Source organism: Parashewanella sp. 2210YD4-3 (assembly GCF_056591735.1).
The window spans coordinates 57,672-173,014 of record NZ_JBWQOG010000002.1; the positions used below are offsets into that span (position 1 = coordinate 57,672).

Genomic DNA, 115,343 nt, shown 5'->3' on the forward strand with positions numbered 1-115,343 from the left:
CCACTTTAGACTCAAGCTTGAAGAAGCCAAAGTGTTCCCAATCACCACGGTATTCTGCTGGTACGTCAAAGTCAGCGTACTTAACATGGTGAGCTGGTGCTTCAATTTGAATGTAACCACCTGCACGGAAAGGTACAGACTCACCATCAGGGATACCAAGCTTAAGCTCTTTAATGAAAGTGGCTTTGTTATCGTTAGAAATAACTTCACATTCCCACTTCTTAACGCCGAAAATTTCTTCGTCAAGTTCGATTTCCATGTCTGTTTTTACACTTACCTGACATGAAAGACGACAGCCTTCACGTGCTTCACCTTTAGTGATGTGGTCAAGTTCAGTCGGTAGAATATCACCACCACCAGACTTAACGTTTACACGGCACTGACCACATGAGCCACCACCACCACACGCACTTGATACAAAGATGCCACTTTCTGATAGTGCACCCAGTAACTTACCGCCAGCTGCGGTTTTAATGGCTTTGTCAGCATCACCATTGATGCCAATAGTAATATCGCCTGATGCAACCAATTTTGATTTAGCGAATAAAATCACTAATACCAAAACTAGGACGATCAAGGTGAACATACCTACACCTAAAAATACAATATCCATTAACTTATCCTTTAAAGGTCTGGCCTATGGCGTCTTATAAAGAGACGCCAGAGAATGACATGAAACCTAAGGCCATTAGACCCGCTGTGATAAAGGTAATACCTAGACCACGAAGACCATCAGGTACATCTGCGTACTTCATCTTCTCGCGGATACCCGCAAGTAGAACGATAGCTAGCGCCCAACCTACACCAGAACCAATTCCGAATACTACGCTCTCAGTCAGGTTGTAATCACGCTCAACCATAAATGAAACCGCACCGAAAATTGCACAGTTTACGGTGATTAGCGGTAGGAAAATACCTAGCGCGTTATACAAAGGTGGAAAGTACTTATCTAAGGTCATTTCCAAAATTTGTACTAGAGCCGCGATGACACCAATAAAGGTGATGAACTTAAGGAAGCTCAAATCAGCATCTGGGAAACCTGCCCACTTAAGCGCGCCCGGTGCCAGCAATGCTTGGTAGATGATTTGGTTAACAGGTACTGAGATAGCCAATACCACGATTACCGCAACACCTAAACCCATAGAGGTAGTTACTTTCTTCGATACTGCCAAGAAAGTACACATACCAAGGAAGAAGGATAGCGCCATGTTTTCGATGAAAACAGAGCGGATAAATAAACTAATATAATGTTCCATCGTTCTTACCCTTTCGCTTCAACTTGATCAGGCTTATAAGCACGAATGATCCAGATCAGAATACCAATCAAGAAGAACGCACTTGGTGGAAGCAGTAATAGACCGTTTGGTTGATACCAGCCGCCTTCCGAAATCTTTTTCATGATTTCGATACCGAATAAGCTACCGTTACCGAACAATTCACGAACAAAACCAACAGCAAGAAGGATTGCACCGTAACCTAAACCGTTACCAATACCATCCATGAAGCTCATCATTGGTGGTGTCTTCATTGCGTATGCTTCAGCACGACCCATTACAATACAGTTAGTAATGATCAAACCAACGAATACCGATAGCTGCTTCGCTACATCATAAGCGAACGCTTGCAGTACTTGGTCTACCACGATTACCAATGACGCAATAATGGTCATTTGTACGATGATACGAACACTGCTTGGGATCTGATTACGAATAATCGAAATAAACAAGTTCGAAAATGCCGTTACTGCGGTCAATGCCATGGTCATAACCAAGGCTGTTTCCATTTTACTGGTTACCGCAAGCGCACTACATACACCCAATACTTGCAGCGCAATCGGGTTGTTGCTGATAATAGGACCTGTTAAAACTGATTTTAACTCTTTAGCGTTAGCCATTAGCTTAGCCCTCCGTTACGAACTTTCTCGATGAAACGAGCAAAGCCTTCATCACCTAACCAGAACGTGAGTGAGTGCTGTACACCATTACTGGTTAGCGTTGCACCAGAAAGGGCATCAACGCCGTGGATGCTTGTTGCTTCTGCTGGATTCTTGGTTACTTTGATTGCAAGGTTACCCTTGTCATCATAAAGCTTTTTACCATTCCACTTAGCAATCCACTTAGGGTTTTGTACTTCACCACCAAGACCTGGAGTTTCACCACTGCCCGAGAACTTATAATAAACCAAGTTCTCAATAGTGTTCATGTCAGGCTTAACCGCAAGGAATGCGTACATCGTTGACCAAAGACCATAGCCTTTAACAGGTAAAATGATGGTCTCTAATTTGCCTTGTTCATTTTTCACTAAGTACACTACAGCATCGTTAGCAACACGCTTAACCGATGCAATATCGTGCTTAGGAACAAAAGAGTTTTTAGGGTCGCGAGCCGCTTTGTCCATATCGAAAGTGTTGCCATCGATGTTGTTAACAAAGTCACCAGTTTTTAGGTTTACTACTTTTGCTGTAATACGCTGGTCGTAAAGCTTTTTAACTTCAGCTTTAGTCATCGTTAGATTACGAGTATCAAGTAGGTTTGCCGCTTCTAAAATGTACTTTTGCTGGTCAAAGCTTTTGTTGTCATCTTGGATAGGCTTTAGCATTACCGCTGCAGCTGATACCAAAATAGAACAAACTAAACATAGACCAACTACAACGAGCAGGGTTCTGCTGAATGAATCTTTATTTGCGTTAGCCACGAGCGATCCTCCGCTTAATGTTACCTTGTACGACGAAGTGGTCGAATAAAGGTGCAAACAAGTTAGCAAACAGAATCGCCAACATCATACCTTCAGGGAATGCTGGGTTAATCACACGAACAAACACCACCATTGCACCGATCAAAATACCGTAAGCCCATTTACCTTTGTTGGTGAATGATGCCGATACAGGATCAGTTGCCATAAACATCATACCGAAGGCAAAACCACCTAATACAAGGTGCCAGTACCAAGGCATCGCAAACATTGGGTTAGTATCACTGCCGATCACATTCAATAAGCTTGAAATGGCAATCATACCTAGCATTACACCACCAACGATACGCCATGATGCAATACGAGCATAAATGATAACTAGACCACCAGCCAAAATAGCAAGCGTAGAAACTTCACCCATAGAACCAGGAATGAAACCTAAGAACGCATCCCACCAGCTTTGGTCAAACGCATAGCTCAAGTGACCTGCTGCTGCTTGGCTTAATGCTGTTGCGCCCGAGAAACCGTCAGCAACAACCCAAGTGGTGTCACCTGACATATTTAGCGGATAAGCAAAGAATAGGAAAGCACGACCCGCTAATGCAGGGTTAAGGAAGTTACGCCCTGTACCACCAAAGATTTCTTTCGCAACAACTACACCAAAAGTGATACCCAGTGCCACCATCCATAACGGAATGGTTGCTGGTAGCGTTAACGCAAACAAAACCGATGTAACAAAGAAGCCTTCGTTAACTTCGTGACCACGAACTGAGGCAAAAAGTACTTCCCAGAAGCCACCAACCACGAAAGTGACAGCATATATAGGTAGGAAGAAACAGGCGCCATACCACATGAGTGTGGTCCAGCCAGCATCTTTAGTCAGCTCTGTACCAAATAAACCAAATAAGTCTACTTGCCAAACGTCTGGAGCAGAAAAGCCTGCAATTAGTGCATCTTGTGCTTGTAGGCCAACGTTATACATACCCATGAACATAGCAGGGAATGTACATGCCCAAACGGTGATCATGATACGTTTTAGGTCGATGTTATCACGAACGTGAGTACGTCCTTTATTCACCTTACCTGGGGTATAAAATACCGTGTACATCGCTTCAAATAGCGCGTACCACTTCTCGTATTTACCGCCTTTTTCAAAATCAGGCTCAATACGTTCGAAAAAATTCTTCAAGCTCATTAGCCTTCCCTCTCGATCGTATCTAAACAGTCGCGTAAAAATGAACCATAGTCATATTTGCCAGGACATACGAAAGTACACAATGCTAAATCTTCTTCATCTAGCTCTAACGCACCCAAAGATTGTGCGCCATCAACGTCGCCTGAAAGCAGGTCACGTAAAAGCATAGTAGGAAGAATATCCAAAGGCATTACTCGCTCGTATGCACCAATTGGCACCATAGAACGATCAGAACCACCAGTGCTGGTTGTGATGTTAAATAACTTCGATGGTGATAAGTGACTTAAAAATGCACGAGTAGCAGAGAACTTGTTAGCACCAGGCATCGCCCAACCAATAAATTCTTTTTCTGTGCCTTCTTCAAGAACACTGACTTGGTTGTGGTAACGACCAAGGAAAGCGTGAGGGCCAATAGCCGTTCGACCGTTCAGCACAGAGCCAGAAACGATACGGTTATCGCCTTCCTGAACTTCTTTTGCCATTAGTTCAGTCGTGCTTGCACCAATAACGGTACGCAGTAAACGAGGCTGTAGTGCTTTAGGGCCACCTACTGCAACAACACGTTCAACGTGCAATTCACCGGTAGTAAATAGCTGACCAATGGCTATTACATCTTGATAACCAATGTGCCAAACCGTACGGTTAACCGAAGCCGGAAGCAAATAATGGATATGAGTGCCAACTAACCCAGCAGGGTGTTTTCCAGCAAAGTCTTCAACTTGTGCATTAGCGGTTGGAATATCTTTTCCAGCCTCTTTACACAAGAACACTTTACCTTCAGTCAATTTCGCTAGTACTTTAAGGCCGTTAGCAAAATCGTCTTTATGTTCGTTGATCACTACCGCAGGATCTGCAGCCAAAGGCTGAGTATCAATAGCAGTTACAAAGATAGCTGCCGCATCAGATTCGATGGCAGGTACTTTGCTGAATGGGCGAGTACGTAAAGCCGTCCACAAACCTGAGTTAATCAGATTTTCGCGAACTTGGCTTGACGTTAAACCGTCTAATTCAGCGGCATCGAATTTAGCAAAAGTAACTTGTTCGTCACCTTCAACATCAATCACGACTGACTGTAAGACACGCTTGGCGCCACGGTTAATTTCGGTAACTGTACCACTAGCAAAAGCCGTATATACTACGCCAGGATTCTTCTTATCCTCGAAGATCACCTGACCTTTCTTAACCTTGTCACCGACACGAATTTTCATAGTCGGGCGAAGGCCAATATACTCTTCACCTAGGGTAGCTACATGTTTAATGGCTGGGCCATTATGGATAACTTGTTCTGGTCCACCAGCGATGGGTAGATCCAATCCTTTCTTAATTGTAATCATATCCACAAGCACTACGTTTGAGGGAAATACAAAAGCGCCACATTAAGCAATAAGCACAAGAATTTAGTACTATTTTTTAGCACTAAATTCACGAAAAACAATTGTCAAAATGCGATCACTATCACGTTGGTCGCGCGCATTTTACCCCAATTGGTGACGCATCGCCACGAAAAATATAGGTTTATTCCGTATCAAGGACTCATTAAGTCAGCTCAAGTTAAGGTAATCGCTCTACTTCAAAAATATACAGGTGTTGTGAACTTGATTCGCTATGTATTTGGATTTAATGAGATACTCGTTTTCTTCTATGCAAAGTAACTAAGATAACACTTGAAGTTTAGGCATCGAATCGCTATCTTGAGCGACCTTTTTTCAGGCTCATTATTCGATATGTCAGACGACTTTATTTACTCACCGCCAAGTGTTCCTTGGTTAGACATCATTTACCAAGATAAAGATGTCATTGTCGTCAACAAACCTTCTGGTTTACTGTCTGTACCAGGACGCGATCCTGCTCATTTTGATAGCATTTATCATCGTGTAAGACAGCTCCACCCTAATGCCCAAATCGTTCATCGTTTAGACATGGCAACGTCTGGGATCATGGTACTAGCACTTAGAAAAAAAGCGGAAAGTGAACTCAAACGCCAATTTCGAGATAGAGAGACCAAAAAGGTCTATTACGCTCGAGTAGCTGGTCATGTTTCTAAAAAGGTTGAAAAGGTTGAATTACCATTAATTTGTGACTGGCCAAACCGCCCAAAACAAAAGGTCTGTCATCAAGTAGGCAAACCGTCTTTAACTTATATTGAAGTAGTGAGTTATGGTAAACGTTCAACCTTAGTTAAGCTCACACCAATTACTGGTCGCTCTCATCAATTAAGAGTTCACATGATGGCAATCGGTCATCCGATTCTGGGTGACCGTTTTTATGCCGACACATTAGCCAAAAGTCTTAGCCCAAGATTACTACTACATGCGAAAAGCTTGACCTTCAAGCAGCCTTATTCTCTTAAAGAATTATTTTTTTCTAGTGTAATTCCTTTTTATAACATCACGACACTTCAGTAACCCAATCCCATCTAAAAGCAAAAATAAATAATATTTATCCCCTAAATAACATGCAGTTTCATCATATAAAACTGCATGTCTAGGTGTTTTTGGAATAAAAAGCCAATTTTTAAAACTTTTATTTCAAATTAGTTAAACAAATGTTGCATTAAGATTTACCGTAAGTTACAAACTGGTCTGCTAGTATCGATTAAACAGCTCAAACTTTCGAGCTAATACAAAACTACTAATCATAACTAGAGATACTTGCAAGATGTACAAAATAAACTTACAGGGAATTAATTAATGAAAACTAAAATTGCATTGGCTATTTCGAGTGCACTTGCGTTTAGTGCTGTTCAGGCTAAACAAACAGATATCATCACTAAAGATCAAATCACTATTAAACCCATTCAATTCGGTATTAAGAAGAATACAAACTCTAAAACCGGAATGCCATCTCAATATGATGCAGAAATGCAACGAACAACTTTTCAATGGGCTGGTATAGATGATGAGCTTGCTCCGATAACGCCACTTGATAATAAATTTAAAGCGAGTGCTGCCGCTGATTACTATTTAAACAAACTGTCTGGAGTTACTCCAGCTAAAAGCGGACTCATGAATATATCAATGGTCAGCATGCATGCCCCTGAAAAGGGAGCAAAGATAGCAAAATATAAACAAGATATCCTCGGGATTGAAATATTCAATCGTGAGCTCAATATCATGATGGACTCTGAACACAAATTAGTGGCATCGTCTGGGTATTTAGCGATAGAACCTTCGAACGGTATCTCCCAATTGAGTACCATTGCAAAGCAACAATTCGGCACTCCTGAAGATGCAATCAAAACTGCTTTTAAAACAATGGGAGGAGACACAGAGTTCTTACAATTACTAAAAACTGACTCTGATTCATCAAAGTATGAGCAGTATGTAACCGACTCTCAAGAGGCAAAATTTCAGTTAAAAGGAATACCAAGAGCCAAAAAAGTATTTTTTGAAGCAAATGGTAACTTAATTCCTGCACACTATGTTGAAGTTGAAGCGAGTCATATTGATTCTGTGGACTCAGAGTATATGAGTTTTGTTATTGACAACTATGGTAAGGTTCTTTATAAAAATAATCTAGTTAGTCACGCCTCAAAATTTAACTACAGAGCATACCTGAATGCTGACGGTAAACCTTGGGACAGCCCACATGGAAATGTCATCCCAGCGAAACCAGACAGTAAGCCAACTGACTTCATTACGGCTAAATACCTAGATGCGCCTCTTGTAGAGTTAACTCATGGTCCAATTAAAACAAATGACCCTTGGCTTGCAGATGACGCCACTAAGGTATTTGGTAATAATGTTCGTTCATACGTAGATGTTGTCGCTCCTGATGGTTTCACAAACGGTGATTACACTGTTGAGGTCACTAGCGCAAACACTTTCGATTACCCTTATGATTCCGATAGTCCTGAATATTCACGCAAAAACCGTGAAGCGGCAATTGTTAACCTTTTCGTAGTAAACAACTATTTGCATGATGATTTTTACAATCACGGTTTTGATGAAAAAGCTGGTAACGCCCAAGAGGTCAACTATGATCGTGGTGGAGAAGAAGGTGATCCGCTACTTGTTGAGGTGCAAGATAACTCAGGGTTTAATAACGCAAATATGCTAACCCCTGCCGATGGTCGCTCTCCTCGTATGCAGATGTATTTATGGGATAAAGACGCTGTCAAGGGTGAAGACTATGGCGCATACATAAAAAATGATGATGGGGAAACACTGATACAATCTGTAACTCTATCTGCTTTAGGCCCTTCTTCGTATGAAAAAATCACGGCAAAATTGGTACGAGCAGAAGATACTGTTGATACTAAAAACGATGCCTGTACTGATTTAGAGAATACTGATGCAATTAAAGGCAATATAGCAGTTATCGATCGCGGCGCTTGTTCTTTCGTACAAAAAATCGAGCACGCTCAAGCTGCTGGTGCTATAGCTGTGATTGTAGCGAATAATAAAGATGGCGATGCTACTTTAAGAATGGGCGGCGATAATGCTGAAGACATTACCATTCCAAACGTTATGATTTCCCAAAACGATGGTAAAAACATCTATAAAATGATGGCTGATGGTGATGTAACTGTCTCATTATTCAGTAAACAAAAGCCAAGAGACTTTAAAGCTAGTTCTTGGGATAACGGCATTGTTGCTCATGAATGGGGTCATTATATCAGTAATCGATTAGTGGGTAACGGTTCTGGCCTAAGCAACAACCAAGGTCGTTCATTAGGTGAAGGCTGGGGAGATTTCCATGCATTGCTACTCTTAACTGAAGAGAGTGATGCTCTGATTGCTGGAAATGAAAAATTCGAAACAGCCTATGCTGCAACTTCGTATGTTGCTAATTTCCAAAGAGGCATCAGAAGAATGCCTTACTCTACAAATACAGAAATTAACAGCCACACCTTCAAAGCAATCGAAGGTAATCCACAAGTTCACGCTTCTGGTGAAGTATGGGCATCTATGCTTTGGGACTCCTATGTTGCTTTGATTAACGATGAGCGCCATAGCTTCAAAGAAGCTCAAAGCCGCATGAAAGATTATCTTGTAGCTGGTTATAAGATGACCCCAGTATCTCCTACATATACGGAGGCCAGAGATGCCCTACTAGCTGCTGCTTATGCTAATGATATTGAAGATTATAAACTCATATTATCGGCATTTGCTAAACGCGGAATGGGCTTAGGAGCTGTCTCGCCATCAAGATTCTCTAGAGACCATAAAGGTGTTGTCGAATCAACTAAAACAGAATTGTCAGCATTCAATGTAGCCAGTCACCAATTTGAAAATAACTTCGAAGGATTAACAAATGGCTATTGCACTAAGGATGGAGTTTTAGACAAAGGTGAAACTGGCACAGTTACTTTTGCTCTTAAAAATTCAGGAAACAAGTCCTTAGAAGGACTTACAGCTAATGTTGAAGTTGTCAGTGAGCATAAAGTTACTTTTGCCAATGAAGGAAAAGTAACGTTTGATAAGTTGAATGTGTTCAAATCTGTAACGAGCCGCCCTCTTGAATTTACTCTAGAAGAAGCATCAACTGCCGATGAAATAAAATTTAAAATTAGCTTCGATGAAATTGAAGGAGTGGAAGTTCCTGAAGACTACACAATCACCACAACAGTTAACTATGGGTTTAAAACAAAGCCATTAAATGGTTCATCCACTTCTTCTGATATGGAGAGCGTTACTTGGAAGAAGGATTTAACTCAAAAAGTTCTCAAAGGCGGAGAGAAAGCTGAGTCAACATATGGCGCGTATGATGGTTCTTTGATCGGACTATTTTCAAGAGGGCACGATCTTGGAAAACAAACAATTCATCTTAAAAACAATGGGTTTGAATCAGACACAACGGTAGAATCTAAAACATTTACGGTTGGATATGACGGTGACTTTGAATTCAGCTTCTGGCATTTCTATGCTATCGAAAGAGGTTATGACGCAGGTGTTATTGAAATTAGCGTAAATGGTGGTGATTGGGTTGATGCTGCAAGTGTCGGTGGTGAATTTAAGTATGGCTATGTTGGCTCCGTAGAAAAACAAGATTCACAATCACTATCTGATAGACCAGTTTACCATGGTCGTTTCAGACCTGCAGGTAATTTTGGTGGTGTCGAAGTGATCAATTTTGGTAACAAGCTAAATGGTAACGAAGTGAAAATTCGCTTCAGAATCGCAACGGATGGAGCTGCTAATGACTTAGGTTGGTGGATCGATAACATTACTGTTAAAAATGCTACGGCTCCAATCTTTAATAATGTAGTTGCTGGTGATTCTTTTGCTTGTGATAACCGTTTACCAACTGTTTCCATTACAGTTGATAAAACCAGTATCACAGAAGGCGACAAAGTGACTCTGACAGCTACAGCAATCGATGCGAATAAGGATAATCTCACTTATTCATGGAAACAAATCGATGGAACTGACGCTAAACTAGAAGGAATTGATACAAATAAGCTTATTGTTACAACTGCTGATATTTCTAGTGATGAAAAGCAAGCTTTTGAGCTGACAGTCAGCGATGGTAAAGGTAGTGTTGTAACTAAATCTTCGGTTGATGTGAAAGCAAAATCGGAAGCCGCTCCAGCCCCAGAAGCTAAGAAAAAGTCGGGTGGTAGTCTAGGGTTTATATCTCTAATTCTAATTCCACTGTTAGGATTAAGACGTAAAACTAAGTAACTTCTTGGATAACTGACAAAATCTTAGTCTAATAAGGCCTTCTGTTTGAAGGCCTTATTTTTACATTGAATTGCTTGATTCCATAGGTGAATAATCAATGATTATTTCAGTGACATTTACTCTTTTTTGTTCTTTGATTCTTTTATATTCCGTCCAAATGTTTTTATCCTTCTTAGGATAATATTCCCAAGTATCAACTGCTATAGCTTTGACTTCATTTTCTATAGCTAGTCCTTTGAGCACTATTTTATTAGCAACAAATACAATAGTTCCTTTTACGACTCCCTTTTCTCCTAACAAAGAGTTAAAAACCACCGTTCCGGCACTTAGCTCAGCGCTTGAGGATTTAAATAATGAATTATTAAATTTATAAGAATAAAGAGACGAATTTTGCTGGATACTACTATCTAGCTCTTTCAAACTTGTTTGTTGTTTTTGACTGTCAACCCGACTGAGAGTTTGTCTATTATCACATCCAACTACTAACAATAAAGCGGTAATAATAGGTATTCTTGTCAATATCATATAAGCTCCATTTACACTAATTGCCTTACAAACAAAAAAAGAAAAATATTTCAATAATATTAACAGGTTATCATTTTACGACTAGAAACTCATTTAAATTAAATTCTCTCAGATGGCTTTCTCTTCCCCTTTCCCACAACAACAGGCAACCCAGAGCGTTTTTCTAGCGAATTTTTCAACACTTCTGAGTCTGTAGCCGCATTGGCAATAAACCTCATAATTGGTTTTGAAATCATTAATGGGGCGGCGCTATTAGAATCAAATTGTTGCTGATTTTTTGATAACGGTTGATGAACCTCAATATAGCGCTCACCATTACTCAAAACGGTAGCTTTGATTGGCTCATTGATAATTTGTACTCGCGTCCCAATAGGCACTATTTTAAATAAACGCTCAATATCATTATTCCTTAAACGTATACAACCATGGCTGATCCTTAGCCCAATACCAAAATTGGCATTAGTGCCGTGAATCGCAAACATGTTACCTATATAAAGTGCATAAGCTCCCATTGGATTATCTGGGCCCGCGGGCCAAATATCTGGCAAGGTTACACCTTGTGCTAGATATTCTGCTTTCATTTTGGTGGTGGGTGTCCATGTGGGATTGGCTTTTTTACGCCAAACTCGAGTAATCCAATTTTCAGGGGTTTCTTTTCCCACCTCACCAATGCCAATGGGATACACCTCAACGGTTTTCTTGCCCTTAGGGTAATAATACAAACGCATTTCAGCGAGATTGATGACGATACCACGGCGAATGGTTTTAGGAAGGATCAATTTGTGGGGAATAATGAGCTTACGCCCAGCTTTGGGAAGAAAAGGATCAACATTTGGGTTGGCCTGCATCAAATTCGTCAAACCAACACTGAATTGAGCGGCAATATGCTCTAAAGATAATTTACCTTGGGGTACAACATAAATCTCATTACGTCCTACTAATCTATCCCCATTTGCTGGTAAGTCATAACTCAAACCATAAGAAAAATGAGAAAACAGCAGTAGCCAGCAGAAAACCAAAACTTGTTTCATATCATGCCCAATCTAACAAACTGCGCATATATTAAGCCATCATTGTTAGAATAACAGTATGATTTTGCTAACCTGTTTTAAGAGTTCAGACTTTATTCAACTTCGAATTGATAATCGGCTAGCTGACTGATTTCACTTCGATGTGAAACCATGATTAAGGTAACACTTTGTTGCTTTAAGCGTTCGATAATTCGTTTGCTGGTTTCAGCATCGACATGACTAAAAGCTTCATCGAAAAAGATCACCTCAGAATGATAGCATAGGGCTCTAGCCAGACTTAATCGTTGCAATTCTCCAGCACTAAACTGCTCAGGCTCAAGAGGAGTATTACTGTTATTTTCGGCATGAAATCCAAGTCTTCTATCCAGTTCTACCAGTTTTAATACTTGCTTCATTTTGTTTACATCTGGTTTATTGCCAGAAAATAAAAACTCGGTGAGTGAGCCACAGATTTCTTCATTGGCAAAGACAAAACCTACATCGACATTTTTAAAAGCCGGCTTGCCTTTATAAAGAGCGTATCCTGTTATCGGCTTTCTTTGACCCGACAGTAAATCAAATAAGGTACTTTTACCTGAGCCGCTGTTTCCCACTAAACACAAAATATCGTTTTTATAGATGATTAAGTTCTTTCGCTGAAACAAGTCACAATCAATACCATTGTAACCAAAACCCATATCGATCAGCTGAAATAACGCCTTTGAATCTTTAGCCTCAACATCAACCTCAGTTTTTTCTGTCGTTTGCTCTGTTTGATAATATGCTGCAGTGTCAATCGCGATATCTTTGTTATTTAGGTATTCATCTACATGACCTTGAAACTGCTTAATCTTAGGCAATACCGTCAAACTGAGCATGTAGGTAAACGAATAAGCACCATAGCTTAATTCACCTTTTATTAATAAGTAACAAGAACAAAACAGTATCAAAGCAGGCGTAACTGAATCTATAGTCTGTGATACTGTTTGATAACGAGAAAGAAACTTTTTCAGCTCGAAATCTGGTGTAAATTGTGGAAATACACGTCCCATCAGTGGCGATAGAATTTCAAATCTCATTCCCATCAATCCAAATCGCTTGAGATCAAATAACCTTTGATTAAGATGACCATTGAATTCAGTTTCGACACGGGATTTCTCTATTGTAAGCTCTTTAACTTGTTTTTTTATTTTCAAGCGATAACCCAGCAGTAAAAGATACGGGATGATGGTAACCACAAAAAGAGGCGGGTTAATCAATAGGATTAGTATCAGCGATACGATGGTAATGCTTATCGAGTCAAAAAAGGTAAAAACCGCTTGCCCAAGCTTGCTGGATAGATTTCGTAAGCCTGAAACCTTGTAACTGATCTCTCCATCATAATGAGAGTCAAAAAAATCGATATCTTTGCTGCTTAAATTTTGTATTATGCTTTGATTAAACCGATATTCGGCATCTTGATTTAGATAAAGTTGTAATTTCAGGCTGATACGGTTGATTAGCCAACTTAGCCCTATGGTAGTGATCCCCGATAAGCCTATTATCGCAACCCAACTTTTAAGGTTATTGGCAATCGCAATATCGTAATAAGCATGGAAAAGTCCCGCGTATATGACCTCCAACACCATAAAAATAATACCCGGCAAGAGCACAAATTTAGTGGCTTTTTGTTTGAATACTGGTAATAAAAAGTCATAAAACGATGATTTATTTACGCCTTCACCTTCATTGCTAGGTTTGTCCTCGATTTCGATGCAAACCCCAGTAAAATGCTCTGCAAGTTTATCGATAGATAAAACTCGCCTCCCCCTTGCAGGATCATTTACATACACCTTTTCTTCTTGGATTTGCTCCAGCACCACGAAGTGACTTAAGTTCCAGTGCAATATGACAGGTCGATTTAACTTTTTAAGCGCATTTAATCCTTTCTTTTTTACGACGGATTTATGCCCTAGTTGAAACGCCCCTTTTTGTAACTGTGCCACCGTAGCACCGTCTCGATTCACGCCACATAATGTTCTTAAGTGACTGGTTGATTGGTAATTCCCCATCCACTCCAATATGATCCCCAAACAAGCAGCACCACACTCGGCAGGATGCTGCTGTAATCGAATTTCGGTAGTCAGCGGCTCAGTCATGATGTAACTCCAATACTCAATTCAATCACTTCATCAGCAATATGTTGAAGCTCCACTCGATGGCTGACTCGAATGATGTATTCGTAGTGTGATTTAAGTTCAGTAAGTATTTGCAACTCCATTTGTTCTGGTATGCCTGATAGCGCTTCATCTAAGATCAAAATTTTTGACGTTTTAAATAACAACTGCGCGAGTAAAATTCGTTGGCACTCTCCGGTTGAAAATGACGCAGCAGCTGACATTACAGGAGTGTCTAACCCCAGGGGCAACTGCTTAGCCTTATCACCCAATTGCACCGTATCTAACGCATTCCATAGCTCTCGTTCAGAAGTATTTTCTGGTGCAAATAGCACTAGATTGTCTTTGAGTGAGCCAATAAACAGACGAGACTCTTGGCCTAAATAAGAAAATAAGCTCTTTCTTTCGGGTTCTGTTAATCGATGTGAGGCTACGCCAGCAATTCTTATTTCGCCTGAATAAGCTTGCTCACTGCCTAAAATACAACGAATAAGAGTACTTTTCCCTGCACCAGATGCACCTCTGATATCAATAATTGAGTGAGGAAAAAATTCAGCTGTTAGGCTGTCACAGCCTTTGAAGTGACAATCATGAGGGAGTTTTACCTGCTCAAAGCGAATCGACAATGCCGTTAACCTTAGTCTTTCAGAGTCTATAGTTTCACACATCGGCATCATGAGTTGCTGCATGCTTGCAATGCCTTTATCGATACTGGTTTTTAAATCAAAAATGATGACGATTTTGGGAAAAGAGCGAAATACCGTATTCACCAAGTACAAAATCATATAAGCACTGCTAATGCTCAAACTGAAACCTGTAACATCATCACTGACTAAGTGGGCGCTCACAAGCATAGCAACACTCAGCGCAAGCCCTTGAAAAAAATGCTGATGATATAAGTTACTTTGAATATTCTGCTTAAGTTCTCTATCGCTGGCCAAATAGTCAATGTGCTCTTGTTGGTATTGAGCCATCGCGGTATCGATTCGTTTGTAGTAAAGATCTGGTTTAACGTTTTGAATAGACTTATTTAACGCTTGTTGACTTGCGATAAGTTGCGCTTGCGTTTGCTCACTAAGTGACGCAATGGTCTCTCTGTTTCTAATACTCAATATCGCCGCTAAAAACGTCAATATGATAGGCACTACCACTAATGCGAATGGTGCTCGAGAAAAGACGGACATTGCTAATGGAATGAGCGCAAAACAGCTACCCAGCATTTGACGATAAGTTATTTTTAAGTGAGCTAAGTGTTGAGCATTTCGGCTTAGCTTTGCTATGTCATTTTGCTTATCGACAGGCAATGCCCAAAGCATAGATAGCCTTAGATACGTCAGCCTTTCTTGCGATACAGAGTCAATCCAACTCTGAGCTCGTTGCATCAAATATTTACCAAAAACAAAACTGGTTATAACGGCCAAAATAAGAAAGCCAACATTCATGTAAGTGATTACTGACTGCGTAGGTACAATAAACTTTAACGTATCCATACCCGACATAAACAGAATGCTCACCATCATGCTCACCGCAAAATTCAGCTTCATAAATTGCGATAAAAAGCGCTTCATTGGTGTATTAATATACTCCGCTAAAGATTCAGCTTTAACTTCTTTACTCCATGAAAAAGCATCAATCAGTAACTGATAACTTTCGAGCTGCTGAAAAAAGTCATTAGTATCTCGAATTTTGAGCTCTTCCCCTGTATTTAGAACCAAAACATGGGTAGACGTTAAGCTGATCATCTTTGCCGTTGTACGTATGAGAATGGGGCCATGAGAATGGTGAACCGCAAACAAGAGTGGTGCGTTTCTCAACTCAGGAGGGGCTAATTCACAATCAGTATGGATAAAGCCTAGCTTCTTAAAAGCCAGTAACCAAAACTTCTCAGACTTGCCGACGGGAAGCGATACATTAGAAACTGATGACCAATCAATATAAGCAACTGGCTCTAAAAAATGTTGCAAGTGCTTTACATTGAGAGAGTGCTGATTACCCTCCATATACGGTTCCAATGGCTGGCCAGAAAATCCATGATTGTATAGGGCACACCAATACCTGTTTTGATTGCTCAGCAGCTTCAACTGTGAGTTTGTTACCCTCAATGTTAGCGATTAAGTGATGGATTCCAAGCTTGTTACTGATTTTTTCGGCGACACTTAATCGACTAACTTCAATCGATTTACCATCAGCAACAGTTAGCTTCAACTTATACTCATCACTATTACTGGCTTTGCCTTGAAAAACATTCGGAGACATATCACCCAGATAAACAATCAGCGAGTTTTCCGATATCGAGCGCTTAACTTGCTTATACCAATTTGTTCCGCCATCAAATTGAATCAATTCAACATCTATCTGATACAGTTTTTTTAGTAGCTCTTTAGAGTAAACCAGCCTAGGATCTGGCTCATTTTGCTGATACATCATGATGACATGAGAAATGCCTTGCTGTTGATAAGTCATGAGGGCCAAACAATAAAAAATAGAGAACACGCTCTGGTGATGTACCGATTCAATAATTAACGAACCTCTTTGTTTTATAACTTGCTCAGGAAAATCAATTACTGATTGTATTTGCTTAAAATAGGCATCGCCTTGTATTGCACTCATTGTGGGCAGAAAAAAGCGTTCAAAGTGATAATCCAAACAACTTATTGCTGCAGTTTGATCGATAGATTTAGGTAACTTAATTGAAGTTACTTGAGACGATAAACTCAAACTCTTTAGCACTGGATCTTGTTGCCAATGATTTCGAATATCATCGTAAATTCTTCGAATACTGGTGGTATTCGATAACCGATTTAGAATCGTTAAATCAAATCTAGGTTCGACTTTTTTCTGTAACACATCCTTGTTTCCCATTTTGAACTCCGTTAATAACTTCGACCAATAAAGATCCTAGCAATATAAGGAATGATTACTTCTATTGGCGCTAATTCATCAATGGTGATGATGGCGCTTGTTGGCACTCCCGGAGAAATTGGCCTGACAGGCTTTCTTCCTCCCCAGTCATAGGCTCCAGTTGCTGTTTTATCTAAACTCAAAATCACAACCTCGCCGGGTACATCTCCAATGATTTTACTGGCTAAATCCTTATCGCCAACCAAAGAATAAGATTGTACTTTTGTCAGTGCAAATGGACTGATCGATTGAATTTTCGCTGATAACTTGGCACCGATTATGGCTTTTTCATACAAAGGCTGTATCAGCGCGGTATCGCCTTTGTTGACAAGTTTTGCGTCTTGGTAACGCAATATGGCGATATTGACCAATTGATCATTAGTCCAGTTCTCCCCCACCGTTTCAAGGCTACTAAATACCGGAATATCGTTTTCAGAGTGCAGTTGGTAATGCTTAAGTGATACTTGGTTTTCATTAAACTCAAAGACCACTGAGTCACCTTTAATTTTGACATTCGATAAATCGTCAATATCTGCTAATTGCTTCTTTAAATCATCGAGTAACGCACCTTGATTTGCGCCTTCAACGTAAACTGACGTTAGCTTTCGATTAATCTTAAAATCAAAATGGCCATAACGAGCTTGCGGAGAGACAATCAGCATCTTTTTCTTTTTTTGCACTTTAACGCTGAGTAAGGTAATGGTTTCCCCTTTTGATACCACCTGACCTACACGTTTTTTTGTATCAATCAGTTTTCCGTCGTATTCGGTAAAAATATTTTGTTGAACCCAGTTCTTGTGCTCAAGCTTGAGCAGTGCTTGTATTGCTTTTTGTTGCTTGAGAGCAATTTTATTAACCGATGCTAGACGCTCAAACTTCCCTTGTTCAATGGTGTTTAAATCGGTTTGAATTTCAAGGTATTGCTGAGTAATGTCATCATCAATCGTAGCAATTTGCTGTTCTTGCTGAGTGATATTCAAATTCAACTTAGGTTTGGCTTCTTCAAGGGTTGAAAGCGATTGAGCTAACTCCTCATATTTACTCAATAGCGGGATTAACGTGCGTTCACTGCTGTAACCTTTCGACTGCAAGGCTTTTAATTTACTGATATAACGCTTATAGGTTTGTTTGGTTTTCGCAAGCTCGACTTTGCTGTCTTTTAACGAACTTTTGCCTACTCGCTTATAACTAACAAGCACATTTTCAAACGTGGCTTTTAAGTCTTTTAATCGACCGATTTTGTCTTTGCTATTAGCTATTTTTTGCTGATATAACTTCAATTGTTCATCGTATTTAGCTTGCGCTTTTTTCTCTTCGGCTTTAATTACCTCAAGCTCTGATTGATAAAGTGTCATTGCAGAAAGGTAGGCATTTTCAGCTATTGGATCGCTCAAAATGAGGATTGGGTCACCAGATTCAATATCACCATTTTCATAATCAAAGGATTTAACCACTCGACCATCGCCGAGGGAAACACTTTCTCTAATACCGCCTATGGGTAAAATCATGCCTTTAGCTTTAACATGCACTTCAATTCGGGCGAACAGCATCCAAATCACTAACACCAACATGAAACCACAAAACAAATAAGCAATAGGCTTAAAAAAGCGAAATGCCCTTTCAGGCAAAATCAACGACAAAGTTTGATGCTTTTCATATTGATCAATAAATGTCTTTCTAAATAGTCTCGCCATGCTTACCCTACCGACTGGATATGAATAATCGCATTATCTTTATATCCCAACTCATTGAGTTTGTTGTGCAAAATCTGCTGAGACTGTTTTAAGCTATTGGTGTTGTGACGTTCACCTGAAATTTTTGTGTCTATGGTAGCTTGAGAATCCAACCAATCTTCTTTTTTCACCACACCAGCATTGAGCGCCCGTGAAAAAATGTTTTCTGCTGTATTCCATTTCCAATCTGGACAAGGGGTTGACTTCTGATCACCCTCACCATGATACACAAATCGATGGCTGCAAAAGCCACCACATAAAGGCAGAATTTTACAGGCTCGACAGGTATCGTTATCAAAAGGAGACCATTGTTGCCAAAGCTGATTATTTCTCGACTCTAGCGCTTTGTTGTAGTCAAAAATGGTGCCTATCTTTTTTTGTGGATCGTGCATGGTTTCCCAGCATTTATGTAGGTCACCGTTAGCCGAAACCACCAGACCATTATTTTTTGCTCCAACGCACATACCAAGAAATGAGCTTGGTACTGATTTAGGACGAATAAGACCAAGCTTTTGTCCCAGCCGAGTAAACTCTAAGATTTTTTGGTTAAATATCTTTTTAGATAGACTTTGATTGAAAGCGTCTCCACTCTCAGCAGTGGATGCATCAATAGGAGCAAAATACAGATTAAAGCGACCGGTGTCCGCTAAGCCAAGCTGATGCAGTTCATAGAGCAGAGCTTCACAATGCTCTAGGTTATTTTGACCAACGTTAACACGAGTGCTGATTCCCAGTGGAGTTTGTGTAACCACAGCCTGTATGTTTTCGATAATTTTTTTATAGCTACCATGACCATTTAATTTGGGACGCATTTGATCATGGATTTCTTGAGGGCCATCAATGGTAATTTGAGCCCATGTACAACGGCGAGCATAAAGCTCTAACGCCGTTTCAACGGTTAGTAGATAACCGTTGGTAACAATAGATGAGCCGTAACTGATCTTATTCATATCGCATAAAGCAATCATTCGATCAGCCAACTTTAATAAAGCCGGCTTGGCCATTAATGGCTCGCCACCATACCAAGTGATCGAAAGATGATTTAATTGATGTTTTTGCATCTCTATGTGTTCAATGATGGCTTGGCTAACTTTTGCATCAAACTTATCCTGTGCTTTTTCTATGCCTTGAAAACAATAACCACAAGCAAGGTTGCATCCTAATGATGGAGCAAGAGTTAAGGTCAGAGATGAATTATCGGTGCGGATTCGAGAAAATTGCATTTCCAGTTGCTCAAGTTCATTGGCATTTTTATACACCAAAAAACCATTAGCAAAAAAATACTTTAATTGAGCTGACGGCACTAATGTTAGGTCATTAAGTTGCTCATACTCAGTAGTAGTTAATTTAATCAGAGCACGAGTTTGACTATTGAATAACAAGTGTTCGTCATTTTTCAGTGTGACAGGAATATTGTATTGAGAATGGGTCAACTGAGACGAATCAATCTGTATATCATATTTTGATACTCGCTCAGCCAAGCTTTTGATTTGTTGTTTAGTCACCGATTGCATTTTGCTTTTCCCTATACAAATATCAACATGAAGGAAGGCCTGGAATAACATTGATGATGCAAGCACTTACTGGGTCGCCATCATCTACATCCACTACACATGCTCCAGCATGGGCCTCACAAAGATCTAAAACTTTAGCAACACAAGCTTCGGCATTTCCTGCACAAATTCCTGTACCAGCATCCGCCACACAAGCATCTGCTTTTCCTGCACATAAATCACCTGCACTTGCGGCAGCAACACAGGCATCTGCATCTCCCGCACAAGCATTAGCAGCCCCAGCATGACCAGCACAAGCATCGGCATTTCCCGCACAAGCCGTTGCAGCATCAGCGTCTGCAGTGCAAGCACCAGTATTGGCTATACAGGCATCTGCCGCACTAGCGTGTGCACCACAAGCTGAAGCGTCTGCATTACAAACATGAACAGCTTCAACATTGGCACCACAGACGCCAACATCACTAGAACAAACCGAACCTGCTGCGTTATCTGAGCCGCAAGCATCACTATCCACAGAACAAAGTGAACCCGCTTTAAAATTTCTGCCACAAGCGTCAGCATCGGCTACACAATGAGACCCAACACCTTTATCTACACCACAAGCGGAGACCGTGAAAGGGTCGCCTCCCCCTCCTGCTGCACCACCAATGCCACCTATATTCCCTGTTCCACCTGCAATACCAGGAGACGTAGCACCAAGAGAACCTAGACCACCAGTAAAATTACCAAAACCACCAAAACCACCAGCAGGCATTCCGTAAAGCTGTAATTCAGTATTGCTTAACTCTCTGTCTTCGTTTTCATCATCTGAATCTAATAAATCATCAGAAACACTGAGCAATAATCCTCTTAAATACGCCATAAAAATGTCGGAGGTGATAGCGATATCAATGACCGCTTGCTCCGTTTCGATATTGAAAGGCAAACCATTGAGCACCACCACTCGCTGATTCAGGCTGTATAAGGTATAGCCACCGACATTTATCACTTGAAAACCGATTACACCGCCCTGCTTTTCCAACTCTTTTAAACTGTAAAAATTAGGCAGCATTTCAAGCATGATGAAATTAATGGTGTGAGCAAGAAATTGCGATACGCCCGTATTGATATTTGACCAACGCTCAGATAATAGAGCTTCAGGGCTGAGCTCCACACCTTGATGAAATTTTCTAAAGGCTTTAGGGTCATTCAACTGATGATGTGACATCTGACACACATCATCTACAGATAAAGCAAATTTTGCTGAAGAGTCGATGGTGAGCATTTTTAACTGTCCCTAGTAAAAAATATAAATAGCAGCAATGCGCAAATACACTGAATTTAGTGTAGTCAATTTTCAAAAACTCACAGAGTTCAGGGCAACCTTTTGTTTGGGTCAGTTGATAAATGAAATAAAAAGTATGATTTTGAAGATGAATTTTTTAAAATTCAGTCATCACTCCATCCATTGTTCATTTATGTCAGTTATTAACGTCATTGTCGGCTCTAAAAATCCCGTAAAAATCAATGCAAGCCAGCAAGCGATTCAAGCTTTCTATCCCAACGCTCAAGTCGTCACGATTGGTGAAGACGCTCCTTCTTTTGTCGAGGATCAACCTATGACAGCTAAAGAAACTCGCCAAGGCGCAATAAATCGAGTGGCATATTGCAAAAAGCATTATCAAGCCGATTTTTATATTGCGATTGAGGGTGGGGTAGAGCAAAACCAAGATGGCGTATTTACGTTTGCCTACATTGTGATTGATGACTTGAAACAGCAGCGAATTAACCGTAGTGCAATGTTGCCGCTTCCCTCGGTTGTTTTTGAGAAATTGAATCAGGGAATAGAGTTAGGCCATGTAATGGATGAATTATTTGGTACGGAAAACATTAAACAAAAAGGTGGAGCGATTGGGTTACTTACCCAAGGATTGGCCACACGCCAATCGACGTATGAACAAGCCATTACCTTGGCAATGGCACCGTTTTTTCATCAAGACTTATTTCAACAATCAAAGTGATGTAAACGCTCATTACACTTTTAACTGCATAGGTAACCCTGCAACAACTAAGGTGACGTTATCAGCTATAGTGGCAACCTCTTGGTTAAGCCAACCAGCTTCATCAACAAAAGTTCGAGATAACTCACCTAGTGGCACTATGCCACTGCCAACCTCATTTGAAACCAGTACAATGGTCTGCTTCGTATTAGATAGATAATCCAATAACGCAGGCTTACGCTGTAGCCATGTAATTTGGTTATCCAACAATTCATTGGTGAGTAGAAGCGTTAAACAATCTACCAATATTACGGCATCACTGGGCAATTCAATGAGACAAGAAACAAGATCTAAAGGCTGCTCCACTGTCACCCAAGCAAGTTCACCTTTACGACGTTGCTCTTGATGATGAGTTATTCTCTGTGCCATCTCATCATCTTTTGCTTGGGCTGTAGCAACATAAACCGGCTTAGCATTAGAACAATGCTGCGACACAAGTGATTCAGCATAACGGCTTTTACCACTTCTCGCGCCACCGATAACTAAATGGATCACCCCATTCCTCCCACCACTAGTAATGTGATGTATATCGCCACTTCTGAGAGCTGTTGAGCCGCACCTAAAGTATCACCGGTATAGCCACCAATTTGACGACGGAACCAACTGACAATAAAAAACCGAAAAGCGACTAACACAATGCATAAACTCACAGCTAATTTGATATCCACCAACAACAATGCCATTCCAGCGGTCGTCAGTAAGATAGCCAGTTCGCTCAAGCTTTGTTGATTAGCTAAAGGCTTAGACTTGGAATCATCAGACTCTCGTACATATACTTCAGTGAAGATCAGGCTCGCTGCAAGCACTCGACTTAAGCCATGTCCAAGGATAATAGCGACAACAACATAACTGAGATCCAACGTCGCTAGCTCTGTTAATAACATCCACTTTAGAGCAACAATTAAGATCAAGGCCAAAGCACCATAGCTCCCCAAACGAGAGTCTTTCATGATCTTGAGCTTGTCGTCCTTAGTCCAGCCACCACCAAAACCATCAGCGGTATCGGCTAAACCATCCTCATGGAACGCTCCTGTTACCACCACACTAACTATGATGGAAATGAGTACAGAAATACTAGGAGGAAAATAAAACAAAGAAAACCATAAGATCAGAGCGGTAATCGCTCCGATAAGCAGCCCAACTAAGCCAAAATAACGACTGGCTTGGTTTAGCTTATCCGAGTCTACCTCTACCCACTTAGGCATTGGAATACGTGAGAAGAAACCTAAGGCGATAAAGAATAAATCTAACTGCCGCAGGCATGATTGGAGTATAGAGTTGTTATTCAACGACATTTTCAACCTTAGCGTCTTCAAAACTGGCCATTTGATGATAAAAGGCCAATGCCGATTCAATCAGAGGAAGTGCTAAAACCGCACCCGTTCCCTCTCCCAAACGCAAACCTAAATTCAGCAGTGGCTTAGCGGAAAGCTCTATGAGTAAGATTTCATGAGCCTGCTCTTCCGATTGATGAGCAAAAACAAAATAGTCACGACATGCAGGGGCGATTCGAGTCGCAAACAAAGCCGCTACTGTCACAATAAAACCGTCAATCACTACCAGCTTCTTTTGTTCGGCTACCGCTAAAATGGCCCCGACTAACTGCACAATTTCGAAACCACCTAAATGAGCTAAAATGGAAATATGATCCGTTAAACTATCATGATGAAGTGTTAATGCTTGCTCAATTAAGGCGCTCTTTTTCTCTAAGGTTTCAGGGATAATCCCCGTTCCAAGGCCGACAGTTTCAGAAGCGGGTAGATTTAATAATGCCGACATTAAGGCTGATGCACTACTGGTATTGCCAATTCCCATTTCACCAAAAGCAAAGATGTTTTTATTGTGCTCCACATGAGATGCAATCAGAGCCTTAGCGTAGGCAAAGCCTTGTTCAACTTGTGCATGAGTCATCGCCGCTTGTTGATGAAACGCAAAGGTTCCTGTGCCTAACCGCTGAGCTGTTATTCCTTCAATATCCGTCATCTCAGCTCTCAAACCACAATCCACAATTTGTAGTGGATATTGATGCTGACGACAAAACACATTAATGGCTGCGCCACCGGAAGCAAAGTTTGCCACCATCTGCTGGGTAACTTCACTTGGTGCAATGGAAACCCCAAAATCGGCAATGCCATGCTCAGCAGCAAATACGATAACTTGTGGATTGAGTTTAGTTGTTTGCTGCCCAAGCACCGAAATCACTTGAAATGCCACTTCCTCTAATTGGCCTAGCGCTCCCATTGGCTTGGTTTTATTATTTATGTGATGCAGAATTTCTTGTGCGTTAGACGCAGCCGATTTTGAAATAGTAAACAACTTACACCTTTTGTGGTTGATGTGGCCAATTCAGCCTAAAATAACGCTTACCCAACTCATCTTCAAAAACGCTGATTTCCACAATAGAAGCATATGGTAAGTTGAAGTTTTTGAATAAGCTATGGCCCTGAGGTAACTCAAGTGCTAATGCTATTGCGGTTCGGATAACACCAGCATGAGTAACAATTAATGCCGCTGGCTGCTCTCCATCATCGGCATATTCAGACGGTAACAACAAATCATCGATGATCTGGGTTATCGCATCCTTAATTCGGCTTTCAAAATTTACCATCGTCTCGCCATTGGGCGGAGGGTATTTCCAAGGGTTATCCCAAAATGCCGATGTTGCTTTTGGGAATTGCTTAATCATGATCTCAACCGCTTCTCCATCCCAATCACCAAAATCAAATTCAGACAACGAAGTAAGGAATTTACAATTTGGATCAAATTGCTTGGCAAAAGAGGCACAGCGCTGAAGTGGTGATGAATACACAGATAATTGCGATGTAGATAAATGCGTCGTAGCCTGAAGCATTTGCTGTTCGCCGCATTCGGTTAATTCAACATCGGTACGACCACGAAAAATCTGGCCACCATGACATTCACCATGACGTAAAAAAATCAACTTAGCGCTCTTCATAACGTCCTCGTCATACTTTTTTGGTCATTGTTTACGAACTTTATCCAGCGCAGCGCAAACCGCTTTAGCACCATCAATGGCTCTTGGAGTTGGGCGATGTAATAAATCGGCATCGAGTTGGTAAATGTGATGATGCTTCACCGCTGGAATGTTCGCCCACTTATTCCAATCAATGCCTTGTATATTGCCCTCATCTTGGCTTTGTAATATGACCTGTGGCTGCGCGATCAACACATTCTCAATGCTAACTTGCGGATAATCACTGCTAGCGGAATAAAACACATTATCGCCATTACAAACGGAGATTAATTGTTGGATCCAACTGTTTTTCGCCACCGTCATTAACGGCTTTGACCATAACTGATAAAACACTTTTACTTTTTGCTTAGTTGCATTGTCATTGCGAATTTTAGATAACTGCTGTCTAAATTGAGTCACTACCTTTTTGGCTTGCTGTTGATGCCCTGTTAGCTCCCCTAGCTTCAGTAAGTCCGTGGCAATAGCCGTTAATGTGCTCGGGCTACTATCATAAAGATTAAAACCAAGTTGTTTTAAGCGTTCAATATCTTTGGGTTTATTGCCCTTGCCCCATACCACAATAAGATCGGGATTGAGCTCAAGTACTCGTTCTAATTGAATGCCATGATAACCACCAATGGATGGAATATGTTTAGCTTGCTCAGGAAAATCGGCATGATCTACCGCAGCGACTATCGAGTCACCAGCCCCGATAGCATATAACTGCTCAACAGCATGAGGAGACAAGGCGATAATACGTTTAGCGGGTTTAGCTGTAGCTGATAATGATAAAAGAGCTAAAGAACATAAAATTAGAGGGAAGATCTTCATTAATAATCAAACCCGATTTGCGCTTTGATTCCTGCTTCAAAAGCGTGTTTAATTGGTTTCACTTCACTCACAGTATCAGCAAGTTCGATGATTTTGCGGTGGCAAGCTCGGCCAGTAATGATCACATGCTGCATTTCAGGTCGGTTATTCAAGGCATTGATGACTCTATCTACATCCAAGTAGTGATAACTCACCATATAGGTCAGTTCATCCAGCAATACACAATCAATGGATTCATCTGACAGTAACTTTTCCGCCGCTTCCCAAGCGGTTATCGCTGCTGCGGTGTCTTTTTCTTTATCTTGGGTTTCCCATGTAAAGCCCGTTCCCATCACATGAAACTCAACGCCAAGCTTTTCTAGCACATTACGTTCTCCACACTCCCAAGTGCCTTTAATAAATTGCACTACTGCCGCTTTTTTGCCGTGACCTATGGCTCTCGCCACCGTACCAAAACCTGCTGTAGATTTACCTTTACCATTGCCCGTTAACACTAAAAGAATGCCTTTTGCTTCTTGGGCGGCTTCAATCTTGGCATCAACTGAGGCCTTTAACTTTTGTTGGCGCTGTTTATGTTTATTTTCTTGTTCGGACATAAAGGTTTCCTCTGACTCGGAAAATCATCCCAGCTACAGCATCTTGTAGCTGGGAAAAAGCTTATTTCAATTCACGCTCTAAGAAATCAGCCAGTGATTTATATAAATGATTTCTGACTTTTTCACCGCGCATTGAGTGCTTCGATCCCGGATAATCAATCATCTGGAACAGCTTACCTTGGTCCTGCAATGCTTTATAGACTTTAGTGCTGTTTTCAAATAGCACGTTATCGTCTGCCATACCGTGATACATCAACAAGCCAGATTGATAACCTTTAACGTAAGGCATTACGCTGCTGAGTTCATAACCTTTTTTATTGGTATTTGGATTGCCTAAGTAACGCTCAGTGTAGTGAGTATCATATAAATGCCAATCCGATACAGGCGCACCAGAAATCGCAGCTTTGAAGTAATCAGGCGCTTTAAAGATACCCATTAGCGCCATATAACCACCGTAACTATGACCGTAAATGGCAACATTTTTCTTATCAACAAACGATAGAGTTCTTAGATAATCCACACCTACTTTTTGGTCGTTTAGTTCAACGTCACCAAGGTGCTTATAAATCGGGAACTCAAACTTAGTGCCACGATTGGCGCTACCACGGTTATCCAGTTGGAATACCACAAAGCCATTTTGCACAAGATATTGAGTAAAGTAATCTTGTGATGACCAGCTGTTAGTTACGCGCTGAGCGTGAGGACCACCATACACTCGAACCACAACCGGATACTTTTTACTCGCATCAAACGGCACTGGCTTGAATAAGCGTGAATACAGGGTTTGTCCATCTTCCGCTTTTAGGGTTTTAAATTGCGGAGTCTGCCATAAGCCTGCATACGGATATAACGGGTGCCCTTTCGCCACTTTGTTTTGCTCAATCCAAGAAATCAGTTTCCCCGTAGAATTATGTAAACTGATTTGTGGTGGTTGAGTTAAGCTATTGAAGTAATCAAGATAAATACTCTTTTTCTTGGCAAATACTGCTTTATGCATGCCGTGTTTTTTACTGAGCTTTTCTATCTTGCCACCCGTCAACTTCACACGATAGAGGTGACGCTCTACAGGCGTATCTTTACGACCGGTAAAGTAAATCCAGCCAGACTTTTCATCGACATGAGAGATTGCATCGACGGCCCACTGACCTTCAGTCAGCTGTTGCTTTAGCTGGCCATCGACACCGTAAAGGTAGATATGAGAAAAGCCATCACGCTCAGAGGTCCATAGGAAATCTGGTTGTTGCTTCAAAAAGCGTAAGTTTTTATGAAGATTGATCCACGCTTTACTGCGCTCTTGAACCAACAACTTGGAGGTTTTAGGTTTAGAAACATCAACGACGCGTAACTGTAAATCCTGTTGATCACGGCTTTGCCACTGATAAGATAAGTGCTTACTGTCAGGCAACCACTTCACGCGAGGTAGGTAAATGTCTTTGTTTTTACCTAGATCGACCCACTGAGTTTTGCCCGATTTAACTGCAACGATGCCCAACCCAATTTCTACGTTGGTTTTACCTGCATACGGATAACGCTGTTGAGTTAACTTAATACCATCAGCATAAATTTCATTACGAGTGACTAACTCTACTCCAGACTCATCAACACGAGTAAAGGCGATTTTTGACTCATCTGCTGACCACCAATAGCCAGTGTAACGTCCCATTTCTTCTTGAGCGACAAACTCAGCCATGCCGTTTTTAATCGCGCCGCCACCATCTTTGGTTAGCGCCGTTAATTTTTTATTGGCTAAATTCAATACAAATAAATTTTGACCTCGAATAAACGAAACAAAATGACCTTTCGGAGATAATTTAGCATCGGTAGCAAAACCATCACCAATTGGGAGTTCCGTTACTTTTTGGCTGCTCACAGTGAATAAATACAATTTGCCGCTAGCTGGGATCAACACATACTTTCCATCAGCTGACCACTGATATTCCATGATCCCTTGACCATAGATCCGTTGACGTTCTCGACGGGCTTTTTCTTCATTCGATAACTCGCCAGAAGCTAACTTATCAGCATTGACTAGGATGCTGGTTTTGCCGGTTTTTACATCCACCTGCCATAAATCATAAAAACTTTGGTTATCTGCACGCCCTGCAAGGTAGGTTACTCGGCTACCATCAGGTGATAACTTTAACCCTCTCGGGCTTTTTCCCGCTAGAGCTGGCGAAGCGTTCATACGTTCAATAGTAAGAGGTTCTTTTCCTCCTACAATGTGATGATCTAACGTAGGTAAGTTAGCAGCATAAAGTTGACTACTTATGCACAAGGTAACGCTGGCTATCGCCATCGTGAGCCAAGTTTTTTTCATTGTTATAACCTTGATAATAATTGATTTAGATATTCTGCCAGAACAGGCTTAAAAGAGAAATGTACAAAAGAGGGTAAACTCAGAATTAAGCTTTCTTCATAACTATGGGGGAACACTTAAAAAACAGATAGATTGTTCATTATTTTAACAGGAAAAGAACATGGCTGTTGCACAATCTATCCATGCCTCAATAGAGCTAGAATCTTTAAAGCCAGAGACTATAGGTAACAATCAAAGTAAAGGCGATATTACGGGTTATAACTTCGAATATAGTAATCGGACTTGGAAGTTTAAGCCGCAAAACGAAGCTAATCGTTGTGGGATTTGCACTATACACCTAGCGATGTTGAATTTTTGTGGTAGTACTCTCCACTTTTTTTGTAAACCGTGTTTAGACGATTTGTTTAAAAACACGCCAGAATACGTGCTTGAAAAAAGCGACTCGACATCTGAAAGTACCCAAATCCGTTGTCCTTTCAATTGCGATCCAGTTGAAATCGACACTGCCAGAGCAATAATTGAGAGCAAACACCTACAAACTAACCCCAATGATATTGAAGTCTCGTGCATGGATTGTGATGAAACCTTGAAAATAGGTATGTTGGGGGAACATCCTCTAGACTGTGTCGATCAAAAAGAAGCGAGACTTCAATTAGAAAAAGAACAAAATGCAATTAGAGAGCTTCTGACACAAGAATCAGAGCAACAGCAGTTGAATCCTGAGGGAATGAATATAATAGAGTATTTAATGGTTCATAATGCACAAGGAAACGCTTTACCTGCAGAGAGTGATTTATCACCTGTCTCAGACAGTGATGAACAAACTCCATTTAGACCAGACAATAATATGCCAGCCCAAGCTGGCAGTGATGAATCTTCCCCATTACGACCAGATAATCATTTAACACCGCACTTAACCATAAATGAGCATACCCCACTACTGCCAGACACAGGTACTCTAAGGCAATATAATATCCAAGAACATCAACAACAGAAGCAGGAGCGCAATAAATATCATTGCTGCAATATATTATGAACACTTGTGTCACTAGCCAATGATTACTTTCAAAATGAAATTCCTTTAAAGCTAAGGTATGATCCGCAAGCAAAAGCTCCCTCTTTTTGCTTTAAGGATCATCAATGCAAACCTTTACTCAGTTTTTAGCAGAGACGCCTGCTTCTCCATCATTAAGCCAATTACTTCACACCCTTATCAATACCTCTAAAGAAATCAGTCATGCTGTACAGCATGGTGCTTTAGCTGGTGTATTAGGAGCAACCGAGCAGGAAAACGTTCAAGGTGAAACTCAAAAGAAACTCGATGTCATCACCAACGACATGTTAAAAACAGCATTAGCAGAAGATTCAACGGTAAAAGGCATTGCTTCTGAAGAGGAAGATGATGTGGTAGCCGCTAATACTGACGGTGAATTCCTTGTGAGTTTCGATCCACTGGATGGCTCTTCAAATATCGACATTAACTCTTTGGTTGGTACCATTTTCTCAGTATTGCCCGCTAAAGATGGTGAGCTGACTCAGCAGCAGTTTTTACAAGCTGGTCGCAATCAAGTGGCAGCAGGCTATGTACTCTATGGCCCATCAACCATGCTAACCCTGACTACAGGTAATGGCGTATTTATGTTTACTCTGTGTCCTGACAGCAATGAGTTCATGTTAACTGAATCGAATGTGACCATCCCTGCTGATACTAAAGAGTTTGCCATCAATATGTCTAACCAGCGTTTCTGGCAACCTGCAATGCAAAGCTACATTGATGATCTTTTAAAGGGCGATACTGGCGTTCGTGGTAAAAACTTTAATATGCGTTGGATTGCTGCCATGGTGGGTGATGTGCATCGCGTATTATCTCGTGGTGGCTTATTTACTTATCCAACCGATACCAAGAATCTAGCAAAACCGTTTAAGCTTCGCTTAATGTACGAAGCCAATCCTATGGCATGGTTAGTTGAACAAGCACAAGGTAAAGCTTCAACGGGTTATGAAAATATTTTGGATATAGAGCCAACAGAGATCCATCAACGTGTTGCTGTAATTTTAGGTTCTCGCAATGAAGTTGATGCTTGCTTGTCCTATCACAAGTAATCAACCCACTAATGATGAGACTCTAAGAGTCTCATCATATTCCCCATTGGTTAGATCAGGAAATGGGATTTGAGGATCGGCTTGTATATAGAATGAATATTCAGACTTATGTTCAGGTAAGTCATCGAATAACAGCGCTTGATTACAAAACTCAAATTGTTCGAAATATTGATATTTTCCAAACCTTAGATAGTCAATAAAAGGTTGAGCCTGATCGAGATCAGAAAAATCATAGCTATCTATTTCCTCCTTTGTGAACTCATTTATTTTTGCAACATAATTCAGCATAGTGACTCTGTCGTGATAACAAGTTCGAGGCAAAGGTATTCCGTATCCTTCAAATAATTGCTGTAAGTCTTCGTATACATAGACGTTACTGGTCAATACGTGGATAGCGTGCTTTCTTTGAGCAAAGCCAGCTAATTGTCGAAAAGCGTTAACATCGATAAAAACACGCGCAAGTAATTGGCGAGCATCTACTTTTACTCGTAATTTAACAGGAGAAAGAAAATTAATTCTTCCTATACTTTCATCAAGGTGAAATACACTTTCGTCTAAGTCCAATAACAACACTAATTGCGGGTTATCGTCAGATACCTCCTTTGATGCACATTTAAGCCATTCTTTACACGTTGAGGGATATTGAGGCTTTTTTATTGTCTTAATATCGTTGGGTTTTATTTCTTCTAGCGTTATCTTTTCTAGCGATATCTCATCTTGTTTAATAACCCCACGGCTAGATACAAGGCAAGATTTACTATCTTGTTCAATAGCTTCAAATGGCATCGTAGCCTTCTGAAAACAAATTGCCGCACTATTTTTTCCACGTTTACCTACCATATATGAAGAAGTATGAGATTCGTCACAACGTGAGTCTTGATAGGCTTCAGTTAGAAAAAAATTGCTATTATTGCTCACTTGCCAAAGTGGAGTCTGAAAATGATCATCCTGAAGCAAGTGCACATTGTAATGTGCCTCTGCTAAGCAATTTCTATCTTTTACATTTTGTGACCCAACTGAACTATTCCCCAGAAAAAGTTGCGAAAATTCAGACTCGAAATCGATGCCGCCGTAAACGCCACCTAGCTGACTAGCCATTGGTTACCTTGTCCTCATAAACTTTTCTTACAACTATAAATAAACGGGTGATACTCTTCAGTTAAATATCGTTTACCATTCGCATTAGCGAACTGCCAGTCTCTGTAAGCAGTCAATTTAACATTGAGATACCGACTTAGATCAAATGACAGCACAGCAGAGTGATACCATGCTCAAACTTTTTTTTACAAATAAAATTGATCTTCAGTCATGGAATTTAAGACGCCTTCTGACAAACGCCAGCATTCTTCTCGAGAAATTGAGCTATCTACACAAGATGAACTTATATCGACAACAGACCAGCAAGGCAGCATTAATTACGTTAATCAGGCGTTTATTGAGGTCTCAGGTTATTCAGAAGAAGTTTCAGGTGCTGCGAACAATGCGGTACTTCTTAATAATGAAGCTGAACAAGTCGCCAGTGCGATGTCTGAAATTGATGCCATTGCAGAACACACCAACCTATTAGCATAAAATGCAGCAATTGAAGTGTTCGAACAAGCATCAGTGCACGTAAAGCATCAAGTTGATAAAGCTAAAAACCTTAGGAATATCTTTGGATAAATCGAAAGTTAACCTTAGGAGTTTTAATCTTACCAGCACTCAAATCAGGAAACGATTTCCAAACTTCAGCCTGAATATAAAACGAATACTTTGATTCATTCTCAGGCCTATCATCATACAATAAGGCCTGATTAAAAAAATCAAACTTCTCGTAGTATTGAGGTTTAGTAAAACAATGTTGAGTGATGAACTCCTGAGCGAATCTTAAATCAGAAAAGTCCCACAACTTTATAACCTGCTCGGTAAATCCATTCTTCAAGGCAAAATTTCGTAGCATGGTTTCTCGATTGTGATAATTGCCTTCAGGTAAAGGAATTTCAAACTGTTCAAACAATCGATGAATATCTTGATAAACGTAAGTGTTGGTTGTCACCACATGAATGCAATGTCCTCTTCGGGAAAAAGCAGCAAGCTGCTTAAAGGCATCTTCATCAATATAAACTGTTACCTCTTCTTCCTTACCGTAGCTTTTTGCTTTTAGTGGGAAGTCTAACTTTGTATTTATTCTTACGAATAACCGACTCGAGCTCAATACACTTTCATCTAAATCAAGCAGTAACACTAAGGGAAGGTTATCATCTGATACCATTTCTGATGCACATTTAAGCCACTTCTCACGCGTTAATGGATAATCAGGCTTAAGTTTTGGCTTTACTTCTGCTTGTTCAGGAGAATTCGAAGCTTGAATACAATACTGCTCAACAGAAGACGGTTGCACTGCATCACCTTCGACTCCATTGTTAAGAATATTGAGCTGAGTTCGAGATAAATGGCCGTATGTCTCAAAAAAATTATGGCTAGCTTGGTTTACTTGATGACATTGTTCAGGGTCAGAACAATCTGATTCTGTCTTTACAGTAAAAGCATTACCTACGCGATTATTTTGATCTTCTAATCTTAACAATTCAAGCTCATCCGCAATACTCTCAGTAGCACCAGCGTAATGAGCCTGTTGATGATTAGGTAAGCCTAAATCAGAATGAGTGGTAATTTCAGATGACATTGTTTATTACAAATATTGATATGAGTTGTAATGATAAAGTCATTTCTAAAGTCATCTAGTTAATTTTTCTTTATAAATGGAGTTAGATTAACTAATTCAACTTACTTAAAGCCTATAACTCTTCAATGAATCTAGTCTTCATGGTCAATGAAAATAAACTTCAAAGGAATTGAACGAATATCTATCCGCGATAACTCATTTCACGCATATTTAACACACCACAGCAGATTTTATATTCAAAAATAAAGCATAAGTATCATTTTAGCTCGATTATCTATATTAATAATTTACAGAATAATGATAACTCGGTAAGCTTGCGCCATATTTTAGAGCCTGATATTACAGCTAACGAGCAAACCCACTGCATAACTACTCAGAGCTTTAGTAAAGACAGATACATCCTATTTAAATTAAGGTGTGAAAACAGTGTCAAAACAAGAACAAAAACACAACATAAAAACCATACTCACTTTTGCCATTCCCTCATTGCTTGGCTTACTGTTTTTTATGACTCCTGTGCAATACGATGGCAATATCACTATTCCCATTGCGGTCGTTGCCAAGTTTCTACAAAGTGAGTTTACCCACATCATTCACCCTTTATTGGTGATCAGTGTTGTTGCCATGAGTGTGTTAACTCTGGCAGTAAAAGCCATTAAGCCCAAATCCATTTTAAATAATCACTTCCTAAATGAGTTGCTAAACCCCAATTGGTTTTGGTCATTAACTCGTTGTGTTGGTGGGTTATTCATTGTTTTAACTTACTTAGAGATCGGCCCAGAAATGATCCGCTCTGGCGATACAGGCGGCTTAGTATTCCATGATTTATTGCCTGTGCTGTTTTCGGTCTTCATTATTGCAGGTTTGTTGCTGCCCCTATTACTCAACTTTGGTTTACTTGAAATCGCGGGTGCTTTGCTGGCAAAGATAATGCGACCAGTGTTTAAGCTGCCGGGTCGTAGCGCTATTGGCTGTATTACTTCTTGGCTTGGTGATGGCTCAGTCGGTATTTTGATGACCGCCAAGCAATATGAAAACCATACCTTTACTAAACGTGAAGCAGCGGTAATTGCAACCAATTTCTCCGCGGTTTCAATTACCTTTAGTTTGGTGGTGATCACACAGGTTAACTTAGCCCACTTATTCGTGCCTTTTTATCTGGTTGTATGTGCTGCCGGTATTGTGGCTGCGATTATCGTCCCCAAATTACCACCACTATCTCGTAAAGCAGACTTATTCATTACTGGTGAAGCCAGAGGACATGATAAAGAAGTGATCCCAGAAGGACGCAATGCTCTATCTTGGGGCTATGAACTTGCATTAGATAAAGCGAGTCAAGCACCAAGTATTAAAGCGTTCTTCCAAGAAGGTTTAAAAAACGTGGTGGATATGATCCTAGGCATCATTCCAGTGGTTATGGCCATTGGTACCATTGGTTTGATCTTAGCAACCTATACTCCACTGTTTGATTACCTTGGCATGCCATTCATTCCATTACTTGAACTTATGCATGTCCCTGAAGCGGCAGCGGCGTCTAAGACCATTATGATAGGCTTTGCTGATATGTTCTTGCCAGCGATTTTGGCTTCAAGCATTCAATCGGATATGACTCGCTTTATTATTGCTTGTTTGTCTGTGACTCAATTAATTTACATGAGTGAAGTTGGTGCATTATTGATTGGCAGTAAGATCCCAGTTAACTTCATTGACCTATTTTTGATCTTTATCTTCCGCACATTAGTTTGTTTGCCTGTGATTGTTGGCTTATCTCATCTGATTTTCTAAAAAAACATTAATGGTGATGACGAACTAAGTCATCACCATTTTCAGCTTGCATTCAGAACAAATAACGTAGCTTGTATATTATGTCCTCTATACTAGGCTTTATATCCAATGGCATCTGGTGGTATTCCTCAATACCCTCCTCAACACGCGAATAGCTATTCATACGCTAGTTACCCTTCGAGTGACAAAAATGAAGCCGTTGTGATACCACCTATCAACCCATCCTTATCTGAAGAATACCGCGAGGGATTAGTCCGGTATGCAATAACGCCGCTAGCTCAGCTACAAACACAAATCAGCTCAGGGCAATCCACGCGAGTAGCCTTACTATCCGAACAAGCAAAGTCAAAAGGGATGACATTTACAGCCGCTCCTATCCACCCGAGTGAAATCTACCAAGGTTCGAGGAATATTTTAGATCCTACATTCACTAAAATGACCACATCAACAGATACAGATTCTATTTATAAAAGCACGCCAATTTCCACTATTTGTGGAGAGTACGATGAAGAACAGCAGCTAATGGCCAACTCATGTCTCTCGAGTGGTCATAAAAATCGTTGCTTCCTTAATACAACCCAAGTACCCAAAAGCGTACTCGTTCAAGAGGCAAAAAAAACAGGTGCCACGCCTTGGCCAGCATCCATTTCAGCTAATGTCACTAACGTGCTGATATTGGCTAATCAATTAAATCGAAATGTGATATTTTTTTATCCATACCGAATCGATGGTCAGCAATTTGTGCTTCAAAAACCCGATCTTACTTGCACAATCGGGTCCTTAGAGACACTGCTAAGTCAGTTTCCATGCATAGGCAATACACCACCAATATTGGTAACCAGTGATCAAAGCCATCTGTACCTTTTTGAGGACAGTGAAACAATAGTTAAGTCCACATATCACAGGCGGATCAAACTGTTTATCGATGCCATAGCTCAAACCGCTTTCTCAGATTGCTTAGGCTTCTTACCTGAAAGCTCAATATTACAAATCACACAAACAGGCTACTTAACACGACTTCGTTTAGTGCCCACTTATGAAGGTTTCAGTTTACAGTCATGTCAACTCGGTGATTTCCTGTATGATGTGGAAGCTTATCTTCACTTTATTTTCAGCGTATCCCAGCAAATAGCATCTCAAAACCCAGACCCTGCTGTATATCAAAGCTCTAAAGACAGGACAGTGTTTCAAACGACTCGTGCAGCCGATACCGAGCAATACCTCATCACAAGGCATCAACTTTACGAGCTGGAAACTCAACACCGACAATGGATTGAAGACGTGGGAAAACTGCGACGGTATGCTATAAAGGGTGAATCAAGAGACCTAGAAGAGTTTAAGGCATTAACAGAGGTATTAGAACAAGTTCAATTAAGTTTCGTTCGCGCCACTGGAGAGTTAAAAGAGTCCATGTTCACCCTATTAAGCCACATACCATTTAATGACCGGATAAAAAGTTTAACTCAACCAGATTCTTGCGTAGTTAAGTGGTTTTTTCAGTTACAGCCACTCACTAAAAAAGTGTTTCCTAAACCTACGAGCCCCACAGGTTCATCTAACCTATCTCAAGAAATACTTGCTTCTCTATCACAATGCATGAAACAACTTACAAAGTTCCTAACGGTAGATGAAGTTAATCGAAATGAAAGAATGGTGAAACTCATAGAAACCTCAGTTCTGCAGCTACTTACTTTAGATAGTGAAGGCCGAATTTCTGCTCAAGATAAAAACGATTACATTGTTCCTATATTCAACCAGCTTCAAAGATTAAAAATCACACCTGCACAGCAAGCTACTGAACAAAACGGATTCTATGCGGTAATTGTTAACGCTTTAGCAAAAGAGCAACAAGACGGAATAGTCCAAATACCAGCTCCAAAAAATCCATTCAGTACCATTGAATGGATTCACAATCACTATCCATTCGATACATTAACTGAAAAACAGAGGAGAATGTTAGAAATCAATTACGAAATCATCTTTGAATTATTAAGAACTTCTCCTGCTCAGTATCCCATGGCACTAAATAATTTCCTGCCAAATTTACAAGCGACCGCCAAAGACTATCAACATTTGCACAGCATGACTGAGCCACCATACAGTGAACAAGAGGTTTCATTGTTTTCTTTTTATATGAACCAGTTACATGAAAAAGCTCACCCTCCTATGCTCATACTTCAGGCGCAACAACAAAAATTTTTAAATCTTTTACCAGTATTACAAGAGGAATTGTTAGGGCGACTATGGTTAAGCACTGAAGAAATGAAGGCTGACATTCAAAGAGCAACCATTGCTACAGCACAAGGAACTGAAGCTATCAGTAACACAAAAACAAAGCGAACCTTACCATGGAAAAAAAACACTCAGCAGCAAGCGTTGGTGTTAAGCCAATCACAGTTGCAAGTTATCGCAGGGCAACTGTCTATCAAACTGAAAGTAAGTGGTAAAATGGAACTGCACTTAAATGAAAAAAAATGTTGTGAACTTAACCCCAGCTTTCTAGTAAAATTGAGAACAGATGTAAGGCGCCCTGCTCATCACGTGTTAGCAGACTGTTTATCTGACAATCCTAAAGCCTTCGAAAGGACTTGGGCGAACTATCGTAAGCCGTCATCTAGCACAGACCGTGGCGGCTGGAGAGCCTAGAATTTATTAGGGAAGAGTAATGGAAGCCGAACTCAGCGAAATAAAAAAATTTTTAGAACTATACCCACCTTTTGATGAGCTTGAGGAAACGACTCTTGATCTCGTTACCCATAACGTTGAAATAGCCTACTTTCGGTCAGGTTCTGACATCATAAAATTAGGTGAACATATTCACGACCTCTTTGTGATCAGAAGTGGTGTCGTGGAAGTGTCTAGACGTAACGGCAAATTATATAACCGCATGGATGAAGGTGATGTATTTGGACAAATGGGGTTACTCTCCAACAATAAAGTGAAATTCCCTGCCAAAGCCATCGAAGATACTTTGGTTTACTGCATACCTGAATCGGTATTTCAGAATCTTTACGATAACGACGAAAAGTTTGCGTCATTTGTTGAAACCGAAAAAGACGTTCGCCTGAAACAAGCAGTAAAAGAAACCAAAGAACAAAACATTCTTACCTCTTCCAAAGTAACCACTTTGATCACTAATGCGCCTAATTTTATCGATAAAAACAGCTCCATCGAACAAGCCGCTATTCAAATGTCGGACGAGCTTTCATCTTATTTATTAGTCACTAATTCAGAAGAATCTGGCTATCCACTGCTAGGAATGGTTACAGAACGAGATCTTTGTACAAAAGTATTGGCCAAAGGACTGTCTCCCTCATTACCCATTACCACAATTATGTGTGATGAATTAATTCACATCGATCATAACGCATACGTCCATGAAGCCATGTTGATCATGCTCAGGAATAACATCAGCCATTTGCCCATACTCAAAGACCAACATCCCATAGGTGTCTTAAGTGTCAGTGATATTATTCACCATGAATCACAACACTCTTTATTGTTGGTAAACAGTATCTTTCAGCAAACCAATATTGATGATCTGGCTACATTATCTGAGCAAGTAAAAGACTGCTTTTATCGCCTAGTGAACGAAGATGCCAATTCGCACATGATCGGCAGTGCTATGACCGTTATTGGACGCTCTTTTAAACAACGCATCATTGAGCTTGCCGAAGAAGACTTAGGATCACCTCCAATTCCATATTGCTTTCTAGCATTAGGCTCTATGGGACGTGATGAACAGCTGATTGTCACCGACCAAGATAACGCCATTATTCTAGATAATAGCTATAACGCCACTATTCACGAAAGTTATTTTGAAAAGCTGGCTAAATTTGTATGTGACGGACTTGCTAAGTGCGGTTACAGCTATTGCACTGGAGACATCATGGCGACAAATCCAATGTGGCGTATGACGCAAACCGAATGGGAACAATGCTTTGAGGATTGGATAGATAATCCAAACCCTAAAGCTTTGCTCAATGCTTCTATCTTTTTTGATTTAGACGGCGTTCACGGACGCTTAAAGTGGGCAGAAAAGCTCAATGCTTTTATCGTTCGCAAAGCCAGAAAAAATGCCAAATTTTTAGCTTGTCTAGCCAGAAATGCTCTAAACCGCACGCCTCCATTAGGCTTTTTTAAAAGCTTTGTTATGGAAAAAGATGGTCGCCATAATAATTCTATAAACTTAAAACGTCGTGGTACAGCTCCTCTTGCTGATTTAATAAGAGTTCACGCCTTAGCTGTTGGTTCTCGTGCTCAAAATTCAATTGAACGGTTAGACGATGTCATTGAATCGAATATATTGCCGTCTGGTCGTGGACAAGATTTAAAAAATGCCTTTGAATTTATTTCAATGGTACGGATCCGCCATCAAGCCATTGATATTGAAAATGGCACTGAACCCGATAACAACATTGAACCTGAAAACTTGTCAGACTTCGAACGACGAACATTAAAAGATGCATTTCAGGTTCTCAGCAACGCTCAGAACTTCTTAAAATTTCGATATCAAGCAATAGGATAAAATGAATTTATTTTCAAAACAGCAAGATTGGCACAATGATTTTCATACACGGTATGCTCAGGCAAACAATCTTATTTTAAAAGATTTCTATAGCGCTCAGTTGCCTGACAGCCTTCAGCCTCTAGCTAACATAGAGTTTGTTGCTCTGGATTTTGAAACCACAGGGCTGAACCCTGAAAGTGATGGGATTGTTTCAATCGGTTTAGTCCCTTTTAATCTTAACCGTATATTATTAAATTCAGCGAAAGAATGGACAGTGAAACCAAGGATCCCTCTAGTGGATAAATCCATCGTTATTCATGGTATTACTCATGACGATATCATTGGAGCGCCAGATTTTATTGACGTTTACCCTGAAGTACTTGAACACATAAAGGGCAAAGTTGTTGTGGCACATTTTCATAGGATTGAACGCTTGTTTCTGCAAAGAGCATTACAAATCAGACTAAACGAAGATATTGAATTCCCAATGGTGGATACGTTACAAATCGAAAGCCAAATCCAAAACCATTGGTTCAAACGTTTAAATCGCTGGTTTCAAAAACAGCCATCACCATCAGTCAGGCTTGGAAAATGCAGAGCAAGGTACGATTTACCCGCTTATACCCCACATCATGCGCTAACGGATGCTATCGCTACAGCAGAGTTGCTTCAAGCCCAAATTTCACATCATTTTGACTCAAAGCAACCCATTAGAGATTTTTGGCTTTAAAATTTTTCTGTTTTCATGCCTTTCAATAAGCTTACGCACATGATCAACAGGATGACAGTAAATGGCAATGCTGTGGAAATGGTTCCAGCTTGAAGTGCTTGAATAGCTTCTTTACCACCTACCCATAACAGAGCAATTGCCACTAGACCTTCAAGTACAGCCCAAAACACACGTTGTGGAGCAGGTGACTCAAGCTTCCCGCCAGCCGTGATACTATCTATCACTAGTGAACCTGAATCCGATGAGGTGATGAAAAACACCAAAACCAGTACCACAGCAACAACGGAAAGTAATTGCCCAAAAGGGAGTTGGTCAAACATTTGGAACATCGCCAGTGAAACATCTGTTAATCCGTTAGTACCAAGTTCACCAACATGATTAACAATTTGATCGATAGCCATACCACCAAACACAGACATCCAAATGATGGTTACTGCCGTAGGAACAAACAGCACAGCGGTAATGAATTCACGTACGGTACGACCTTTAGATACACGAGCAATGAACATACCAACAAATGGTGACCAAGAAATCCACCATGCCCAGTAAAAGACAGTCCAGCCATGTAGCCAAGCGGTATCTTCACGACCAATTGGATTACTCAAAGGAATGATGTTTTCAACATAAGCGGCCAGTGTTGTACCTATGGAGCTAAACGAAACATGGTAACCGATAATGGCGACTAAAATGAGTAACGAAAAAGCAATAATCATGTTGATATTACTTAAGAGTTTAACCCCTGAATCAATCCCTCTTAATACCGAAATCGCAGCGATGGCGGTAACAAAACAGATTACGCCAACTTGAAGACCAAAGCCCGATTCTAGACCGAATACATGATGTATACCGCCAGCGGCTTGTTGTGCACCAAGCCCCAATGACGTTGCCAATCCAAAAATGGTCGCCAATACCGCTAGAATATCAACAATATGCCCTGCCCAGCCCCACGTTTTATCACCTAAGATTGGATAGAAAATTGAACGCATTGAAAGCGGCAAACCCTTGTTGTAAGCAAAAAAAGCTAACGACAAGGCAACAACACAATATATCGCCCAAGGGTGAAGCCCCCAGTGGAACATGGTCGCACCTAATGCAAGCTTGGCCGCTTCAGGGGTGTTTGGCTCTACATTCAATGGCGTTTCAAACCAACCTGTAAAATAAGCCACGGGTTCGGCAACACCCCAGAACATCAAACCGATACCCATGCCGGCTGCAAATAGCATTGCCAACCAAGAAACATAAGAATATTCGGCCTTAGCGGTAGTGCCACCAATTCTAATTTTACCAAACGGAGAAATTAGTAAGCCTAAACAGAAGACAATAAAAAAGTTACCCGACCACATAAATAGCCAGTCGAAGTTATTAATGATGTCAGTTTTTAAGCCATCCAAAACTGACTTCATGGTTGATGAATCAATTAAGGCTGTCGCCACTAAAAATAAAATTAATAGGCCTGCACTGATCCCAAAAACAGCATTGTGGACATCGAACCCCCACTTTTGCACATTATCTTGCCCAATTTGATAGTCGGTACTATCAATGCTGTATTTATCAATTCCTTTGGTCATCTTGCCTCTCTTGATATGGAAATATTATGAGTACGAATATTTATATAAAAATTCGTACTCATAATATTTTTAATTACGGATGGATGCAGGCATTTTACACAAGTATCACCTCTTACCCAATCTAAGTTTTTTCAAAAAATTAACAAATCGATAAATAACAGTTAGTTACAAAAACAAAAAGCCAAAAAAGTCACAAAGCATCAATAAACCTAATTAGACATTGCTCACAAACGCCACTAGAATACTTCGCTCTCAAACAATTTCAGTACAAAATAATCATGCTTAAACAAAATAGCAGTTTACTTTTAGGGCTAGCGTTACTTGCCCCTATCGCTCATGCATCTAATAACCTATCTGGCGGCGTTTGGCTTAACTACACCTATTTACCAGACAATAAAACCAACAAGAAAACCAATGGTAGAGTCGGCGATGAAGCTTTCGTGTTATACGCCAATGGTGCCGCAGAAAAAGGTGAAGGCAACTGGTCTTATGCCGCTGAATTTCGTGTAGGTCCGGGTAGTTTCACAGACAAAGCCAATAACTCAACCGGTGATGCAATGGCAATGCATCAAGCATGGGTTGGATTTGACTTTGCAGATCACTACAAAGTTTTAGTGGGTAAAAGCCAAGTGCCTTTTGGTTGGAAAACCGTTAACTTCTGGCCAGGCGATATGCTGCAAGGTGGCTATGGCGACCAAATGGACGTTGGCGCTAAGCTAACATCGGATTTGGACAAGCTGAAATACTCTGCTGCCTATTACCTTGCTGATGATTTTGGTGATAACTCAACTGATACTCTTGACGACAACGGACATTGGGGTAGCAGTAAAACCTATCGAAAAGTGAAAACCGCCGTTGCCGACATCAACTATGAAGTAGCCAAAGGCCACACGATTGGTTTTTCTGCACAAAGCGGTAAGTTACAAGACCTAATTTCACCAAGTAAAGATGTTGATGGTTCACATTCAGCTTGGGTAGTTTACTACAAGGCAGAAATCAATAACTTCTATGCTAATGCTGAGTTCATGCAAACGTCTCGTGACTTGCCAAACGCTTACGTCGCTTCAAAGAAAATTGATCCTAAGGTTGAAAACCGACGCATCGCAGCCGAGTTTGGCTACAAAATGGACAAGTGGAACTTTTACGTAGATGTAATGACTGTTAAGCCAGAAACCAAAGGCAATAACTCTGACTCTGTATACGCGGTAGCGCCTGGTGTGACCTACAACTACGGTCCAGGCTGGGTATATTTAGAGTACTTGAAGCAAGACGGTGATATCGACCGTGATGGCAAAGTGACACACGGTGACTTCGATGCACTCTATCTAACGATCGATTTTTATTTTTAGTCTTAGCTGAAAATAGTATGAATAGGCAATCAGTTGATTGCCTATTTTTTGCTTGAAGCAGGGTCAATGGCACCAACTTCTAATATTGGAGCAGCATCTAAATTCTGTGCATCCATCATACTAGCGATACGTTGCATAGAAGACAGGAGTAATGATTGCTCCCATTCAGCCAATGCTGAGAACTCTTCAATAAAATGATCTTGTAAAGGTTGAGGAGCGGTGTTCAATACTTGTTGCCCTTCTTCAGTAATGAAAAGACCAACACGGCGTTTATCTTCGTTACTGCGTAAACGAAGAACTAAGCCTCTGTTTTCAAGGCGATCTATAATGCTCGTTACGGTTGCAGGGCTTAAATTAACGCCTTGCGCAACTTGGCTGGCAAGAATGCCCTTAACCCGAGCAATTTGCTGTAAAATCACTAATTGTGGCCCAGTAAGGCCAACGGTTTTGTTAAGCGCTTTAGAGTGCAAATCAATTGCTCTAATAACTTTACGTAGCGATGTGAATAGTTCTTCGTGTTTTTCCATGATTTCTTTCTTATAAAGCAATTGGAAAAATTATATCGCTATCAACACAGATCCTTAAAGCACTTTTATTATTTTAAGTTCAACCAGTAAGAAAAATAGAATGACCATGAAGCTATTAAAAAACTTTATCAACGGTAAACACCTTGATAACACAACAGGCGAAACTTTTGACGTTACCAACCCTGCAACAGGCGAGGTGATCTACCAAGTTGAAGTCGCTGATGAATTTATCCAACAAACAGCGATTAAAAGCGCTCAAGCAGGCTTTGAAACTTGGTCAGCCATGACTGGAATGGAGCGAGCTCGCATTCTACACAAAGCCGTAGCCTTGCTTCGTGAGCGCAATGATGACCTGGCTGAGATTGAAGTTAGAGATACAGGTAAACCTTGGCAAGAAGCTTCTGTGGTTGATGTGGTAACAGGTGCAGATTCAATCGAGTTTTTCGCAGGGCTCGCACCATCGATTGAAGGTAACCAACAAGACTTAGGTGGTGATTTTTACTACACCCGCCGTGAACCATTAGGCATTTGTGCTGGTATTGGCGCTTGGAACTACCCTTTACAAATCGCGTGCTGGAAATCAGCCCCTGCTCTGGCTTGCGGTAATGCCATGATCTTCAAACCGTCTGAAGAAACCCCAATGGGCGCAGTTAAACTGGCCGAAATTTTCATTGAAGCTGGCGTGCCTGCTGGTGTGTTTAACGTAGTACATGGTGATGCAAAAGTCGGCCAATGGTTAACCCATTCACAGGACATCGCTAAAGTTTCCTTTACAGGCGAAGTCTCTACGGGTCAAAAAGTAATGCAAGCCGCGGCGAGCACCCTAAAAGACGTCACCATGGAATTAGGTGGTAAATCACCACTTGTCGTATTCAACGATGCCGATATCGACAACGCGGTTTCTGCTGCCATGCTTGGTAATTTCTATACCCAAGGTGAGATTTGTACCAACGGCACACGTGTATTTGTTCAACGTGACATCTACCAGCAATTTGTTGAGCAGCTATTAGAGCGTACCCAAAATAACATTATTGTTGGCGATCCAATGAATCCTGACGTCAACTTCGGTGCCTTGATTTCAAAAGACCATCAGCAAAAAGTGTTGGATTACATTCAACTGGGTCGTGACGAAGGCGCAACATTGCTGTGTGGTGGTAAAGCCGTTAAACCTCAAGGCGTTGAAAATGGGGCTTTTGTCGCACCAACCATCTTTACTGACTGTAATGATGATATGCGTATTGTAAAAGAAGAAATCTTTGGTCCAGTCATGGCCATTTTAGTCTTTGATGACGAAGAAGAAGTCATTGCCCGTGCAAACGATACCAAATTAGGTTTGGCGGCTGGCGTATTTACTCAAGACATTACTCGAGCTCACCGTGTTATTCACCAAATGCAAGCTGGTATTTGTTGGATCAATGCTTATGGAGCATCGCCAGCTGAAATGCCAGTTGGCGGTTACAAGCTTTCAGGTATCGGCCGTGAAAATGGCGTAGAAACCTTGAAACACTATACCCAAGTCAAAGCGGTGTATATGGGTATGAGTAAACTTGAGAGCCCTTTTTAAGATGAGCATAAACTACGATTACATCATTGTTGGTGCAGGCTCTGCTGGGTGTGTGCTGGCAAATCGACTTTCAGAAGACAGCAATAACCAAGTATTGCTCATCGAAACGGGCGGCAGCGATAAAAGCATTTTTATCCAAATGCCCACAGCGCTTTCGATTCCAATGAATACTGAAAAGTATGCATGGCAGTTCGAAACAGTAGCTGAACCTCATCTAGATAACCGAAAAATGCACTGCCCGCGCGGTAAAGTGTTAGGTGGCAGTTCTTCCATCAATGGTATGGTTTATGTCCGTGGTCACGCTCGCGACTTTGATGAGTGGCAGCAGCATGGTGCAACCGACTGGGATTACGCCCATTGTTTACCTTATTTTCAAAAAGCTGAAACATGGGCATTTGGTAGTGATGATTACCGCGGAGATTCAGGCCCTCTTGCCGTCAATAACGGCAATGAAATGAAGAACCCGTTGTACAAAGCTTTTATCAATGCTGGCGTTGAGGCGGGATATTTCGAAACGTCAGACTACAACGGCAAACTTCAAGAAGGCTTTGGCGCCATGCATATGACCATTAAAGATGGCGTACGCTGGTCAACGGCTAACGCTTATTTAAAGCCTGCTCTGCCTCGCCGTAATTTAACGGTTGTGACTCACGCTCAAGTTGAAAAAGTACTGCTTGATGGTAAAAAGGCAGTTGGTGTTCATTATCAACGTCATAATAAGAGCATCGAAGCCTATTCAACTAAAGAAGTGATCCTATCCGCTGGTTCTATTGGTTCTCCGCATATTCTACAACTATCAGGTATTGGTAATAAATCAGTACTTGAAAAGGCAGGAATTGAACTGAAACACGAACTCGATGGCGTTGGTGAGAATCTGCAAGATCACTTAGAGTTCTATTTTCAATTTAAGTGTAAGCAGCCAATCACTCTTAATGGTGAGTTAGATCTTTGGAGTAAATTCAAAATTGGCGCGCGTTGGTTCTTTACCAAAAAAGGACTTGGCTCAACCAATCATTTTGAATCTTGTGGCTTTATTCGCTCTAAAGCTGGTGTTGAATGGCCAGATATGCAATATCACTTCTTACCTGCTGCTATGCGCTATGACGGCCGCAGTGCGTTTGATGGACATGGCTTTCAAGTTCACATTGGTCATAACAAACCCAAAAGCCGTGGACATGTTCATGTGGTAAGTAGCGATCCTAAGGTTCATCCAGAGATCACATTCAACTACCTGCAACACCAAGATGATATTGAAGGCTTCAGGCAATGCGTGCGTCTGACCCGTGAAATCATCAATCAAAATGCATTTGATGAATATCGTGGAGATGAAATCCAGCCCGGAACTCACATTCAGACCGATGAAGAAATCGATGCTTTTGTTCGTAGCTCTGTTGAAAGTGCCTACCACCCAAGCTGCTCATGCAAAATGGGAACGGATGAAATGGCAGTTGTCGATCCAGAAACTAAGGTTCATGGCATTGAAGGGCTACGCGTTGTTGATTCTTCCATCTTCCCAACCATTCCAAACGGCAATCTGAATGCACCAACCATTATGGTGGCAGAAAGAGCAGCTGATTTGATTTTAGGTAACGCAATGCTTCCTAAATCTAACGCTGACGTCGCGATTTCTGATGTTTGGGAGAGTAAACAAAAATCAAGATAAAAATCCTTTTGCTGGGGTTATCACTCCCTCAGTGAAAGCGTACTTGCCATTCTGATGGAATGGCGAGTTGAATCCTGTTTGGATGTTCTATTTGTCCCAGAAATATTAAAAGAAAGCGTTTTGGCACAACTAATCAAGCAGATAACAAAAACTAGAAAAAGGCTTTATTTATGACGACTTGGCTCAGTGCTGGAATCATTTTCACCATCTTAAGTACTCTATTTATCTTATTAAAATGGGGGAATTTACGCTGTACAGGAGTTACCCCTGTTAAGACGTTCACTTTCATTGCAATCTTGTTTACATCAGGCTTGGATGTGGGCTTGATCATGTTCCCACTGACTGAGTTTGGTGGCTATGCTGATGTTGCTGCCAGTCCAGAGTATGCTTTCAGTAATCCGCTTGCCATTGAGTTTGGCTACTGGGGATTTCTAATTTGGGCATTCTACTTTTTAACTTGTTTCTACTTTTGTGTCATTGAACCCAAAGTGAAGTTTTTTGAAATCCCAGTCGTCAAGTGGCTCAACAATATCGTTATTATTGGTACTTGTGCATTCACAGCTCACTTATTGTTAACCAATTTACCTTGGTATTTACCAGAAATGGGTAATGGCGAAACCATTATTCCTACTTTTTATTTAATCGTCTTCGCTGCAATTGCACTCGCTGTTTATTCAAGTACTAGCTTGAAATACGTTCGCTATTTGAGTGTGGGTTCAACGGGACTATTTATCGGTTTAATTGCCATGTTATGGTTCGGTGCATTTGCCAAACAAAATGGTTTAGGAGAGTTTGCATCAACTTTTGGGCTAATAGGAAACTACTTCGCCAATATTGATAAGTTTGTATTCCCACTCAATGACTATCACGAGTTTTACCTGTATTGGTGGTTCGCATGGAGTATTATGATCGGTCAGTTTACCTCACGATTTGTAGGTGGTTTAAAAACATGGCAGGTGTTTGTTGCCATGGTTATCTTCCCATCACTGCCGATCGCAATTTGGTTTACTGTATTGTATTACTACCACTTACATCAAATTGATACTTCAGGTTTTTACAATATCGCCATGGTCTTTGTTGGGGTCACTTTTGTCATTAACTCTCTTGACTCTTTAGTACGTCTTTATACCGATAATTTAGGCTTAACCGTATCTAAACTCGGTAAAGTGAAATACATTGCACTCAATATCGTTGCACTCAGCGCTTTGACTTTATTGTTCAAGTTTAACTTCCTTGAGATCCAATGGATTGGTGCTTTAGTGATTGGTATTTTCTTCAGTTGCTTAGGGTATATTTTTCTCAAGAAATTTAACCAAGTGAAACAAATAAAAACTATCGCCTCGTAAAACATCTCATTGTTGGCAGTGATCATTAATATCATATTCACTGCCAACCTTTCTTGTTTTTAACATATAAGTTATGAACAATAAGTAGTTAATCTTATCACTGGGTTATGCAAAAGTAAGCCTACAACCCATAGTCCAGAATTTACAATGGCTACCCAAGTAACTCTTTCTCCGTTAATTTGGAACTCCTCAGAAAAATCGATTTCAGGCTTTAATCAAGAGCACTCTAACTACATAGCTTCAACTCGCGCGAAAGATTCAGCGAAATGCTTTTTAGGTAACAAATGGTACTATGAAGTAACATTTCAAATGAAGCACCATAATTCTCTGCATGAATTTGAACAAGCGTTTCACATATACTTCCACAGCGATGATTCCCAAACCATCACAAAATTGGCTTTAGCTAGCTCTTTAAGTCACATAACATTAGCTAACCCCAAAATCTGTGTTGCCTTACACAAGGCAATAGACTCTTTTTCTGAACTGTCAGACATGGCGCAAAAAGATACTATAGTAAAAAACCAATAACATCTGTTACTGGCTTTCTATTCGCAATATGCTCTAGAAAAAGTCAGGCTCTCTAGAAGCTATAGTTCAATTTAACCCATGCATTTAAACCAGGTTCATTAACTTGAAATAACGGTTCACTACCTGGAATATCATTACCCGCTGCTGGTCGGCTAATATGCTCGGCATACGTTTTGTCTAATAGATTTTCAATTCCGAAGTTTACGGAGAAAGCATCACTCGCTTTCCAACCACCAAATATTGCTAGCGTACCAAAGCCTTTACTCTTAGCTAAATCACGTCCTGAGATATTACCATCACCAATCGCTACACGGTTTTGAGCGGCCACTAAACGCCACAGTAAACCAAACGACCACTCGTCTTTGCTGTAATCGAGTGCTATTTTTCCCTCTAATGGTGATACTTGTCCAAGCGGTTTATCATCGGTATCGTTTTGACCATGACTATAACTAACTGTCACTTGTGTTGAGATTGAGTCGGTAATTGGTGACTTAACCCCAATTTCACCGCCAAAAATAGTGGCGTCTACATTACGAGCAACATACTTATCATTTATTGCGATGTAGTCATCGACCTTACCAAAATACAATGAAGTTGAAATCGTCATTTCATCATCGTAAATCCAGCCGATATCCAATTGAGTGGTTTTTTCTGACTCTAAATCGAATGCTTTACCTGGACCATTATGATTCTTTTTCATGATCTCCCAGTAATCAGGAATTCGGTTTGAGTGACCGACACCCGCATAGTATTGATGATCACCTTTTACGATTTCATATCGAGTAAAGCCACTGAATAAGTTGTCAGTACGCTTTCCCTTTTGAGCCACAAATAGTTCAGTCTTCCAGCTATCCAGACGAACACCAGACACTAAGTTACCACCAGCCAATTCATAATTAGACTCAGCAAATATCCCGTAAGTATTGTACTCAGCATTATCATTAAATGGCTTTTGCAACAGATCATCTAAGCTATTTTTTTCATCGTTTGGTCTCACTACGCGCCCTTCATGTTTACTCAACATGAAATCAACACCTGTCACCAGACTAAAGTTTTCAGCTAGCGATAAATCAAACCAAGCATGACCACCTTGTGTAGCACGACGGACATTGATCCCTAAGCCTTTGCCTTTATCAAATTGATCCATAATGTGATTGGTGCGATTGGCATAGACTTGGAATTCAAAACTGTCGAACACTTTGCCGTTGACATCATGCTGGATTAACAAGTTGGTGCTTTTGTTTTCAATCACTCGACCTTTATTGGCTCTATCCGCATATTCCGCACTGCCATCAGAGTGAGCGTAAGAAAGTTCGGCAACAGTATCTTCTGAAGGTGTCCAACCTAACGCAATTTTGGAATTACTTCTGTCATATTTAGATTGAATTTTGTTTCCGCTACCATCTTTATAGTGGTCACTTTGAGAGCGGTTTAGTTCAAAGTCTACATAACCCGTTTTATTTCCACCACGGAACTCGGCAAGGTAATCTTCTCTCGCAAAACTAGCGCCAGTAGCACTCACACGCCCTTCTGTCGTAGGTTCGGTAAAGCCGATATGATCTTTTTCAAATAATACGGTTCCAGCGGATCCTACTGGACCATATTTGACGGTCTGTGGCCCTTTAATGACTTCAATACTGTCATAAGATTCTGGATAAACATAAGCGGTTGGCGGATCCATTCGACCACCACAAGTCCCGTATGTATGTTGACCATCATCAATAATATTAATACGAGACCCACCTAAACCTCGCAAAGATGGTTCACCACCTGCCCCACCTTTCCGGCCAATACTAAAACCAGCAATCGTTTTTAAATATCCAGCACCATCGTATGCTGGTAAAGGCAACCTTGGCTGTTTTGGATTAGTTGATACTGTGGTGGGTTGTTGCATGTACTCACCTGTCACCACAATATGTTCAATGTCTTCTGTCTTGGCAACATGATGTTTTGAAGCAATAGCATTTTTAGCTTTTTGATCTTGTTCGAGTAATTCAGCTTCTTCTGCAAATGCAGAGTTGGAAAGAGCAGCACTAATAGCGAATGAGAGAGTTAGAATTTTTTTCATTGAACTACATCCAAGTAACTTCTAGAGACTTGATTTTCGCAGAACAAAAACGGCCTAACAAAAGCAATTATCAAAAGTGCGACAAAATGCCACACCACCAATATAATCAACAGCTTACACGCAATCAAAACAACAATATAATGGTCACAATAACAATGATAAGAGTGTCAAATAAACAGCGTTAACCCTGTGATTTTATGTCAATAATAAAAAGCAGATCGACCTCTAAAAATACACATTATTAACCTAGCTTAATTTGCATTAGAGTTAACCAGTCAAGAGTAAAGTAAGCTTTACTTTTTGCATGTTCTATTTGACACGGGCTATTTTTCAACCTAAAGTAAAACACACTTTACATTAAGACAAGGAAGCTAATCATGAAAAAGATATTGAATGCCATCGCATGCGGAAGTTTACCCAAAAGAGATATTAGAAATGCCAATATCGTTAACCTGTGGGGAGTTGCTTGGGCATTGAGCTTTTGGCTAGTCATTGCCTCAATTGATAATCAATGGATTTCTTCAACATTTGAAATCATCATCGCTTTACTTGCGAACACAGCAGTTGGCATCACTATGGTGTTTTCTTATAAACGTATGCTTAATGATCTCGACGAAATGGAAAAGAAAATCCAACTCGATGCATTGGCTGCTGCCGTTGGATGTACCATTATAGTGTTTGCTGCAGGTTCTATTTTGGAAAAAGCAGAATTACTCAACGAGATGAAAATCTCTTATATCATGATGACTATTTCACTCACTTATGTAATTAGTTTGATTGCAGGGAGAGTACGTTACGCATGAAAAATCGATTAAAAGTATTGCGAGCGGAACGAGACTGGACCCAAGCCGATTTAGCCGAGAAATTGGAAGTGTCTCGGCAAACCATCAATGCTATCGAAAAAGGCAAGTATGATCCCAGCCTACCTTTAGCCTTTAAACTGGCTAAGATATTCGAAGTGAACATTGAGTCTATTTTCGAGTATTCAGAATCCAATAATTAAAATCCTGCTCCTTGAATCTGTCATAAATTGGTCACAAAACGTTCATTTGAATTTCAATTTGGGTTACTAGGCTTAACTTGAGCTTGTAGCCCAACTTTGAAAGGAACTGTAATGGCTTCGGTAAATACGCCTAATGGGCAGCCAATTCACAATACGCTTCACTCTGTACCACCCATTTCCACCGCACCACAACGCTATCATGCTCTCTGGCTTTCAGACATTCACCTCGGTTGTAAAGACTGTAAGGCTGAATTTCTGATACAACTGCTGGACAATGTGATTTGCGATAAGCTGTTTTTAGTGGGTGATATTATTGACTTCTGGGCACTAAAAAATCGAATTCACTGGCCCGACGCCCATCATAAAGTACTCCAGAAAATCATTGCCATTGCACAGACTCAAACTCAAGTGGTGTTCATTCCCGGCAACCATGATGAGTTACTTAAAAGCTACCACTATTTCAATTTCTGTAATATTGAGATTCAGCCAGAATGCCTACACACCACGATTTCAGGTAAAAAGCTCTTAATGCTGCATGGTGACCAATTTGATTCTCAAGTGTGCATCTCTCGCTACTACGCCAAACTTGGTGATCATCTTTATGACTTTATTCTATTTTTAAATCGAAGTTTGCATGCCATTCGTAAAAGGTTTGGTCATTCCTACTGGTCGTTAGCCAGTTATATCAAACGCCGTGTTAGCAAAGCGCAACAAGCCATCGCACGCTACAAGTTTGCAGCCATCAGCCATGCTAAAGCTCACAATGTTGATGCCATTTTTTGCGGCCATATTCATCAACCAGAGTTGACTGAAGAATCAAATATTATTTATGGTAATCAAGGGGATTGGATAGAAAACTGTACTTTATTGGTCGAAACAGAAGCAGGTGAACTACAGTTATTACAATGGGATGAAGCCTACAATAATACACGAGTTTTGAAGTCTATCGAATCTCCTGTAGAGCAATTAACCCCAGAGTCTACACCGCACAAGAAACAACCAAAAACGCCCAAAACCAAAGTAGCTTAACTCTTAATTTGAGATGATATTACAATGATTTTTACCGTCGATAACGTTGTAAAAGAAAACTTACCTAACATCGAAAACAAGCCTTGGTTAGCGAAACCCACCAAAGCCATGTTGCGTTATTTGCTCAATGAAAAACAGTGCAACGACATCGCGATGGAGCACGCTCACCTTTCTGGAGTGGATTTTGTTGAAAAAGTGCTGGAAAGCTTTAACTTCAGTTACTCTGTAAAAAGTGACGAAGTTGAAAATATCCCGTGTGAAGGCCGTGTTGTTATTTTTGCTAATCACCCTATCGGCTCACTTGATGCTTTAGCGATGATAAAACTTATCAGTGAAGTCCGCAGTGACATCAAAGTAGTGGCGAATGAGCTATTGATGGCATTAACCCCCATGCATGACATTTTATTGCCGGTTCGTAATATGACGGGGGGAACGCCAAAACAGAATTTAGAGAATATTCACCAACATTTAAAAAACGAAGGAGCCTTACTTATCTTCCCTTCTGGCGAAGTATCTCGATTACGTCCTCAAGGCATCAGAGATACGACTTGGCAAACGGGTTTCTTAAAAATGGCCAGCGCCTGTGATGCTCCTCTACTGCCTATGTTTGCCGATGCTAAAAATTCAGCCGCATTTTATGGCGCCTCAATGATTTACAAGCCATTAGCCACACTGCTGTTGGTTAAAGAAATGTTCAAGCAAGCTAAAAAAACCATGCCTGTGCGTATAGGGGAATTAATCCCAAGTTCAGCTATTACCAATAATGACTTTCCTTTGAAAGTGAAGGTCAAGCTGCTCAAAAATCATTTATATCGAATTGCCAAGAACCGCTCTGGATTATTTACCACTCAAAGCCCAATTGCTCACCCAGTCTCTCGCTCTGAATTACAACAAGCGCTGCTCAAATGTGATCTACTTGGCGAAACCGTTGATGGTAAACAAATCTATCTCTATCAACATAAAGAATCAAATCCAATCATGCGTGAAATTGGGCGCTTACGCGAAGTGGCCTTTCGCGCTGTTGGCGAAGGCACTGGGCAAAGACGAGACACAGATAAATACGATTCATATTATCTGCATCTGGTTTTGTGGGATCAAAATGATTTAGAAATTGTAGGAGCTTACCGTTTTGCACCAGTCAAACAAGTGCATAATGAATATGGCTCACAAGCTTTGTATAGTCAGTCGTTATTCCAATACACGGAAGCTTTTAACACCTACTTTGAACAAGGCTTAGAGCTTGGTCGCAGCTTTGTACAACCTAAATACTGGGGCAAACGCAGTCTCGAATACCTGTGGTACGGCATTGGTGCTTTCATTGCTAAAAATCCACAATATCGCTATCTGTTTGGTCCAGTGACCATATCTGGTGAGCTGCCACAAAACGCCAAAGAAATGCTGGTTCATTTTTATCAAAACCAATTCAAGACCTCTGAACCTTTCGCATACTCAAATCAACCTTTCGTTATTGGAGATCAACGCCAAAAGCAATTAGATGCTTTGTATGATTTCGAGTCTGCTGACAGCTATTCATCTAACTTTAAAGTATTAAAGCATTCTCTTGCTGAACTAGGGGTTGCCATTCCGACTTTATATAAACAATACAGTGAGCTATGTGAAGCCGATGGCGTGAAGTTTTTAGACTTTGGCGTCGATGATGATTTTGGTTTCTGCATTGATGGCGTGGTACTAGTAGATATAGATAAATTAAAGCCAAAGAAAAGAAGTAAGTACATAGGTTAACATCTCTTAATCTTAAATTTATCAAAAGCTAACTTTTAGCATTCTGGATTTTGCTAGTCTGGTTAATTTCTAAATGAAGAGAATGCTAAATGAAGCCATCACATTTATTGTTAGGTCTGACTTTCTTAATGCCGATCCAAGTCTTTGCTCATACAACTGCTTTAGGCAAAGAAACAGTCAGAGGAATCTGTATAATGGCGAGCAAAGAGTTGCTTTCTAAGAACATTATGCCGAATGCTGCTGTTACCTGTTACAGTAAGCTCTTTCCACAAAAAACCTATTTCAATATCCAAGATATGTTTAAAGACGGTTGGGAGCCTGTTTCTGTGGGCGTAGGACAAGGTGAAGCCGCCACGGCTTATGATAATACACCCTATCAAGATCCTGCACAGATCAGTTCTGATACGATGCAATCGCTCGGAATTGTAGTCGAAAAGACGGTAAATTAAGGACTTCTTCGACTGGTTATCTAGAGGCCGTATATGATCTCTAGGGCACTAACTGCTTTCATAAGTAAGAGAGGTCAACCTCATAACGGAAGAAAAATATACTAGTTACTCAGTATCGTTGCTAATGCTATATATTCAGATTTTGACTCAAGGTTTTCATCTAACTTTAGAAATAATTCTAAGTGCTCATAAGGATAACGTCTCTCTCGAAAACAAAAAAGCCAGCGAGAGCTGGCCAAAGGTTACAACATACTACTCAGGAGAAGCGTTATTATTAGAAAGACTGCCTAAATGAAACCCAGTATGAGCGACCTCGGATATCATACAAATTGCCTTCATATCCACCATTAGAATTAAACGCAGGCTCTTCATCTGATATGTTATTTATACCTACAGAGATTCGGTTATTCCATGGTAAATCGTAACTGTAAGTCAAGTTATGATATAGCACTGAATCAATTTCAAACCATCGATCATCATCTGTTTTAGTATAGCCTCTTTGCTTATCAATATAATTCCCATAATAAGTTACAGAGTGCTCATCCAAGTTATAATTCAGAGTGATATTTATACGATCGTCTGGCGTTCCATCTCGTCCAGCAATATCCTTATCTAAAATCTGAACACCACCATCAGAAAACGTTCTTCGATACTTTAAATAATGAGTCCAGCCAATATCCACCCCAAAATCACCTATATCGGTTTCAAAATCAGCTGTAAAATTAAAATTGAGACCTGCACGCTCATTTAAACCTACATTGACGAACTCACTAACCACATGATCAATACGACCATTGCCTTTTCGTGTAACTGAAGTTCCGGGATATACAGTAGCGACTGGTGGGCATGCATTACCTAATTTTTTAGCTTCTTCACAAAGTTTTGCTTGCGTTTCAACTATCTCACTAGCATTAAGAGTTGTAATTAAATCTTCTGTATCCAATGTCCAATAGTCGAGGGTTAGACCTATTTCCTCACTCACATTCCAAGCCAAACCAAAGTTAAATGATGTTGAAGTTTCAGGTTTTAAATCTTTGTTACCCCCTGTACGAACTGGCGCATTTTCTTCTCTATCACAGCTATCAATTGGATCTCCGTTATCCAAGCAAGCAAGATAATTAGTTATATCATGATAACCTTCGGATGTTCCTTGATAAAGATTCGATAATGTCGGCGCTCTAAACCCTTTACCCCATGAGGTACGTATACCTAGTGAATCCAGCACTTGATAACGAACAGAAATCTGAGGGTTAAAGGTACTGCCAAAGTCCGAATAGTTATCATATCGACCAGCTAAATTGACCTCTAAGTCTTCAAGTAACGGCAAAGAGAATTCAAAGGAAGCCGCAGTGACATCACGCTCACCTTTGCCACCACTGCCTCCGTTGCCACCCGCAATTTTTCCTGCTTCAGCTAACGCATCCACTTTGGAGTCTAGAGATTCTTCTCGGTAATTAGCCCCAATATAAGCTTGAGCTTCACCACCAGGTAAATCGAACAAGCTAAAGGAGACACCACCGCTCAAATCTATATAGGTCGCCGTCATGCGCTTATCGTAATTGGCAGACGCACCAGCAGGCATTGGTGAATTAGGATCACGAGGATCCCAACCAACAAAGTCACCAGCACCATTGTTTGCATCATCGTCCCACTTACCCACTAAGTCAGTTGAAGCACCTCTAAGCAGATAACCTGTTCCCCATGTAAAATTCGTGTACTTGTTATAGTTCAACGATAAATCCCAATCCAGTGAATCGGTTGAGCCTTCTAGCCCAAATAAAAAGTCATAAATGCTATCGTGATGCTCTGCTACGCGGTTACCAGCAGTGTCGAATCTAAACCGCATTCCTGCATCGGGATCAGCTTTGAGTTCTCTTAACTTTATGCCTTCTGGAGTCGTATAAGCAGGAAGACCTTGGGGAATACTAATTCCTGCAGGTACCGGTGCCGAAACATCTAAGGTTTTATTTTTTGCCCAATAGGCACGAGCAGTAAATTCAACGTCTTTAAAAATATCATAGGTATAGTGAACCAATGTGTTACTTCTTCGTTGCCCCACTGAAGTGGCTGCTTGTCTGGTATAATCGTAAGCACATAAGGTATCTCCAGGGTAATTGCTATCATCTAGCACCCCGACAAAATCATCACCATAGACATCGCTACAAGTTTTATCAGTATTTTCAAACGGGTGTGACCAAACCCAGCCACCAGCGGCACCTTGTGTTATTACACGACCTGTTGGACTTAAGTTAGCCCAACCTTGGAAGTCCTTAGCATCACCTCCGTCTTTTATGAATGGACTCGTATATTTACGGTCTTTTTGAAGAATGGTGTCCAATTCATAGTGTTCAATAGTAAACACTAACTGACCTCTATCTGAATTTAAACCACCAGTGAATGCAAGACGATTTGAATCTGCTCCCTCTTGAGAAGGTCTAGTCATACTGGCGTCAAACTGAATCCCTTCGAAATCTTTTTTAAGAATTATGTTTATTACACCCGCGATTGCATCGGTACCATAAATGGCTGATGCACCATCTGAAAGTATTTCAACACGCTCCACGGCTGACATTGGGATCGTATTCAAGTTTGAAGCGCCACCGTTCAGTACAGGGGATTTCGCCATCCTCTTGCCATCAAGTAAAACCAGTGTATGAAATGATGAACTGCCCTTTAACTGAACTGTTGCCTGAGAGCCCCAACCATTATTTGAGCCGCCCCCCCAAGAACCAAACGAATTCAAGTTGGAGGCGCGCAGTGCATCACCAACTGTTTTAAAACCCTCCCGTTGAATTTCTTCAGCTGTGATTGTTGTAATTGGTACTGCACCATCCAGATCAATACGCTTAATTCGAGAACCAGTCACACTGATACGTTCGACTTCTTTATCAGCATCAGAGCTACTAGGATCAGTTTCCGCAGCGTAAGTTGGATTGAGAAAAGCGGCACTACAAGCCAGTGCGATTATTGATTGGTTAAATGTAGGTTTCATTGTTGTATCCCGTCCTTATAACTTTATTTTTTGAAGTTATTTCCGTCAGAGCTACAAGCAAACCACCACGCTAACTTGATAAAGCGAACCAGTTATAACATATATTTTATTTTGTATACAATATCCGCAGTGTAAATTAATGTAAAAAAAATAACCTCTCTACCGAAATAAAGAGGTTATTGTCTTGGAAAAAGTTTGAGGTTCTTGGGACTATTTAATCATCATCCGTTTCGCGATCCATATTTTCTGTATTCTCTAACCACAGTGCATTGATGATACCAAAGGCACAGGCCAGCAATACGCCTAAGATCCAACTGAAATACCACATAAGCTCCTCCTTTTTATCACCTAATACAAAGACGTTGAATTTTTTTCAATGTCAGTTCGAGTAATACGTCCAAACATCTTACTGTAAGTCCAAATGGTATAACCCAATACAATTGGAACCATAATTCCAGCCGCAATAGTCATGATGGTTAATGTCATCTGGCTTGCGGTCGCATCCCACATTGTAAGACTGTAATTTGGCATAAGTGATGAAGGCATAACAAACGGAAACATCGCTGATCCGCAGGTCAAAATCACCATGGCAACCGTTAATGAACTGGTAAAGAAAGCAAAACCACTTCGATTCAACTTACTGAACAATATGGTTAATAAAGGCAATGCCAACCCTAAGATTGGAAACATTTTTGTTATTGGATAAAGTTCATAATTATTGAGCCATGCTCCAGCTTCAACCACGACTTGCTTTAAACGAGGATCGGATACACCTTCTGGGGATAATCCTGCTTTAACCACATAGCCATCAAAACCATTAAGTAGCCACCAACCAGCTCCTGCAAATGCGATAAAAAATACTATTGAGCTAAGTAAGGCTGCGACTTCTGACTTACTTCTAAGATGGCCATCCGTTTTCATTTGTAACCAAGTAGCACCTTGAGTGACAAACATACTGACACAAACAATGCCTGCAAGAATGCCAAATGGATTTAATAATCCCCAAAAACTACCATGATAAGTGGCGCGCAAATATTCATCAAACGTAAACGGGACACCCTGCAATAAATTACCAAAAGCTACGCCAATAATAAGCGGTGGAACAAAACCACCGACAAACAGTGCCCAGTCCCAAATCGAACGCCAGCGTGGGTCTTCAATTTTAGAGCGATAATCAAACCCCACTGGACGTAAATACAGGGCAAACAACACCAGCATCATTGCAATGTAAAATCCTGAAAACGCTACGGCATAGACCATAGGCCAAGCCGCAAATAAGGCACCTGCGCCAGTGATCAACCAAACTTGGTTACCATCCCAATGAGGCGCTACGGTATTTATCATCACTCGTCTTTCAGTATCATCACGACCAATGATTGTCAGCAAAGCTCCGACACCCATGTCAAAACCATCTGTCACCGCAAACCCAATAAACAAGACTCCGATCAATCCCCACCAGATCAGGCGTAATAGTTCATAATCAAACATAATCTTTCTCCTGCTGATCTTGGGTTTCAAAATGATATCGACCTGTTTTCAGGCTACTTGGTCCTTTTAGAATGAATTTACGCATCAAGAACACTTCTACCACCAGCAAAATGGTATAGAACACGGTAATGGTGATGATACTGAACCAAATATCGCTTGGGTTAAGCGAAGACGCCGACATATGGGTCGGTAAAATACCTGAGATAGTCCATGGCTGACGTCCGTATTCCGCCACAAACCAACCCGCTTCAATCGCAATCCAAGGTAAAGGCAAACTGTATAATGCCGCTTTAAGTACCCACTTTTTCTCTGAAATTTTATGCTTGGTGCTTTGCCAAAATGCCGCCATAAATACAAAAAGCATAATAACGCCAAGCCCCACCATCACTCGGAAACTCCAAAATATCGGAGCGACTTTAGGAATACTGTCTCTGGTTGCAGCTTGAATTTGCTCTTCTGTCGCATCAGTGACTTTGTCGGTAAAGCGTTTAAGCAATAAGCCGTAGCCCAAATCGCCTTTCACTTCATTAAAGGCTTTGACGGTTTCAGGCGAACGGTCACCATTACGAATTTTTTCTAGCAACCCATAGGCTTTCATACCAATCCTAATTCGATGCTCATGCTCTTTCATGAGATCTTTTAATCCCGTCACTTCCTCGGTAATACTGCGGGTAGCGATGATCCCCATGAGATAAGGAATTTTTACTGCATAGTCGGTTTCTTGTTTCTCTTGGTTAGGAATACCAACCACAGTGAAATCCGCAGGAGGAGTATCGGTGTGCCATTCAGACTCAATAGCGGCCAACTTCACTCGCTGTACCTCACCCACCTTATAACCTGATTCATCACCAAGCACGATCACCGACAAAATCGACGCCATACCGAAGCTGGCCGCAATGGCAAACGAGCGTCGAGCAAAAGGTAGATCGCGTTTTTTGAGAATGTAATAAGAACTGATGGCAAGCACGAACATCGCACCTGTGACATAACCCGCCGCCACAGTGTGAACAAATTTCACTTGAGCAACAGGGTTGAAAATCACTTCTGCAAAGTTAGTCATTTCCATTCGCATGGTTTCAAAATTGAATACTGAACCGACAGGGTTTTGCATCCAACCATTGGCAATCAAAATCCACAACGCGGATAAATTAGTACCCAACGCCATTAGCCATGTGGCAGCTAAGTGTTGACGTTTACTAAAGCGCTCCCACCCGAAAAAGAACATCCCCACAAAAGTTGACTCTAAAAAGAACGCCATTAAGCCTTCAAGGGCTAACGGAGCACCAAAAATATCGCCAACGTAGTGAGAATAATATGACCAATTAGTTCCGAACTGGAACTCCATGGCAATCCCTGTTGTTACCCCTAACGCAAAGTTAATTCCAAATAACTTACCCCAAAATTTGGTCATGTCGCGATAGACGGTTTTATCCGTCATCACATACAAGGATTCCATAATGGCTAAGATAAATGAAAGACCTAATGTCAAAGGGACAAACAGAAAGTGATACATAGCAGTCATGGCAAACTGCCAACGAGAAAGCTCGACAACTTCATCAAGGATCATTGATAACTCCTGTTCCTAAATACCAATCTGTATTGGAAAAGAAACATCAGCAGATGTTAGATTTTGCTCATCATACGCCTATTTTCAAGTTTAAAAAACCAACAAAAACAAAAATGCATTTACGATAATTCACTATTTTTAAAAGCAATTTATCTTTAAATCATTCATAAATGAATTTTTTACAGCTAAATACTGAGATGCAAAAGCAAACTGTCAAATACACAATACAGAATGACACCCTACGTTTAAGGGTTGTTCATTTCTTATGAAAATACGTTTGATTCTTAAATGTAGATTAGATAAAAAAGTCTGCAGATAACTTTTAACTCTTCGGGTTTAGAATTAATCACTTACTATTAATAACATTGGTTTTCATAAGAAAGTGACCACTGCAAAGTACTGAATCATAGTAAATAAGTCTTCATCTATTCAGCAACTTAATTTCATGTGACATCGTTATAATTTAATCAAAGTGAATTTAATTGGGTAAAGAGTTATGTCTCTAGTACAAGATTCTCCAATCTCTGTTGATGCCTATTGGTCGAGTGAACCTGATCGAGAGTTTGTAGGCAGTATGAGATCAGATCAACTGAAACCGGCATTTAAAAAACTCAAAGATACCTCAGAAGTAAAAGTCACCTTTAACGTGATATATGAACGCTTTAATCAGTCTGAGAAGCGGATAGAGGATCGTAAAATTGAAAAAGTATATTTGCTGAAACAGGTAGATAACAAAATCACTTTCCATGAGATTACTCCATCGTCTGCGACAGCAGACGCTCCATTTAAAGCTGGAGCAACAGAAGTAGTTAATGAAAAATTTACAGTCTGGCAAACACACACAAAAAAAACAGCACAACTTTTACGCGAAGAACCGGAGTTAGGTAGTCGCTTTATGAAGCTTGCTTCTGAAGAAGTTTTAAGGTTTAGTCACTGTTTAGACCGCTATTTATATGAACACGTTAAATATTTGCCTTGGACTGAGCCAGTCGGATTAGAACCCATTCAGGTACGCAGTTGCCAAAATCAGTTCAAAACATTGTCATCGCAACTATGGAGTCGTGACGTAAAAGTTGATATCGATTGGATTAATTCATCAGCTGAGTTGTTACCTAAAGCCATCGAGATTTTTCTCTCAGCCCTCATCGATCTACCGCAAAGACAGCAAACAGCGCTTGCCGAAGTTCTAACAATGCTATTAAAGTTAGAGCATACAATGAACTTAGACGAGAAATCGGCTGATGATGCAGTATCAATTAAGCTAAATAAACTGATTGAGTCATGTAAGCAAGCTGAAAAAAAAGTCGAAAAGGTATATTCCCAACATGCTCAAAAAAACATTTTAAACAATCGTTAACTTAAGGGGCGTTCCCAATTAAAGACTTTTTGATTTGTTACATCAAAACTGCTTTAGCAAACTGACATAAATAAGATACAACTGATAAATATCCTGTAACTTTGCACGCTCATTAACCTGATGAATGGTTCGATTAGGCAAGCCTAATTCTAATACTTGGCAATGATCTGATGCGATAAAGCGACCATCAGAAGTACCGCCTGACGTAGACAACCTTGGATAACAAGAGGTTACGCTATGTACTGCTCGCTCCGCCATAGCAATTAGGCTTGATGCTTGTTCATTTCTAGTAAAATACGGCAAGCAGTGACGCTCCCACTCTATCTCTAGTTGTTTAAGTGCTTTTTTGGAAATCGGAAGCTTCTGCAAACAATCCATGATCTTTTGCTCGATTTGAGCCAGAGTATATCGATGGCTATAGCGAACGTTAAAGCAAATTTCACAACGACCTGGCACAATATTGTCCGTAAAATCCCCAGAGTTAACATAAGTCACTTGTAAACTGGTACCAGGGAAATCATCACTGCCTTTATCCCAGCTCATTTCCTCTAATGCATTAATGATAACGGAAGCTAAATGAATGGCATTACGACTGTGCCCTGCATACGCCACATGACCTTGCTTACCTCGCACCACCATCTTGCCTGAAATCGCACCGCGACGACCAATTTTAATCACATCACCACTGATGTTGTCGCTGGTTGGCTCTCCCACTAAGCAGTAATCCGGCATAGCTTGTCGGCCTAATAACTTTTCCACTATGGTACGAGTACCATAGTCAGCTTCACCTTCCTCATCACTGGTGATCAACCATTGCCAGCATGTTTTAGGTTGATACCCTTCAGCCAATACATCTTCCATCGCCGCCATCATTACGGCTAAGGCCGACTTCATATCAACGGCACCACGACCAATTAAGGTTTCATCAACAATTTCAGCGTCAAAAGGTGGGACTTGCCATAAGTGAGGTTCTGATGCTGGCACAACATCCGTATGCCCAGCAAAAGCAAAACGGGTATCTGACAGCCCTTTTCTCTCAGCAATTAAATTCGACACATCATGATCTTGAAACCGTTCAACAGTAAAACCGAGTGCCTCAAGTTTCTCTTGAAGCCAAGTTTGACAACCTGCGTCTTCAGGGGTTACCGAGCGTTTACGGATCAGCTCTTGGGTGTATTTAATCGCTTTATGTTCGGCAAGCTGAGATAGCTCAAGGGAGGATAACTGATTATCTGATTGTGTTTGCAAAGGTGTCGCGAATGGCATGCACTGACTCCAAACCTATGTCATTTCATCATCAAAAGTATAGTGACTATTGAGCCTTTTATTAATGACAATTGAATGACAACAGGTTTAAAGCTGGATTAATCAGGCTTAAACACGCCAATCACTTGTCCTGAGGCTTGTTTTTGTACTTTTTGCTCTGTTTGTTGTTCACGATAATCACACTCAACACATTCAACCGTTTCAATGTTATTTTCTTTAAACAACACAATACTATCTTGAGTATGGCATTTCGGACATTTAGCACCAGCAACGAAGCGTTTTTTTATTTTAGTCATGGTTTCCATGGTAACGATTTACGGCTTTTAACTATTTTACGCTAAATTAACGTTGAAAGTGAGTCATATAGCTTAATCAACATAAAATGACATTCTCAGAGCTTTCTGTGGGGGCACAATTTGAGGCGCATCAATGCAATAATGTAGATACCTTATAAATTGATGTAACAAAAAAGTGTGCCCCCACAGAAGCTCCTTACAGGCTGGTTTAAAAGAAATTTATGCTGCGTTAAATTGACTCAACGTAGAGCAACTATGTCCTCATCAATTTGCCTTGCCTAAATTTCTTTTAATTCCAGCTGAGTGCGTCATTTTATATTGATTTAGCTATAAGCGTATATCTGCTAGAATCCCCTTTTTATGATTTTTCTGTAGATTCGATGATTTCCATATCCCAAGCACAGCTTATTCGTGGCAGCAAAACCTTACTTGATGAGGCATCTTTAACCATCTATCCCGGCCACAAAGTTGGACTCGTCGGTGCTAATGGCACAGGAAAATCTTCTTTACTTGCACTGATTCAAGGCAAGCTGACCTTAGATAAAGGTGACTTTTCTCTACCAACAGGTTGGCAAATTGCCTCAGTAGCCCAAGAAACCCCTGCACTTGAAAAAAGCGCTTTAGAATATGTTCTCGATGGTGATCAAGAGTATCGCCAATTAGAGGCTGAATTAGAGCAAGCTCAAGCTAAAGACGATGGTCATAAAATTGCCGATATTCATGGCAAACTCGAAGCCATTGGTGGCTACAGTATTAAAGCCAGAGCAGGTTCATTATTGGCTGGTCTGGGTTTTAGTCAAGACAAGCATACTCATAGTGTAAAGCAATTTTCTGGTGGTTGGCGTATGCGCCTTAACCTAGCGCAAGCGCTATTGTGTCGCTCTGATTTATTGTTACTCGATGAGCCAACCAACCACTTGGATTTAGATACCACCTATTGGTTGGAGTCTTGGATAAAGAGTTATCAAGGTACATTAATACTTATCAGTCATGACCGAGACTTTATTGATGAAATCGTCGATGAGGTCGTGCATGTTGAACAACAAAAACTCAATTTCTACTCAGGTAACTACACAAGCTTTGAGCGTGTACGTGCTGAACGCATGGCGCAACAACAAATCGCTTATGAGAAGCAACAAGTTGAGCGCGCTCATATGCAAAAATTTGTTGACCGTTTTCGCTATAAAGCCAGCAAAGCCAAACAAGCACAAAGCCGATTAAAAGCCTTAGAGCGAATGACAGAATTACTGCCATCCCACGCTGACAGTCAATTTTCAATGGCCTTCCGTGAGCCAGAAAGCTTGCCGAATCCATTAGTGACGATGGAGCAAGTGCAAGTCGGCTACGATGAGACCATAATTCTAAAATCCGTTAAACTCAATCTGGTTCCCGGTGCTCGTATCGGCTTACTAGGTCGAAATGGTGCAGGTAAATCCACTTTGATCAAATTGCTGTCTGGCGAACTCGGTCCGATGTCAGGCAAATACCAAACCAATAGCGGTCTTAAAATTGGCTACTTTGCTCAGCATCAAATTGAATTTTTGTCATTAGATGACAGCCCATTAATGCACCTGCAACGCTTATCCCCTGATGCCAAAGAGCTGGATTTAAGAAACTTTCTAGGTGGGTTTGGTTTCAATGGCGATATGGCTCTTGATCCTGTCCGTCCGTTTTCAGGTGGTGAGAAAGCACGCTTAGTACTGGCCTTGTTAGTATGGCAACGCCCAAACTTATTATTGTTAGATGAACCCACCAACCACCTTGATTTAGAAATGCGTCATGCACTAACGGTTGCTTTACAAGGTTTTGAAGGCGCGATGGTGATCGTATCGCACGATAGGCACTTATTACGCTTAACCTGTGATGATTATTATTTAGTGGATAACCAACAAGTACAATCATTCAGTGGCGACTTAGCGGATTATCACCAATGGTTATTAACCTCACAAAAAGCCAACACGTCAGCTTCCAGTAATGCCGCAACAGAAGATAAAAAAGAGCGTAAGCGTCGTCAAGCGGAGCTTAGAAACCGCTTATCGCCATTAAAGAAGCAACAAACGAAACTGGAAAAGCAACAAGAGAGAGCCAGTTCACGTTTAGCAGAAATTGAAGAAATTCTTGGTGATATGAGTCTTTACGAGGATGATAATAAAGATAAACTTACTTCTATACTCAATGAGCGAACCGAACTCACCCAAACGTTAGAAAATAGCGAAATGGAGTGGCTTGAACTTCAAGAGCAAATCGAAGAAGTTGAAGCTAGCCATTAATGGATAAAGAGTTAAGGAATAAAACGATGGTATGGAAGCACGACGAAGCATGGTCATGGTGCGATCAATTCTACTTCAAGCAGCAATCTGTTTGCTTAGAGCTGCAAGATACCGCTGGATTAAACATTAATCTCCTACTTTTAGCTCAGTATTTAGATTCTAATACTGGGTATTGTTTGAGTAAGCAAGATTTCCAAACCCTCATCGATAGCATTTCAGCATGGGAACGCAAAATCGTTATCCCTTACAGAAAATTAAGAAAGCTTGCCAAATCAATGGTTGATGAAGCTGAATACCACAAAATGCTCGATTTAGAACTCACCATGGAACGTAAAACTCAACGACTCATCTCAAACACGATGCGCACTATTCAAGGCAGTGGAACAGGTTCTAACCTCGCTAATTTTTTGCAAATCTATTCTCTGTCTACTTCTGATATACACTGGAATTAACGCCCAAAGGAAGACTTCAGTTGCCAATCACAATGTCTAAATTTCGCCCTCCTCGTTGGGCAAGAAGCCCTCATGTTCAAACCATATTACCAGTTTTGACCAAGGTGAAACTACCGCCACTACAACGGGAACGCCTCACACTTAATGATGGTGATTTTATAGATTTAGATTGGCTTGGCACGCCACAAAAAGATCAGCCGATTGTAGTGATATTACATGGTTTGGAGGGCAGCAGTGACTCACATTATGTTAGACGTTTACTCAATAGCTGCCAGCAATCTGGATTAGCGGCCGTAGTCCATCATCACCGAAGCTGCTCTGGAGAACAAAACGTCTTACCAAGAAGCTATCACAGCGGTGATACTGTTGATATTGCCCACATGTTCACCAAGTTAAAAGCGCAGTTCCCGGACTCGCCCTTATTTGCGGTTGGCTATAGCTTGGGTGGTAACATGCTAGCGAAATACTTAGGGGAACAGCAGCAACAAAGCTTGATTGACCGTGCGGTTGTTGTTTCAGCTCCCTTACAACTCAGTGCTTGTGCAAAACGATTAGAAAAAGGGTTTTCAAGAATTTACCAAAGCCATTTAATCAAACAGCTCAAAGGCAAGCTTATCAAAAAGATTGAAACACCTGCATTCAAAGATAAAATGCCGGTGACCAAAGAGCGAGTTCCATCTCTTAACAGCTTTTACGAATTTGATGACAAAGTCACCGCACCACTTCATGGGTTTAAAGGTGTCGATGATTACTACCTTAGAGCAAGTGGATTGCCTTATTTAGCCACCATCAGCGTTCCTACTTTGATCCTTCATGCCAAAGATGATCCGTTTATGACAGATCAAGTGATCCCTAAAGCCGAACATCTATCTGACTCTGTTCAATATGAGCTTACCTTACGAGGTGGGCATGTTGGGTTTATCAATGGCGGAACACTGCGAAAGCCTGAGTATTATCTTGAGCCTCGGATTTTGGGCTTTCTTCTTTCCAAATAAGAGCAGACTATTCATCGCCCAATACTGTAATTTTATCAACCAACGCATTGGGTAGAACCACTGAATGTAAAGTATCAAATTTTAACTATACTGATGTAGGATTTTTCTGTCATAAAGAAAGGATGCAATATGTTCAAGAAATTCATGTTGGCCACAGTATTAATAGCAACTCCTTTTGTTTCGTTTGCTAAGTGGGAAACAGGTATTCACTACGTAAACGTAATGAATGATGATGCAGATAGTGATTTTTCGATTAATGGTATTGAAGCCGAACTAGGCTATCAATTCATGTTAAACCAACGCTTTTCTTTAACACCAAATATTCGTTTAGGTACTGGGATCAGCGGTGATAAAATCAATTATCAAGGTGTAAGATACGATCTTGACTTAGACCGTTACTTTATGGCCACTCTTCGTGGGACTTATCATTTTGAAAATGGCTTTCAATTATTTTTACAGCCCAATTACGTCAATATTGATGGTGATGCCAAAGTAGAACCAAGCCGAGTAAAAATATACTCTGATAGCGAGTGGGAGTTTGGTTGGGGAGCCGGTGCTGGCTATCAAATTTCTGATAACATATCAGCTGATGTTTCCTATGAATGGTTTGATGATTATCGCCAATTAACTTTAGGCTTTCATTATCATTTCTAAATCCGCACAGGATATAAAAATAGCATGGTTCTCTATTGATATAGATAAATCAATAGCATTAGAGAATCATGCTATACACTAATCTGGCCTACACACCCTTTTTATTTCTGGTTATGTTACTCTTATAAAATTAATCAAATTACAACAATTTATGCCATGTTAATCCCCTTTACCTCACTACTCAGTCTGCCAAAAGAAACGCTCGATAATTTAATCAAAGAGCATCTTTTCAGCCAAATTGAGGACGGGGGGTTTGATAACACAAGCGAGAGCCACCTTAATGAAGCAATAAACCTGTGCCGCCAACAATTACAGCAAGGAATACTCATGGTGGAATACAGTGAGGATGACGAAAGTTTTGCTATTCGTCATAAGGATCAAATAACAATTAAACCTTAACGTGTGCTTATGACTAAGATAATAAGTAAACGTTAAATGAACAGTCGGGTAATACTATGTCTGCTAAACATCCTATTATTGCGGTAACAGGCTCTTCAGGTGCCGGAACCACTACCAGTACAGAAGCTTTTACCCAGATCTTTCGTCAACTCAATATCAATGCAGCCTTTATTGAAGGCGACAGCTTCCATCGCTACACACGTGCAGAAATGGAAGTCATGATCCGTAAAGCACAAGAAGAAAATAAAAACATCAGCTACTTTGGCCCCGAAGCTAATGATTTTGCTCGCTTAGAACAATGTTTTGCTCAATATAGCTCCAGCGGTCAAGGAGAAACTCGAGACTATCTGCATACTTTTGATGAAGCCGTACCCTTTAACCAAATGCCCGGCACTTTCACTCCATGGCGTTCTCTGCCTGACAATACCGATATGCTTTATTATGAGGGGCTACACGGTGGGGTGATAACCAAAGACGTCAATGTAGTTAAGCATGTAGATTTATTGATAGGTATGGTGCCCATCGTTAACCTTGAGTGGATACAAAAAATCGTTCGTGATACCAATGACAGAGGCCATAGTCGAGAGAAAGTGATGGACTCCATCACTCGCAGTATGGATGATTACGTCAATCACATCACCCCACAATTTTCTCGTACTCATATAAACTTTCAGCGAGTTCCAACCGTAGACACCTCAAATCCTTTCATTGCTAAAAACATTCCAAGTCTTGATGAAAGCTTTGTAGTGATACACTTCTACGGAATGGAAAATACGAATTTCCCTTATTATTTGCAAATGCTGCAAGGCTCATTTATGTCACGAGCGGATACCATAGTGGTACCAGGCGGAAAAATGTTATTAGCGATGGAGATCATTCTCACACCGCTAATTCAAAAATTGCTAGAAAAGAGAAATAAGCTGATTAAAGGTGAACAAGAATAGGTCTAGAGCGTGCTCTAATCAAACACATAAGGGCAGCCACCAAATTGATTCACTTTTTCATCCCAACGGCGCACATCTTGAGCACGTCGCCAACGACGATGAAAAAACTCCATTAAACAGTTGCCTTTGTCCGTTTTAATAAGGATCTTATCAAACTCTTTTACTTTACTATATTCTGGATAAGTATCCGTCATCCCCCAAGTCAGGCCGCCATTTTCTTTTGCATATTTCAGCCAAAAAGATTCCACGCCTAACCACTTTTGGCTACTTGCATCCCACATCTGCATCGTACCATTGGAAAGCTCTCTAACTTTACCGTTATGAGGAGCCGCATTGGCTACAGAGGTCAAGCTCATTGAAGCACTTAACAGCAATAATCCTAGCCATTTTTTCATAGTATCTCCCGCCTCTCATTCACGTTATGGAAGTTCAAGCACCTCACGATAAGGTTGCTTGTTTTTATACAAAGATAATCGCTTGATTAAACCGTCTAAGTCCGTTTTTTCTTTCGTTTTTTGTAAACTGGCTATCGCTTGCCTTTGGTAAGTCACGGCTTTATCAAACTCCCCTGCTTCGGCATAGGCTGCTGCAAGGTTATCTAACACCACGAAGTCATTGGGGTAACGCTTATTTAGTTCTAATCCAAGCTTTATGGCTTGTTTGGCATTACGGGCACCTTTATCCGGACAAGTTGACCATACCCATACGGCATTTGATTTGGCATTTTTGTCGCCTGCAGATAAGAATTCATCGGCGGCTTTTGAGCAGTTTCGCTGAACGCCGTCTCCGCCAACGGCGTAAATAAACCCTAAACGGAAGTGAGTATATGGGTTTAGATGCTTTGAATACCATTTTTGAGCTAAGCTTAAATCACGCTTTACAAGCTTGCCATCAAAAGCCAAGTCCGCCACTGTTTTTTGTGCTTTTTCATGCCCATGTTCTGCGGCTTTTTTCAGCCATTTGAAACCACGCTCCACATCTTTTGGCAAATACTTGCCGGAAAGGAGTAGCAAACCGTAAGCATATTCTGCATCTTTATTACCTTGCTCAGCATTTAATTGAATCATGGCGACACGAGTTAAGACTCGCTCTTGCTCAGGCTGAGGTATAGGAAAAGCAAAACTTGCGGTTGAAAACACAGCTATTATCAAAAGAGCAATAACGCGCACAAAGAAAATCCTTATATTTTAGGTAATAAAGCAAATAGGCCAACAGGAATAATAAACCGATTAAAACACATTTGGCTAGAGGCCATTCTAGAAAACGCTCACGACTTCTGAAAAGCAGCGATTAATGTTATATTGACACTCACATTCAAAATCAATTGCATGACAATTAATTTCATCTCAACTGAAAGTAACTGTAATGTAACTTACAGAAAATCATTCATTAACTTAAAGAATCAAGCTGAATAAAGCAGATCATTTTTTAAAACAAGCACTTTACAGAATACCTTTCTACAAACGGCTCAAGATTAATGATCTTTATCAAAGTTTTGTTCAAATTGATCGTTTACATTAGTATGTAATTATTTTACAAAACTTTAATTTTCATCCGATAGAGGAAGTTAGCATGGCTCTAATTGGTAAACCAAAACCAGATCCAACTTTAGAATGGTTCTTGTCTCATTGTCATATTCACAAATACCCAGCCAAGAGTACTCTGATCCACGCAGGTGAAACTTCAGACACTTTATACTACATCGTTAAAGGTAGTGTGGCTGTGCTTATCAAAGATGAAGAAGGTAAGGAAATGATCTTATCTTATCTTAATCAAGGTGACTTTATCGGTGAGTTAGGGCTATTTGAAGAACAAGCTGAACGTACCGCTTGGGTTCGCGCTAAACAAGCGTGTGAAATTGCTGAGATTTCATATAAAAAATTCAAGCAGCTAATTCAAGTTAACCCTGAAATCTTAATGAAGCTGGCTCAGCAAATGGCTTATCGCTTACAAAGTACTAGCCAAAAAGTGGGTGACTTAGCTTTCTTGGATGTTGCTGGTCGCATTGCACAAACGCTATTACATTTAGCTAAACAACCTGATGCTATGACCCACCCTGACGGGATGCAAATTAAGATCACTCGTCAGGAAATCGGCCAGATTGTAGGTTGCTCACGCGAAACCGTTGGTCGTATTTTAAAAATGCTTGAAGAGCAAAATCTTATTCAAGCTCATGGTAAAACTATCGTGGTGTATGGTACTCGCTAACCCCCTTGCAATAGCGTTCAATAAAAGGCCAGTTTATCTGGCCTTTTTTAACCACACATCACGTGAGTTTAATAGCCCTGCAATAACAACCAGCAGTAATCCTAATCCATAGGCAGGCAAAAATGGATCGTTAAAGATCAAGTATAAATAGAGCGCAGACAACACTGGCGTGAAAAAAATAAACGGCGCTAAAAAAGAAGCCTCAGTCTGTCTTAATGCCCATAACCATAAAAGATCGGAAAAACCATTCAGTATCAATCCAGTGAAAATGACCACTGACCAATCTTTTTCTGAAGGATAAACGACACCTCCACTCATCATCATAGAGATGAAAGCACAAACGGTCGCAATTCCAAAGAAAACCACAAACATACTGCTAGGTTCCACCTTCATCTGTTTCATAAAGGTGTTAAACAATGCAAAACTTATCGCAGCAATAACAACAGAAAGCAATACCCAAGGCTGGTCAATCGTAAAGCCTGACAATGAGCCTTTAGAGATCACCACAAACACAGCAATTGCCCCGAGTACAGTTGACAACCCTTTTCGCCAATGCAAAGACTCTTTGAATAGCGCAATAGAAAACAAAGACATAATCATCGGCCAAGTATATTGAATGATCATCACTTGCATACTATTAGCATGTGCATAGCCATTAAAGATAAGTAAATAATAGAGGTAGCCACCAAGAAAGCTTAACCCAGTCACTTGAAACCATTCTTTACGGCTATAACCCCTTAGGTGATATAACGTGCCTTTAAAGTAACAATAAACAGCCATGCCTATAGTCGACACGAGGCTCACCCAAAATAAAAATTGAAAGCGATTGAGGTGACTTTGACCAATACGTGATACCACAGCAATAAAGCCCCAAAGACTCACACAGGCAATTGCGGCAAGCATACTTTTTAGCTGTGATGACATGGCTATAAATCGTTGATGAATTGTTAATATATTTTAGACAAATGTTGTTTAACTAACGCTGAATACTAGATGAATTTTTCGTCATTCTTAGCTTTAAATGAGTATGATGCTATTAAGAAAAAATTGCTTTAAGAGGACAACATGAGTTTTCTATGTCAGATACAAGACTACGCTAATTTTTATGTGTGGAACCTGGGTACTCTCAGCCCTCATCGTGCAGCAGAAAGTGGTGACACATTTTCGGTGAACCAACACCTTCGTTGGGGTCGTAAAATTGATACGTGTTACTCAAAATATGATGAAACCCTTCTAATGGTTGCCGTCAGGAAAGATGACACGAATATGTTGAAATTCCTATTGCGAAAAGGTGCTGATAAAAACGTAAAAAATAGCCAAGGAAAGACAGCTGTGGATTTTTGTACTAAACACACCAAAGCATCTAAAGCTATATCAAATATTCTAAAACCTGAAGGCACCACGTCAGTTAGCACCTTCAGTAAACAAACGCTTTAATCGTTCACATTGGTGCTTTCAAAAATCTTATCGGCTGAGGCTGCTACAAAACCGGTATAAAGCTCACCATCAGCCTTAGGGTAACGAATCGCAAATTCGTAAAAACAGCTTGGAATTTCAACGGTTTTATCTGCAAACTCAAGCTGAATTTTATCGGCCATAGTTGAAGACTGCTCTAGTAATACTTCTGGAGAGCCTTTAACTTCGCCACCCACGCTGTTCAAGGTAAAGCCATTGTTTTTAAGGGCTTGGTTAACCTCAACAATGGTTTCAAAATCAGGTAAGTGATTAATAGAAACTGTAAAGTGGTTTGCACGATAACCAAACGCTGATACCCATGCCGCATATTCACTTTCTTCTAATAGACGAGAGTAAGTAGCAAAATCAACTTTCCAGTGAGTACCTGAGTATAAGAAGTTTTCAGCAGTCGTTGCCGCTTCATCAACTTGCTCTACAAGGCCATGGATGATGTCTTGAACGTCTTGGCTAAATTCTTCAACTAAAAGCTCTGAAATGAACACCTTAGGTTGAGTTGAATCAGGGTGTTCAAAATGCTTTGCTTTCAGCTTCTTTTTCTCAAAAGCATAATCACCACATACAACATAACCTAGCTCAAGTAAGTGCTTAGCCAATACGTCTAAGTTTACTTTGGCAATGTTGAACGTACGAAATGCAACGTGATCGTTAATAATCACTTCACCTTTACCCAGTAATTGCTGAACTTGTGCAGCAGAAGGAGTCATTTCGATATAGTCTTGCCATAGAGCATCAAATAGTGCATTTACGTCAGTATGCATCTGTATATTCCTTATAAAAAAGCGAGCCAATCGCTCGCTTAATCCAATTTAAAGTTTTAGACCCGGACTTAACGCTGCCGGTAAGCTAACCGCGTCTGCTTCAACAGAAGCTACAGGATATGCACAGTAATCAGCCGCATAAAATGCGCTTGCTCTGTGGTTGCCTGAAGCACCAACACCACCAAATGGCGCAGCGCCTGAAGCACCTGTAATTTGTTTATTCCAGTTCACAATACCCGCTCGAATACGAGCAAGGAAATAATCGTAATCTTCGCGACTATCGGCTAATAAGCCTGCTGATAAGCCATAACGAGTATTGTTAGCCAATTCTATCGCTTGATCAAAATCTTGATAACGAACTACTTGCAGTAATGGACCAAAGTATTCTTCATCTGGTAACTGAGGAATGTTGGTTACATCAATTAAACCAGGAGATACCAAACCAGTTCCGGCTTCCATATGAGTTAGCTCAACCAATGACTTGCCACCTAAAGCAATTAAATCAGCTTGTGCTTTTACCATGCCTTTAGCAGCGGTTTCAGAAATCATAGATGCCATGAACGGCTGAGGCTGTGCATTCCAAGGAGCAACGTGGATCTCGTTAACAGCGCCAACAAGACCTTCAATAAGCTTGTCACCAGCAGCGCCTTTTTGAACGTATAAGCGACGCGCACAAGTACAACGTTGACCAGCTGAGATATAAGCCGACTGTAGAATTTCGTGAATTGCCGCTTTGGTATCTTCAACATCTTTAACGATAAGTGGGTTATTTCCGCCCATTTCTAACGCTAAGATCTTGCCCGGATCGCCAGCAAACTGCTCATGCAGAATGTGACCTGTGCGAGATGAACCAGTGAAGAACAAACCATCAAGCTGCGGGTGAGAAGCCAGAGCTTTACCTGTTTCAACTTCACCTTGAACTAGGTTAATTACGCCTGCTGGTAAACCGGCTTTTTCCCATAGCTGAAGCATAAGCTCTGCAACTTTAGGCGTTAGCTCAGATGGCTTAAATATAACGGTGTTACCAGCAATCAATGCTGGAACAATGTGGCCATTAGGCAAGTGACCAGGGAAGTTATATGGACCAAATACCCCAACAACACCGTGAGGCTTGTGACGTAGCACAGCACGACCCGCAGGCATTTCGTTTTCAGAAGTACCGGTACGCTTATGATAAGCGCTAACAGATAGCCCAATTTTACCAATCATGGCACCTGCTTCAGTCGCAGTTTCCCATTGTGGCTTACCGGTTTCTTGAGCGATGGTTTCCGCCATTAGGTCTTTATTTGCTTCAAGCTGGGCTTTATAAGCTTCGATAATTTCAATGCGCTTATCAAAACCTAACATGAACCAATCAAACTGTACTTTACGTGCTGCCATTACCGCAGTATCAACTTGCTCTGGCGTCGCACTGATACCATTCCAAATGCTTTCTTGGTTGGCAGGGTTGGTTGAGGTCATAGTATGACCGGCGCCAGCAACCCACTGGCCATTAATAAACTGTGTCATTTTTTAATCTCTACATTGCCAGAAGACGAACTTTCTCGCCCTCTGCTACCATCAAGGCATCGGCTATTTCTGGAGTTACCGTTATTTCATCACTGCCATCAGTAATGACTAGGCTCGCTTGAATGGCTCTAAAGTCAGCAAGGCGAGTATTGGCAACAATCATTTTGTTTCCGTTTTCTGGTAACGCTTGGCTGATTTTTACCGTATAGGCTTGACTATCACGAACACCGCGAATGTTTTCTATGTCGCACTCAACCGTTGGGCCACCATCGAAAATATCGACATAACCACGACAAGTAAAACCTTCGCTTTCAAGCAATTTGAGTGCAGGAAGCGTGCTGGCGTGGACTTCTTTAATTACCGATCTTGCTTCTTCTGATAACAAACAAGTATAAATTGGGTTTCTTGGCATCATTTCAGCCATAAAGCCTTTTTGGCCTAGACCCGACAGGTAATCCGCTTTAATAAAGTCGATACCAATGAAGAACTTTTGGAGCCAAGCATAGAATGGCGATTCACCGTTTGCATCTGAAACACCACGCATTTCAGCAATTACAGGACTTCCAAAACGATCTTTATTTTCAGCTAAAAACAAAAATCGGCAACGAGACAGTAAGCGCCCATTGTTATCTTTACGATAATTCTCTCGCAAGAAAAGGCTACATAACTCAGCGGCACCTGTGTAATCGTGGCATAAGGTTAAAGTTTCAACTTCATTGCGAACACCAATCTGCTCAGAATGATAAACCTCTGTACCTAAACGGTAATGATAAAAAGCATCCACTAGACCTACAGCGGCTTCAATGGCTGTCGTACCAACAATCTCACCCGTTTCAGTATCTTCTAATACCAGAAAATATACTTCATCATGTGGTTTACCAGCAGGCTTTTTAAATGAAGCTTCTGCACGGGCAATTTTTTGCCTCAGTAATTCTTCGTTAACGGGAAGAGAAGTGAATCCGTGACCAGACTCAATCGCGATTTGCATTAACGCATCAAGATCACTGCTACGGATAGGACGAATGACTAACATGGTTTCAAATTCCTTAACATAACGAAACAGGCACCAATGGGTGCCTGATTAGAGCTGCTTAACCTTAGCCAGCAACGACTTTCGCTATTGCACGCTCGTAACGCGCTAGACCTTCAACAATGTCGGCCTCAGGGATAACTAGAGATGGAGTGAAACGAACCACGCTCGCGCCCGCTACCAAGCTCATTACGCCCTCTTCCATTGCCGCGACTAAAAATTCTTTAGCACGACCTTCATATTTGCTATTAAGAACACCACCAATCAACAAACCTTTACCACGTACTTCGCTGAATACATCGTACTTGTCGTTGATTTTCTCAAGGCCATCGCGGAACATTTGCTCACGATGTTTAACGCCTTCTAGCGTTTCTTTGTTGTTTACCGTTTCTAAAACTGCGTTACCGATAGCGCAAGCTAATGGGTTACCACCATAGGTAGAACCGTGAGTACCAATTTTTAAATGCTTAGCGATTTCGGTAGTTGTAAGCATTGCAGCGATAGGGAAACCACCGCCAAGTGCTTTAGCCGAAGTAAGAATATCAGGCACTATTTCTGTGCTCATGTAAGCAAATAGCTCACCAGTACGACCAACACCAGTTTGCACTTCATCGAAAATCACAAGTGCGTTGTGCTTATCAGCTAAACGACGAACAGCAGCTAAGAATGCTGGGTCTGCATCAATAATACCGCCTTCACCTTGAAGAGGCTCAAGCATGATGGCACAAGTTTTATCAGAAATTTCTTTCTCAAGTGCTTCGATATCGTTAAATGGTAGGTGAGTAATGGCTTGTGGCTTAGGACCAAAACCATCTGAATACGCAGCTTGACCACCAACGCTTACTGTGAAAAAAGTACGACCGTGGAAAGCACGCTCAAAAGCAATGATTTGATCTTTATCTTCGCCGTGCTTTTCTAGAGCAAAACGACGAGCCAGTTTTAATGCTGCTTCGTTAGCTTCTGCACCAGAGTTTGCAAAGTAAACTTTCTCTGCAAATGTAGAATCGGTTAGACGAGTCGCAAGCTCAAGCGCTGGCTCGTTAGTCATTACGTTCGCAAGGTGCCACAGTTTTTCACCTTGAGTTTTTAAAGCATTTACTAGAGCTGGGTGAGCGTGACCTAGACAGTTCACCGCAATACCGCCTGCAAAGTCGATAAATTCTTTACCTTGTTGGTCCCATACTCGGCTACCTTCGCCACGCACAGGGATCACTTTTGAAGGTGCATAGTTAGGCACCATTACATTATCAAATTGCTCACGAGTAAGGTTAAAGTTACTGCTCATACAGTCCATCCTTTATTGGAAAAAGTGGCCGTTACAATGCCACTGGAATTGAGCCGATGTTGTTTATCGGACTTTTTATAGTCTTATTATGCGTTATTTTGTGATCTAAATACCAGTTTTGAAAACTTATTTATTCAGGATTTATTCACGATATGAATAAAAAACACGTAAGAGTGACAATTAACCACTTAAAACTGAATATTTAATGAATAAGTATTCTAAAAAATTAATATTGGAATAAGGATTGCTGTGATAACAATAAATAGTCAATAACAGTGACTAAAATTCCATTAACAGGGAGTGAACAAAGTAATAAATTTCTTTTTTGGCTTGCTTGGCTTCAGGCAGCATTTCAAAGAGTGGATAAACATGAGGCATGTCTTTACCAAACCACGCTTCGACTTTGCCTCCCGCTTGTTCAATTTTATCGGTTAAGGTTTCTGAGTCTTGCAACATAAGTTCCCGTGTACCTGCAAACACAAGCATGGGTGGCATATTAGCCCAGTCTCCTTGTAAAGGTGAGATTCTGGGTGTCATAGGGTTTTGACCGTTTAAATAGGCCCCACGTAATCTCAAAAGAGATTCGATAGTAAATAGTGGATCATCCACTTTTAAGGTCTTTTCTGCATCGCCTAATAAAGCAACATCGAGAGCAGGGGAAAACAACACGCAACCTTTTGGCATTGGGAGTTGCAATCGCTTAATATCCTGTAAAAGCGCCGCCGCTAAATTCCCCCCAGCTGAATCTCCCATTAAAATGATTGGACTATCAGGATGAAGCTCAACCACCTTTTGATAGGCTTCGAGCACATCATTGATTGCAGCAGGAAAAGGATGCTCTGGTGCTAAACGATAATCAGGAATATAGGCATCAATATGACAATTACGCATGATATCACCAACAAACTTGGCGTGAGAATTTGGCGTTTTGAAACAAAAGCCACCACCGCGGACATAAAATAACTTAGCATGACTGTGACTAGGCTGTTTGTCGTGTTTCATGTGATATTTAAGAAGATAGCACTCACTTAAATCAATGCGATCACTGTTTACATCTTCTGGCCAAGGCTGCCATCGCTGATCAAGACGTAGCATTCGGTTTCGGATCTCAGCAATAGGTAACTTACTTCTTCCACGGCTGAAAGAAGGCTTCGCCACATACGATAAGATCATATTTAAAACTGATGCTTGCCAACTAGACATAACCGCCCCTTTTGAACTAGAAGTGAACAATGATATTTAGACGATTGTATTAGAAAAAAAGGGCGATTAATAATACAGAAAAGAAAACTTAAGAAAATTTAATCAATTAGAACCTGTTTTATACTCGTGATACCTGAAGGTGCATCTTCAAGTATCACGAGTATATCACTGCTAAAATAGCTCTTGTTTACGATAGTTTTGATTTCGTAATGTCGACAATTCTTCTTTGGATATCTCATAATAATCAAACATGAGACGTTTCTCTTTAGGCTTCAGCATATTTTGCTCTTGCAGCAAAAGTAGCTTTGCAAAAATAATTGATTTAGTAGCAATGGCTGCAGGTAAGCTCATGCCTCGATAGCTGAGCTCTTGATCCATTTCGCTTAGGTATTGGAACAAAGAGCTACTTTCAATTTCAAGCTCTTTCAGTATTTTCCAGTTCAGTTGAGAACCGTATTTAATCACGTTTAAGCAAACACTCTCTTTAGGAAAAGGCGTCGCTAATATCGCATCGTATACGAGTTTATCTCTGTCTTCTTGCGCCTGCCTTAACCAATCACCACGAATTGACTCAAACACCTGAGAGCATCTTTCAATGACTGTGGCCGCTCCCATGAAATGACCTAAGCAAACACTAAAAATCACACACGGGTCTTGATTATGATGTTTCGCCAGCGCCCTTGCGGCAATGGAAGCCACATTCGCGAAACGCCAAATTCTACGAGTGATTATCGAGCTAGTGCTGTGCTTTCTAGGCAACCACGAACGCATACAATAATAAGGGATCAATAATCGCACTTGCTCTAAGCCGATGTAGTTTAACACTAGCTTTAAATCACTGACTTTCACATCTGAACCCTGACCGCGAAAATGTCGAAACGACGGACTGTTAACTAAGTTAATTAAATCATTCTTGAGCCATGCAATTTTTTCGATTAAGCCTCGTAATTGATTTAAATTCAATTTGCTATTCTGCAACTTATCGAGCAGCTGCCATTGAGATTGGGTGATATAAGTTTGCTTGAGCAAGGCATTAATATCTGAAAACTGATGAGCCATTGCATCGGTAATGGTATCTTTCAGTTGCTCAGAAATAGCTTGAAATACTTCTTTCTGTTGTTGCTGTTTTGACAGTCTATCTCGTATCGCCTGTTGCTCGATTTCAAGTTTTTGAGCATGAACAACTGTTGCGTCTTGTTCATTATCATCAATCACTACTTTGGTTTGCTTACCCACAACCAACAAACGATAGAACTCTTGTTCAATATCAGTAATTCCACCCGGCTTTAAGCCTCCTGCAACAGAAATCAACAGCTAACATCCTTAATATACAAATCGACGATAAATTTTACATGATTTATGTGGAGTAAAAAGCCTTAAATTTCTCATAAATTATGAAAAGTTAGTTTGTAGATGAGATTTTAAGTGAGAGTTTCTACGAAACTCTATGTAAATTTCGGACATAAAAAAAGAGGCTATCAAAGCCTCTTTTTCTTAATCCAAGTTAGGACATCGATTAACGACGTAGACCTAGCTTTTGGATTAGAGCAGTATAACGCTCAACGTCTGTCTTCTTCAGGTAAGCAGTAAGCTTACGACGAGTAGCAACCATACGTAGTAGACCACGACGAGAGTGGTGATCGTGGATGTGCTGCTTGAAGTGACCTTGTAGGTGGTTAATTTGAGCAGTAAGTAGTGCTACTTGAACTTCAGTAGAACCAGTGTCGTTTTCACCGCGGCCGAATTCAGCTACGATTTTTGCTTTTGCTTCTGCACTTAGTGACATGAAACTTCTCCAAAAATAATAAATTAAATGAACTTGAACCGATCACTAATCCAGTTCAAGGGATGCGTATTCTACAAGGGTTACTTTTGATTAGCAATTGAAAAATTACAAAACAATAGATAAGAGCAATTGAAATTTAATGGTAACAGTAACCTTAACCAAGAATTAAACATCATTAATAACCATATGATTTAACGTGATTTTTAATCAAACAAATTTATGATTAGGCTTATCTTTGAATTACTGTAGTTAACGATTATGGCTCCCTATTTACCTCCTGTAGCGACTCCTTCACATCAGCCCCAACGTACAATTGCACACAACTTGGAGCTTCAGGGAGCCGAACTCATTGAATATTTACAGCAATATCCAGCTATTTTGACTCAAGAACTATCGAGTGTAAACTGGTTCATGCTGGGTCATCATTTAAAAATTCCCATGGATCAACTTCGCAGTATAGGTAACGAGGATTCTGGTATCGGGTCAGACGACAGAAAAAGAGCAAGAGTCTGTGATATTTTTTTAGCGAAAGCAGATGCGAGTGTACCTCAGCTACTTTCAGCCTTAAAAAAAGACTCCAAGCAAACCCTTGCTGCAAACTTAGTAAAAAATCTTAATAAAACCATCATTGAACATCAACAATTTGCAACGGGACCAGCGCCATCAGCAGAACCCGCTGGGGTAACTATACATAGTCTTCAATTACAATTAGCCGATTTACAAGGGCGTTATAGCAATCAAGGAAGTGAAGTTGCAACATTAAGAAGTCAATTACAACCCAAAGAACTGCAAATAAGTCAGTTAAGCCAACTTCTGAATCAAAGGAATGAAGAGATTAACAGCTTAAAAAGTGAACTCAGACAATCTCAATTTGAGCTTACTCAAGCCAAAATCAGATTAGCTCAATTCGCTCAAGAGCATGCAACTTCAAATGAAAAACCTGCCGCAACCGTTACCACAAACACAGTACTGGAACAAAGCCCAACCAACGCAGTCTACTTGCAACCCAGTCATTTAACCTATGGAGGTAACCTCTTAAACAGATACGGAGCAGATGAGCTACTGACCGTTTTCAACCCTTGTGGAATGCACTGGTTAACAATAGGGACTTATCTAAAAATTTCTCATCATAAACTTGAAGTGATTTCCAATCAGTATAGAGACGTCCAAAGACAGGCTATAGAGCTTGGTTCGCTCATTCGAGACGGGTATCCAACACTCACGTTATCTGATTTAGAAAACGCCATTAAACAAACTGAGTTTCATCAAGAGTCAAAAGGTATGGCTCTTTCCGCACTTAAAGAACTTGATGTTCCGCAAATGTAGAGCAGCTGCTTCAGATAGTGAGATTACTTATTCTCACATCATTTTCGTCAAAACAAAACAGCCTGCAATCAATAACTTACAGATTTACAGGCTGTTTATATTTTTATCAAAATCCACAACTTAATTTACGATGACAGCACTACCAAGCGTTTTGGCTGTAGCTTCCCGTCTTTGTCCATTTCACCAATACCAACAAAGAACTTGTTTTCGTCTTCACCAATATTGATACGGAACAGCTGATCGGGTGTTAAGCCAGCGACTTGCACTGCTTGACCACGCATTACATATTCAAGCATTTCCAGTGGCACGTTGACCTCTGGATAACGCATAACCGCAGTATCCATTGGCAGTAAAAGCTTATCTAGGGCTTCGAATTTATCTGCACCCTCTTCTTCCGCTTTATCTGCAATGGCTTGAATTTCTTCTACGGTAACAATGCGCTCATAAGGGTAATCCGCGACATGAGTACGACGCAGCATGATCACATGAGCACCGCAACCTAACAGTTCACCTAAATCATCGGTGATGGTACGAATGTAAGTGCCTTTAGAGCAATGAATGTCTAAGGTCAGTTCGTCACCTTCTAGCGAGATAAATTTGAGGTCGTAAACGGTAATTGGTCGTGCTTCACGCGGCACAGTCTTACCTTCACGAGCGTACTTGTATAACGGCTGACCTTGATACTTAAGCGCAGAGAACATCGACGGAACTTGCTCGATGTCACCACGGAAGGTGTCCAACGCATCCAGTAATTGTTGCTCAGTGAAATCGACCGGACGAGTTTGAACAACCTCACCGTCTGAATCACTGGTATCTGTTCGAACACCCAATTTAGCCGTCACTAAGTAACGCTTATCTGAATCCAATAAGTGTTGAGAGAACTTAGTGGCTTCGCCTAAACAGACCGGCAACATGCCTGTTGCTAGTGGATCTAGCGCACCTGTATGCCCAGCTTTTTGGGCATTGAACAAACGCTTTACTCGTTGCAGAGCATGATTAGAACTCATGCCCGTGGCTTTATCTAGTAATACAATGCCGTTAACTGCACGACCTTTTGAACGACGAGCCATTACTGCTCGTCCTCAGTTCTGTCTGACTCTTCGGCTTTTTTCTTGTCTTTAATTACCACCTCGGTAACTAGATTCGACATACGCATCCCCTCTACTAGAGAGCTATCGTATTCAAATTTAAGCTCAGGCATTACTCGAAGCTTCATACGACCTGCAATTAAGGTACGAACGTAAGGCGCAGCACCTTGTAGTGCTTCTAGCTTTTGCTTAATTTGCTCTTGGTCTTCATCAAAGAAGGTGACAAAAACACGTGCAAAGCTTAAATCTCTTGAAACTTCTACGTCATTTACGGTGACAAAACCGATACGTGGATCTTTCATCTCACGTTGCAGTACCATCGCCAATTCTTGTTGGAGCTGTTGCCCAATACGGCGAGTACGACTGAATTCTTTAGCCATGATTATTTCCTACCGAACTTAGAAACCTATAACAACCATGGTCGTTATTTTTACATAACTGCAAAAAGGCTTCTCTATCATTCAAACTGTTGAACTTGCAAGGGTGAAGATGAGCAATTAGCTGAATGTCCGAGGCATGGATGCCGAGGCCAAGCTCCCATGGATGGGCTTGCAGCGTTTCAGCGTTTGTTTATCTTTACCTTCATTGAGATTTGTTAGCACGAATACGCAGCTTTAATGGTTCACTTGGAATTAAAGCCTTTTTATTCCTATCGATTCAGGAAGGACAGTTTGCTTTCAAAGCTCTTAACTAAAAGGGCGGCTAATGCCGCCCTTGTGATTCGATATTAAAGTGTTCTTTTCACTTCGACGGTTTCGAAAACCTCGATTTGATCGCCCACTTTAACGTCGTTGTAGTTCTTAACGCCGATACCACATTCCATGCCGTTACGAACGTCTTGTACGTCGTCTTTAAAGCGACGTAGTGATTCAAGTTCACCTTCGTAGATAACTACGTTTTCACGAAGTACACGGATTGGAGCGCTACGCTTAATAGTACCTTCGGTAACCATACAACCGGCAATTGCGCCAAGTTTAGGTGACTTAAATACATCACGTACTTCTGCAAGACCGATGATTTCTTGTTTGAATTCAGGCGCAAGCATACCGCTCATCGCTGCTTTCACTTCATCAATCAAGTTATAGATAACGCTGTAGTAACGTAGGTCAACGCTTTCCGCTTCGATTGTCTTACGAGCTTGTGCATCAGCACGAACGTTAAAGCCAACCATAATTGCGTTAGACGCTGCAGCTAGAGTCGCATCAGTCTCAGTTAATGCACCAACACCACGACCGATGATGTTCACTTTAACTTCATCAGTAGACAGCTTCGTTAGTGAGTCTGCAATCGCTTCTAGAGAACCTTGAACGTCCGCTTTTAGGATGATGTTAAGTTCAGAGACTTCACCTTCCGTCATGTTAGCAAACATGTTTTCAAGTTTCGCTTTTTGCTGACGAGCAAGCTTAACGTCACGGAACTTACCTTGACGGTAAAGTGCTACTTCACGAGCTTTACGCTCATCTTTAACAACAGTCGCTTCATCACCTGCTTTTGGTACACCAGAAAGACCTAAAATCTCTACTGGAATAGATGGACCTGCTTCAGTAATCGCCTTACCATTCTCGTCCTTCATCGCACGGATTTTACCGTACTCAAGACCACATAGAACGATATCGCCTTGCTTCAAGGTACCTTCTTGTACTAGAACAGTTGCAACTGGACCACGGCCTTTATCAAGCTTAGATTCAATAACCACACCAGCAGCCATACCTTCACGAACAGCAGTAAGCTCAAGTACTTCTGATTGAAGCAGGATACCTTCAAGAAGCTCATCGATGCCTGTACCCGCTTTAGCTGAAACGTGAACAAACATGTGCTCTCCGCCCCAATCTTCTGGCACTACGCTATGTTGCGACAGTTCGTTCTTAACACGATCTGGATCCGCTTCTGGCTTATCAATCTTGTTTACAGCGATAATTAACGGTACGCCCGCTGCTTTCGCATGTTGAATTGCTTCGATGGTTTGCGGCATAACACCGTCATCAGCAGCAACAACTAGCACTACGATATCGGTTGCTTTCGCACCGCGAGCACGCATTGAAGTAAACGCGGCGTGACCTGGAGTATCTAGGAAAGTGATCATACCGTTGTCGGTTTCAACGTGGTATGCACCAATGTGCTGGGTAATACCACCCGCTTCACCTGATGCCACTTTCGCGCGACGAATGTAGTCAAGTAGCGAGGTTTTACCATGGTCAACGTGGCCCATGATAGTAACAACTGGCGCACGAGGCTCTACCGTTTCATCTTCACCACGATCGGCAAGTACTTGATGTTCTAGCTCGTTTTCACGAGTTAGAATTACTTTGTGACCCATTTCTTCAGCTACCATTTGCGCTGTTTCTTGGTCAAGCACTTGGTTGATGGTAACCATTGAGCCCATTTTCATCATTTGCTTGATGATTTCAGTAGCTTTAATTGCCATCTTCTGTGCAAGCTCTGCTACAGAAATGGTTTCACCGATTTTAACGTCGCGGTTTACCGCTGCTGCTGGCTTGTTAAAGCCATGCGCCATAGATTCTGGTGCTGCCGCTGCTCCGCGCTTGTTATTGCGTCTGTCGTTACGGTTATCACGCTTGTTGCCGCCTTTCGCTTTCTTGTTGCGACGACGACCACGACGTTCTTCTTCCATATCAGACTTATCTTCAGCAGCACGGGCTACTTGAGAAGTCGTAATATGGTGATCTGATTTACTTTCCGCTTCTTTACGTTTGCGCTCTTCTTCTTCCCAACGCTTAGCATTTTCTTCAGCAAGTTTACGTGCTTTTTCAGCCGCTTGAGCTTCTTCTTCAAGTTGCTTCTTACGTGCAGCTTCTTCTTGAGCCGTTTTTAGACGCTCTTCTTCTTTTCTAGCTTCTTCAGCTTCTTTAGAATCGATCTTAGGTTCCTCAGCGCCTTTTGCTTCTGCTGCCGCTTTAGCTTTCGCTTCTTTCTCTGCTTTCGCTTTGGCGTCAGCTTCGGCTTTGGCCTTAGCTGCTTCGTCTGCTTTAACTTTGGCTTCTGCGTCAGCTTTCGCCTTCGCTTCAGCTTCTGCCTTAGCTTGCGCTTCTGCTTCCGCTTTAGCTTTCGCTTCTTCTTCAGCTAATTTAGCCATTTCAGCAGGATCTCGCTTAACAAAAGTACGCTTTTTGCGAACTTCAACTTGGACGTCTTTTGACTTACCCGTGCTGCCTGATACGCTTAGCGTTGATTTCTGCTTACGTTGTAGCGTCATGGTTTGTGGTTTTTCATCACCACCATGTTGCTTCTTCAAATGCTCCAATAACTGAGCTTTTTCGTCTTCAGTTACTTTGTCATTTTTCGATTTTTTCATACCAGCTTGTGCGAATTGTTCGATCAGACGATCAACATTGTTATCACTACGCACTTCTGCGGCTAGTTTTTCTACTGTAGTTTCTGCCATCAGTTATACTCCCCCTGTTGATCGACTTATGCTTCTTCATCGCCAAACCAACAGATGTTACGGGCAGCCATGATTAGCTCACCAGCACGTTCTTCTGTTAATTCTTCAATTTCGATCAAATCATCTACGCCTTGTTCGGCTAAATCTTCTAACGTCACGACACCTTTACTTGCTAGAACAAAGGCTAGGTGTCTTTCTAATCCTTCTAGTGCTAACAAGTCTTCACTTGGTTCTGCACCATCTAAGGCTTCTTCTGAGGCTAATGCTAATGTGGCAATCGCTGATTTAGCGCGCTCACGCAGTGCCTCGACGATGTCTTCGTCTAATCCGTCAATTTCAAGTAACTCTGAAACTGGAACGTAGGCTACTTCTTCCAGTGAGGTAAAGCCTTCTTCCGCAAGTAACTGAGCAAAATCTTCGTCAAGATCCAAAGAGTTTACAAACAGATCAACAATCTTAGCGCTTTCTGCTTGATGCTTCTCTGTCATGTCAGCTACTGTCATTACGTTCAGTTCCCAACCGGTAAGTTGAGTTGCTAAACGTACGTTTTGTCCGTTGCGGCCAATCGCTTGCGCTAGGCTGCTTTCTTCTACCGCGATATCCATTGAGTGGTTATCTTCGTCAACAATGATAGAAGCTACGTCAGCTGGCGCCATCGCATTGATCACGTATTGTGCAGGATTATCATCCCATAACACCACGTCAATACGCTCACCATTTAGCTCATCAGTCACGGCTGATACACGCGCACCACGCATACCCACACAAGCACCGATTGGGTCGATACGTCTGTCATTTGATTTAACAGCGATTTTAGCGCGAGAGCCTGGATCACGAGCTGCACCCATGATTTCAATCATTTCATCTTGAATTTCTGGTACTTCAACACGGAATAGCTCAATCAGCATGTCCGGCTTGGTACGAGTCAAGAATAACTGTGCGCCGCGCGCTTCAGGGCGAACTGAGTAAAGTAATGAACGAACACGATCACCAGGGCGGAAGGTTTCACGGCCAATGATGTCGTCTTTAAACAATACGCCGTCAGCGTTGTTGCCTAAATCAATCACTACTGTGTCACGGTTGCTCTTTTTAACCAAACCAGTGATTAGCTCGCCTTCTTTATCAGCAAATTGCTCAACCACTTGTGCGCGTTCAGCTTCACGTACTTTTTGTACAATGACCTGTTTTGCAGTTTGTGTGGTGATACGGTCGAATTTAATCGAGTCGATTTGATCTTCAATGTAGTCACCTACTTGAAGTTCAGCATCATCATACTGTGCTGCTTCCAAAGTGATTTCGCGGAATGGATTTTCCAGTAATTCACCATCTTCAGGTTGAACGACCATCCAACGACGGAAAGTATCGTATTCACCTGTTTTGCGATCAATCGCAACACGAACGTCGATATCACCTTCGTATTTTTTCTTGGTTGCTGTTGCTAGTGCAAACTCTAGCGCTTCAAAAATCTTCTCACGAGGAACCGCTTTCTCATTCGAAACCGCCTCCGCAACAAGTAGAATCTCTTTATTCATAGTCTTGCCTCGTTCACCTTGAAACCATCAAAACTTCGCTATTAAATTGCCTTTACGGATATTATCCAAAGCAATTAGCGTGTCATTGCCATCAACATCAAGCGAAAGCATTTGTCCTTCTACTTTTGTTACGGCGCCTTTCAATTTACGACTGCCATTAACTGGCATGTTCAGTAATAATTTTACTTCTTCACCAAGGTACGCAGCGTATTGCTCTGCGCTAAACAAAGGTCTATCTACACCTGGTGAAGATACCTCTAAGGTATATTCGTTGCTAATGGGATCTTCTACATCCATTACAGCACTTATCTGACGGCTGGCTTCCACGCAGTCATCAATTGATACACCATTGTCACTGTCGATATAAACACGAACGGTGGAATGTTTACCTGCCTGAACATGATCGATGCCCCACAAGCGGTATCCCAACGCTTCAACCGGAGCAGTGAGCATGTCTGCCAGTTTGGATTCTAATCTCGCCAAAACGACCCCCAGAAAAACAAAAAAAGGGCTGAACAGCCCCATTGCACCTTTACTCTGAGTAAAGTATTTTGCAGAGTCCATATAACAAAAAACCCCGTAAGATACGAGGTCTAATACAATGAACCTGTGACACTATTATGAATGCTTACGTCATTCAAAATAGGGAGCTGGTTGCGGGGGCCGGATTTGAACCGACGACCTTCGGGTTATGAGCCCGACGAGCTACCAAGCTGCTCCACCCCGCGTCAACTGCGGCAAGTATAGTGATTATCACCTTTACTTGCAATAACTAAGTTGAATTTGTTCATGATTCCGCTTAGTTATTTATCAGTAAAATTAATCTTAGTTTAATTTTACTGAATTTGGTGCCGAAGGCGGGACTTGAACCCGCACGTCCATAGGACACCACCCCCTCAAGATGGCGTGTCTACCAATTCCACCACTTCGGCAAATTCTTTCTTAGTCTGGAATTTTACTTTCAGACTTTTCTTCTTTTTTGGCATCAGTCTTTGCTGGTGCAGCTGGTTGTTCAGTTGCAGTCGCTGGAGCAGAAAGGTTGTTCCAAGACTCATCTTGCTTAGTGTGATTAGCACTCATGCGGCCAATCGTTAAGCTTAAGATGAAAAAGCCAATTGCCAAAATCGCGGTTCCACGAGTTAAGGCATTACCTGCACCACTTGAACCAAATAAGGTTCCTGATGCGCCAGCGCCAAAAGATGCCCCCATATCGGCACCTTTACCTTGTTGAATTAAAATCAATCCAATTAAGGCTATGGCCACTAATAAATAAACTACTAATAATACTTCGTACATTATGAACTCATCGCTATGCTACACAGGCTCAAAAATTCGGTAGAGTTCAAACTTGCCCCGCCAATTAACCCACCATCTACATCTGGCTGAGAAAATAAATCTGCGGCGTTACTTGGGGTAACACTACCACCATATAATATTCTTATCTTTTCACCAATAAATGGTGAAACTTCTGACAGACGACTGCGGATAAACGCATGTACTTCTTGCGCCTGCTCTGGCGTTGCACTTTTGCCAGTTCCTACCGCCCATAAAGGCTCATAGGCAATAATCGCATTATCAAAAGCTAATGTTCCGTTTTTCTCGATAACTACATCAAGCTCTTCTGCAATCACTTCAAAGGTACGTCTTGCTTCACGTGCTGGGCCTGATTCCCCAACACACAAGATTGGAGTCAATCCAGCTTTTTGAGCTGCCGCAAATTTATCTGCCACAATCGTACTGGTTTCACCATACATGCGACGACGTTCAGAGTGACCAACAATCACATACTGACAACCAGCATCATTCAACATTTTAGCCGACACTTCACCCGTGTAAGCACCAAAATCATGCTGACTGACGTTTTGAGCGCCCATTCTAACCAACGCACCGTTTAGCTGCGCCTTGTTAGCTTCAAGTTGCTGCCTTACACTTTCAATGTAAATGCTTGGTGGACATAACACCACTTCTGCGGAATCATTTTCTAGCTTCGCGGTAAACTTTTTGAAGAGTTCCTTGGCTAGCTCAGCGCTACCATTCATCTTCCAGTTTCCGGCGATCATAGGACGTCTCAGTGCCATTATCGTCTCCTTTAAAGCGGGCTGAATAATAACGAACACATGAATAACTTACAATACCCGCTTATGGATTTTTTATCCATCGTAGTGGGATTGCATAGTTTTTAAGCCAAAACTAAGATAAGTTATTAAACTTTATTATCCTTTAGCCCGTAATACGTTACCTTACTGGTTGGATCACAACAGGAATAATCATGCTCAAACTTCACTCAAAACTGATGGCAATTCTGCCAGCTTTATCTCTCGCATTAATGAGTTTTTCTAGCCAAGCCACTGACTTAAAAGTTGGCGATATGGCACCTAACTTTAATCTTCAAGCCACCAACGGAAAGTACTATCAATTAAGTGACTATAAAGGCAAACAAGCGGTCGTTTTAGCTTGGTATCCAAAAGCCAACACTCATGGTTGTACTATTGAGTGTAAATCTTTAACTGAAGATGGACATTTGATCCGTGAGTTTAACGTCAGTTATATGATGGCAAGCGTTGATGAATTATTGGATAACAAAAAATTTGCTGAAGAACAAAAAGCCGATTTCCCAATGCTTAGCGATCCAACTAAAAAAGCAGCTAAGGCTTATGATGTACTCAATTGGATGGGCGTAGCTAGTCGTGTGACGTTTGTGATTGGCAAAGATGGCAAAATTTTATACATCAATGAAAAAGTAAAGCCTGCAACAGCGGCCCAAGATATTGCAAATACGTTGAAAAAATTAGGTATTGAAAAGGCTAAATAATTCTTGCCTAATAAGGGGAGTAAGCTTTCACTCCCCTTATTTTTCTAGGCAATTGCTTCGATAACATTCAATACATCAGCCGTTTCTGCCACATCATGCACACGAATAATATGAGCACCTTGCTGCGCTGAAATCATTGCTCCCGCTAAGCTACCAGCTAAACGCTCTTCAACCTCTCTATCAAGTAAATGCTTAAACATGCTTTTTCTTGATAAACCAATCAATACTGGTAAGTCAAAACGATGAAACGCTTTTTGGCGTTTTAGAATTGTGAGATTGTGATCCAGTGTTTTTCCAAAGCCAAATCCTGGATCGAGTATAATGTGCTCACGCTTTATTCCAGCATTAATACAAGCCTTTATCCTTTCCTCAAAAAACGCTGCTATATCTTCAATCACATCTTGATATTCTGGAGCTGCTTGCATGGTTCTTGGCGTACCTTGCATATGCATTAAGCAAACGGGTACATCAAGACTAGCCGCAACTTCTAATGCGCCCGGCGCTTGCAGTGCTCGAACATCATTAATCAAATGTGCGCCTGCCTCGACGGCCTTTTTCATCACTTCAGGCTTGCTAGTATCGATTGATATCCATGCATCTTTTTTACTGACATGCTCTATCACTGGGATCACTCGCGCAAGTTCTTCTTCTAAAGAAACCTCTGGGGCACCGGGACGAGTCGACTCACCACCAATATCAATAATTTTGGCACCTTGCTCGATCATTTCATCCGCATGCTGACAGGCCGTTTCATATGTATTGAATTGACCACCGTCTGAAAACGAATCTGGTGTGGCATTGAGAATACCCATGATCACAGGCCTAGCTAAATCGAGGGTTTTATTTTTGCTCTTTAGTGTGTAATTCATACTTGGTTCCTATAAAGCAAAAAGCCCCTAATTAGGGGCTTTTTCAAGATTAATGCGTTTACTTAGCTGGATTGCCTTCAGCATCATCAACTTTAGGTTCAGGTTTGGTTTCAGTATCTACGTCCACTTTTTCTTCTTTAGCTTCGGTTTCTACTTTTGAACCAGTGTCGTCGCCTTTATCAGTATCTGAGCTGTCTTCTTGCCAATCTTCAGGAGCACGTACTTCACGGCGGTTCATCAGATCATCAATTTGATCTGCACCAATGGTTTCGTACTTCATCAATGCATCTTTCATTGAATGAAGAATGTCTTCATTTTCTTTAAGTAACTGCTCTGCACGAACATAGTTACCATCAATGATAACTTTCACTTCTGAGTCAATGATAGATTGAGTCTCATCAGACATATGGCTTGATTTCGCCATGCTACGACCTAAGAATACTTCGCCTTCTTCTTCTGCGTATAGAAGCGGGCCAAGTTTTTCAGAGAAGCCCCATTGAGTCACCATGTTACGAGCAATTTGAGTCGCATATTTGATGTCTTGTGAAGCACCCGTCGATACTTTTTCAGCACCGTAAATCATTTCTTCCGCTAGACGGCCACCGTAAGCTACAGAAATTTGGCTCTCAAGCTTTTGGCGGCTTTGGCTAATAGCATCGGCTTCTGGTAAGAAGAACGTGACACCTAAAGCACGACCGCGAGGAATGATAGTTACCTTGTGAACAGGATCATGATCAGGCACTAAACAGCCAACAATCGCGTGACCCGCTTCATGATAAGCCGTCATTTCTTTTTCTTCTTCAGACATCACCATAGAGCGACGTTCTGCGCCCATCATGATCTTGTCTTTCGCTTTCTCAAACTCATCCATACCAACGCTTCGCTTGTTTGAACGGGCTGCAAATAGTGCGGCTTCGTTAACAAGGTTGGCAAGATCTGCACCTGAGAAACCAGGCGTACCACGCGCGATAATGCTGGCTTTAATATTGTCAGCAAGTGGAACTTTACGCATGTGAACTTTAAGAATTTGTTCACGACCTTTCACATCAGGCAAGCCTACAACCACTTGACGGTCAAAACGACCTGGACGAAGTAATGCTTGGTCCAATACGTCAGGGCGGTTAGTTGCAGCGATAACGATAATACCTTCGTTACCCTCAAAGCCATCCATCTCAACCAGCATTTGGTTCAAAGTTTGCTCACGCTCATCATGACCACCACCAAGACCTGCACCACGTTGGCGACCTACAGCATCGATTTCGTCGATAAAGATAATGCATGGTGCTGATTTTTTAGCTTGCTCGAACATATCACGAACACGCGAAGCACCCACCCCCACGAACATTTCAACAAAATCAGAACCAGAAATTGTGAAAAATGGTACTTTTGATTCACCCGCAATGGCTTTAGCTAAGAGGGTTTTACCAGTACCAGGAGGGCCTACCATCAATACGCCAGTAGGAATACGGCCACCTAACTTTTGGAACTTGGTTGGGTCTTTTAGGTAATCTACCAATTCAGTCACTTCTTCTTTGGCTTCGTCACAACCTGCTACGTCAGCAAACGTAGTGTTGATTTGGTCTTCACTCATGAGCTTAGCTTTGCTCTTACCAAATGACATAGCACCTTTACCGCCACCGCCTTGCATTTGACGCATGAAGAAGATCCAAACACCAATCAGCAGGATCATTGGGAACCAAGAAATAAAGATTTGAGTGAGGAAACTGGTTTGTTCGGCTTGTTCACCCTTAATTTTTACGCCTTTTGCAATCAGATCATTGATAAGATCTTTGTCATACATTGGCATAATTGTGGTGAATTTCTCACCTGAGCGAGTCTGACCGGTAATGGTTCTCTGATCACTTTTAATTTCAACTTCTGGAACGTTGCGTTTCTCAACATTTTGTACAAATGTCGTATAGTCCATCTTCTGACTCGAAGAAGAAGAAGGAGAATATCCCTGAAATATGGTCATCAGCACCACGGCAATGACGACCCAGAGAATTAAATTTTTAGCCATATCACTCAAGTTATTCGACCTCAAAGGTGATTTTTTAAAATTTAACGATTAGGTTACTACAACTTGTAACCCGTCGCCACTATATAGACCTCACGAGATCGTGCTCGTGATGAATCAGGTTTGCGGGTTTTAACCACTTTAAATGCTTGTCTAACAGCTTTCATATATTCATCAAAGCCTTCCCCTTGGAATACTTTAACAGCAAAGCTACCATTCGGGGCTAAAACTTGATGGCACATATCTAATGCTAGCTCAACTAAGTACATTGCACGAGGTTGATCTACCACTCCAGCACCACTCATGTTTGGCGCCATATCGGAGAGTACAACATCCACTTTATCACTGCCAACACGATTTAATAGTGCATCTAATACTGCATCCTCACGGAAATCACCTTGCAGAAAATCTACTCCAACGATGGGATCCATTGGTAAAATATCACAAGCAATCACTTTTCCTGATTCACCTGTCAATTTCACCGCGACTTGAGACCAACCTCCGGGTGCTGCACCTAAATCTACGACAGTCATGCCTTTTTTGATCAAATTGTCTTTGTTCTGCAACTCTTCTAATTTGAATGCTGCTCGTGAGCGCAAGCCTCTTTTTTGCGCCTCTTTGACATAATGATCATCAAAGTGTTCTTGCATCCACCTTGTGGAACTTGCGCTTCTTTTTTTCGCTGTCATCAATAAACCACAACAAATAGGTATAATATGAATGGTATATAAGGGTAGAATAACGGGTTTTCAATAGAAATTTTGTAACTTTGGTTGTCTAACCAAAAAAGAAGTAGGTTATATGAACTTAACTACCAAACAAAAACAGTACCTTAAAGGCTTAGCTCATGACTTGAAGCCTGTTGTACTTCTTGGTGCTAATGGTTTAACTGAAGGTGTTTTAGCCGAAATCGACAATGCGCTTGAGCATCACGAATTGATTAAGGTAAAAGTACCATCAACGGACCGTGAAATGAAAGCGGCCGTGATTGACGCAATCGTTCGTGAAACAAAGGCTGTAAAACTACAACAAATTGGTCACATCGTAGTGCTTTTCCGTCAATCAGAAGAAAAGAAAGTCGCAATACCTAAAGCGCGTTAATTTATCGCTTTAATCATTTATAAAAAAGCCGCTCGATATTTAGCGGCTTTTTTTATGGCAAAAATACATCGATTATGGATGATCAGAAATAACTTTTGGTTTGTAATGCTCTGGCTTTAATCCTAAATACTCTGGTAAGGACGTACCTACCGAAATTGAAGACCAAGTACCTGTTAGTACTCCGATAAACATAGCTATCGAAAACCCTCTAAGCGCATCGCCTCCCATGATCCACAATGCTACAATCGTCATCAATGTGGTACCAGATGTCACCATGGTTCTTGAGAATGTTGCTCCAACAGCGTCATTGTTTAGCTGCGTGATATTGCCCTTGGGTTTGGCAACTAAGAGTTCTCTGATCCTATCAGCAATAATGATGGAGTCATTTAATGAATAACCCAATATCGCCAAAATTGCCGCTAATACAGTCAGATTAAACTCCATTTGGCTAAGAGCAAAAAATGCCAACACGAATACAACGTCATGAGCTAAAGCAAACAAGGCTCCTGAAGCTAATCGCCATTCAAACCGGAAACTTAAATAACCAAGGATGCACAATACAGAAATAAGTAATGCTAAGCCTCCTTGGTTAGCTAATTCAGCACCAACTTGTGGACCAACAATACTGGTATTAAGTACATCGACCTCTTTGCTGATAGGTGTTAAGACCTGCTTTAAATCTGGATGGTCTTTAGCATTGGCAGGTACCTCACTGTATCGCAGTACCCAGCGCCCCGGTTCACTCGCAGAGATGACTTCTACCTTTTGATGGTACGCATTATTCAACACTGGGTGCATTTGATCAGGGGTAACATTCTTGTCAATTTGAACTTCAGACACGACGCCACCAGTGAAGTCTAAGCCCCAGTTAAGGCCATTCATTGCAATAACGGTTATCGAAGCTATCATTGCAACTACGGAAATCACGCTGGTCATGTAACGTAAACGTGTCGCGTGTTTTTTAATAAATTCTCTCATCTTTACACCCTCACTTCGCGACTAGTATCACGTCCATATACCAAATTGATTATGGCTCTTGAGGCAAAAATGCCGGTATACATACTGGTGATCAAACCCAAACCTAAGGTCAATGCAAACCCTTGTATTGGCCCATTACCTATAGCGTATAGCACCACTGCAGTGATTAAAGTTGTGAAGTTGGCATCAAAAATAGTCGAAAATGCACTGTCAAAGCCTGTGTCGATAGCACCTGCAAAGCTGCGCCCTTCCTTCATTTTATCCCTGATCCGTTCAAAGATAAGCACGTTAGTGTCAACAGCCATACCGACAGTAAGCACTAACCCAGCGATACCAGGGAGTGTTAATACAGCCCCAGGCAATAGCGAGATCAAGCCAAATAAGATGATCATATTGCAGATAAGTGCAATATTTGCCACCCAGCCCAGACGACGATACCAGAGAGCCATGAATACCAAGGTAACACCAAGACCAAGTGCTAAGGCCTTAATACCATTATCGATATTTTCTGCACCTAAGCTTGGACCAATAGTTCGCTCTTCCACTATGGTGACTGGAGCAGTCATAGAACCTGCTCTCAATAACAAAGCTAACTGTTGGGCTTCTTGCATTGTGCCTACCCCAGTGATTTCAAAGCGAGAACCAAGCTGGCTTTGGATGGTAGCAATACTGATAATATGAGTATTCTTTTTAGCTTTACCATTATCACCACGACTATATTCACTAAAAGACGTCGCCATTGGCTTACCAATATTGTCACGAGAAAAATGTGACATTAACGTGCCACCCGCACCATCTAAGGTGATATTCACTTTTGCCAACCCTATTTTGCTAACCGCAGCTCGCGCATCAACAATATGGTCACCACCAAGAACTGGTCGACGCGCGACATAAACAGGACGACCATTCTGATTTGGGATCATCTGCGCATTAACATCACCTTGCTCTTTCACGCCATAGAAAGCCAAACTTGCTGTCGCGCCGATGACTTTTTTAGCCGATGCAGGATCTTGCACACCAGGTAACTCAATACGAATGCGGTGATCACCCTGACGCTGCACAAGCGCCTCGGTGATCCCTAACTGCTCAATACGGCTTCGCATAATTTGTAGGTTTTGCTGCACCGTCATATTACGTAAATTAACTTTCTCTTTATCTTTCAAAAATAAACGAATCCCACCATCGGTACTTGCCACCTGCCATGTAGGTTCTGTTGTTGAGATAAATTTACGTATAGCCGTAAGCGCCTCATCTGATGAACTCAGAGCTTTGACTTGCTCACCCTGACCTTGATGAAAACTAACCCCACGAACATGCTTTTCTCTCAAAGCTTGGCGCAGCTCATCGATAATTTGCGCACCGTGAGCGTGATACACAACGTCCACATCGACATCAAGTAAGAATTGCACCCCGCCACGCAGGTCTAAGCCTAGCTTTATCGGTGAAAATCCGGCTTCCAGCAACCAGTTAGGTGCGGCTGGTGATAATGCCAAGGTAACGGCTTCAGGGTGTTTTAATTGTTTGGCCAATAAATCTTTAGCATCGGTTTGCTGCTGTTGGCTTTTTAATACAACGACACGTCCTTTGGCATTATCGTCTATACGTTTAGGGATAATGCCTGCGCCTTTTAAAATTTGCTGGGTTTGCTGTAATGACATTTCATCAACCGCTTTTTTACCCAATTGCACCGCACCATCTTCGCCATACCATGACGGAATTGAACTTAATAGCATCACCAATACTGATGCAATAAAAACGATATACTTCCAGCGCGCTGTATAATTCAGCGTCTTACCTGTTCGAGCATTTCTCATGTTTACTCTCTTTCAATTCTATATGTCGATCACCGACTCATTGAGGTGACCGCTCAATTAATAATAGTTAAATATTAAAAATAGAAAGAGATAGAGTCAGGCTTGCTGAATAAAACGGTAAATAAGATTGGACTCTTTCCAACTGTTTAAGCGTGTTGGGTGAGCTTGATGTGTTAACAGCCAGTCAAGTTGCTGATTGAATTGATATTGATAGCCTTTACTAAGAAGAGGCACTGGTGGCAAATCCACTTCAGATAACAATTGGTATTCAGGGTGAATATCATCGTGACTAAATTGAACTAATGAAAGATAACGAAGCGAGTTTGCATGTATAAATTGCGTTGGGTTACTGTCATGAAGCAGTTGTGCCAACTCAATCTGATGAACTTTCACCATTGAAATAGGAAGATGAGATTGAACGCTAGCTTTTATCGGCTGAAATCGGCTAACCTCATGTGAAGAAGGAGAAACTACAGAAGTACTTTCTCCCATTCCATGGCTAGACATCTGACTCAACTGCACTGCTCCAATAACAACAAAAAGTGTCATTAGACAAACAAATACAGTGGATTTTATAGATTGAGTCAATTTCAAACATGCCCCCTTAGGAGCTCGTAATTTAATCGATTTCTAGCCTAAAATGCAAATATATCTAATAAATTTAGATATATTGTACTTCTACAACTTCGAAATCAGTAAGACCACCTGGGGTATTAATGCCCACTTCATCGCCTTCCATTTTGCCGATTAAACCACGAGCAATAGGTGAGTTTACCGAAATCAGGTTCTCTTTAATGTTAGCTTCATCATCACCGACGATTCGATATGTGACTTCTTCATCGGTATCAAGGTTTAAAATGGTCACTGTAGTACCAAAGATGATTTTTCCGGTGTTTTCCATTTTAGTCACATCAATGATTTGAGCGTTCGAAAGCTTACCTTCAATATCACGAACTCGTGCTTCACAAATCCCTTGTTCTTCACGCGCTGCATGATATTCAGCGTTTTCCTTAAGATCACCCAACTCTCTTGCTTCAGCAATGGCTTCTGTAATTTGTGGACGACGCTCAAATTTTAGGTGGTCTAATTCCTTACGAAGCTGATCTGCTCCGACAACCGTCATTGGAACCTTATTCATAATGATTCTCTCTCCTTAAAGCAAAAGAAGCCCGTGCTAATCTCAGTTAACACAGGGGAAAGTTAATATCCTAGAAAAAGCGGTAGACAATAGACTTAAGCCTTATCATCCTATTAAGTGAGATGTAACAATCCTGCTCTTTCGTTCTTTCGTGGAGTAACCATACTCCACATGATGATTTATATTATAGCCTAAGCTTACCCCAAGCAGGAATAATCTTACTAGCCTAATCTTATTTTCGAGTGTGATTTCGTAAGCTGGCTAACGCATCTTCCGCTCTCAACTGTGCCATAGCCACATAGGCCACAGGAACAACGAATAGCGAAAAAAAAGTACCAGCAATCAATCCGCCCACTAGCACTAATCCAATATTGGCAAGCCCTAATGAGCCAGGTCCAGTTGCCAATGCCAGTGGAATGGCACTTAAAATCATGGTTAATGATGTCATCAAAATCGGACGTAATCTTGACTGCGCACTCAAAATTGCCGCATCTATTGCTTTAACACCTTTATCTTGCTGTTTATTGGCAAACTCAACTAATAAAATTCCGTGTTTAGTCACTAATCCAACTAGCGTCAGCAAACCTATTTGCGAATATATGTTGAGGCTTTGGCCGAATATATACAAAGTCAGTAAAGCACCAACCAAGCATAAAGGCACCGTCAGCAGGATAATTAAGGGATCTACAAAGCTTTCAAACTGCGCTGCTAAGATTAAGTATATGAACACTAATGCCAAGAAAAATAACGAAGCAGTACCTCGCTGAGAGTCCATTAGCTCTTTAATGACTCCGTTGTATACAAAGTCTTGAGATGAGGTTAGCTGCGTTGGCACATTATCATCGATGTAATCTTTGATTTGGCTGGTTGAATATCCCGGCGCAATATCAGCGGTAATTTGTGCGCTGTCCATGCCTCCAAAGGTTTTAATACTCGACTCTGCAGTAGCCTCTTTGATGGTCACAAACTGAGACAATGGCAAAGATTGCCCAGAAGCAGAAGTTACATAGAGTTTATTTAGGACATTGAAGTCACCCAAATCTTTTTGATTCACCTGCACTAGAATCGAATAAGTTTGATCATCTTTGGCGTGTAAGTCAGCTGCTTTTACCGACCCTAAAAATACCGACAGAGCATTGGTTACGTCAGAATAACTGACACCAGAAAGTGTAATGGCATTTGGATCTATACTGAGATCATACCTGAGCTGATCCCTCACCAACGAGTTATTAACGTTTGCCAGTCCAGGGTAATTTTTCAAAAGTTGCGTCACCTTTTTAGCCGATTGGCTTAAGGATTCTTTTCCTCGCCGCAGGGCAGTAATTTCGAGCACAACATTTTTACTAATATTTAAGTTGTCAGCATTATAAATACTAAACGAAACCCCGTAAGCCGAAACGGTCTTTTTCGCTTTTTCCATTAAATCACTGATCACATCATTGATGTCTTGCTTTCGTTCTTCCCACGGTTTAAGCAAAATAAAGTTTGTAAGCTGGCTTTCAATAAATGACAAATTAGTACGAACCGCAGGCTCTCCTTTCGATAAGTCATTAATTTGGTTTATATGTTCTAAATGATAGCTACGCCCTACTCCAACAGGCGCTTTCGATATCAATTGAATAAAACCAGAGTCCTCTTGAGGCAGTAATAGCTTCGGTAATTGCCAGTACGCAACGCTTGCCAAAACAACCAATATCGCACCGATACCAAATAAATGCCCTTTTTTAGTCAAAGATCGCTTTAATAAACGAGTATAGGCATCATTTAACTCATGTAGAAATCGATTTACTCTTCTAAACCAGACAGCATAATCAGATGCCGGCTTCAATAAATACGCACTCATCATGGGCGATAGCGTTAATGCAACCATCCCCGAAATGATAACTGCAGCGGCTAGAGTAAACGAAAATTGCTTAAATAAATCTACAGTTAAGCCCGACATTAACCCTATTGGCAGGTATACGGCAGCCAAAGTTAATGTCATTGAAATAACTGGGAAAATAATTTCTTTACAGCCTTTGAGCGCAGCATCAAAAGGGGCATCCCCTTGCTCAATATGTCGATAGCAGTTTTCAACCACAACAATGGCATCATCTACCACCAACCCGATGGCTAAAATAATCGCTAAAATGGTTAACACATTGATGCTAAAGCCAAGGTATGACATCACAGCAAACACACCAATAACACAGACTGGAATAGTGATAATGGGGACTGAAGCTGCTCGTATGCTTCCTAAAAAGATCAGGACCACAATAGAGACGAGCACAATCGCTTCAATTAAAGCAGAAAAGCCCTCATGAATTGAAGCGTTGATAAAGTCGGCTTGATTGTACACCAGCTGCATTTTAATGCTTTGTGGTAAGCGCTTTTGCATGCGCTCGATTTCTTTGACGATTAATGCCGATACTTGAACCGGATTTGCATTCCTTAGCGGTCGCACTTGAATCGCTAACCCTGGCTTTTCATCAATGGATAACTGCGATGGGTTTAAGCTTCTTTCTCCCATTTCTACATCAGCAACATCCGACATACGAATAATGCGATTGTTATCATCTTGCCTGATAACCAATTGTTTAACATCATCGACAGACTGAACTTGAGTAACAGGGTTTAAAGAAAAGTTTCGTGCTTTTCCCACAATAGACCCCGCTGTAAAGCTTGAATTATAAGCATCAAGCACTGTTACCACATCAGCAGTACTGACTTTTAATTCTTTCATTTGATCAGGGTTTAGCCATACTCTTACAGCTCGGTGTGAACCACCGTAAGGCCCCCAAACAGCTCCAACACCATTAATATGTTTAAACTGGGGTACTAATTGCTGCACGATATAATCGTACATTTGTTGTTGAGTCATTCCGCCAGTATTTACAAAGGTAATGATATTGCTACTGCTTGAACCTCCGGCCGAAATGTCATCCGTCACCGTCGGCTTGTTCACCATAGCACTGGGGAAGTCATCAATCGCTTCGATGCTGGAACGTAGTTTATTCATCAAATTAGTGTATTCGATGTCATTCGTATCATCGGTAAATTTAATATTTAACGTACAACTACCAATATTACAATTGGTCGTCATAATTTCGACTTTATCAAGCCCACCTACGGCTGCAATTAATTTATCTGCAACATTGCTAGACATAAAATCGGCACTGGCACCAGGAACAGATGCGCTTACTGAAGCTGTATGTTTGGTATGCTCTGGAAAGTATTGAATTTCGAGTTTTTGAAAAGCGATGATCCCAAATAGCACCGCCATAATACTCAATATTGAAGCAAATATTGGATGACGAATACAGACTTCTGGCAATTGCATCAGTGAGAGACTCCATTATCAGTATGAGGTGTGGCAGAAGAGGTCTTGTCTGGTTTATCTTGCTTAGGTTCTAGAATACGAATTATCGAATTAGAAGTAAGGTTTTGCATGCCTGTTTTCACTACCAACTCATCTTGCTTTAAGCCTTGAGTAACCGCTACATAACCGTTGTTGGTATTTTTTCCTAGCTTTACATCACGCTTTTTAACTCGATTTTTTGTAACCACCCACACATATCGTTCTTCATTATTTGCTTGCACCGAATTTTGCGGCACTAGCAGTTGAGTTTCACGATGACCAAAGTAATGCTTAATTTTGGCGAACATTCCCGGAGCTAAGGCGTAGTCAGGGTTATCCAATTTTGCTCTAATGGTTACTCGACCCGAATTAGGATCAATGGCTGGTGCTACATAGCTGACCTGACCATAAAAGGTGCGATCTTTATACGCATCGACGGTAACACTGACACGTTGACCTTTGTTTGCTTTACCAAAGTCTTTTTGGCTAACGGCGTAATCGACTTCAACAGGTGTTAATTGATATAAAGTAACTAAAGCCGTATCTGCCGCAATGTGACTACCTACGGATTGGGTAAAGCTGGTTAACTGACCATCGAAAGGCGCAATGATCTGATAGTCTTTCATCGCTGCGAGTTTTTGTTGATAATCCGCTTTAGCTAAATCTAATTTTTCTTTAACTTCATCAACATTTTGTTTTGATAACGCGTAAGGTTCACGTTGCAGTAGGTCATTAATCCTATCAACATTAGTTTGAGCCAGTGCTAAGCTACTTTTGGATTTGTCTAAGTCAGCTTTCGCTTCGGTGTTATCGAGCTGTGCAATCAAGTCACCTTTTCGGACTTTATCGCCGTTATTAAAATAAATCTTGGTGATTTTATTAGCAGCAGTGAAGCTTAAATCTGAGGAAGCTACAGCTCGCAGCTTGCCAACCTCCTGAACGAGATCGTAAAAATAACCTTGCTTTACAGACTCGACCGTAACCGCAACGGGCTGAGGTGTCTGTTGTTTTTTGTCCTTAGCAAGACTGGATAGTGGTGAAATTAAAAATAGAATACAGGCACCTAGCGATGCCATAACTAACCATTTTTTAGAAAAATTGGGAAATGCAATCCCCATGTGTTCAACTCCTCTGACAAACCAAAGGGTTAAGTGGAAGCAATGAGAATGTGTAATGATTTATGATCACTGATGCGATTCAAATATATAACATTCATTAAAAAAGCGAGCCTATTTTGGCTCACCTTTCCCACTCAACACTACAGAAACCAAACATTAAGCTAAGTCAATGCAGAATTAGCCTGTTATTTAGACTGATTCAAGCGCTAATTGGTTCAAACTTAAGTTAAATTCAATCTTATTAATGAATAAGCTGACCTATGTAGCTAGTATGATCCCTAATCGGAGTTTTTGCCGAAAATATAAACAAAAAGGCTGCAATATTGCAGCCTTTTTAACAATTGAAACTTAATTTCAATCTGTTTCAAGCAAGAGGATACTTAGATATTCTCATGAATTTCTTGTACTGAACGCACCGTCTTACGCTCATCCACATTGTGTGACATACACGCTGCAAACGCGGCATTCAATGTCGTAGTGTAATTCACTTTATGACGAAGCGCTGCACGACGTAACTGACGAGAATCCTCAATCGCTTGACGACCTTCAGTGGTGTTTACCATGTAGCTGTATTCACCATTCTTGATGCGGTCAAGAATGTGCGGACGACCTTCGTGTACCTTGTTCACAAGACGTGGATTGATTCCAGCTTCACCCAGTATCACAGCCGTGCCATGAGTCGCATCCAACTCATAACCTAACTTAATAAGCTGAGCCGCAAGCTCTACCACACGCTTTTTATCACTGTTGCGAACTGATAACAGTGCACGTCCAGACTTAGGGATATCAGACATCGCACCTAAACAAGCCTTAGCATAAGCTTCAGCGAAGGTATCACCTGTTCCCATTACTTCACCCGTAGAGCGCATTTCAGGGCCAAGTAAAGGGTCAACACCGGGGAATTTATTAAATGGCAGTACTACTTCTTTTACAGAGTACATGCTTGGGATCACTTCTTTAGTGAAACCTTGCTCAGCCAAAGATTGCCCCGCCATCGCACGCGCTGCTATTTTCGCAAGTGGTACGCCTGTCGCTTTAGACACAAATGGCACGGTACGAGCTGCACGTGGGTTAACTTCAATCATATATATTTCGTTATCTTTCACGGCAAACTGTACGTTCATTAAACCAATCACGCCCAACTCTAAAGCAAGCTCGCGAACGTACTCACGCATTTGAGCTTGGATTTCTTGACTTAGGCTGTATGGAGGTAACGAACAACCTGAGTCACCTGAGTGAACACCCGCTTGCTCGATGTGCTCCATAATAGCACCGACAACGACATCTTTACCGTCAGATACGGCATCAATATCCACTTCAATCGCATTATCTAGGAAGTAGTCTAATAGTACTGGCGAGTCGTTCGATACACGTACAGCTTCGTTAAAGTAGCGCAGTAAGTCTTCTTGGTCGTATACGATTTCCATTGCACGACCACCTAATACATAAGATGGACGCACAACCAATGGATAACCAATACGTTCAGCCGCATGCACTGCTGCTTCAACGGTCGTGACGGTATCATTTTCTGGTTGCTTTAAGCCAAGCTGATTAATCGCGCCTTGGAAACGTTCACGGTCTTCTGCACGGTCAATCGCATCTGGGCTCGTACCAATAATAGGCACGCCTGCTTCTTCAAGTGCTTTGGCTAACTTAAGTGGCGTTTGACCACCGTATTGAACAATCACGCCCTTGGGATTTTCAACACGTACGATTTCCAATACGTCTTCAAGTGTTACTGGCTCGAAGTACAAACGATCAGAAGTATCATAGTCGGTTGATACGGTTTCAGGGTTACAGTTCACCATAATGGTTTCGTAACCGTCTTCGCGCATCGCTAATGCCGCATGAACACAGCAGTAATCGAATTCGATACCTTGACCAATACGGTTTGGACCACCACCCAACACCATGATTTTTTCACGATCCGATGGATTGGCTTCACACTCTTCTTCATAGGTCGAGTACATGTAAGCGGTATCTGTTGCAAACTCAGCCGCACAAGTATCGACTCGCTTGTAAACTGGAAGCACACCTAAGCGATTACGAAGAACGCGAATATCGTTATCAGAAACTCTTAGTAATTCGGCGAGACGAGCATCAGCAAATCCCTTACGCTTTAATTTACGCAAGAAAGCTTCATCCAGTTCTGTCACCGACATTTCTTGAAGCTCAGATTCAAGCTTGATCAGCTCTTCAATTTGCACTAAGAACCAGTGGTCAATACCTGTCAGCTTATAGATAGCATCAACCGATAAACCAATACGGAACGCATCAGCCACATACCAAATACGTTCTGAACCCGGCTCTTGTAACTCGTGACGAATTTTAGAAATCGCGTTTTTGTCATCTAAGTCTGTAATGGGGTCAAAACCATTTTTACCCACTTCAAGACCACGCAAAGCTTTTTGCACTGATTCTTGGAAAGTACGACCAATCGCCATGACCTCACCAACAGATTTCATTTGCGTGGTAAGGCGATCATTCGCTCCTGCAAATTTTTCAAAGTTGAAGCGAGGGATCTTAGTCACAACATAGTCAATCGATGGTTCGAATGAGGCAGGAGTTTGACCACCTGTAATGTCATTCTGAAGTTCATCTAAAGTGAAACCAACCGCTAATTTAGCGGCGATTTTAGCAATCGGGAAGCCTGTTGCTTTAGACGCTAATGCTGACGAACGAGATACACGCGGGTTCATCTCGATGATCACCATACGTCCATCTTTAGGGTTGATACCGAACTGTACGTTTGAACCACCCGTTTCAACACCAATTTCACGAAGTACCGCAAGCGATGCATTACGCATCAACTGATACTCTTTGTCTGTCAGTGTTTGAGCCGGAGCAACAGTGATTGAGTCTCCGGTATGAACGCCCATAGCGTCGAAGTTTTCAATGGCGCAGACAATAATACAGTTGTCATTGCGGTCACGAACCACTTCCATTTCGTACTCTTTCCAACCAATTAATGATTCGTCGATCAATAATTCATTGGTTGGTGACAGTTCAAACCCCTTTGAACAAATCTCTTCAAATTCTTCACGGTTATAGGCAATACCACCACCGGTGCCACCCATGGTGAACGATGGACGGATAATACAAGGGAAGCCAACTTGTTCAAGCACTTGATAGGCTTCATCCATGTTATGAGCGATATCAGCACGTGGACACTCTAAACCAATGCTCTTCATAGCTTTGTCGAAACGGCTGCGATCTTCTGCCTTATCAATCGCATCGGCTGTCGCGCCGATCATTTCAACATTAAACTCTTCAAGTACGCCTTTTGCTTCAAGCTCTAATGCACAGTTAAGTGCCGTTTGACCACCCATAGTAGGTAGAACCGCATCTGGACGTTCTTTCGCAATGATATTACGAACCACTTCCCAGTGAATTGGCTCGATGTAGGTCGCATCAGCCATTTCAGGATCGGTCATAATGGTGGCAGGGTTAGAGTTCACCAGAATGACTCGGTAGCCTTCTTCTCGTAATGCTTTACAAGCTTGAGCGCCTGAATAATCAAATTCACACGCCTGACCGATTACGATCGGTCCCGCACCTAAAATTAAGATGCTTTTTATGTCTGTACGTTTTGGCATTTCTCGGCTACCCCAGAGTTACAGCTTTTGTTGAAGGTGGTTTTCAATCAGTTCGATAAAGTGATCGAACAAAGGTGCGCAATCATGCGGTCCTGGACTGGCTTCAGGGTGACCCTGAAAGCTAAATGCAGGCTTATCCGTTAAGTGGATCCCTTGTAAGGAACCATCAAATAGCGATTTATGTGTCACTTTAATGTTACTTGGCAAACTGGCTTCATCAGCAGCAAAACCGTGGTTTTGGCTGGTGATCATTACCGTGCCTTTATCCGTATCACCTACAGGATGGTTAGCACCGTGATGACCAAACTTCATCTTCAGTGTTTTCGCACCTGAAGCCAGAGCCAACAATTGGTGACCCAAACAAATACCAAATACTGGAATGTCGGTTTTTAAGATTTCTTGAATCGCTTCAATCGCATAATCACATGGCTCAGGATCGCCCGGACCATTTGATAAGAACACACCATCCGGATTCATGGCTAACACTTCGCTAGCCGGAGTCTTAGCTGGAACCACGGTGACATCACAACCGCGGTCAACCAACATTCTTAAAATGTTACGCTTAACACCATAGTCGTATGCCACGATTTTATATTTAAGCTCTGACTCTGGTGTATCACTTGGTAATCCACCTACCAAGCGCCAGCTTCCACTGCGCCATTGATACTTTGAATCAGTAGTAACTTCTTTGGCTAAGTCCATGCCTTTTAAGCCGGGAAATGCTTTCGCTTCCACTAGGGCTTTTTCAATATCGTCACCAACTAAAATACAACCGGACTGAGAACCTTTTTCACGCAAAATGCGTGTCAGCATACGTGTATCAATATCGGCTATGCCTACGACGTTGTTGCTTTTAAGGTAATCACTGAGAGATTGTTGGTTACGGAAGTTACTGGCGAGAAGGGGAAGGTCACGAATGATTAAGCCAGTGGCATGAATGCTATCGGATTCTGTATCTTCTGAGTTAGTGCCGGTATTTCCAATGTGGGGGTAAGTAAGAGTGACGATTTGACGAGAATAAGAAGGATCAGTTAGTATTTCTTGGTATCCTGTCATCGAAGTATTAAAAACCACTTCTCCGACGGCTGAACCACTGGCACCAATTGCGGTACCTTTAAAAACCGTCCCATCTTCGAGTACGAGTAAGGCAGACTGTGTCAACACGACCTCCGAAAGAGCCAAGCTATTGAAATTTAATAATTTTTAATTATCAACTCCTTGCAAAAATCCCATAAATACTGAAATTTTGGCAAATTGCGCAGATTTTACATGAGAAACGTGATCTCGTCTACAAAAATGGAATTAAAAGAAACAACCTCGAAAAACAATAAAAGCTATAATTATCATACAGATAAAGGTAGGCAGACACTTTTAAAAACGCTAGTTTCTCTTTAGAGAACAAAGAGTAATGACCTAGTCTTAAAAATTAATCTCGAGCTAACTGTAGATGTGTTGGAGAATCAAAATAGCCACGACAACGACTACTTCGACATTTATCGTAAACCATCATACAAGTATATGCCCCCAACACTCCTCCAAGGATACCTCCTCCAACTCCACCACCACAGCTTAAACATAAGCCAGCTATTGACTGATGACCTGAGAGAACAGCTAACGTAGCCGCCGCATCGCTCGGTAAACTAAGACATACCATTCCCGTAGCAGCTGCATAGCCAGTGCGTTCATCACATTTAGGTATGAAAAAACGCCCCGCTTTTATCACCACTTCATATACACGTTTACCGATTCTGAGTAGTCCTTGGCCATTTCCTTGAGCATCAAGCTTCCGAAGTAATAAAGATTGCTCTGTCGAAATTCGGTACTCTCGGCTATCTGAATTCACTGAATTTATAGTCCCGCCAGCCATTCTATTACCTTAACTATCGATTAAATCAGAACAATAATGTTAGTGATTAAGACGTAAAAAAACTGCTAAAAGCCATTAAGTTTTGATTAACAAAAGTTTAATTTTGGAAAGATGAGATATAATCAGAAACAGAGCTATTGAGGCGAGTATAACTTTCAGGATTAGATTTTGCGTGAGAATCATCCCAGTATCTTGTATAAGCAGTTATTGCTAACCGATAGCTAAAAATTATCCGTCTAAAAGAAAATGTTTAGACTACAGCGCGACGTCAAGAATCAAGCCACAGAAGAAGTTATTCATGAAGCATTTTTTGTGAATTAGGTGCCTGCCCTTCAGAATTTGCATTTTCAAAGTTTGGAACAATGCTAACAATATAACCAGCAAAAATACCTCCAGCCCCCCCGGCTACTCCTCCTCCAGTAATCTCCGCAATAGCTTCAATAAGAGCAGGACAAACAGGGTAGCTATTTGGCAACTGTGTTGCACATATTGGAGCGGCTATAGCCACAGTGCATACCAAAAAAGTGATAACGCCTGTGATACAAGCACACTTGGCAACGCCTTCCTTTTCACACCTAGGAGTTAACAAGTATGTGATTCCATTACAACTAAAAAGTTGACTTTGCGAAGAGGTTTGCGGCTCGCTTTTTGCTAAAGTTTGGTATGTTTTTTGTGGTGAACCAGCGGTAATCGATTGATTTGCTCCCATACAACCTCTTCATCTTTATCATTACTTCAAATAATCCCAATAACTCTAAAAGCTGTTCATGGTTAGTTTTGGAATTTAGCTTAGGTCAATGACTCTAGATTGTTAGCCGTTAAATTTACAGCCTTATTCAATTAATATGACGTTAAACAAAATTTACTTTAAAGAATTCCAGGCATAAAAAAAGCGAAGCACTTAGCTTCGCTTTAGTGAATCCTAACCGGAAGTTATTTTACAAACTCAACACCGATTTGAATGTCACCTTTTAGGGTTTCAAGCATAGAATCACGCGCGTCCGCTTCAAATGCACTTACTTCACCATAAGGCAGTATTTCTTCTACACCATTTTTACCTAAACGAACTGGTTGAGCGAAGAACTCTGCATGTTCACTGCCACCGTCAACATAAGCACACTCGATAACGTTTTCTTCACCTTGAAGACCACGTACTAGAGATAGACCGAAACGACATGCCGCTTGCCCCATAGATAGAGTCGCGCTACCGCCGCCTGCTTTTGCTTCCACAACTTCAGTACCTGCGTTTTGAATACGCTTAGTTAAAGCTGCCACTTCTTCATCAGAGAAGTTTACACCTTCAATTTGAGAAAGTAACGGAAGAATAGTCACACCACTGTGGCCACCAATCACATTGATGTTCACATCTTCAGGCTTAAGACCTTTCGCTTCAGCAACAAAAGTTTCAGAACGGATAACATCAAGGGTAGTAACACCGAACAAACGGCTTTTATCATAAACGCCTGCTTTCTTTAGTACTTCAGCAGCAATAGCAACAGTAGTATTTACAGGGTTAGTAATCACACCAATAAGTGCCTTAGGGCAAGTAGCTGCAACTTTTTCGATTAGGTTACGAACAATACCTGCGTTGATGTTAAATAGATCAGAGCGATCCATGCCTGGCTTACGTGCTACACCCGCTGAAATCAATACTACGTCAGCACCTTCTAGTGCAGGAGCTGCGTCTTCACCCGCGAAACCTTTTACTTCAACGTCCGTTGGAATGTGGCTTAAATCAACTGCAACACCTGGTGTTACTGGCGCGATATCATATAAAGATAGCTTTGAGCCAGAAGGTAATTGAGTTTTTAATAGTAGGGCAAGAGCTTGGCCGATACCGCCAGCCGCGCCTAGTACAGCAACTTTCATAATTGTCTCCGATGATTCGCAGGATTTGTGATCTTAGTCAAATTTCTGCGGCAACCATACTGTAATGTGATTCAAATTTCAATAAATCTGTGAAACAGTCAGCTAGATTTATTTACGACGATTGGCAATTCAAAACGCTACTTTTAAAGGGGTTTAAGCCAAGTTGTAAACTTGTGTTTCCTCTCCTCACAAATGCATTTTTATGCAGCCTTATGCAGTTTGTTTGACACTTTAATTGGCAGTGTGCAAAAATTCGTTTACTTCGAATGTATCAATAGCAGGATGTTGGCGATACCTTCACGGATAATAAAGACATCATTATGACTATTAAAAATCAAAACGAATTAGTAAAAGCGTTCAAAAATTTATTAAAAGAAGAACGCTTTGGTTCTCAAGGCGAAATTGTTAATGCTCTTCAAGCTGAAGGCTTTACCAATATTAACCAATCTAAAGTATCTAGAATGCTTAGCAAGTTTGGAGCTGTGAGAACCCGAAATGCCAAACAAGAAATGGTATACTGCCTTCCAGCTGAATTAGGCGTTCCTACCGCTGGTAGCCCACTTAAAAATCTAGTGCTAGACGTTGACCATAATGCGGCTATGATCGTAGTTAGAACTAGCCCAGGAGCTGCACAGCTAATCGCTCGTTTACTTGACTCCATCGGCAAACCCGAAGGTATTTTAGGTACGATTGCAGGTGACGATACTATCTTCATTTGCCCTGCAAACCTTGAAGATATGGACGCTATTCTCGAAACGGTGAAATCTTTGTTTAATTACTCTGAGTAATTTAACCTCAGCTCTGCATAACGAAATCAATAACATTTTGATTTAAAATACAAACCTTAAATTTTTATCTACAGTGCGGCTAATTTTGTGTAGTTCAAGGCAGAACAGTTCGTAATAGCCTGTCTATTACGGGCTGTTCTAACACAGAAATACGCGAAAGTAGCTGTACTGTAGAGGTTGGCTTATACAGAGCTGAGGTTAATATAAAAGTACCTCTCTATAGCAGAGCTCAATGCTCTGCTTTTTTATATTCAATCCTGACTCAAATCTAAACAGAACAACAATTTAATTTGCGGCACAGACTCTCTATTTATATTGTGAACGATGTAACTTCTATAGAGATCTAAGCAAATGAAAACACCAATTACATATTTAATTGCATCCATTTCATTACTTGCAAGCTACTCCTGCTTTGCTGAGCAGCTCATTCCGATTACGTTACCGGGTAAAATTGAAACAGTGAATTCGATTGTTATTGATAATGATACGGCATCACCTATGGGAATATGGCTCGACAAAAGCACCAACGTATACATGACCAGCGCATCGAATAAGATAAAAAATTATTCTAATGGTGGCAATTATCGCATCAATTTTAATATCCCCAACGACGATGCTCAAGCGGCTAAAGCTAGTAGTCATTTAAACTTCTTTTTGGGGATAGGGATCAACGGGCAAGCCCGTATGTTGGGGCATTCTCAATGTACTGCTGATTTAAACATTGATCTTGGTACCCGCTCTCTCACTATATCAAATGGCAGTTGCGATAACGGTCCAGGGCTAGAAGACTATCAACTAAAAATGACCTTTGATGGCAATGAAAGCGCAAGCATTGATGATATTACTCTTGATTCAGCTCGAATGCCTGATGTTCAAGTTACTTTGACACACAAATAAAATTGGCAGTCGTCATGATGTTAAAAGCTTTGCTATCAGGGGCTTTTAAGCAGTTCATATAAACGCGCCCGCTGTTATAAACCTAAAAATGAGTTCACTAAATAACTTATGGCTTTCATTCCAGCTCAAACAAGTTCTGTCTCACCACCTTCAGAAATGTGTAGTTCGCCAGTTTTTTATCCTGCCAATACACCGGCTTACTTCAACTATGGTCATTTATATTTTAATGTCTGCTTACAACCTATACCGAATTACACACCAGTGGCAGGCAATCAACAGGCTCAACAAGTACTTTACTTTGATAGTGTTCAGCCACCTAATGTTTATCCTCAAAATTACTTTACATACGAGGTTTCACCTCCCTACCCTTATCATGAAAGGCATCAAGCATTAACCTCTGTTCACTTACTGACGGCTCCTATTCATCAAGGAGAAGTCGTTAATGAGCGAACAGAGCGGCGACTAAATGGTCTAATTAATAAATGCAAAACATTAGCAGAATTGAAAGAGATCATTATTGCGGGAAAAAACATATCACAACCAGCAGGTTGGAACGTTCTACTTATCGAGAAAATGCTTAAAAAGTGCATTAAACTAGGCAAAAGTGATAAAGAGGTCAATCGTACCGAAATACAGGTAGTGATTAATTTAATCATGAGCTTGCCCTCACAATTCATAACTGAAACAAACGTTCGCCTTAGATACTCACCTAAAACGATTACTTTATTTCTCAAAGCATGTGCACTCACGCAAGATATAGAAAGAGCAAAACAAATACTCATTGAAAGAAACGGTAAAGAAAGTTGGCTTACCTGCTGGGGGATTTCTGCCAATATCAAACATATCAACACTTTCATTTTGGTTTGTGTAGCCACTAAAGAGTGGGGAATTGTATGGGAAGCAATTAATAACAATAGCCTGATATTAAAGAATGGAAACCACACACCGAATACCGAAACTTGTTTAAACCTACTGAGACTGTGCGCTAAAACAAAACATTTTGAAGAAGCCAAATGGCTGTTATTTGGTGACAAAGAGCATAAGAGCTTTGTTTCAAAACACAACATAACCCCGGAATACAAAGTGATACGGGAATTTCTCATCACTTGCTTCGCTGCACAAAAAGCGCTTGTGTCTAGAGATGAGTTAATCGATGCTATAAATCTGTGGAAAATCCCAATGAAGCCGCTATTGCGGGCCTATACAGCGACACTCGAACCGGACAAATTTGAGGAAGCCATTAATGTTGGGCTAGCAGAAAAGGCTTTTCTCCCTAGTTTAGGATTGAATGATAATTGCCTTAAATTTAGTTTCCAGACAATATTTGCTAAGTGCTCAAAGGGTGATATGGACACCCTTGGTATACCCTTTGAATTTGCCAAACTTTTATTTGAATACCATGTCATGACGAGCGGTCATACTGTTTTACAATTTACAACAGATCCAAATTGGGGGAATCACCTAAGACACAAATTGGCAAAATTTTCCAAGGAGGCATTAAACAGAGCCTTTGTTAATACCTTAGCCACTCCGAATAGTTTTCGATATCTACCTGAAGACACGAGTATAAATTCCTCCAATTCGAAACATACTTCATCAGAGGAACTGGAACAACAAGCTTACCTTTCTCCTGCAGCACCTAACAAAAAGTCTAACGATGGTGCAAAAAATGATGATCCTGTCAGCGCTTGAGTAAATTGCATTAGCCTATCACTTTGACCATGATCATCACCTTTAACCATGCTATGAAGCATGGCTTCGAAGTGAGTTGGTGTTTTACATACCGAAATGAACATCAAGCCTTGTTGACCCAATGAACCATAAGGCATGCTTTGTCTCAGGATTTCTTTACTATTGCCATGCTCATCTTTTAAGTTCACCCGCTTTACATGACTGCTCGGTAGTTTTTCGTGTGCAGCATATTCAACATCATCTTGTTTAGTACGGCCGATAATGTCTTCTTGTTCTTTTTGGGCTAAGCCGTGCCATGTTTTGAGCTTATGGGCGTATTTTTGAACATGCACATAACTGCCTGACTGAAATAATGGCTCTTCTTCATCGACTAAAGCTACCTTTTGACGTTGACGCCCTTTCGGGTTCTCGGTGCCATCAACAAAGCC

The 115,343-nt window shown here is 41.1% G+C and carries 98 protein-coding genes, 2 tRNA genes and 1 pseudogene (2 of these 101 cut by a window edge); 35 read left to right on the plus strand and 66 right to left on the minus strand.

Annotation, left to right across the window (positions count from 1 at the left end; translation table 11 throughout):
- The 6 genes in view from nqrF to AC1EU0_RS03540 are tightly spaced (at most 34 nt apart) and all read right to left on the minus strand, a layout consistent with a single transcriptional unit that may run on beyond the window.
- Nucleotides 1-613 carry the start of an NADH:ubiquinone reductase (Na(+)-transporting) subunit F gene (nqrF, locus tag AC1EU0_RS03515; RefSeq protein WP_480300552.1) on the minus strand. 614 nt of this gene lie to the left of the window's left edge, so only the first 613 of its 1,227 coding nucleotides appear in the window; it begins with the start codon at nucleotides 611-613; its stop codon lies beyond the left edge, outside the window.
- A 34-nt stretch (nucleotides 614-647) separates the two neighbouring features.
- Nucleotides 648-1,256 carry an NADH:ubiquinone reductase (Na(+)-transporting) subunit E gene (gene nqrE / locus AC1EU0_RS03520; protein ID WP_133407802.1) on the minus strand — a complete coding sequence of 203 codons (609 nt, stop codon included), beginning with the start codon at nucleotides 1,254-1,256 and terminating at the stop codon, nucleotides 648-650.
- A 5-nt stretch (nucleotides 1,257-1,261) separates the two neighbouring features.
- Nucleotides 1,262-1,894 (minus strand): NADH:ubiquinone reductase (Na(+)-transporting) subunit D, encoded by a 633-nt coding sequence (locus AC1EU0_RS03525; RefSeq protein WP_480300553.1) that lies wholly within the window; start codon nucleotides 1,892-1,894, stop codon nucleotides 1,262-1,264.
- Nucleotides 1,894-2,694 (minus strand): Na(+)-translocating NADH-quinone reductase subunit C, encoded by an 801-nt coding sequence (locus AC1EU0_RS03530; RefSeq protein ID WP_480300554.1) that lies wholly within the window; start codon nucleotides 2,692-2,694, stop codon nucleotides 1,894-1,896. Before AC1EU0_RS03530 ends, AC1EU0_RS03525 begins: the two co-directional genes overlap by 1 nt.
- On the minus strand, nucleotides 2,687-3,886 hold the full coding sequence (locus AC1EU0_RS03535) for an NADH:ubiquinone reductase (Na(+)-transporting) subunit B (RefSeq protein ID WP_480300555.1): 1,200 nt from the start codon (nucleotides 3,884-3,886) through the stop codon (nucleotides 2,687-2,689). The genes AC1EU0_RS03530 and AC1EU0_RS03535 overlap by 8 nt, the downstream gene beginning before the upstream one ends.
- Nucleotides 3,886-5,220 carry a Na(+)-translocating NADH-quinone reductase subunit A gene (locus tag AC1EU0_RS03540; protein WP_480300556.1) on the minus strand — a complete coding sequence of 445 codons (1,335 nt, stop codon included), beginning with the start codon at nucleotides 5,218-5,220 and terminating at the stop codon, nucleotides 3,886-3,888. The genes AC1EU0_RS03535 and AC1EU0_RS03540 overlap by 1 nt, the downstream gene beginning before the upstream one ends.
- A 390-nt stretch (nucleotides 5,221-5,610) precedes the next feature.
- On the opposite strand from AC1EU0_RS03540, the gene rluA reads away from it, so the two are divergent.
- Together rluA and AC1EU0_RS03550 are read left to right on the plus strand one after the other, a co-directional pair.
- Nucleotides 5,611-6,291: a bifunctional tRNA pseudouridine(32) synthase/23S rRNA pseudouridine(746) synthase RluA gene (gene rluA, locus AC1EU0_RS03545; protein WP_480300945.1), complete on the plus strand. Its 681-nt coding sequence runs from the start codon at nucleotides 5,611-5,613 to the stop codon at nucleotides 6,289-6,291.
- 285 nt (nucleotides 6,292-6,576) lie between these two features.
- Entirely contained in the window at nucleotides 6,577-10,512 is a 3,936-nt protein-coding gene (locus AC1EU0_RS03550) for a rhombosortase-dependent M36 family metallopeptidase (protein WP_480300557.1), read from the plus strand.
- Between the two features lie 60 nt (nucleotides 10,513-10,572).
- On the opposite strand, the gene AC1EU0_RS03555 is transcribed toward AC1EU0_RS03550, so the two are convergent.
- The 8 genes from AC1EU0_RS03555 to AC1EU0_RS03590 all read right to left on the minus strand — a co-directional run bounded on the left by AC1EU0_RS03555 (nucleotide 10,573) and on the right by AC1EU0_RS03590 (nucleotide 21,615).
- Complete coding sequence (locus tag AC1EU0_RS03555; protein WP_480300558.1) at nucleotides 10,573-11,037, minus strand: hypothetical protein; 465 nt, start codon at nucleotides 11,035-11,037, stop codon at nucleotides 10,573-10,575.
- A 98-nt stretch (nucleotides 11,038-11,135) separates the two neighbouring features.
- Complete coding sequence (locus AC1EU0_RS03560; RefSeq protein ID WP_480300559.1) at nucleotides 11,136-12,068, minus strand: L,D-transpeptidase family protein; 933 nt, start codon at nucleotides 12,066-12,068, stop codon at nucleotides 11,136-11,138.
- Between the two features lie 92 nt (nucleotides 12,069-12,160).
- Entirely contained in the window at nucleotides 12,161-14,185 is a 2,025-nt protein-coding gene (locus tag AC1EU0_RS03565; RefSeq protein WP_480300560.1) for a cysteine peptidase family C39 domain-containing protein, read from the minus strand.
- A complete protein-coding gene (locus AC1EU0_RS03570) occupies nucleotides 14,182-16,203 on the minus strand; it encodes an ATP-binding cassette domain-containing protein (protein WP_480300561.1) in 2,022 nt (673 codons plus the stop codon). The genes AC1EU0_RS03565 and AC1EU0_RS03570 overlap by 4 nt, the downstream gene beginning before the upstream one ends.
- Nucleotides 16,193-17,065 carry a hypothetical protein gene (locus AC1EU0_RS03575; RefSeq protein WP_480300562.1) on the minus strand — a complete coding sequence of 291 codons (873 nt, stop codon included), beginning with the start codon at nucleotides 17,063-17,065 and terminating at the stop codon, nucleotides 16,193-16,195. The genes AC1EU0_RS03570 and AC1EU0_RS03575 overlap by 11 nt, the downstream gene beginning before the upstream one ends.
- An 11-nt stretch (nucleotides 17,066-17,076) precedes the next feature.
- Nucleotides 17,077-18,798, minus strand: coding sequence for an HlyD family secretion protein (locus AC1EU0_RS03580; RefSeq protein WP_480300563.1), 1,722 nt, complete (start codon nucleotides 18,796-18,798; stop codon nucleotides 17,077-17,079).
- A 2-nt stretch (nucleotides 18,799-18,800) separates the two neighbouring features.
- The gene (locus AC1EU0_RS03585; RefSeq protein WP_480300564.1) at nucleotides 18,801-20,351 is read right to left on the minus strand and encodes an SPASM domain-containing protein; all 1,551 of its coding nucleotides are present in this window, start codon (nucleotides 20,349-20,351) and stop codon (nucleotides 18,801-18,803) included.
- A gap of 22 nt (nucleotides 20,352-20,373) precedes the next feature.
- Nucleotides 20,374-21,615 (minus strand): hypothetical protein, encoded by a 1,242-nt coding sequence (locus tag AC1EU0_RS03590; protein ID WP_480300565.1) that lies wholly within the window; start codon nucleotides 21,613-21,615, stop codon nucleotides 20,374-20,376.
- A gap of 193 nt (nucleotides 21,616-21,808) precedes the next feature.
- Between AC1EU0_RS03590 and yjjX the strand changes: the two genes are divergently transcribed.
- Complete coding sequence (yjjX, locus tag AC1EU0_RS03595; RefSeq protein ID WP_480300566.1) at nucleotides 21,809-22,351, plus strand: inosine/xanthosine triphosphatase; 543 nt, start codon at nucleotides 21,809-21,811, stop codon at nucleotides 22,349-22,351.
- Between the two features lie 12 nt (nucleotides 22,352-22,363).
- Here yjjX and cobU read toward each other — a convergent pair whose 3' ends face one another.
- The 7 genes from cobU to AC1EU0_RS03630 form a co-directional block, all read right to left on the minus strand.
- Nucleotides 22,364-22,885, minus strand: coding sequence for a bifunctional adenosylcobinamide kinase/adenosylcobinamide-phosphate guanylyltransferase (gene cobU / locus AC1EU0_RS03600; RefSeq protein ID WP_480300567.1), 522 nt, complete (start codon nucleotides 22,883-22,885; stop codon nucleotides 22,364-22,366).
- On the minus strand, nucleotides 22,882-23,685 hold the full coding sequence (locus AC1EU0_RS03605; RefSeq protein WP_480300568.1) for an adenosylcobinamide-GDP ribazoletransferase: 804 nt from the start codon (nucleotides 23,683-23,685) through the stop codon (nucleotides 22,882-22,884). The genes cobU and AC1EU0_RS03605 overlap by 4 nt, the downstream gene beginning before the upstream one ends.
- On the minus strand, nucleotides 23,672-24,706 hold the full coding sequence (gene cobT / locus AC1EU0_RS03610; RefSeq protein ID WP_480300569.1) for a nicotinate-nucleotide--dimethylbenzimidazole phosphoribosyltransferase: 1,035 nt from the start codon (nucleotides 24,704-24,706) through the stop codon (nucleotides 23,672-23,674). The genes AC1EU0_RS03605 and cobT overlap by 14 nt, the downstream gene beginning before the upstream one ends.
- Nucleotide 24,707: 1 nt before the next feature.
- Entirely contained in the window at nucleotides 24,708-25,346 is a 639-nt protein-coding gene (locus AC1EU0_RS03615; RefSeq protein WP_480300570.1) for a histidine phosphatase family protein, read from the minus strand.
- A 24-nt stretch (nucleotides 25,347-25,370) separates the two neighbouring features.
- Nucleotides 25,371-26,195 carry a cobalamin-binding protein gene (locus AC1EU0_RS03620; RefSeq protein ID WP_480300571.1) on the minus strand — a complete coding sequence of 275 codons (825 nt, stop codon included), beginning with the start codon at nucleotides 26,193-26,195 and terminating at the stop codon, nucleotides 25,371-25,373.
- On the minus strand, nucleotides 26,195-26,791 hold the full coding sequence (gene cobO, locus AC1EU0_RS03625) for a cob(I)yrinic acid a,c-diamide adenosyltransferase (RefSeq protein ID WP_480300572.1): 597 nt from the start codon (nucleotides 26,789-26,791) through the stop codon (nucleotides 26,195-26,197). The genes AC1EU0_RS03620 and cobO overlap by 1 nt, the downstream gene beginning before the upstream one ends.
- Nucleotides 26,792-26,852: 61 nt before the next feature.
- Nucleotides 26,853-29,108 (minus strand): S9 family peptidase, encoded by a 2,256-nt coding sequence (locus tag AC1EU0_RS03630; RefSeq protein ID WP_480300573.1) that lies wholly within the window; start codon nucleotides 29,106-29,108, stop codon nucleotides 26,853-26,855.
- A gap of 160 nt (nucleotides 29,109-29,268) precedes the next feature.
- Between AC1EU0_RS03630 and AC1EU0_RS03635 the strand changes: the two genes are divergently transcribed.
- Together AC1EU0_RS03635 and AC1EU0_RS03640 are read left to right on the plus strand one after the other, a co-directional pair.
- Entirely contained in the window at nucleotides 29,269-30,144 is an 876-nt protein-coding gene (locus AC1EU0_RS03635) for a hypothetical protein (RefSeq protein WP_480300574.1), read from the plus strand.
- Nucleotides 30,145-30,248: 104 nt separating this feature from the next.
- Entirely contained in the window at nucleotides 30,249-31,211 is a 963-nt protein-coding gene (locus tag AC1EU0_RS03640; RefSeq protein ID WP_480300575.1) for a class 1 fructose-bisphosphatase, read from the plus strand.
- Here AC1EU0_RS03640 and AC1EU0_RS03645 read toward each other — a convergent pair whose 3' ends face one another.
- Nucleotides 31,212-32,309, minus strand: a complete 1,098-nt coding sequence (locus AC1EU0_RS03645) for a hypothetical protein (protein WP_480300576.1) — start codon at nucleotides 32,307-32,309, stop codon at nucleotides 31,212-31,214.
- A 210-nt stretch (nucleotides 32,310-32,519) separates the two neighbouring features.
- Here AC1EU0_RS03645 and AC1EU0_RS03650 point away from each other — a divergent pair.
- Nucleotides 32,520-32,780: pseudogene (locus AC1EU0_RS03650) on the plus strand (PAS domain S-box protein); the annotation flags it as partial.
- Nucleotides 32,781-32,853: 73 nt separating this feature from the next.
- On the opposite strand, the gene AC1EU0_RS03655 reads toward AC1EU0_RS03650, so the two are convergent.
- Nucleotides 32,854-33,876, minus strand: coding sequence for a hypothetical protein (locus AC1EU0_RS03655; RefSeq protein WP_480300577.1), 1,023 nt, complete (start codon nucleotides 33,874-33,876; stop codon nucleotides 32,854-32,856).
- Nucleotides 33,877-34,302: 426 nt separating this feature from the next.
- On the opposite strand from AC1EU0_RS03655, the gene AC1EU0_RS03660 reads away from it, so the two are divergent.
- The 4 genes from AC1EU0_RS03660 (at nucleotide 34,303) to AC1EU0_RS03675 (ending at nucleotide 40,901) form a co-directional block, all read left to right on the plus strand.
- On the plus strand, nucleotides 34,303-35,661 hold the full coding sequence (locus AC1EU0_RS03660; protein WP_480300578.1) for a YjiH family protein: 1,359 nt from the start codon (nucleotides 34,303-34,305) through the stop codon (nucleotides 35,659-35,661).
- 108 nt (nucleotides 35,662-35,769) lie between these two features.
- A complete protein-coding gene (locus tag AC1EU0_RS03665) occupies nucleotides 35,770-38,307 on the plus strand; it encodes a hypothetical protein (RefSeq protein WP_480300579.1) in 2,538 nt (845 codons plus the stop codon).
- Nucleotides 38,308-38,326: 19 nt separating this feature from the next.
- Nucleotides 38,327-40,189: a DUF294 nucleotidyltransferase-like domain-containing protein gene (locus AC1EU0_RS03670; protein ID WP_480300580.1), complete on the plus strand. Its 1,863-nt coding sequence runs from the start codon at nucleotides 38,327-38,329 to the stop codon at nucleotides 40,187-40,189.
- 1 nt (nucleotide 40,190) lies between these two features.
- Nucleotides 40,191-40,901 carry a 3'-5' exonuclease gene (locus AC1EU0_RS03675; RefSeq protein WP_480300581.1) on the plus strand — a complete coding sequence of 237 codons (711 nt, stop codon included), beginning with the start codon at nucleotides 40,191-40,193 and terminating at the stop codon, nucleotides 40,899-40,901.
- Here the strand turns inward: AC1EU0_RS03675 and AC1EU0_RS03680 are convergent.
- Nucleotides 40,898-42,469 (minus strand): BCCT family transporter, encoded by a 1,572-nt coding sequence (locus tag AC1EU0_RS03680; protein WP_480300582.1) that lies wholly within the window; start codon nucleotides 42,467-42,469, stop codon nucleotides 40,898-40,900. The two genes, AC1EU0_RS03675 and AC1EU0_RS03680, sit on opposite strands and share 4 nt — an antisense overlap.
- A gap of 278 nt (nucleotides 42,470-42,747) precedes the next feature.
- On the opposite strand from AC1EU0_RS03680, the gene AC1EU0_RS03685 reads away from it, so the two are divergent.
- On the plus strand, nucleotides 42,748-43,818 hold the full coding sequence (locus AC1EU0_RS03685; protein WP_480300583.1) for a porin: 1,071 nt from the start codon (nucleotides 42,748-42,750) through the stop codon (nucleotides 43,816-43,818).
- 41 nt (nucleotides 43,819-43,859) lie between these two features.
- Here AC1EU0_RS03685 and AC1EU0_RS03690 read toward each other — a convergent pair whose 3' ends face one another.
- Complete coding sequence (locus AC1EU0_RS03690; RefSeq protein WP_480300584.1) at nucleotides 43,860-44,345, minus strand: MarR family winged helix-turn-helix transcriptional regulator; 486 nt, start codon at nucleotides 44,343-44,345, stop codon at nucleotides 43,860-43,862.
- 100 nt (nucleotides 44,346-44,445) lie between these two features.
- Between AC1EU0_RS03690 and betB the strand changes: the two genes are divergently transcribed.
- The 4 genes from betB (at nucleotide 44,446) to AC1EU0_RS03710 (ending at nucleotide 49,446) form a co-directional block, all read left to right on the plus strand.
- Nucleotides 44,446-45,909: a betaine-aldehyde dehydrogenase gene (betB, locus tag AC1EU0_RS03695; RefSeq protein ID WP_480300585.1), complete on the plus strand. Its 1,464-nt coding sequence runs from the start codon at nucleotides 44,446-44,448 to the stop codon at nucleotides 45,907-45,909.
- A gap of 1 nt (nucleotide 45,910) precedes the next feature.
- The gene (gene betA, locus AC1EU0_RS03700) at nucleotides 45,911-47,572 is read left to right on the plus strand and encodes a choline dehydrogenase (protein ID WP_480300586.1); all 1,662 of its coding nucleotides are present in this window, start codon (nucleotides 45,911-45,913) and stop codon (nucleotides 47,570-47,572) included.
- A 170-nt stretch (nucleotides 47,573-47,742) separates the two neighbouring features.
- Nucleotides 47,743-48,918, plus strand: a complete 1,176-nt coding sequence (locus tag AC1EU0_RS03705) for a BCCT family transporter (protein ID WP_480300587.1) — start codon at nucleotides 47,743-47,745, stop codon at nucleotides 48,916-48,918.
- 147 nt (nucleotides 48,919-49,065) lie between these two features.
- Nucleotides 49,066-49,446: a hypothetical protein gene (locus AC1EU0_RS03710; protein WP_480300588.1), complete on the plus strand. Its 381-nt coding sequence runs from the start codon at nucleotides 49,066-49,068 to the stop codon at nucleotides 49,444-49,446.
- A 52-nt stretch (nucleotides 49,447-49,498) separates the two neighbouring features.
- Here the strand turns inward: AC1EU0_RS03710 and AC1EU0_RS03715 are convergent, their stop codons facing one another.
- On the minus strand, nucleotides 49,499-51,514 hold the full coding sequence (locus AC1EU0_RS03715; RefSeq protein WP_480300589.1) for a TonB-dependent copper receptor: 2,016 nt from the start codon (nucleotides 51,512-51,514) through the stop codon (nucleotides 49,499-49,501).
- Nucleotides 51,515-51,891: 377 nt separating this feature from the next.
- Here AC1EU0_RS03715 and AC1EU0_RS03720 point away from each other — a divergent pair, with 377 nt between their 5' ends.
- The 5 genes from AC1EU0_RS03720 (at nucleotide 51,892) to AC1EU0_RS03740 (ending at nucleotide 55,738) form a co-directional block, all read left to right on the plus strand.
- On the plus strand, nucleotides 51,892-52,317 hold the full coding sequence (locus tag AC1EU0_RS03720) for a hypothetical protein (RefSeq protein ID WP_480300590.1): 426 nt from the start codon (nucleotides 51,892-51,894) through the stop codon (nucleotides 52,315-52,317).
- The gene (locus tag AC1EU0_RS03725; protein ID WP_480300591.1) at nucleotides 52,314-52,517 is read left to right on the plus strand and encodes a helix-turn-helix transcriptional regulator; all 204 of its coding nucleotides are present in this window, start codon (nucleotides 52,314-52,316) and stop codon (nucleotides 52,515-52,517) included. Before AC1EU0_RS03720 ends, AC1EU0_RS03725 begins: the two co-directional genes overlap by 4 nt.
- Nucleotides 52,518-52,628: 111 nt before the next feature.
- Nucleotides 52,629-53,546, plus strand: a complete 918-nt coding sequence (locus AC1EU0_RS03730) for a UDP-2,3-diacylglucosamine diphosphatase (RefSeq protein WP_480300592.1) — start codon at nucleotides 52,629-52,631, stop codon at nucleotides 53,544-53,546.
- 24 nt (nucleotides 53,547-53,570) lie between these two features.
- A complete protein-coding gene (gene olsF, locus AC1EU0_RS03735) occupies nucleotides 53,571-55,289 on the plus strand; it encodes a bifunctional ornithine lipid synthase OlsF (RefSeq protein WP_480300593.1) in 1,719 nt (572 codons plus the stop codon).
- An 89-nt stretch (nucleotides 55,290-55,378) separates the two neighbouring features.
- A complete protein-coding gene (locus AC1EU0_RS03740) occupies nucleotides 55,379-55,738 on the plus strand; it encodes a hypothetical protein (RefSeq protein WP_480300594.1) in 360 nt (119 codons plus the stop codon).
- Nucleotides 55,739-56,012: 274 nt separating this feature from the next.
- Here the strand turns inward: AC1EU0_RS03740 and AC1EU0_RS03745 are convergent, their stop codons facing one another.
- The 4 genes from AC1EU0_RS03745 to AC1EU0_RS03760 form a co-directional block, all read right to left on the minus strand.
- On the minus strand, nucleotides 56,013-58,730 hold the full coding sequence (locus AC1EU0_RS03745; RefSeq protein WP_480300595.1) for a TonB-dependent receptor plug domain-containing protein: 2,718 nt from the start codon (nucleotides 58,728-58,730) through the stop codon (nucleotides 56,013-56,015).
- A gap of 214 nt (nucleotides 58,731-58,944) precedes the next feature.
- The gene (cydX, locus tag AC1EU0_RS03750; RefSeq protein ID WP_121840473.1) at nucleotides 58,945-59,058 is read right to left on the minus strand and encodes a cytochrome bd-I oxidase subunit CydX; all 114 of its coding nucleotides are present in this window, start codon (nucleotides 59,056-59,058) and stop codon (nucleotides 58,945-58,947) included.
- Between the two features lie 20 nt (nucleotides 59,059-59,078).
- Nucleotides 59,079-60,218: a cytochrome d ubiquinol oxidase subunit II gene (gene cydB, locus AC1EU0_RS03755; RefSeq protein ID WP_480300596.1), complete on the minus strand. Its 1,140-nt coding sequence runs from the start codon at nucleotides 60,216-60,218 to the stop codon at nucleotides 59,079-59,081.
- Nucleotides 60,211-61,785, minus strand: a complete 1,575-nt coding sequence (locus AC1EU0_RS03760) for a cytochrome ubiquinol oxidase subunit I (protein ID WP_480300597.1) — start codon at nucleotides 61,783-61,785, stop codon at nucleotides 60,211-60,213. Before AC1EU0_RS03760 ends, cydB begins: the two co-directional genes overlap by 8 nt.
- A 496-nt stretch (nucleotides 61,786-62,281) precedes the next feature.
- Here AC1EU0_RS03760 and AC1EU0_RS03765 point away from each other — a divergent pair, with 496 nt between their 5' ends.
- Nucleotides 62,282-63,142, plus strand: coding sequence for a hypothetical protein (locus AC1EU0_RS03765; protein WP_480300598.1), 861 nt, complete (start codon nucleotides 62,282-62,284; stop codon nucleotides 63,140-63,142).
- A gap of 42 nt (nucleotides 63,143-63,184) precedes the next feature.
- On the opposite strand, the gene dapE is transcribed toward AC1EU0_RS03765, so the two are convergent.
- Both dapE and AC1EU0_RS03775 read right to left on the minus strand, forming a co-directional pair.
- Nucleotides 63,185-64,408, minus strand: a complete 1,224-nt coding sequence (gene dapE / locus AC1EU0_RS03770; RefSeq protein WP_480300599.1) for a succinyl-diaminopimelate desuccinylase — start codon at nucleotides 64,406-64,408, stop codon at nucleotides 63,185-63,187.
- Between the two features lie 98 nt (nucleotides 64,409-64,506).
- Nucleotides 64,507-64,704, minus strand: coding sequence for a YheV family putative zinc ribbon protein (locus AC1EU0_RS03775; protein ID WP_480300600.1), 198 nt, complete (start codon nucleotides 64,702-64,704; stop codon nucleotides 64,507-64,509).
- 380 nt (nucleotides 64,705-65,084) lie between these two features.
- On the opposite strand from AC1EU0_RS03775, the gene AC1EU0_RS03780 reads away from it, so the two are divergent.
- From AC1EU0_RS03780 to AC1EU0_RS03805, 6 genes are all read left to right on the plus strand, one after another.
- Nucleotides 65,085-66,974 (plus strand): ABC transporter ATP-binding protein, encoded by a 1,890-nt coding sequence (locus AC1EU0_RS03780; protein ID WP_480300601.1) that lies wholly within the window; start codon nucleotides 65,085-65,087, stop codon nucleotides 66,972-66,974.
- A 26-nt stretch (nucleotides 66,975-67,000) separates the two neighbouring features.
- Nucleotides 67,001-67,426, plus strand: a complete 426-nt coding sequence (locus tag AC1EU0_RS03785) for a TIGR02444 family protein (RefSeq protein ID WP_480300602.1) — start codon at nucleotides 67,001-67,003, stop codon at nucleotides 67,424-67,426.
- A gap of 32 nt (nucleotides 67,427-67,458) precedes the next feature.
- A complete protein-coding gene (locus AC1EU0_RS03790) occupies nucleotides 67,459-68,421 on the plus strand; it encodes a hydrolase (protein WP_480300947.1) in 963 nt (320 codons plus the stop codon).
- A 129-nt stretch (nucleotides 68,422-68,550) separates the two neighbouring features.
- Entirely contained in the window at nucleotides 68,551-69,075 is a 525-nt protein-coding gene (locus AC1EU0_RS03795) for an outer membrane protein (RefSeq protein ID WP_480300603.1), read from the plus strand.
- A gap of 156 nt (nucleotides 69,076-69,231) precedes the next feature.
- Nucleotides 69,232-69,474, plus strand: coding sequence for a YheU family protein (locus AC1EU0_RS03800; protein ID WP_480300604.1), 243 nt, complete (start codon nucleotides 69,232-69,234; stop codon nucleotides 69,472-69,474).
- A gap of 56 nt (nucleotides 69,475-69,530) precedes the next feature.
- Nucleotides 69,531-70,418: a phosphoribulokinase gene (locus AC1EU0_RS03805; RefSeq protein WP_480300605.1), complete on the plus strand. Its 888-nt coding sequence runs from the start codon at nucleotides 69,531-69,533 to the stop codon at nucleotides 70,416-70,418.
- Nucleotides 70,419-70,432: 14 nt separating this feature from the next.
- Here the strand turns inward: AC1EU0_RS03805 and AC1EU0_RS03810 are convergent, their stop codons facing one another.
- On the minus strand, nucleotides 70,433-70,813 hold the full coding sequence (locus AC1EU0_RS03810) for a hypothetical protein (protein WP_480300606.1): 381 nt from the start codon (nucleotides 70,811-70,813) through the stop codon (nucleotides 70,433-70,435).
- A gap of 24 nt (nucleotides 70,814-70,837) precedes the next feature.
- Nucleotides 70,838-71,587, minus strand: a complete 750-nt coding sequence (locus tag AC1EU0_RS03815) for a sel1 repeat family protein (protein ID WP_480300607.1) — start codon at nucleotides 71,585-71,587, stop codon at nucleotides 70,838-70,840.
- A 403-nt stretch (nucleotides 71,588-71,990) separates the two neighbouring features.
- Here AC1EU0_RS03815 and crp point away from each other — a divergent pair, with 403 nt between their 5' ends.
- Nucleotides 71,991-72,626, plus strand: coding sequence for a cAMP-activated global transcriptional regulator CRP (gene crp / locus AC1EU0_RS03820; protein ID WP_121840550.1), 636 nt, complete (start codon nucleotides 71,991-71,993; stop codon nucleotides 72,624-72,626).
- Nucleotides 72,627-72,659: 33 nt separating this feature from the next.
- On the opposite strand, the gene AC1EU0_RS03825 is transcribed toward crp, so the two are convergent.
- On the minus strand, nucleotides 72,660-73,550 hold the full coding sequence (locus AC1EU0_RS03825) for a DMT family transporter (RefSeq protein ID WP_480300608.1): 891 nt from the start codon (nucleotides 73,548-73,550) through the stop codon (nucleotides 72,660-72,662).
- Between the two features lie 141 nt (nucleotides 73,551-73,691).
- Here AC1EU0_RS03825 and AC1EU0_RS03830 point away from each other — a divergent pair, with 141 nt between their 5' ends.
- Nucleotides 73,692-74,063 (plus strand): ankyrin repeat domain-containing protein, encoded by a 372-nt coding sequence (locus tag AC1EU0_RS03830; RefSeq protein WP_480300609.1) that lies wholly within the window; start codon nucleotides 73,692-73,694, stop codon nucleotides 74,061-74,063.
- Here AC1EU0_RS03830 and AC1EU0_RS03835 read toward each other — a convergent pair.
- The 7 genes from AC1EU0_RS03835 to rpsO form a co-directional block, all read right to left on the minus strand.
- Nucleotides 74,060-74,860, minus strand: a complete 801-nt coding sequence (locus AC1EU0_RS03835) for a 2-oxoadipate dioxygenase/decarboxylase family protein (RefSeq protein WP_480300610.1) — start codon at nucleotides 74,858-74,860, stop codon at nucleotides 74,060-74,062. The genes AC1EU0_RS03830 and AC1EU0_RS03835 overlap by 4 nt on opposite strands.
- Before the next feature lie 48 nt (nucleotides 74,861-74,908).
- Complete coding sequence (astD, locus tag AC1EU0_RS03840; protein ID WP_480300611.1) at nucleotides 74,909-76,369, minus strand: succinylglutamate-semialdehyde dehydrogenase; 1,461 nt, start codon at nucleotides 76,367-76,369, stop codon at nucleotides 74,909-74,911.
- 10 nt (nucleotides 76,370-76,379) lie between these two features.
- Nucleotides 76,380-77,402, minus strand: coding sequence for an arginine N-succinyltransferase (astA, locus tag AC1EU0_RS03845; protein WP_480300612.1), 1,023 nt, complete (start codon nucleotides 77,400-77,402; stop codon nucleotides 76,380-76,382).
- A gap of 64 nt (nucleotides 77,403-77,466) precedes the next feature.
- Nucleotides 77,467-78,684, minus strand: a complete 1,218-nt coding sequence (locus AC1EU0_RS03850) for an aspartate aminotransferase family protein (RefSeq protein ID WP_480300613.1) — start codon at nucleotides 78,682-78,684, stop codon at nucleotides 77,467-77,469.
- Between the two features lie 279 nt (nucleotides 78,685-78,963).
- Nucleotides 78,964-79,887: an alpha/beta hydrolase gene (locus AC1EU0_RS03855; RefSeq protein WP_480300614.1), complete on the minus strand. Its 924-nt coding sequence runs from the start codon at nucleotides 79,885-79,887 to the stop codon at nucleotides 78,964-78,966.
- A gap of 171 nt (nucleotides 79,888-80,058) precedes the next feature.
- Nucleotides 80,059-81,198 (minus strand): HDOD domain-containing protein, encoded by a 1,140-nt coding sequence (locus tag AC1EU0_RS03860; protein WP_480300615.1) that lies wholly within the window; start codon nucleotides 81,196-81,198, stop codon nucleotides 80,059-80,061.
- Between the two features lie 205 nt (nucleotides 81,199-81,403).
- The gene (gene rpsO, locus AC1EU0_RS03865; protein WP_480300616.1) at nucleotides 81,404-81,673 is read right to left on the minus strand and encodes a 30S ribosomal protein S15; all 270 of its coding nucleotides are present in this window, start codon (nucleotides 81,671-81,673) and stop codon (nucleotides 81,404-81,406) included.
- Nucleotides 81,674-81,931: 258 nt separating this feature from the next.
- Here rpsO and AC1EU0_RS03870 point away from each other — a divergent pair, with 258 nt between their 5' ends.
- Nucleotides 81,932-82,999 carry a hypothetical protein gene (locus tag AC1EU0_RS03870; protein WP_480300617.1) on the plus strand — a complete coding sequence of 356 codons (1,068 nt, stop codon included), beginning with the start codon at nucleotides 81,932-81,934 and terminating at the stop codon, nucleotides 82,997-82,999.
- A 125-nt stretch (nucleotides 83,000-83,124) separates the two neighbouring features.
- Here AC1EU0_RS03870 and truB read toward each other — a convergent pair whose 3' ends face one another.
- The 9 genes from truB to tpiA all read right to left on the minus strand — a co-directional run bounded on the left by truB (nucleotide 83,125) and on the right by tpiA (nucleotide 91,100).
- On the minus strand, nucleotides 83,125-84,069 hold the full coding sequence (gene truB / locus AC1EU0_RS03875; protein WP_480300618.1) for a tRNA pseudouridine(55) synthase TruB: 945 nt from the start codon (nucleotides 84,067-84,069) through the stop codon (nucleotides 83,125-83,127).
- On the minus strand, nucleotides 84,069-84,467 hold the full coding sequence (gene rbfA / locus AC1EU0_RS03880) for a 30S ribosome-binding factor RbfA (protein ID WP_480300619.1): 399 nt from the start codon (nucleotides 84,465-84,467) through the stop codon (nucleotides 84,069-84,071). Before rbfA ends, truB begins: the two co-directional genes overlap by 1 nt.
- A gap of 347 nt (nucleotides 84,468-84,814) precedes the next feature.
- A complete protein-coding gene (gene infB / locus AC1EU0_RS03885) occupies nucleotides 84,815-87,490 on the minus strand; it encodes a translation initiation factor IF-2 (protein ID WP_480300620.1) in 2,676 nt (891 codons plus the stop codon).
- Nucleotides 87,491-87,516: 26 nt separating this feature from the next.
- Nucleotides 87,517-89,022, minus strand: coding sequence for a transcription termination factor NusA (nusA, locus tag AC1EU0_RS03890; RefSeq protein ID WP_480300621.1), 1,506 nt, complete (start codon nucleotides 89,020-89,022; stop codon nucleotides 87,517-87,519).
- A 27-nt stretch (nucleotides 89,023-89,049) separates the two neighbouring features.
- Complete coding sequence (rimP, locus tag AC1EU0_RS03895; protein ID WP_480300949.1) at nucleotides 89,050-89,505, minus strand: ribosome maturation factor RimP; 456 nt, start codon at nucleotides 89,503-89,505, stop codon at nucleotides 89,050-89,052.
- Nucleotides 89,506-89,673: 168 nt separating this feature from the next.
- Nucleotides 89,674-89,750, minus strand: a tRNA-Met gene (locus AC1EU0_RS03900).
- Between the two features lie 118 nt (nucleotides 89,751-89,868).
- Nucleotides 89,869-89,954 (minus strand) — tRNA-Leu (locus AC1EU0_RS03905).
- Between the two features lie 10 nt (nucleotides 89,955-89,964).
- Nucleotides 89,965-90,318 carry a preprotein translocase subunit SecG gene (gene secG / locus AC1EU0_RS03910; protein WP_480300622.1) on the minus strand — a complete coding sequence of 118 codons (354 nt, stop codon included), beginning with the start codon at nucleotides 90,316-90,318 and terminating at the stop codon, nucleotides 89,965-89,967.
- Complete coding sequence (gene tpiA / locus AC1EU0_RS03915; protein WP_480300623.1) at nucleotides 90,318-91,100, minus strand: triose-phosphate isomerase; 783 nt, start codon at nucleotides 91,098-91,100, stop codon at nucleotides 90,318-90,320. Before tpiA ends, secG begins: the two co-directional genes overlap by 1 nt.
- A 191-nt stretch (nucleotides 91,101-91,291) precedes the next feature.
- Here tpiA and AC1EU0_RS03920 point away from each other — a divergent pair, with 191 nt between their 5' ends.
- A complete protein-coding gene (locus AC1EU0_RS03920) occupies nucleotides 91,292-91,834 on the plus strand; it encodes a peroxiredoxin family protein (protein ID WP_480300624.1) in 543 nt (180 codons plus the stop codon).
- Between the two features lie 44 nt (nucleotides 91,835-91,878).
- Here the strand turns inward: AC1EU0_RS03920 and folP are convergent, their stop codons facing one another.
- The 3 genes from folP to rlmE are packed head-to-tail and all read right to left on the minus strand — an operon-like array spanning nucleotide 91,879 to nucleotide 95,409.
- Nucleotides 91,879-92,703: a dihydropteroate synthase gene (folP, locus tag AC1EU0_RS03925; protein ID WP_480300625.1), complete on the minus strand. Its 825-nt coding sequence runs from the start codon at nucleotides 92,701-92,703 to the stop codon at nucleotides 91,879-91,881.
- Between the two features lie 58 nt (nucleotides 92,704-92,761).
- Nucleotides 92,762-94,732, minus strand: a complete 1,971-nt coding sequence (gene ftsH / locus AC1EU0_RS03930) for an ATP-dependent zinc metalloprotease FtsH (protein ID WP_480300626.1) — start codon at nucleotides 94,730-94,732, stop codon at nucleotides 92,762-92,764.
- A gap of 47 nt (nucleotides 94,733-94,779) precedes the next feature.
- Nucleotides 94,780-95,409, minus strand: a complete 630-nt coding sequence (gene rlmE / locus AC1EU0_RS03935; protein WP_121840009.1) for a 23S rRNA (uridine(2552)-2'-O)-methyltransferase RlmE — start codon at nucleotides 95,407-95,409, stop codon at nucleotides 94,780-94,782.
- Between the two features lie 112 nt (nucleotides 95,410-95,521).
- On the opposite strand from rlmE, the gene yhbY reads away from it, so the two are divergent.
- The gene (gene yhbY, locus AC1EU0_RS03940) at nucleotides 95,522-95,821 is read left to right on the plus strand and encodes a ribosome assembly RNA-binding protein YhbY (protein WP_480300627.1); all 300 of its coding nucleotides are present in this window, start codon (nucleotides 95,522-95,524) and stop codon (nucleotides 95,819-95,821) included.
- Nucleotides 95,822-95,893: 72 nt separating this feature from the next.
- On the opposite strand, the gene secF is transcribed toward yhbY, so the two are convergent.
- The 11 genes from secF to mdh form a co-directional block, all read right to left on the minus strand.
- Complete coding sequence (gene secF, locus AC1EU0_RS03945) at nucleotides 95,894-96,799, minus strand: protein translocase subunit SecF (protein WP_480300628.1); 906 nt, start codon at nucleotides 96,797-96,799, stop codon at nucleotides 95,894-95,896.
- Nucleotides 96,800-96,801: 2 nt separating this feature from the next.
- On the minus strand, nucleotides 96,802-98,613 hold the full coding sequence (gene secD / locus AC1EU0_RS03950; protein WP_480300629.1) for a protein translocase subunit SecD: 1,812 nt from the start codon (nucleotides 98,611-98,613) through the stop codon (nucleotides 96,802-96,804).
- A 96-nt stretch (nucleotides 98,614-98,709) separates the two neighbouring features.
- Nucleotides 98,710-99,162 (minus strand): hypothetical protein, encoded by a 453-nt coding sequence (locus AC1EU0_RS03955; protein WP_480300630.1) that lies wholly within the window; start codon nucleotides 99,160-99,162, stop codon nucleotides 98,710-98,712.
- A 112-nt stretch (nucleotides 99,163-99,274) separates the two neighbouring features.
- On the minus strand, nucleotides 99,275-99,751 hold the full coding sequence (gene greA, locus AC1EU0_RS03960) for a transcription elongation factor GreA (RefSeq protein ID WP_480300631.1): 477 nt from the start codon (nucleotides 99,749-99,751) through the stop codon (nucleotides 99,275-99,277).
- Between the two features lie 232 nt (nucleotides 99,752-99,983).
- Entirely contained in the window at nucleotides 99,984-103,070 is a 3,087-nt protein-coding gene (locus AC1EU0_RS03965) for an efflux RND transporter permease subunit (RefSeq protein ID WP_480300632.1), read from the minus strand.
- A complete protein-coding gene (locus tag AC1EU0_RS03970; protein ID WP_480300633.1) occupies nucleotides 103,070-104,206 on the minus strand; it encodes an efflux RND transporter periplasmic adaptor subunit in 1,137 nt (378 codons plus the stop codon). The genes AC1EU0_RS03965 and AC1EU0_RS03970 overlap by 1 nt, the downstream gene beginning before the upstream one ends.
- Before the next feature lie 380 nt (nucleotides 104,207-104,586).
- Entirely contained in the window at nucleotides 104,587-107,802 is a 3,216-nt protein-coding gene (gene carB / locus AC1EU0_RS03975; protein ID WP_480300634.1) for a carbamoyl-phosphate synthase large subunit, read from the minus strand.
- An 18-nt stretch (nucleotides 107,803-107,820) separates the two neighbouring features.
- Complete coding sequence (gene carA / locus AC1EU0_RS03980; RefSeq protein ID WP_480300635.1) at nucleotides 107,821-108,963, minus strand: glutamine-hydrolyzing carbamoyl-phosphate synthase small subunit; 1,143 nt, start codon at nucleotides 108,961-108,963, stop codon at nucleotides 107,821-107,823.
- A gap of 265 nt (nucleotides 108,964-109,228) precedes the next feature.
- A complete protein-coding gene (locus AC1EU0_RS03985) occupies nucleotides 109,229-109,669 on the minus strand; it encodes a hypothetical protein (RefSeq protein ID WP_480300636.1) in 441 nt (146 codons plus the stop codon).
- Nucleotides 109,670-109,961: 292 nt separating this feature from the next.
- Nucleotides 109,962-110,378, minus strand: a complete 417-nt coding sequence (locus AC1EU0_RS03990) for a hypothetical protein (RefSeq protein WP_480300637.1) — start codon at nucleotides 110,376-110,378, stop codon at nucleotides 109,962-109,964.
- A gap of 224 nt (nucleotides 110,379-110,602) precedes the next feature.
- Nucleotides 110,603-111,538, minus strand: a complete 936-nt coding sequence (gene mdh / locus AC1EU0_RS03995) for a malate dehydrogenase (RefSeq protein ID WP_480300638.1) — start codon at nucleotides 111,536-111,538, stop codon at nucleotides 110,603-110,605.
- A gap of 317 nt (nucleotides 111,539-111,855) precedes the next feature.
- Between mdh and argR the strand changes: the two genes are divergently transcribed.
- The 3 genes from argR to AC1EU0_RS04010 all read left to right on the plus strand — a co-directional run bounded on the left by argR (nucleotide 111,856) and on the right by AC1EU0_RS04010 (nucleotide 114,915).
- Complete coding sequence (gene argR, locus AC1EU0_RS04000) at nucleotides 111,856-112,326, plus strand: transcriptional regulator ArgR (protein WP_480300950.1); 471 nt, start codon at nucleotides 111,856-111,858, stop codon at nucleotides 112,324-112,326.
- Between the two features lie 351 nt (nucleotides 112,327-112,677).
- Complete coding sequence (locus tag AC1EU0_RS04005) at nucleotides 112,678-113,223, plus strand: hypothetical protein (RefSeq protein WP_480300639.1); 546 nt, start codon at nucleotides 112,678-112,680, stop codon at nucleotides 113,221-113,223.
- A gap of 108 nt (nucleotides 113,224-113,331) precedes the next feature.
- Nucleotides 113,332-114,915 (plus strand): hypothetical protein, encoded by a 1,584-nt coding sequence (locus AC1EU0_RS04010; protein WP_480300640.1) that lies wholly within the window; start codon nucleotides 113,332-113,334, stop codon nucleotides 114,913-114,915.
- Here the strand turns inward: AC1EU0_RS04010 and AC1EU0_RS04015 are convergent.
- Nucleotides 114,843-115,343, minus strand: the 3' portion of a protein-coding gene (locus AC1EU0_RS04015) for a Dyp-type peroxidase (RefSeq protein WP_480300641.1). It continues 441 nt past the right edge of the window; 501 of the gene's 942 nt are visible here — the last part of the coding sequence; the start codon falls outside the window, past its right edge — the gene reads right to left on this strand; the stop codon is at nucleotides 114,843-114,845. The two genes, AC1EU0_RS04010 and AC1EU0_RS04015, sit on opposite strands and share 73 nt — an antisense overlap.

What these genes read in the sequence shown, in the direction of transcription:
- nqrE (WP_133407802.1), bottom strand. Translation starts at nt 1,256, where the DNA reads ATGGAACATTATATTAGTTTATTTATCCGCTCTGTTTTCATCGAAAAC.
- AC1EU0_RS03525 (WP_480300553.1), bottom strand. Translation starts at nt 1,894, where the DNA reads ATGGCTAACGCTAAAGAGTTAAAATCAGTTTTAACAGGTCCTATTATC.
- AC1EU0_RS03535 (WP_480300555.1), bottom strand. Translation starts at nt 3,886, where the DNA reads ATGAGCTTGAAGAATTTTTTCGAACGTATTGAGCCTGATTTTGAAAAA.
- AC1EU0_RS03540 (WP_480300556.1), bottom strand. Translation starts at nt 5,220, where the DNA reads ATGATTACAATTAAGAAAGGATTGGATCTACCCATCGCTGGTGGACCA.
- rluA (WP_480300945.1), top strand. Translation starts at nt 5,611, where the DNA reads ATGTCAGACGACTTTATTTACTCACCGCCAAGTGTTCCTTGGTTAGAC.
- AC1EU0_RS03550 (WP_480300557.1), top strand. Translation starts at nt 6,577, where the DNA reads ATGAAAACTAAAATTGCATTGGCTATTTCGAGTGCACTTGCGTTTAGT.
- AC1EU0_RS03555 (WP_480300558.1), bottom strand. Translation starts at nt 11,037, where the DNA reads ATGATATTGACAAGAATACCTATTATTACCGCTTTATTGTTAGTAGTT.
- AC1EU0_RS03560 (WP_480300559.1), bottom strand. Translation starts at nt 12,068, where the DNA reads ATGAAACAAGTTTTGGTTTTCTGCTGGCTACTGCTGTTTTCTCATTTT.
- AC1EU0_RS03565 (WP_480300560.1), bottom strand. Translation starts at nt 14,185, where the DNA reads ATGACTGAGCCGCTGACTACCGAAATTCGATTACAGCAGCATCCTGCC.
- AC1EU0_RS03570 (WP_480300561.1), bottom strand. Translation starts at nt 16,203, where the DNA reads ATGGAGGGTAATCAGCACTCTCTCAATGTAAAGCACTTGCAACATTTT.
- AC1EU0_RS03575 (WP_480300562.1), bottom strand. Translation starts at nt 17,065, where the DNA reads ATGGGAAACAAGGATGTGTTACAGAAAAAAGTCGAACCTAGATTTGAT.
- AC1EU0_RS03580 (WP_480300563.1), bottom strand. Translation starts at nt 18,798, where the DNA reads ATGGCGAGACTATTTAGAAAGACATTTATTGATCAATATGAAAAGCAT.
- AC1EU0_RS03585 (WP_480300564.1), bottom strand. Translation starts at nt 20,351, where the DNA reads ATGCAATCGGTGACTAAACAACAAATCAAAAGCTTGGCTGAGCGAGTA.
- AC1EU0_RS03590 (WP_480300565.1), bottom strand. Translation starts at nt 21,615, where the DNA reads ATGCTCACCATCGACTCTTCAGCAAAATTTGCTTTATCTGTAGATGAT.
- yjjX (WP_480300566.1), top strand. Translation starts at nt 21,809, where the DNA reads ATGTCAGTTATTAACGTCATTGTCGGCTCTAAAAATCCCGTAAAAATC.
- AC1EU0_RS03605 (WP_480300568.1), bottom strand. Translation starts at nt 23,685, where the DNA reads ATGTCGTTGAATAACAACTCTATACTCCAATCATGCCTGCGGCAGTTA.
- AC1EU0_RS03615 (WP_480300570.1), bottom strand. Translation starts at nt 25,346, where the DNA reads ATGAAGAGCGCTAAGTTGATTTTTTTACGTCATGGTGAATGTCATGGT.
- AC1EU0_RS03620 (WP_480300571.1), bottom strand. Translation starts at nt 26,195, where the DNA reads ATGAAGATCTTCCCTCTAATTTTATGTTCTTTAGCTCTTTTATCATTA.
- cobO (WP_480300572.1), bottom strand. Translation starts at nt 26,791, where the DNA reads ATGTCCGAACAAGAAAATAAACATAAACAGCGCCAACAAAAGTTAAAG.
- AC1EU0_RS03630 (WP_480300573.1), bottom strand. Translation starts at nt 29,108, where the DNA reads ATGAAAAAAACTTGGCTCACGATGGCGATAGCCAGCGTTACCTTGTGC.
- AC1EU0_RS03635 (WP_480300574.1), top strand. Translation starts at nt 29,269, where the DNA reads ATGGCTGTTGCACAATCTATCCATGCCTCAATAGAGCTAGAATCTTTA.
- AC1EU0_RS03640 (WP_480300575.1), top strand. Translation starts at nt 30,249, where the DNA reads ATGCAAACCTTTACTCAGTTTTTAGCAGAGACGCCTGCTTCTCCATCA.
- AC1EU0_RS03645 (WP_480300576.1), bottom strand. Translation starts at nt 32,309, where the DNA reads ATGGCTAGTCAGCTAGGTGGCGTTTACGGCGGCATCGATTTCGAGTCT.
- AC1EU0_RS03655 (WP_480300577.1), bottom strand. Translation starts at nt 33,876, where the DNA reads ATGTCATCTGAAATTACCACTCATTCTGATTTAGGCTTACCTAATCAT.
- AC1EU0_RS03665 (WP_480300579.1), top strand. Translation starts at nt 35,770, where the DNA reads ATGGCATCTGGTGGTATTCCTCAATACCCTCCTCAACACGCGAATAGC.
- AC1EU0_RS03670 (WP_480300580.1), top strand. Translation starts at nt 38,327, where the DNA reads ATGGAAGCCGAACTCAGCGAAATAAAAAAATTTTTAGAACTATACCCA.
- AC1EU0_RS03675 (WP_480300581.1), top strand. Translation starts at nt 40,191, where the DNA reads ATGAATTTATTTTCAAAACAGCAAGATTGGCACAATGATTTTCATACA.
- AC1EU0_RS03680 (WP_480300582.1), bottom strand. Translation starts at nt 42,469, where the DNA reads ATGACCAAAGGAATTGATAAATACAGCATTGATAGTACCGACTATCAA.
- AC1EU0_RS03685 (WP_480300583.1), top strand. Translation starts at nt 42,748, where the DNA reads ATGCTTAAACAAAATAGCAGTTTACTTTTAGGGCTAGCGTTACTTGCC.
- AC1EU0_RS03690 (WP_480300584.1), bottom strand. Translation starts at nt 44,345, where the DNA reads ATGGAAAAACACGAAGAACTATTCACATCGCTACGTAAAGTTATTAGA.
- betB (WP_480300585.1), top strand. Translation starts at nt 44,446, where the DNA reads ATGACCATGAAGCTATTAAAAAACTTTATCAACGGTAAACACCTTGAT.
- betA (WP_480300586.1), top strand. Translation starts at nt 45,911, where the DNA reads ATGAGCATAAACTACGATTACATCATTGTTGGTGCAGGCTCTGCTGGG.
- AC1EU0_RS03705 (WP_480300587.1), top strand. Translation starts at nt 47,743, where the DNA reads ATGACGACTTGGCTCAGTGCTGGAATCATTTTCACCATCTTAAGTACT.
- AC1EU0_RS03710 (WP_480300588.1), top strand. Translation starts at nt 49,066, where the DNA reads ATGGCTACCCAAGTAACTCTTTCTCCGTTAATTTGGAACTCCTCAGAA.
- AC1EU0_RS03715 (WP_480300589.1), bottom strand. Translation starts at nt 51,514, where the DNA reads ATGAAAAAAATTCTAACTCTCTCATTCGCTATTAGTGCTGCTCTTTCC.
- AC1EU0_RS03720 (WP_480300590.1), top strand. Translation starts at nt 51,892, where the DNA reads ATGAAAAAGATATTGAATGCCATCGCATGCGGAAGTTTACCCAAAAGA.
- AC1EU0_RS03725 (WP_480300591.1), top strand. Translation starts at nt 52,314, where the DNA reads ATGAAAAATCGATTAAAAGTATTGCGAGCGGAACGAGACTGGACCCAA.
- AC1EU0_RS03730 (WP_480300592.1), top strand. Translation starts at nt 52,629, where the DNA reads ATGGCTTCGGTAAATACGCCTAATGGGCAGCCAATTCACAATACGCTT.
- olsF (WP_480300593.1), top strand. Translation starts at nt 53,571, where the DNA reads ATGATTTTTACCGTCGATAACGTTGTAAAAGAAAACTTACCTAACATC.
- AC1EU0_RS03740 (WP_480300594.1), top strand. Translation starts at nt 55,379, where the DNA reads ATGAAGCCATCACATTTATTGTTAGGTCTGACTTTCTTAATGCCGATC.
- AC1EU0_RS03745 (WP_480300595.1), bottom strand. Translation starts at nt 58,730, where the DNA reads ATGAAACCTACATTTAACCAATCAATAATCGCACTGGCTTGTAGTGCC.
- cydX (WP_121840473.1), bottom strand. Translation starts at nt 59,058, where the DNA reads ATGTGGTATTTCAGTTGGATCTTAGGCGTATTGCTGGCCTGTGCCTTT.
- cydB (WP_480300596.1), bottom strand. Translation starts at nt 60,218, where the DNA reads ATGTTTGATTATGAACTATTACGCCTGATCTGGTGGGGATTGATCGGA.
- AC1EU0_RS03760 (WP_480300597.1), bottom strand. Translation starts at nt 61,785, where the DNA reads ATGATCCTTGATGAAGTTGTCGAGCTTTCTCGTTGGCAGTTTGCCATG.
- AC1EU0_RS03765 (WP_480300598.1), top strand. Translation starts at nt 62,282, where the DNA reads ATGTCTCTAGTACAAGATTCTCCAATCTCTGTTGATGCCTATTGGTCG.
- dapE (WP_480300599.1), bottom strand. Translation starts at nt 64,408, where the DNA reads ATGCCATTCGCGACACCTTTGCAAACACAATCAGATAATCAGTTATCC.
- AC1EU0_RS03775 (WP_480300600.1), bottom strand. Translation starts at nt 64,704, where the DNA reads ATGACTAAAATAAAAAAACGCTTCGTTGCTGGTGCTAAATGTCCGAAA.
- AC1EU0_RS03780 (WP_480300601.1), top strand. Translation starts at nt 65,085, where the DNA reads ATGATTTCCATATCCCAAGCACAGCTTATTCGTGGCAGCAAAACCTTA.
- AC1EU0_RS03785 (WP_480300602.1), top strand. Translation starts at nt 67,001, where the DNA reads ATGGTATGGAAGCACGACGAAGCATGGTCATGGTGCGATCAATTCTAC.
- AC1EU0_RS03790 (WP_480300947.1), top strand. Translation starts at nt 67,459, where the DNA reads ATGTCTAAATTTCGCCCTCCTCGTTGGGCAAGAAGCCCTCATGTTCAA.
- AC1EU0_RS03795 (WP_480300603.1), top strand. Translation starts at nt 68,551, where the DNA reads ATGTTCAAGAAATTCATGTTGGCCACAGTATTAATAGCAACTCCTTTT.
- AC1EU0_RS03800 (WP_480300604.1), top strand. Translation starts at nt 69,232, where the DNA reads ATGTTAATCCCCTTTACCTCACTACTCAGTCTGCCAAAAGAAACGCTC.
- AC1EU0_RS03805 (WP_480300605.1), top strand. Translation starts at nt 69,531, where the DNA reads ATGTCTGCTAAACATCCTATTATTGCGGTAACAGGCTCTTCAGGTGCC.
- AC1EU0_RS03810 (WP_480300606.1), bottom strand. Translation starts at nt 70,813, where the DNA reads ATGAAAAAATGGCTAGGATTATTGCTGTTAAGTGCTTCAATGAGCTTG.
- crp (WP_121840550.1), top strand. Translation starts at nt 71,991, where the DNA reads ATGGCTCTAATTGGTAAACCAAAACCAGATCCAACTTTAGAATGGTTC.
- AC1EU0_RS03825 (WP_480300608.1), bottom strand. Translation starts at nt 73,550, where the DNA reads ATGTCATCACAGCTAAAAAGTATGCTTGCCGCAATTGCCTGTGTGAGT.
- AC1EU0_RS03830 (WP_480300609.1), top strand. Translation starts at nt 73,692, where the DNA reads ATGAGTTTTCTATGTCAGATACAAGACTACGCTAATTTTTATGTGTGG.
- AC1EU0_RS03835 (WP_480300610.1), bottom strand. Translation starts at nt 74,860, where the DNA reads ATGCATACTGACGTAAATGCACTATTTGATGCTCTATGGCAAGACTAT.
- astD (WP_480300611.1), bottom strand. Translation starts at nt 76,369, where the DNA reads ATGACACAGTTTATTAATGGCCAGTGGGTTGCTGGCGCCGGTCATACT.
- astA (WP_480300612.1), bottom strand. Translation starts at nt 77,402, where the DNA reads ATGTTAGTCATTCGTCCTATCCGTAGCAGTGATCTTGATGCGTTAATG.
- AC1EU0_RS03850 (WP_480300613.1), bottom strand. Translation starts at nt 78,684, where the DNA reads ATGAGCAGTAACTTTAACCTTACTCGTGAGCAATTTGATAATGTAATG.
- AC1EU0_RS03855 (WP_480300614.1), bottom strand. Translation starts at nt 79,887, where the DNA reads ATGTCTAGTTGGCAAGCATCAGTTTTAAATATGATCTTATCGTATGTG.
- rpsO (WP_480300616.1), bottom strand. Translation starts at nt 81,673, where the DNA reads ATGTCACTAAGTGCAGAAGCAAAAGCAAAAATCGTAGCTGAATTCGGC.
- AC1EU0_RS03870 (WP_480300617.1), top strand. Translation starts at nt 81,932, where the DNA reads ATGGCTCCCTATTTACCTCCTGTAGCGACTCCTTCACATCAGCCCCAA.
- truB (WP_480300618.1), bottom strand. Translation starts at nt 84,069, where the DNA reads ATGGCTCGTCGTTCAAAAGGTCGTGCAGTTAACGGCATTGTATTACTA.
- rbfA (WP_480300619.1), bottom strand. Translation starts at nt 84,467, where the DNA reads ATGGCTAAAGAATTCAGTCGTACTCGCCGTATTGGGCAACAGCTCCAA.
- infB (WP_480300620.1), bottom strand. Translation starts at nt 87,490, where the DNA reads ATGGCAGAAACTACAGTAGAAAAACTAGCCGCAGAAGTGCGTAGTGAT.
- nusA (WP_480300621.1), bottom strand. Translation starts at nt 89,022, where the DNA reads ATGAATAAAGAGATTCTACTTGTTGCGGAGGCGGTTTCGAATGAGAAA.
- secG (WP_480300622.1), bottom strand. Translation starts at nt 90,318, where the DNA reads ATGTACGAAGTATTATTAGTAGTTTATTTATTAGTGGCCATAGCCTTA.
- tpiA (WP_480300623.1), bottom strand. Translation starts at nt 91,100, where the DNA reads ATGGCACTGAGACGTCCTATGATCGCCGGAAACTGGAAGATGAATGGT.
- AC1EU0_RS03920 (WP_480300624.1), top strand. Translation starts at nt 91,292, where the DNA reads ATGCTCAAACTTCACTCAAAACTGATGGCAATTCTGCCAGCTTTATCT.
- folP (WP_480300625.1), bottom strand. Translation starts at nt 92,703, where the DNA reads ATGAATTACACACTAAAGAGCAAAAATAAAACCCTCGATTTAGCTAGG.
- rlmE (WP_121840009.1), bottom strand. Translation starts at nt 95,409, where the DNA reads ATGACAGCGAAAAAAAGAAGCGCAAGTTCCACAAGGTGGATGCAAGAA.
- yhbY (WP_480300627.1), top strand. Translation starts at nt 95,522, where the DNA reads ATGAACTTAACTACCAAACAAAAACAGTACCTTAAAGGCTTAGCTCAT.
- secF (WP_480300628.1), bottom strand. Translation starts at nt 96,799, where the DNA reads ATGAGAGAATTTATTAAAAAACACGCGACACGTTTACGTTACATGACC.
- secD (WP_480300629.1), bottom strand. Translation starts at nt 98,613, where the DNA reads ATGAGAAATGCTCGAACAGGTAAGACGCTGAATTATACAGCGCGCTGG.
- AC1EU0_RS03955 (WP_480300630.1), bottom strand. Translation starts at nt 99,162, where the DNA reads ATGACACTTTTTGTTGTTATTGGAGCAGTGCAGTTGAGTCAGATGTCT.
- greA (WP_480300631.1), bottom strand. Translation starts at nt 99,751, where the DNA reads ATGAATAAGGTTCCAATGACGGTTGTCGGAGCAGATCAGCTTCGTAAG.
- AC1EU0_RS03965 (WP_480300632.1), bottom strand. Translation starts at nt 103,070, where the DNA reads ATGCAATTGCCAGAAGTCTGTATTCGTCATCCAATATTTGCTTCAATA.
- AC1EU0_RS03970 (WP_480300633.1), bottom strand. Translation starts at nt 104,206, where the DNA reads ATGGGGATTGCATTTCCCAATTTTTCTAAAAAATGGTTAGTTATGGCA.
- carB (WP_480300634.1), bottom strand. Translation starts at nt 107,802, where the DNA reads ATGCCAAAACGTACAGACATAAAAAGCATCTTAATTTTAGGTGCGGGA.
- AC1EU0_RS03985 (WP_480300636.1), bottom strand. Translation starts at nt 109,669, where the DNA reads ATGGCTGGCGGGACTATAAATTCAGTGAATTCAGATAGCCGAGAGTAC.
- AC1EU0_RS03990 (WP_480300637.1), bottom strand. Translation starts at nt 110,378, where the DNA reads ATGGGAGCAAATCAATCGATTACCGCTGGTTCACCACAAAAAACATAC.
- mdh (WP_480300638.1), bottom strand. Translation starts at nt 111,538, where the DNA reads ATGAAAGTTGCTGTACTAGGCGCGGCTGGCGGTATCGGCCAAGCTCTT.
- AC1EU0_RS04005 (WP_480300639.1), top strand. Translation starts at nt 112,678, where the DNA reads ATGAAAACACCAATTACATATTTAATTGCATCCATTTCATTACTTGCA.
- AC1EU0_RS04010 (WP_480300640.1), top strand. Translation starts at nt 113,332, where the DNA reads ATGGCTTTCATTCCAGCTCAAACAAGTTCTGTCTCACCACCTTCAGAA.